This is a genomic window from Mesorhizobium sp. Arg314 (assembly GCF_053714275.1).
The window spans coordinates 1-109,572 of the sequence record NZ_JBSKBP010000006.1; the positions used below are offsets into that span (position 1 = coordinate 1).

Below are 109,572 nucleotides of genomic sequence, written 5' to 3' on the forward strand. Positions count from 1 at the left end.
AAACGAGAATCGAAAAGCGAACAAAACAGAATCAAAGCCACGAGTCGGCCGGACCAAAAACGTTTTTCAGCAGCCTGCTAGAGCGTTTCACCGTTTCACGGAAACGGCGAACCGCTCTATCTTTTTGTTTTTGCGCAATTCCGGACGGAAAACCATTCACACTTTTCCTGGAATTGCTCTAGATCAGGATGACGTTTCGTTGACCCGCCATCCTGATCTAACTCTTTGTTGGAGCATGATCTTGTCCGAAAATCGGGTCCCACTTTTCGGGATCATGCTCTGATGCTCGACACCGTCTGGCGCGCGGCGGCGATCGGCGTAGGCGCCACGGTGTTCATGGATGTCTGGGCGATCATCCTCAACAAGGCGTTCGGCCTGCCGCTGCCCAAGTGGGGCATGGTCGGGCGCTGGGTCCGGCATCTGCCCGAAAGGGTCTTCCACGACGATATCGGCAAGGCCGCGCCCTATTCGCATGAAAAGGCGCTGGGCTGGGCCTTCCACTATCTGGTCGGCATCCTTTACGGCGTGATCCTCGTGATGGTCGCCGGCGCGGGCTGGCTGGCGGCGCCGACATTCCTGCCTGCCTTTATCCTCGGCATCGTCACGGTCGGGGCCGGCTGGTTCCTGCTGGCGCCGGGCATGGGCGCCGGCTGGGCGGCATCCAGGCTTCCCAATCCGATGAAGGTTCGCGCGCTCAACCTCGTGGCGCATACGGTGTTCGCGCTCGGCATGTTCTCGACGGCAATGCTGATCCGCTGAGATTTTCTCAACAACAGCGATGACGGGCTGAGATCAGAACAGACGGCTCAAATCCCTGAGGCCGTCGACGGTCACATAGATGTCGATTAGGTCGGCTTGGCCGCTGTTGACCACACTACCTTAACGACCATTCGGCGCGGCATCCCTCAGCTTCTGCCGAGCTTCCTTTCGGAGTGCATCAAAGTCCAACGGCTCCGGCTTTCCGCTTGCCTTGCCCTCGTCCCAGAGCCGCTGCAACCGGCGCAGGTCCTCCTGACGCAATTCGCGCTTGGCCAACCAATCCCGCACCGCTTCGCGCACGATTTCACTCGTGGTGGCATACTCGCCAGTTTCCACGGCCTCGCGCATGACGGTCGCCTGCTGCGTCGTGACGGCCACGCTGATTTTTTCCACGTTTGCCATGGGTCACTATGTCCTTACTCTATGGTAGTAAATAATACTCCCTTTGCCGGGCTGCAAATCAATGGCGCGGCTCATCCGCTGAATTCAACGGACTGTCATGGACCGCCTTAGGCCTAATAGCTTTGCGTCGAGCGCCGCGCCTTTGCGGCCGCCGGCCGCTGTGGCTGCGAAGCGGGTTGCGCCACGAGTGGCTTCACCAGGCCCTTCTTGAACGGCGCCATGCCTTCGCGCGCCAGTTCATCGGCGCGCTCGTTCTCCAAATGGCCGGCATGGCCCTTGACCCAGTTCCAGGTCACCTTGTGACGCCGGTTGGCTTCATCCAGGGCCTGCCAGAGCTCGCCATTCTTCACCGGCTTCTTGTCGGCGGTCTTCCAGCCGTTCTTCCTCCAGCCATGGATCCACTTGGAAATGCCGTCCATGACGTATTTGCTGTCGGTGTGCAATTCGACTGCGCAAGGCTCTTTCAGGGCGTTCAGCGCCGAGATGGCCGCCAGCAGCTCCATGCGGTTGTTGGTCGTCTCGGCCTCGCCGCCCGACAATTCCTTGGTCTTGCCGTTGAAGCGCAGGATGGCGCCCCAGCCGCCCGGCCCGGGATTGCCCGAGCAGGCGCCGTCGGTGAAGATTTCAACTTGCTTGGTCATGTCAGCCCGTATTCGGATGGCGATCTGATCGCGCGATGGAAGCGCATGCGGCGGATGTATTCGGTCGGATCGCGCTTCATCACCAGCCCGCCATCCGGAATGGTAAGCCAGTCATAAAGCCGGGTCAGCATGAAGCGCAGCGCCGAGCCGCGCGCCAGCATCGGCAGCGCCGCCTTTTCCTCGCCCTCAAGCGGCCGCACCGACTGGTAGCCGGCAAGGAGTGCGGTGCCCTTGGTGAGGTTGAAGGAAAAATCCTTTTCGAAGCACCAGGCGTTGAGGCAAGTGGCGACATCATAGGCGTAGAGGTCGTCGCAGGCGAAATAGAAGTCGATTAGCCCGGACAGCTTCTCGCCGAGGAAGAAGACATTGTCCGGGAACAGATCGGCATGGATGATGCCCTGCGGCAACCCGGCCGGCCAGTTGCGCTCGAAATCGCCGAAGTCGGCATCGACCTCGGCCGCAAGCCCCGGCTCGACCTCGTCGGCGCGGTCGCGCGAGGCCGCCCAGAGCTTGCGCCAGCCGTCGATGGCCAGCGCGTTCGGCCTTCTCATCTGAAAATCCTGGCCGGCGAGATGGAGACTGGCGAGCGCCTTGCCGACTTCCGCGCAATGCGCGGCCGTCGGCCGCCTCAGCGACAGGCCTTCGAGGAAGGTGATGATGACGGCCGGCCGGCCGGCGAGCGTGCCGATGACGGCGCCGTCATGCGCGGTGACCGGCAGCGGGCAGGAAATGCCTTTCCTGGCGAGATGGCCCATCAGGCCGAGAAAGAACGGCAGGTCGGCCTTGTCGACGCGCTTTTCATAGAGTGTCAGGATGTAGGAGCCGGTCGAGGCGTGGACCAGGAAATTGGAATTCTCGGTGCCTTCGGCGATGCCCTTGTAGGACAGCAGTTCACCCACGGGATAGGCTTCGAGGAACGCGGTCAGCTCGCCTTCGTTGACGTCGGTGTAGACGGCCATCGGGTTTCACGCGGCTCCATTGACGAAGGCCATGTCGGCCGCCGTCAGTTCGATATCGCGCAACACCCGCATCACCGGAAAATCCTCCGTTTCCGTGGCCGTGATGGCCAGATCGATGGTGACGTCGAAGCGCTGCCGGAAAGCATCGATGATCTCATCGACGATGATCTCCGGCGCCGAAGCGCCGGCCGACAGACCGAGCGTCTTAATCCCGGCGATCTCATCCCACGGAATTTCGGCTGCGCGCTGCACGAGAAGCGACATCGTGGCGCCGGCGCGCTCCGCCACTTCGACAAGGCGACGCGAATTGGACGAATTGGGAGCGCCGACGACGAGGAAGAGGTCGGCGCCGGCCGCCGTCTCCTTCACCGCTTCCTGGCGGTTGGTGGTGGCATAGCAGATCGATTCGGCCGCAGCTGCGTGCAGCTCGGGAAACCGCTCCTCCAGCGCCCGGATGATGCCGGCGGTGTCCTCGACCGACAAGGTCGTCTGGGTGACGAAGCCGAGGGCCGAAGCGTCGACGGGCACGAAGCGCGCCGCATCGGCCTCGGTCTCGATCAACGTCACGGCGCCTTCCGGCAATTGGCCCATCGTGCCGATCACTTCGGGATGCCCGGCATGACCGATCAGGAGCACATGGCGGCCGAGCCGCTGGTGGCGCATCGCCTGCTTGTGCACCTTGGAGACGAGCGGGCACGTGGCGTCGAGGTAGAAGAGATTGCGCGCCTGAGCATCCGCCGGCACCGATTTCGGCACGCCATGCGCGGAAAAGACCACGGGCGACTGACGATGCTCCGGCGGAATCTCGGAGAGTTCCTCGATGAAGACGGCGCCCAGGCTCTGCAGTCCTTCGACGACATAACGGTTGTGCACGATCTCGTGGCGGACATAGACCGGCGCGCCGTATTTCTTCAGCGCCAGCACGACGATCTGGATGGCACGGTCGACGCCGGCGCAGAAGCCGCGCGGCTGGCAGAGCCTGATCGTGAGCGGTGGCTTTTTCTCAATCATGAATGCAAGGCCGGTTCAGTCGGAATCAAGAGCATGATGCCGAAAAATGTGAAGCGGTTTCGGACGACATCATGCTCTCTCTTTGATGTAGGCGAAATGAGGTGCGTACCCCTGCCCTGTCAAGAGCGGCCGGTTTCACGCTTCCTTCGCCGGGCGGCGCAGTCTGAGGATCAGCACGGCGGCGAGAGCCGCGGCCAGCCCGTACCAGGTGACGGCGTATTGCAGGTGGTTGTTCGGCAGATCGATGATGGTGACACCACCCACCGGCAGGCCGCCAGGGTTTGGCGTCTTGTCGGCATCGATGAAGAACGGCACCAGCACCGCACCGGCCGGCAGCCCGGCGCTCGCGGCCATGACGTCGCGGTCCTTCCAATAGAAGATGTTCTTGGCGACATCGTTGTCGGGAAGCATCATCGACGGCTTTCCGGGCAGCGGATTGCGGGCGAGCCCGGTCACCGTCACCTTGCCGGCAACCTCGCCCTGCGGGCGCTTGGCCGGATCCTTGAGGTCGTAGGGAACGAAGCCGCGGTTGACCAGCACGACGCGGCCGTCCTCGAGTTGCAGGGGCGTATAGACGTTGAAGCCGCTGTCGCCTTGCCAGGTGGAAAAGAAATGCCGCTCGCCCTGGTGCAGGAAGGTGCCTGTCACCGCCACCGGCGTGTAATCGACATCATGGGAGGCAGCGAACTCCTTCTCGACGTCAGCTAGAGCCAGCGGTGCGGAATGGGTGCGCTTGTCGATGGTCGCGAGCAGGTCTTCCTTCCAGTGCAGGCGCTGGACCTGCCAGGTGCCGAGCCCGATCAGGATGACGAACAGCACAAGGGCGAGGCCAAGCAGCAACGCCAAGCGCGGCCGCGAACGGCCGGCAACCAAATCGGCCGTCTCGCTCATTGGTTGGAATCCAGCCTGCCCTCGGAGGCCTTCTTCGAATATTGCAAAGTGATCAGCACGCCCTTGATGAGGCGCAGCGCCGTCAGGCACAGCACCAGCGCCAGCGGTATCCACAACATGAAGTGCAGCCAGAGCGGCGGACTGAACGTCACCTCCATCCACAATGCGAGGCCGACGACGACGAAGCCGATGATCAGGATGACGAATACCGCCGGTCCGTCGCCCGCATCGGCGAAGGAATAGTCGAGCCCGCAATTGTAGCAGCGCTTGCCGACGGTGAGGAAACCCGAGAACAGCTTGCCTTCGCCGCAGCGCGGGCAACGGCCATGCAGGCCGGCCGAAACGGGATCGATGGGCGGCCAGATCGCCTTGTCTTCGCTCATGTCCGCACCGTAGACCCTTTCGCCCAAAAAGATAAGGCGGCCACGTCGCCGCAGCCGCCCCATGAATTCATCCCGTTGGGGTCAGTGGCCTTCGATCATCGCGCCGTTCGAGGCCCAGACATAGATCGCGCTGAACAGGAACAGCCAGACCACGTCGACGAAATGCCAATACCAGGCAGCCGCCTCGAAGCCGAAATGCTGCTTCGGCGTGAAGTCGCCGCGTATCGCGCGCACCAGGCAGACCAGCAGGAAGATGGTGCCGATGATGACATGGAAGCCGTGGAAGCCGGTCGCCATGAAGAAGGTGGCGCCGTAGATCGAATCCTTGAACGCGAAGGGCGCGTGCATGTACTCGTAGGCCTGCACCATGGTGAACAGCATGCCGAGGCCGACGGTCAGCACCAGGCCGTTGATCAAGCCCTTGCGGTCGCCATGCAGCAATGCGTGGTGCGCCCAGGTCACCGTCGTGCCCGACAACAGCAGGATGATGGTGTTGTAGAGCGGCAGGTGGAAGGGATCGAGAACTTCCAGCCCCTTCGGCGGCCAGACGCCGCCGGTGAAGGCGGCGCGGGCATATTGCGAGGCTTCGCCGGGGAACAGGCTGGCGTCGAAGAAGGCCCAGAACCAGGCGACGAAGAACATCACCTCGGAGGCGATGAACATGATCATGCCGTAGCGCAGGTGAAGCGACACGACGCGCGTGTGGTGGCCCTCATGCGCTTCCTTGATGGTGTCGGACCACCAGGCGAACATCGTGTAGAGCACGATGATCAGGCCGATGAAGAACAGCCACGGATTGGCGATGTTGTGGCCGAACACCGGGAAGCTGCCGGCCTTCAGATACTGCATCAGGCAGACGCCGCCGACGGCGGTGACCAGCGCGCCTATCGAGCCCAGGAAAGGCCATGGGCTGGGGTTGACGAGATGGTAGTCGTGTTGTGGTTTTGCGTGCGCGTCTGCCATATCAACCCCCGAGGCTTGCTTCGGTATCGGAAACTTTGTTGGTGCTGCTGCCAGCGGCCGGCGCCGACGAGGCGACCGGTTGTTTCTTTTCGACCGGGAACATCGTGTAGGACAGCGTGATGGTCTTCAAGTCCTTGAGTTCCGGCACGTTGACGATGTCTGGATCGACATAGAACACGACCGGCATGTCCAGCGTCTCGCCGGGCTTCAGCGTCGTGTCGGTGAAGCAGAAGCACTCCACCTTGTTGAAATAGGCGCCGGCCATTTCCGGCTGCACGTTGAACGAGGCGCGGCCGGTGATGGGGCGGTCGAATTTGTTGGTGGCGCCGTAATGCGCCTGCGCCGTCGCGCCGATCTTGATCGTCACCGAGCGGGCGACAGGCTCGAACTGCCACGGAATGCCGTTGGTGTTGGCGTCGAAGCGGATGGTGATGTCGCGGTCGAGCACGCGGCCGGCATATTGCTTCTCGGCGCGCTGCGTGGTGCCGCCATAGCCGGTGACCTGGCAGAACATCTTGTAGAGCGGCACCGCCGCATAGGCCATGCCGACCATGCCGGTGAAGAAGGCGAGGCAGACCGCGGCGACGATGCCGTTGTTCAGCTTGCGGGGGCCGTTGTTCACCTTGCGGGGCTTGCTCAAGTCGCCGCCCATCAGCCGCCTCCCAACAGGCCCGAGCCGGTCAGGCTCGCGCCATGGTGACCGAAGCGCACGATGGTGGCGGCATAGAAGATGATGACCAATGCCGCCAACGCTACGCCGATGGCGATGGAGCGGTTGCGGCGCGCCTTCTGCTGGCGTTCGGTCAGCGTGACCAGTTCGAGCTTCTTGTCGGCCACGGTCATACTCCCCCCATCATGAGGGCACGCCCGACCACGCAGTCGACGAGATAGGCGGCAAAGATCGCGAAGAGATAGAGCAGCGAGTAGCCGAACAGCGCCTTGGCCGGCTTCATCGCGCGATCGTCGTCGGCCATGGCGAGCACTTTCCAGGCATACCAGACGAAGCCCGCGCCGAGGACTGCCGAGACGACACCATAGCCGGCCGTGGTGTAGCCGAGCGCCCAGGGCAGCACACCGACCGGCGCCAGGATCAGCGCATAGGCAAAGATCTGCCGACGGGTCGAGGCCTGGCCGGCGACATTCGGCATCATCGGGATGCCCGCGCGCGCGTAGTCGTCGGACTTGAACAGCGCCAGCGCCCAGAAATGCGGCGGCGTCCACAGGAAGATGATCAGGAACAGGATCACGCTTTCGAGGCTGACCGAGCCGGTCACGGCGGCCCAGCCGATCACCGGCGGAATGGCGCCGGCGGCGCCGCCGATGACGATGTTCTGCGGCGTCCAGCGCTTCAGCCACATCGTGTAGATGACGGCGTAGAAGAAGATGGTGAAGGCGAGAAGCGATGCCGACAGCCAGTTGACCAGCACGCCCAGCGTCATCACCGACAGCACCGACAGCACCAGGCCGAAGCTCAACGCCTCGCCTGGCGTGACACGACCGGCCGGCACCGGGCGGCTGGACGTCCTGGTCATCACCGCGTCGATGTCGGCGTCGTACCACATATTGAGCGCTCCGGAAGCGCCCGCGCCGATGGCAATCGCCAGGATGGCGATCATCGCCAGCAGCGGGTTGATGGTGACGGGCGCCGCGACCAGGCCGACAAAGGCCGTGAAGACGACCAGCGACATGACGCGCGGCTTCAACAGGGCGAAGAAATCGCCCGCGGTCGCTTCCGACATGCGAAAGCCCGCTTCCTCCGTCAATCTGTCTCCGGCAAGGGCCATGCGCACTTAAAGTCCATCATTCCGTTGGCCAGGACCGCCGGACAAGCCGGCGGCCTCGTATGCGTCGGGATGCTGCTTACCTGATCCTCGGCAGCTGTTCCCACTGGTGGAACGGCGGCGGCGAAGGCAGCTGCCATTCGAGCGTGGTGGCACCCTCACCCCACGGGTTGGCGCCGGCGACCCGCTTCTTCTGGAAGGCTTCGAATACGCCGTAGAGGAAGATCGCAACACCGACGGCCGCGATGTAGGAGCCGTAGGACGACACCATGTTCCAGCCGGCGAACGCATCCGGATAGTCGACGGTACGGCGTGGCATGCCGGCGAGACCGAGGAAGTGCTGCGGGAAGAAGATCAGGTTGACGCCGACGAAGGTGACCCAGAAGTGGGTGTTGGCGATCACCGGCGAGTACATGTAGCCGGTCATCTTCGGGAACCAGTAGTACCAGCCGGCGAAGATCGCGAACACGGCGCCCAGCGACAGCACGTAGTGGAAGTGGGCGATCACGAAATAGGTGTCGTGCAGCGAGCGGTCGAGGCCGGCATTGGCCAGCTGAACGCCGGTGACGCCACCGATGGTGAACAGGAAGATGAAGCCCAGCGCCCACAGCATCGGCGGCTTGAAGGAGATCGAGCCGCCCCACATGGTGGCGATCCAGGAGAAGATCTTCACGCCGGTCGGCACCGCGATGACCATGGTGGCGAACACGAAGTAACGCTGCGTGTCGAGCGACAGGCCGGTCGTATACATGTGGTGCGCCCAGACGATGAAGCCGACCGCGCCGATCGCGACCATGGCGTAGGCCATGCCGAGATAACCGAAGACGGGCTTCTTCGAGAAGGTCGAGACGATGTGGCTGACGATGCCGAAGCCCGGCAGGATCAGGATGTACACCTCGGGATGGCCGAAGAACCAGAACAGGTGCTGGAAGAGGATCGGGTCACCGCCATTCTCCGCCACGAAGAAGGAGGTGCCGAAATTGCGGTCGGTGAGCAGCATGGTGATGGCGCCCGCCAGGACCGGCAGCGACAAGAGCAGCAGGAAGGCGGTGATCAGCACCGCCCAGGCAAACAGCGGCATCTTGTGCAGCGTCATGCCGGGAGCGCGCATGTTGAAGATGGTGGTGATGAAGTTGATGGCGCCGAGGATCGACGACGCGCCGGCGATGTGGATCGACAGGATCGCCAGATCCATCGCGGGGCCCGGCTGGCCGGATGTCGAGAGCGGCGGATAGATCGTCCAGCCACCGCCGACGCCGAAAGCGCCCGGCGCGCTCGGCACGAACATTGAGGAGAGCAGCAGGATGAAGGCCGGCGGCAGCAGCCAGAAGGAAATGTTGTTCATGCGCGGGAAGGCCATGTCCGGCGCGCCGATCATGATCGGCACCATCCAGTTGGCGAAGCCGCCGATCAGGGCCGGCATGACCATGAAGAAGATCATGATCAGGCCGTGCGCGGCGCCGAAGGCGTTGTACATGCTCTTGCCGCCGTCGATGGCGGCATCGCCCTGCATGCCGTAGACCATCTGGGCCAGGCCGCTGAAGATCTGGATGCCCGGCTCCTGCAGCTCCATGCGGATGGCGACCGAGAGCGCGCCACCGACGATGCCGGCCATGATCGCGAAGATCAGGTAGAGCGTGCCGATGTCCTTGTGGTTGGTCGAGTAGACCCAGCGGACCCAGCCATGCGGCCTGTGGTCGTCGTGATCGTGAGCTGCAGCCTCTGCCATGTTCCGCTCCGTTCCCTAAATCCTGCTAACCCGCGGCATCAGTTGCCGGCGGCCGCTACCTTGTTGGCACCATCGATCTCGGCCATCAGCGCCTTGTTGGCGCCGGGCACATCGGTCTTGGCCGTATCCAGCCAGGTCTTGAACTGCGCATCGGACACGACGCGCACCGCGATCGGCATGAAGGCATGGTCCTTGCCGCAGAGCTGCGAGCACTGGCCGTAGTAGAGGCCTTCCTTCTCCGCCTTGAACCAGGTCTCGTTGGTGCGGCCGGGAACGGCGTCCATCTTGATGCCGAAGGACGGCACGGCGAAGGAGTGGATGACGTCGGTGGCGGTTATCAGCACGCGGGTCATGGTGTTGACCGGCACGACCAGCTCGTTGTCGACGGCGAGCAGGCGCGGATAGAGGCCGCGGTCTTCCTTGCCGGCCTTGGCGCGGTCGGCATCCTGGAGAACCGCCGAGTTGAAGGAGAAGGTCTTGTCGACCTGGTACTCATAGTCCCAGTTCCACTGGTTGCCGGTCGCCTTGACGGTGAGCTTGGCCTCTTCCTTCGGCGTGTACTGCGCGGTGAGCAGCTGGAAGGAGGGAATGGCGATGAGCAAAAGCACGATCACCGGCCCGACCGTCCAGACAACTTCGATCAGCGTGTTGTGGCTGGTCTTGGACGGCACCGGATTGGCGCTGGCGCGGAACCTGACGATGCAAACCAAGAGCAGCACCAGCACGAGGACGGTGATGGGGACGATGAACCACATGGTGTAGTTCCCGAACCGCTCGATCTGCCGCATCATGTCAGTCGCCGGAGCCTGGAAGGTCATCTCCCATTCCCGCGGCTGGTCGGCACGGGCCGCCGCACAGGAGAAGAGCACGGCCGAAGCTGCCGTACCTGCCAAGAATTCAGCGCTTGCCAGGAATTTCCTCATCGCCCTCTCGTCTCCCACTTCCCGCGACCTGGTCGCACCAATAACGGAGGATGCCGGGATTGGGAATCCCGGTCTGTCCCTGGGTGGTTCAAACCATACTCTATTTCCCTCCGCAAGAAAGGAGCGGAGGAAACCGTGCGGCATTTTTGCGCGCAAGCCGAAGGCCGTGTTCGGCCATCGCCATGCTATATGCGCAACGGTCGCAATTCGGGCGAATTTGCTTTGGAAAAGCACGCAATTACCGGTATCGGGGGCGGACCGGCGACGGTGTCGTCCTTTACTTGGCCCCGGCGCGGCTTAAAGTGCCGTGATTCGCAATGGAGCCGTCATGACTTCCTGGCTTTCGAGAACCCTGGCGAAGGTCGTCCTTACCCTCGCCTTGCTCGGCGTCGGCGTAGCCGTGGGCGCCACCGCCTCGCCGAGCAATGCCACGCCCCCCAGCGGCACAGTCAAGTCGACGCATGGCGCATGGTCGATCATCTGCGATACGCCGGCGGGTGCTACCTCCGAACAATGCGTGATGATGCAGAACGTCGTCGCCGAGGATCGCCCTGAAATGGGCCTTTCGGTCGTGGTGCTGCGCACCGCCGACAACAAGGCCGAGATCCTGCGCGTGCTGGCGCCGCTCGGCGTGCTCTTGCCCAACGGCCTCGGCCTCAATGTCGACGGCAAGGATATAGGCCGCGCCTATTTCGTGCGCTGCTTCCAGGACGGCTGCTATGCCGAGGTGATCCTCGAAAAGCCGTTGCTCGACACGCTGAAGAGCGGCACGTCGGCCACTTTCATCGTCTTCCAGACGCCGGAAGAAGGCATCGGCATCCCCGTCGATCTCAAAGGCTTTGCGGAAGGCTTCGCCGCCCTACCTTGATCTTGTCGCCCATGCGCCGCGGCCATTCCTGACGCTGAGGTCCGGCGGCGATGTGCGTTTGGCGGCCAGGAGGCTTGATGCGCGCGTCGTTACCCCATTTCATCACCGGTCTGGCCTTGGCTGGCGCGGTTTCGGTCGCCCGGGCCGGGGACGCCGAAATCCTCCAGAAGCCCGACCCCGCGGCGATCCTCGATATCGCCAAAGGTTTCGGCTCGGCCAGGATCGACAAGGACGACAACGGCGATCCGATGATTTCGGGGCGGATCGAGGGCGTCAAATACGTGATCTATTTCTATGGCTGCGAAGACCACGACAACTGCAAGTCGCTGCAATTCTCGACGGGTTACACCGACGCGCTCTCCGCCGAACAGGCCAATGCCTGGAACGAGAAATACCGCTGGGTGAAGGCCTATTCCGGCGACGGCTCGAATTTCAAGATGGATGTCAGCTTCGCCGGCGGCATCACCAGGGCCAATCTGGAGGAGCAGTTCTCCAACTGGGACTCGATGGCCGGCAATATCAAGGACTTCGTCAACGAGAAATGATGGCGGGCGGCGACGCAATCACCGGCTTCATCCTGTCGGCGATTGTCTGACGGGGGCTTCGCGCCTACATCCCCTAGAGCCGGATGATTTCAGGTCGTATCGACCTGAAATCGGAATCCGTCTCTAAATCAAAGAGATAGAGCATGATGTCGCCCGAAAGCCGCTTCACACTTTTCGGCATCATGCCCTAGAACGATTTTCTCCATGAATGGATTTGCCATGAACAGCCTGATCGGCCAATTCGACATTTCCGACGATCGCGTCAAAGAGATCGTCGCCGACACCATCAAAGGCGCCGACGACGGCGAGTTGTTCCTCGAATACAGCGAGAGCGAAGCGCTGATGTTCGACAATGGCCGGCTGAAGACGGCCAATTTCAACACCGACCAGGGGTTTGGCTTGCGCGCCGTGGCTGGCGAGGCCAGCGGCTATGCGCATTCCAGCGATCTCTCCGAAGTCTCGCTGCTGCGAGCGGCCGATGCCGTCTCGGCGGTCAAGGGCGGCTATTCCGGCCTACTGGCCGCGGCCCCTGCCCGCACCAATACCCATCTCTATGGCGATGAGAACCCGATCCCCTCGCCTTCCTTCGAGACCAAGGCAAAGCTCCTGCAGGAGATCGACGGCTGGCTGCGCGAAAAGGATCCGCGCGTGCGGCAGGTGACGGCCTCGCTCGCCGCCTCGTGGCAGCATGTCGAGATCGTGCGCGGCGATGGCCAGATCGTGCGCGACATCCGCCCGCTGGTCCGGATCAACGTTTCGGTCGTGGTCGGCAGCGGCGACCGGCAGGAGAGCGGCTCCTACGGCATGGGCGGCCGCAAGAGCTTTGGCGAGTTCGTCAGCGAGGAAAGCTGGAAGCAAGCTGCAGGCGAGGCGCTGCGGCAGGCGCTGGTCAACCTCGAGGCCGTCCCCGCGCCGGCCGGCACGTTCGACATAGTGCTCTCCAGCGGCTGGCCGGGCGTGATGCTGCACGAAGCGGTCGGCCACGGGCTGGAAGGCGATTTCAATCGCAAGAAGACGTCGGCCTTCGCCGGCCTGATGGGCAGCCAAGTCGCGGCGAAGGGCGTCACCGTGGTCGACGACGGCACGATCCCCGAGCGGCGCGGCTCGCTCACCGTCGACGACGAAGGAACGCCTTCGGCGCGCAACGTGCTGATCGAGGACGGCATACTGGTCGGCTATATGCAGGACCGCCAGAACGCCCGGCTGATGGGCATGAAAGCGACCGGCAACGGCCGGCGCGAGGGCTATGCGCACCAGCCGATGCCGCGCATGACCAACACCTACATGACCTCCGGCGACATGGACCCGGAAGAGATCATCGCCTCGGTCAAGAACGGCATCTACGCCGTTTCCTTCGGCGGCGGCCAGGTCGACATCACCTCCGGCAAATTCGTGTTCGGCTGCACCGAGGCCTACATGATCGAGAACGGCAAGGTGACCCAGCCGATCAAGGGCGCGATGCTGATCGGCAACGGACCGGATGCCATGCACCGGGTGAGCATGATCGGCAACGACATGAAGCTCGACAACGGTATCGGCATGTGCGGCAAGGCCGGACAGGGCGTGCCGGTCGGCGTCGGCCAGCCGCATCTGAGGATGAACCAGATGACGGTGGGCGGCACCCGGATTTGAGGCGTTGGCGTCGTTCCGGTAGTATCGTCTGTTGATTTGAAACCGACGCCGGCCTTTGCACCGATGCGGCCGCAGGACGTGTTTGGAATCCCACAGCGTGCTGGCGGGCCAAAAACACTTGAGGATATGGATGCGGCGCACTCGCTGAAGCGCGGCAGCGCCGCGCTCGCGATTGATACCAACCCGTCGGGACAGCCTCTGCCTTACGCGAAACACAATCGTGTTAGGGTATTATTAATTGTTTAATTGGCTGCGCCGGCATTTGCGCACTAGCCTGTCGCCAGTCTTTCTCGTTGCGGTGGAGTTGGCCGTGCTGCGTTCCCCTGGCGTCCTGACCACTTCTTTCCTCCTTGGCCTCGTTTCGTTGGTTGGCGCGACTTCGCTATCAACCGCCCCGGCGGCGGCGCAGTCGACATGGTTCAAGCGAACGTCGACACAACCCGCTGCCGGTTCCGCCACGGTTGGCGGAAGCACCAGCGTTCCGTATGGCTGGCTCGATTTCTGCCATCGCCGGCCGAAAGAGTGCAAGGTGCCAGCCCTGCCAGCCACGAGCGTCAAGCTGACCGCGCAGAACCTGAGCATCCTCAAGCGGATAAACCAAAAGGCGAACCGCTCCATCAAGCCCGTCAGCAACTACGATCACTGGGGCACGATGATGGACCACTGGGACTATCCGGTGGACGGCAAGGGCGATTGCAAGATCTACGCTCTCTACAAGCGCAAGCTTCTCCAGGAGGCGGGATTTCCGCGGCAGGCGCTGCTGATGACGGTGGTGCGCGACCTGAACAATGAAGGCCACACCATCCTGACGGTGAAGACGGACAAGGGCGATCTCGTACTGGACAATATGGTCGACGAAATCCGCCCCTGGAACGCAACTGGCTATTATTTCCTGAAACGCCAATCGCAACAGAACCCCAACATCTGGGTTTCGCTCAACCAGCGCGGCGGCACGGCGAAACGGCTGACACCGAGTTCGTAAAGGCCCGAGCGTTTCACCGTTTCACGGAAACGGCGAGCCGCTCTATCTCCTTGTGACGCAATTCCGGACGGAAGGCTACGGCGAAGTCGCCGAGCCCGTCCCTTTCACCTTTTCCTGGAATCGCTCGCGGCGCGACCAGAGCGGTCCGGTCTACTTTGACGGCCTGACCCGTCACAAACCGGATATCCTCTACCTTGCAAATTCATGGGCCGGAAAATCCGGCCCAAGAACGAACGGGGCGTTGCCGCCCGCGAGCAGGCAAGCCTTGCTGGCCTACTGCTTGCAGGGCGGCTCGCCAGGATGCCCGCAGGTCGGCTTCTTGTTTCCCTGCGGCGGCTGCTCCTTCGGCTGCTGCGGCAGGCGCCGTTCCTGTACCTGAGGCTGAGGCCTCGGTTGCTGCAGGCGTCTCTCTTGCATCTGAGGCTTCGGCTGCGCCTGGAACTGCGGCCGCTGCGGCCTAAGCTCCTGCACGTTCGGCTTTTCCTGCTTGAGCTGGCGCTGCGCATTCTCGTTCGGCTTGTTGGCCTTGAAGTTGCGCTGGACGTTGACGCCCGCGCCGGCGGAACCTACGTCGCCGTTCGGCAGCCTTCGGAGCTTCCTGTTCCCGTTAGCCGAGCCTTGGTCGGAGAACGCGTTCGGATTGTTCTTCCTAAGCCGCTCCTGCACCCTCGGCCCGTTGTCGGCCGGCGCGCCATTGACTGTCGGCAGCTTGCGGAACTTCTTGCCCTTGTCGATTCCGCTTGCCGAGCCCTGATCGCTCGGTCCGACGGTCTGGCCGGCCGACAAATCCTTGCGCGTCAGCTTCTTCGGTTTGCCGTTGTTCTGCCCGGACAGAACGTTCGGATTGTTCTTCCCGAATCTCTGCTGGACGCTCTGCCCGTTATCAGCCGGCGCGCCGTTGACGGTCGGCAGCTTGCGGAGCTTGCCATTCTTGCCTTGACCGTTGCCGGCTCCGTTCTGCTGGCCGTTGCCGGTAACGGCGGCACCGGCATTTCCGGTCGCCTGCTGGTTGTTGCCCAGGGTGCCCTGCTTGCCAAGCAGCTTCTTCGACCTATCATTGGGCAAGTTCTGGCCGTTGAGCACCGGCGGCTTGCCATTGACGAGCGGCAGCGTCCTGCCGTTCGTTCCAGGCAGGGCATGTTCGGTTGAGAGCTTGCCCTGCGTCTTCGACAGTGGCGCCGCGCCGCCGGGTTGCTGGCCTTGCGCCGCACCTTGGCCGAGCTTGCCCTGAGCGCCAGGATTCTGTTTGAGGAGCGCCGCTCGCTTCTGCAACAGCGGCGGCAGTGCCACCTTGGTCGCGAGCGCGGCCGCGCCCAGGCCAACCGCGGCGCCAGTCAACTTCTGACCTGTGGTGAAGCCACCACCATTGCTCTGCGCTGCCTGGTTGTTCTCGTTGATCGTCGTGTTGTTGATGTTGTTGATGACGGTCGTGTTGTGAATGTTGTTGAAGATTATGTTGTCTCGCGGCGGCACGATGTCACGCGGCGGATTGATGAAAGCGGGAATGGCGACGAAGACCGGCGTAGGCAGGACGAAGACGTCGACCGGCGGCGGCGGTGCCACCAACACGACAAAGTCCGGCGGCGGCGGTGGCAGGAAGATCACCGCGACAGGCGGCGGCGGCTCGAAGTCGAAATCGGGATCGTCGAAATAGAGCACCGGCCTGTCGACGTAGATGATTTCCTCCTCTGGGGGCGGCGGCAAATCATAGTCATAGACGGTGAACTCCTCCGGTGGCTCCAAGGCAGCATCGAAATGCTCGAGCCGCCGGCGGGCGTCCCAAGCATGCGGGCCATGCGGATAGCGCTGCAGATAAGACCAGTAGGCTTCCGGCGTGTCCTGCAGCCAAGTCTCGCGCCAGGTGATCGCCTCGCGCCGCGCCGCGATGATGGCGCGCACGCGCTTGGCCATGGGATCGTGCGGGTAGGCGACGAGGAAATCCTGGTAGCCGCGCATCGTGTCGCGGTCGAGGGCCGCAACATAGGCGTCGTGCGCATCGAAGTCGCGTATTTCCTTGGTGCGGTTGGACCGGGATTCGGCCTCCGAAACCTTGGGCGCGGGCGCGTCCGGAGCGCGGTCGAAGAAGACGAACGGCGCGTCGATCTTCGAGGCATTCCACGGCACTTCCGCGCCTTGCGTCAGCTCGTTGACACGCAGCCGCGTGCGGTCGAACACGTCGTCAAGCGACAAGCCGCCTTCGCGTATCATCTCGGCGAGCGCCTGAGCATAGGCGCCATAGGGGCCCTTGCCTTCCGGTGCAACCGTTCCCGGAGCCGCATTGAACGCGATCAGCATGTTCGGGTCGGGATCGACCAGCGCTAGACCGCCGGCCAGGGGCTGGCTCATCTTTGGGAAGGCATTCGGCCGCGCCGCATCGAGGACGACAATGTTGACCTTCGCCGGCAGGCCGGCCAGCGACTTGGTGACATCGGAGAGCCGCATGGCCTGAAGCGGCACGTCGGCGGGATTGGCGATCTGGGCGTCGACCGGCAGGAAATAGTTCTCACCTTCGAACTGCACCCCGCGGCCGGCGAGGTACACGAAAACGACCGCATCGGGACCTGCGGCGGAAACCTTTCCAAGGAAATCACGCAGCGCGCCGCGCAGTGATTCCTGATCCACATCGCGGGCCCCAACCACATCGAAACCGGCCGCCTGCAGGGTCTGCGCGATCAGTCCGCCGTCATTGGCGGCTGTCGCGAGCTCGCCGGATTGATAGGCGCCATTGCCGATGACGAAGGCTAGCCGCTTTTCACCTTGCGCCAGCGCTCCGGCCGCGGAACCGACTGCGAATATGACGAGAAGGACGATGAGGCCGATGAATTTCTGAAGCGTTCGCATTGCAATCCGCCATCCGTTGTCCGCCATCCGTTCAGAGCAGTAACGCCGGAGAGGCAGGAATGTTTCCCTACAGCGCGAAATTAAGACCCCGCAAAAAGGCGGCTTTAGGGCGCAATTTCGTCGAAAGAACAGAGGTTTCACAAATTTTCTTGCGAACCGCCGGTTGTGGACTATCGCCGCCGCTTCGGCTTCTCCAGCAACGCCACGGCCTCGACATGTGGCGACCACAGGAACTGATCGATCGGCGTCACGCTCTTCAGCGTGTAGCCGCCATCGATGAGGATACGCAAATCCCGCGCGAGCGTCACCGGATTGCAGGAGACGGCAGCGACCAGTGGCACGTCGGAACGGGCGATCTGCTTCGACTGGTCCTCGGCGCCGGCGCGCGGCGGATCGAAGACAACGCCATCGAAGGTGTTCAACTCCTTGAAGGTCAGCGGCCGGCGGAACAGGTCGCGGCGTTCGCTGGTCACCCGCTTCATGCCGCTGGCAAAGCGGAAGGCACGGTCGAGCGCGGCGAGCGCGGGAGCATCGCCTTCGACGGCGTGGACCTCCGATTTCACTGCCAGCCGAAGCGCGAAGCTGCCACAACCGGCAAACAGGTCCGCGAGCTTCCTCGCGCGCGACAGATGCTGTCCGACGAGGCCCGCCATCGTCTGCTCGGCGGCTTCCGTTGCCTGCAGGAAGGCGCCCGGCGGCAAGGCGACGGCGACCGGTCCGAACTGCACCACAGGCTTCTTCGGCTCGACAATGATCTCGCCGTCGACGGAAAGCCTCGCCAGGCCTTGGGCCATGACGAAATTCGACGCGATGCGGCGCTGGTGGTCGCCAAGTTTCCCGGCATCCTGCACGGCAATGTCGAGACCTGACGCAGTGACGGTCACCGTCATATGAAACGCCTTCGGCGTCGCGCAGACAAGGTCGGCCAGGGCTCGCAATCGATCGAGCGAAGCGACGATCGCCGGCAGCGAGATCGGGCACTCCTCGATCGGGATGATCTCGGAGGAGAGCGCGCGCACGAAGCCGAGCAGCATGCCCGCCTCGGTGCGCCTGGCGCTGAATGTGACGCGGCGGCGAGTGTGCGGCGCGCAAGGCACCAGCGCGGCGACCTCGCAAGCGATGCCCTTGGCCTTCAGCGCCTGCACGACCTTCTCGCGCTTCCATTGCTGGTAGGCTTCAGCCTCGTAGTGCTGCAGCGCGCAGCCGCCGCATTCGGTGAAATGGCGGCAGGCCGGATCGATCCTGAGCGGCGAGGCTTCCAGCACCGACATCAGCGTGGCGCGCTCCTTCTGGCGCGCCGCGGTGACCGTTTCGCCCGGCAGCGTGAAGGGGATGAAGACCTCCCCGCCCTCGGCGTTGGCGATGCCGTCGCCCTGCGAGCCCAGCCTAGCGATGGTGAAGCGTGTGCTCATCGCGACCCCGCGTCCTTTATGGCTGCGAGCAGGAACTCGCGATTGCCGTCGCCGCCCTCGATCGGCGACGGGTGCAGTCCCAGGACCCGCCAGCCGGGAACCCCGGCGAGCCAATCGCGCAAGTTCCCGGCAATGCGCTCGGCATCGCCTGGATCCTTGAGCAGGCCGCCCTTGCCGATGGCCTCGCGCCCAGCCTCGAATTGCGGCTTGACCAGAAGAATCGCCCTGGCGCCCTCGCCCGCCAATTCCAGTGCCGGCGGCAGCGTCAGCTTCAGCGAGATGAAGCTGACGCTGCAAACCAGGAAACCGGGGATGCGGCCGCCGAGGTCGGCTGCCGTCAAATCGCGCGCGTTGAGCCCTTCGATCATGGTGACGCGCGGATCGCCGGCAATGTCGGGATGCATCTGGCCGTGGCCGACATCGATGGCCGTGACGTGTGCTGTGCGGCGTTCAAGCAGCACCTGGGTGAAGCCGCCGGTCGAGGCACCGATATCGAGCGCCTCGCCGCCGGAAGGGTCCAGGCCGAAATGGTCGAGGCCGGCGATCAGCTTCAGCGCGGCGCGCGACACATAGGCTTGCGCCGGATCGTCGACTGCGATCACGCAGTCCGGCGCGACGGGCTGGCCGGGCTTGCGGGCGACGGTGCCGTCAACCGTTATCGTGCCGCGCTCGATCGCATCGCGGGCGCGCGAGCGGCTGGCGAACAGACCGCGCCCGACGAGCAATTCGTCGAGCCGCTGGCGCTGGCTGGCTGGCAAAGCGGAACTCATCGGCCTTCATTGGCGAAAGCCGGGCGCGAACGCAATGGGTTGAATACGGGGCAATAGGCTGCAGAATGCCGGCACAACGGGCCGTTGATCAGCCGGCGGAGGTGGCAATGCTGAAGGGTACCTGTCATTGCGGGGCGGCCCACTGGACGCTGGAAGGCGATCCCGGTGGAATCACCGCTTGCAATTGCACGCTTTGCCGCCGCTACGGCACGCTCTGGGCTTATGACTATGTCGACGAGCGCATTCGCGTCACTGGGCCGGTAAAGTCCTACACGCGCGCCGAGGTGGCCGAACCCGCGCTGGAAATCCTGTTCTGTCCGACCTGCGCCTGCGTGGTCGCCTGGCGCGGCCTGCGTGCCGGCAAGAGCGGCCGCACGCGCATCGCCGTCAATGTCAGGCTGGCGCCGCCAGAGGAAGTCGCGGACCTGCCGATCGACCATTTCGATGGGCTCGACAGCTTTGACGACCTGCCGAGCGACGGCCGCTGCGTGCGCGATATGTGGTTCTAAAGCAATTCCAGGAAAAGTGTGAAACGGTTAGGCTCGGCGAGTTCGCCGTAGCCTTACGCCCGGAAGTGCGTCAAGAGACAAAGAGATAGAGCGGTTTGGCGTTTCCGTGAAACGGTGAACCGCTCTAGAAAACGGTTCGCGAAACCTGACGCTCGACGGCCGGCATCAGGCCATCATTGCCGGAGGCTTCCTTGCGCGGCGTCTCGACCGGGACCGGCGCGGTGGGCGTTGCTTCCGGCAGCACGACGAATTGAGGCACCTGCTTGTAGGAGAAGGCGCCGCGGATGTTGCCCATCTTGCCGGCGACGATATCCTGCACCGCCTTTTCGAGGTTGAGGTCGTAGCGCGTCTCGGCCGCCGCCGGCGTCGCCATGGCCGCCAAAAGGGCGATGCAGCATAGAAGCGCTTTCATTTTTGTTATCCCCCTGCCTAGCTTGAACTCTAGCAGGGCGCCGTTGAAAATCGGCCAAGAGACAGGGTAAGCGAAGCGCCAAACGGAAGCGTTAACAGAAACTTACAGCCGGAAGCCGGCAAACCGATTCAAAAAGCTAAAATTTCGATTCAGGCGCGCTGCGCCTGCACGCCACGGCCGAGCGCGGCGAAGACCGTGCGCACGATGCCTGCCGAATCCAGGCCGGCATCGGCATACATCTTCTCCGGCTTGGCATGATCGCTGAAGACGTCCGGCAGCACCAGCGGGCGTACCTTGAGCCCGCTTTCCAAGAGGCCTTCATGGGCGAGGAAGTGCAGCACCTGGCTGGCGAAGCCGCCGATGGCGCCCTCCTCCACGGTCACCAGCACCTCGTGCGAACGAGCGAGCCGCCGGATGAGATCCTCATCGAGCGGCTTGGCGAAACGGGCATCAGCGACGGTGGCGGAGAGGCCCGCCGCGCCGAGTTCCTCTGCGGCCAAAAGGCAATCCTGCAGCCGAGTGCCGAAGGAGAGCAACGCCACCTTGGTGCCCTCCTTCAGGATGCGGCCCTTGCCGATTTCAAGCACCGAGCCGCGCTCCGGCATGTCGACGCCGACGCCATTGCCGCGCGGATAGCGGAAGGCGATCGGACCGTCATCATAGGACGCTGCGGTGCGCACCATGTGGCGAAGCTCCGCCTCATCCGAGGCGGCCATGACGACGAAGCCCGGCAGCGTGGCCAGGAAGGTCGTGTCGAAAGCGCCGCAATGGGTGGCGCCGTCGGCTCCTACGAAACCGGCGCGGTCGATCGGGAAGCGCACCGGCAGTTTCTGGATCGCCACGTCGTGCACGACCTGGTCGTAGGCGCGCTGCAGGAAGGTGGAATAGATGGCGGCGAAGGGCTTGTAGCCCTCGGTGGCCAGCCCCGCGGCGAAGGTCACCGCGTGCTGCTCGGCAATGCCGACGTCGAAGGTTCGCTTCGGAAACAGCTCGCCGAAGAGGTCGAGGCCGGTGCCGCTCGGCATGGCGGCGGTGATGGCGACGATGCGATCGTCCTCGCGCGCTTCCTGGATCAGGCTCTCGGCGAAGACCCTGGTGTAGGCCGGCGCGTTGGCCGGCGCCTTGGCCTGCGCGCCGGTGATGACGTCGAACTTGTTGACGCCGTGATATTTGTCGGCGGCGGCTTCCGCCGGCGCATAGCCCTTGCCCTTCTGGGTCACGACATGGATCAGCACCGGGCCGCCGCCATTGTCGCGCACGTTCTTCAGCACCGGGATGAGATGCTCGAGATTGTGCCCGTCGATGGGGCCGATGTGGTAGAAGCCGAGCTCCTCGAACAAGGTGCCGCCGGTGACGTAGCCGCGCGCATGCTCGACCGCGCGGGTGATGGCGCGGTCGGCGCGCTTGCCCAGATAGGATGTCAGCTTCTTGCCGAAATCGCGCAGGCCGAGATAGGCCTTGCCGGAGGCGAGCCGCGCCAGATAGGCGCTCATGGCGCCGGTCGGCGGCGCGATCGACATGTCGTTGTCGTTGAGGATGACGATCAGACGGGCATCGAGCGCGCCTGCATTGTTCAACGCCTCGAAGGCCATGCCGGCCGACATCGAGCCATCGCCGATGACGGCAATGACATTGTTGCGGCCGCCTGACAGATCGCGGCCCATGGCCATGCCGAGGCCGGCCGAAATCGAGGTCGAGGAATGCGCGGCGCCGAACGGGTCGTATTCGCTCTCGGCCCGCCGGGTAAAGCCGGAGAGGCCGCCTTCCTGGCGCAGCGTGCGGATGCGGTCGCGGCGGCCGGTCAGGATCTTGTGCGGATAGGCCTGGTGACCGACATCCCAGATCAGCCGATCCTGCGGCGTGTTGAAGACATAGTGCAGCGCCACGGTCAGCTCGACGACGCCGAGGCCGGCGCCGAGGTGGCCGCCCGTGTGCGACACGGCGTCGATGAGCTCGGCGCGGAGTTCCGCGGCAAGCTGCAGCAGAGCGCCCTCATCAAGCATCCGCAGGTCCGCCGGGATGCGGACCTTGTCGAGCAGCGGCGTGTCTGGCTTCACTCGGGCGCGTCCTGCTTCAAATTGATCGAACACGGCGCTACCAGCAAATTGCGCCATAATCATGCGCCGGAATAGGCCGCCGGCAGGCGAATGTAAATGCGCGTCAGTGACGCGCAGCCGTGCCGCCCTAGCCTTCCGGCAACGGAATGAACTCTTCCTCATCGCCTGGAACGATATCGAAGCGGCCTGTCTTCCATTCCTGCTTGGCCTGCTCGATGCGTTCCTTCGAGGACGAGACGAAATTCCACCAGATGTAACGCTTTGAGCCCAGCGAAGCGCCGCCGAACAGCATGAAGTGCGCGCCGCGCTCGGAGGAAACGACGATCTCCTCGCCCGGCTTGAACACCAGAAGCCGCTCGGCCGGGAACATATCGCCGGCGATCGAGACTTCGCCTTCCAATGTGTAGATGGCGCGCTCCTCGGCATCGGGCGGAATTTTCACGGCGGCACCTTCTGCAAGCCTGAGATCGGCATAAAGCGTGTCCGAAGCGGTCGCCACGGGCGAGCGCAGCCCCGAGAACTCGCCGATGACGACACGACCGCTGACGCCCTCGACATCGATCTCGGGCAGGCGGATGACCGACGTGTTCGCGAACACCGGGGCAATTTCCTCCTTGCCGTCCGGCAGCGCCAGCCAAGTCTGCAGGCCGGAGACCGACATCGGCGCGCCGCGCAGTTCCCCCGGGGTGCGCTCGGAATGAACGATGCCGCGCCCGGCGGTCATCAGGTTCACGTCGCCCGGCGCGATCACCATTTCGGTGCCGAGCGAGTCGCGGTGCCTGATCTTGCCGTCGAACAGGTAGGTGACGGTGGACAGGCCGATATGCGGATGCGGGCGAACGTCGAGCGCGTGGCCGGCGCGCAGGATGGCCGGCCCCATGCGGTCGAAAAAGATGAACGGGCCGACCAGCCGGCGCTTTGCCGTCGGCAAGGCGCGGCGCACCTCGAACCCGCCAATGTCCTTGGCGTTGGGAACGACCATCAGTTCGATCTGATCGCAGGCGAAGGCATCGCCAGGTTCAGGATCATTTCCCGGAAAGAAGCTCATGTCGGTTCCTCAGGCGAAGCGGAGCGCCGACCTGGCCTTCGCCTTGGCGGCTTCTTCCTCGCGATTGCGCGGTTCCTGCGTGGTCTCGAGAGAATCGATGAGGTCTCGCGCGATCGCGGCGATCGCTTCAACCGCATGGTGGAAAGCATGCTCGTTGCGCTTGGAAGGCTTGGTCGAGCCACTCAGCTTGCGCACGAATTGAAGCGCGGCGTCATGCACTTCGTCATTGGTCGCCGGCGGCTCGAAATTGGCCAGGGTCTTGATGTTGCGGCACATGGCTTGAACTCCTTACCTGCTTTGTCTGCCCTACCCGCTTCATTTACTCCGCGTCGAGCGGCTCCGTTCCCACCGGCTTGCCGTCGCGCGACAGCCTGATCTTCTCGACCTTGTCCTCGGCCGCCTTCAGCAACCGGTCGCAATGGGCCTTCAGCGCCTCGCCGCGCTCATAGATCTTGATCGACTGGTCGAGCGGGACGTCGCCGCGCTCCAGATCATCGACGATCTTCTCCAGCGCGTCGAGCGCCTGCTCGAAGCTCATCGCCTTGACGTCCTCATTGCCTTCGACAGCCATACCCTATCCCTTCATCAGCCGCCCGACATGGGCAGCGACTGAAAATGCCAGTCCCTGCAAATCGTAGCCGCCTTCGAGCAGGCTGACGAGCCTGTTGCCGCTGTGGCGCGCAGCGCGCTCCATCAGCTGGCCGGTCGCCCAGTCGAAATCATCCTCGGTCAGGTTGATCTCGGCGAGGGGGTCGCGGTGGTGCGCGTCGAAGCCGGCGGAAATGATGATCAGGTCCGGCGCGAACGCATCGATGGACGGCAGCACGCGCGACAGGAAGGCGTCGCGGAACAGATCGCCGCCGGTCTGCGGCGCGAGCGGCGCGTTGACGATGTTGCCGGCGCCGGTTTCGCTTTTCGCCCCGGTGCCGGGATAAAGCGGCATCTGGTGCGTCGAGCAATAGAGAACCGAGGGATCGTCCCAGAAAATGTCCTGCGTGCCGTTGCCGTGGTGAACGTCCCAGTCGACGATGGCGACGCGCTCGGCCTGATGCTTCTTTTGCGCGTGGCGGGCGGCGATCGCCGCGGTGTTGAAAAAGCAGAAACCCATTGCCGTGGTCTTTTCGGCGTGGTGGCCGGGCGGGCGGGCGGCGACGAAGGCATTGGCGGCACGGCCCTCGAAGACATCATCGACAGCGGCATTGGCCGCACCGATCGCCCTCACCACGGCCTGCCAGCTTTTCGGGCTGGCGCTGGTATCGGCATCGATCGAGACGATGCCGCTCTGAGGGATCGCCGCGCGGACACGCTCGACGAAATTCCCGGGATGCGCATAGAGGATCGTCGCCTCGTCGCCTTCCGGCGCCATGACGCGGTCGAGCGCCGAAAAAGCCTCGTCATCCAGCACGCGCTCGATGGCCCGCAGACGGTCGGGCCGCTCGGGGTGGCCGGGCGGCGTGATGTGTTCCAGGAAGATCGGGTGTGTGTAGAGACGGGTGGCCATGGCGCCTAATCTAGGCACCCGCGGCGCGGATGACCATGTTTGAGAAGCCGAATGGCTGGGGAAAATTGCGTCAGCCCGTGTCGCTAGCGCCATTGGCGTGGCCCAAGCTTCGCGGTAAGGTCGCGTCGCTGCCTGGTGCCCGCGACGCGGGAGAATCGGGAACACGGTTGAACTCCGTGGCGTGCCCAACGCTGTGAGGGGGACCGCGCCGGCAAAAGCCACTGTCGATGACGGGAAGGCGCCGGAACGGGACGATCCCGAGCCAGAAGACCGGCCTGGCAGACATGGTCGTCCGCTTGGTCAGGCGGGTGATTGCTTGTCGCAAGGGGAAAAGCGATGACGGCAGCAGCAATCGCCGCGAGCGGCGATGACTTTGACCAATTGGCGCGCGACGCGGTCTACCGGGCGATGTTCACCAGGCGTGACGTGCGGAGCCATTTCACGGCCGACGACCTCGAGGATGCCGTTCTGGCGCGGCTGATCACCGCCGCCCACCATGCGCCGTCGGTCGGCTACATGCAGCCCTGGAATTTCATCGTCATCCGCGACGGGGAGCGACGGCGACAGGTGCGCGACCTGTTCCTTGCCGCGCGCGAGCAGGAACTGCCGGCGATCGAGGCGGAACGGCAGGCGCTCTACCGGAAGCTGAAACTCGAAGGCATCTGCGAAAGCGCGCTCAATCTGTGCATCACCTGCGACCGCCAGCGTTCAAAGGACTCGCCGCTCGGGCGCTGGCACAACCCGGAGATGGACCTCTACAGCACCGTTTGCGCGGTGCAGAATTTCTGGCTGGCGGCACGGGCCGAAGGTGTCGGCGTCGGCTGGGTCAGCATCATCGAGACGGAGGCGCTGAAGCAGCTCTTGTTGATCCCCGAGCATGTCACACCGGTCGCCTATCTCTGCGTTGGACGCGTCTCATCCTTCGCGCCGAAGCCGGACCTCGAGGCGCATGGCTGGGGCAAGCGCCTGCCGCTGCCCGAACTGGTGATGAGCGAGACGTTCCGCGGCGTCGGCGAAGCGCCGCTCAAATCGGCGATCGCAAGGCTTGGCGGCGCGCCGAAGCCGTGATCAGGCGGCTCTTCGCAGTGAGGCGGCCGCCGATCAGGCCGCCCGGGGCGTATCCCAGCGCGAGCCGCCGCCAAAGGAGCCCAGCGCCTTGTCGCGCAGTTCCCTGAATTTCGAGGACGCCTCGGCCAGCCGGTGGTCCCATTCGGGATTGGGGACCTGGCCCTCGATCGCATCGAAATAGACCTGCATCAACGAAGCGATGGCAAAGGGCTCGATGAAGGCCGCCTTGAAGGCCCAGGCAAAGACAATGGCCAGCACGAAGGCCCAGCCGGCAAGCTGGCCCGGCATGGCCCAGAGAATGGCGGCCGCCGGGGCCAGCATCAAAAGAAAGATGACGAAGGACACGCCCCACATGATCACCGCCAGCCAGACGGCGTTCTTGACCATGTGCTTGCCGTTCTGGGCGTAGAGCACGACGCCTTGCCGCGCCGTCTCGAAGGGCGAGTTCGAATTGATGCGGATGTTGTAGCCCAGGATGATCTCGTCGACATAGGTCAGCGACAGGCGGATGACCGTGTTGATGAAGCTGACGATGCCGCTCAGGCCCGGAATGGGCAGGAAGGCGGCGATACCGCCGATCAGGCCGGTGATGGCGCGGATGGCGCCCTTGACCAGCTGGTCGACGACGAAAAGGATGTTGGCCTCGGCAAAGCGCTGGGTGACCACTTCCTTCGCATAGGCGATCTGGCCCTGGCCGTCGGGCACGTCGTGGCCGTCGATCAGGTGCACCATGACGGCGATATGGCCGGCCTTGAGCACATAGAGGATGTATTCGCGGATCCAGTAGACGGCGATCGAGACGACACCGAAGCCGACCACGCCGCCCCAGAGCGCAAAGGACACTGGCCCGTCGGGATCGGTCGAGATATGGCCGACGCCGTAGCCGACGCTGGCGCCAGTGCCGGTCGCCATGATGTAGGCGACCGTGATGCCGAAATAGACGATCATGCGAAAGACGATGAACGGCCATGTCCGCATCATGATGGACACCGACCGGCCGATGCTGAAGTCCCACATTGCCCCGACTCTCCACCCTCGCGCATAACCCGAAAATCGGAATCGATTTTCGGAAAAGGGTCATGCGCTGAATCAAAGTTTTTACAGCGTCCTTCGCGCGTTCAACGTACGCGCGGCGCTGCAAGAGAATGGCGCAGGAGGATGCGCTCGCCCCGACAATTGTCAATCACGGCAGGGTTGCGCCGGCTCGAAACCGGTGCACAACCCGGTGGCTTGGTACCCGAGCGTGCCGTCAAGGCTTCTTGAGCAAGCCCTCGAGCAGTCGCTTGAACGCCGCGATCGCCTTCTTCGACGTCGCTTCCACGTGCCGCCGACAATGCTGACCGAAGGCGTCACCTGGGTGACGCCCGGGATCGGCATCGGCATGGCGCTTGGTCCTTCGCCGCCGCGTGGATGGTCGACAATTTCGGCCCGCAGAGCGGGTTCAGGGTATCTGTCGCGGCAGGCGCGATTGCGCTGGTTACAGTGCTGGCGGGTCAATGCCGTCTGGCGACGGACGATTGCGATGTGGAGAGAGGCGAAAGCGGTAATGCCCGCTGAGTGACGGGTAGAAGCGTCCAGCCGTCCAATGATCATAGACGTTGGGAGTTAGCTACGCGACTTCGTCATCCACGGGCGGAGCGACGCGAAGCGGAGCGCAGACCCGAGGATCCATGCCGTGGCCTCGATCGTAGAATGCAGCGGAGCAGAATTCTGCACCGTTGCAACGCGTCCAGGCCACGGCATGGATCCTCGGGTCTGCGCGCGTCGCTTCGCTCCTTGCTCCGCCCGTGGATGACGATGTCGCGGGGGCTTCGGCCAATCGCCTACGCACGCAATTTGCTTAAAGAAAGCAACCCTTCGACGCCTAAAGAATCTCCGTCTTGGCGATATGGATGCCAAAGCCCTCTAGACCGACATAATGGCGCTCGCGCGAGGCGATCAGGTTGATCGAGGAAATGCCAAGATCCTTTAAAATCTGCGCGCCGAGCCCGATCTCGCGCCACTCATTCTCGCGCCGGCGGGCTTCCTCATGGTCCTCGCGCTCGCCGCTCTGCGGCCGCTTGCGCTCCTGATGGGCGACGCCGACCGAGCCTTCGCGCAGATAGACGATGACGCCGCGCCTGCGCTCGCCCATCGCCTTCATGATGCCGTCGAGGCGATGGCTGGTACCGAAGACATCGGTGACGACATCTTCCGAATGCAGGCGGACCGGCACGTCCTCGCCATCGCGGATGTCGCCGAAGACGACCGCGACATGATGCATGGAATCCCAGGGCAGCGTGTAGGTGAAGACCTGCGCCTTTCCACCAAGCGTCTCGATGTCGGAGCAGGCGACGCGCTCGACCAGCGTTTCCTTGCGCTGGCGGTAGGCGATGAGATCGGCGACCGAGACCTGCTTCAGGCCATGTTCTTCGGCGAAGGCCTGCACTTCCGGGCCGCGCTTGACCGTGCCGTCGTCATTGACCAGCTCGGAAATGACGCCGACCGGCGGCAGGCCGGCAAGCTTGCAGAGATCGACGGCGGCTTCGGTATGGCCCGAGCGCATCAGCACGCCGCCTTCGCGCGCGATCAAAGGGAAGATGTGGCCGGGGCGCACGAAATCCGACGGGCCGACATTGCCGTTGGCAAGGTTGCGCACTGTGAGCGTGCGATCGTCGGCGGAAATGCCGGTCGTCGTGCCGTGCTTGAAATCGACGCTGACCGTGAAAGCGGTGGTGTGGGCGGAGTCGTTGTCTGCCACCATCGGCGCGAGGTTCAGCCGCCTGGCGTCTTCGCGCAGCATCGGGGTGCAGACGATGCCGGAGGTGTTGCGCACGATGAAGGCCATCTTCTCCGGCGTGCAGTGGACGGCGGCGACGATCAGGTCGCCCTCATTTTCGCGCCCGTCATCGTCCATGACGACGACGATCTCGCCGCGCTCGAAGGCGCGGATCGCTTCGACGATCTTCTTCTGGTCGTAAGGCATGGGCGCTCGCTTCGCTCGCAGGGAATAGGGGAATAGGGCAGTAAGGGAGTAGGGGAAAGGAAAAAGTTTGGCGGCCCGTGGACGGCGGCATTAACCTACTGCCCTACTGCCCTACTGCCCTACTGCCCTACTGCCCTACTGCCCTACTGCCCTACTCCCCTCCCGTCTGTCCTCTGTGCCGCAGATAATGATCGGCGATCGCGCAGGCAACCATGGCTTCGCCGATCGGCACGGCGCGGATGCCGACGCAAGGGTCGTGGCGGCCCTTGGTCATCACCTCGACGTCATGGCCGTCCTTGTCGATCGACTGGCGCGGGGTCAGGATCGAGGAGGTCGGCTTGACGGCGAAGCGCGCGACGATCGCCTGCCCGGTCGAGATGCCACCCAGGATGCCGCCGGCATTGTTGGACAAAAACACCGGCTTGCCGTCATTGCCCATGCGCATCTCGTCGGCGTTCTGCTCGCCGGTGATGCGGGCGGCTTCGAAGCCGTTGCCGATCTCGACGCCCTTGACGGCGTTGATCGACATCAGGCCGGAAGCGATGTCCTGGTCGAGCTTGGCGTAGATCGGCGCGCCGAGGCCGGCCGGCACGCCATCGGCGACGATCTCGATCACCGCGCCGACCGAGGAGCCGGCCTTGCGGATGCCGTCGAGATAGGCGGCGAACACCGGGACGGATGCCGGATCGGGCGTGAAGAAGGGGTTTTCGGCATCACCGACGAAATTCCAGTTCCAGTTGGCGCGATCGATCGATTTCTCGCCCATCGAAACCAGCGCGCCACGCACCACCATGCCCGGCACTATCCTGCGCGCCAGCGCGCCCGCCGCCACTCTAGCTGCCGTCTCGCGCGCCGAGGAGCGGCCGCCGCCACGATGGTCGCGCAGGCCGTATTTGACGTCGTAGGTGTAGTCGGCATGGCCGGGACGGTACTGGCGGGCGATCTCGCCATAGTCCTTGGAGCGCTGGTCGACATTCTCGATCAGCATCGACACCGGCGTACCGGTGGTGATCATCGTCTCGCCGTCCTCGTCGAGGATGAAGCCCGACAGGATCTTGACCTCGTCCGGCTCGCGGCGCTGGGTGACGAAACGCGACTGGCCGGGACGGCGGCGATCGAGCTCGGCCTGGATGTCCTCGCGCTTGAAGCGGATGCCGGGCGGGCAGCCGTCGACAACGCAGCCGAGCGCGGCGCCATGGCTTTCACCCCAGGTGGTGACGCGAAACAAATGGCCGAATGTGTTGTGAGACATGCAAGTGCGTCCTGCCCGGCGGAGGCGCCGGCAATCCAAAGTGGTGCAGCGTCCTTTGCGCGTCCAAAAGGACGCGCGGTGCCGCACTTCTATTGGCGTTTTCAACACCGGTCAAACGGGTGCATCAAACTGTGATCTGGTGGATTTAGTTTTGACACATTCGGTTGATTTCTGCTCTCCTCCATCCGCCGTTGAGGATCCGCCGCTACCAGCCGGCGCAATGACCTAAAAGAGGACGACGATGCGTACCCTGATTGGTGCTGCCTGCGCCATGCTGCTGATTTCCACCGCCGCCGCGTTCGCCGGCCAGACCGAAGGCCTGATCAAGAAGGTCGACAAGGACACGCTGACGCTGACGCTTGACGACGGAAAGGCCTACAAGCTCAACGCCGAGACCGATCTCGACTCGCTGAAGCCGGGCATGGACATCGTCATCGCCTTCGACGTGACCAATGGCGAGAATGTCGTGACGGATATGCAGTTGCCCGACAGCGACCAGAATTAGAAGGCGGCGTTTTCGTACGCGAAAAGCGGCTTCGAGGATTGGCCTAAACGCCGGGTGTTTCGTCATCCTAGGGCGAAGCAAGGAGCGTAGCGACGCGCGCAGACCCTAGGATCCATGCCGTTACGCCTAAGCGCCGCTACGGTCCAAAACGACCTCTGTCCTGCACCGTTTTTACTGTTCGGCCGAGGCCACGGCATGGATCCTTGGGTCTTCGCTCCGCTTCGCGTCGCTGCGCCCAAGGATGACGAGGCTCGCGGGCTTCGGCCGACCACAGTGCAAACTCACGCGCTCTTCAAAGCCACTCCAAACTCCGGCCCTCCAGCCGCAGCAGGCGGTCCTGCGGGACCTCCAGGCCGGCGGCTTCCTGCTTGGAAATGCCGGCGACGAAGCGGAAGAAGCAGCGGATGACGCCGCCATGGGTGACGCAGACGGTCGGCTGACGAAGCGCATCGAACCACGGCTTCACTCGTTCCAGCAGCATCTCGTAGCTTTCTGCGCCCTCGCCCGGCGGCTGGAAATCCCACTTGGCGGCGCGGCGACTTTTGGTCGAACCCGGGACACGCTTTTCGAGTTCGGCAAAGGTGAAACCCTGCCAGTCGCCGAAGCTTAGCTCCACCAGACGCGGATCGGTGCGGTAGGCGCAAGGATCGAGCCCCATCGCGGCGCGCATCAATTCCATCGTCTCGCGCGTGCGCCGCATCGGGCTGGCGACAAAGTCGAAATCCGCAGGATTTCCGATGAGCTCCGCCAGCCGCTGGCCGTTGCGCCGCGCCTGGTCGCGGCCAAGTTCGTTGATGTCGGTGTCGGCCTGGCCTTGCAGGCGGCGCTCGGCATTCCACTCCGTCTGGCCGTGGCGCGCGATGTAGACGAGCGGATACATCAGGTCTTCCGAGGTCGGGCCAGGGCCTGGGACGAAGGATAGGCGAAGGAGAAAACTAGTCCTTGACGGTCGAGATGTCCGGCGCGTCGACCGCCTTCATGCCGACGACATGGTAGCCGGAATCGACGTGATGGACCTCGCCGGTCACGCCGCGCGACAGGTCCGACAGGAAGTAGACGGCGGAATCGCCGACCTCCTCCTGGGTGACCGTCTGCTTCAGCGGCGAATTGTACTCGTTCCACTTCAGGATATAGCGGAAGTCGCCGATGCCGGAGGCGGCAAGCGTCTTGATCGGACCAGCCGAGATCGCGTTGACGCGGATCTTCTTGGCGCCGAGGTCGACGGCGAGATAGCGCACGCTGGCTTCGAGCGCCGCCTTGGCAACGCCCATGACATTGTAGTGCGGCATTACCTTTTCGGCGCCGTAATAGGTCAGCGTCAGCAGCGAGCCGCCATCGGTCATCAGCGGCTCGGCGCGCTTGGCGATGGTGGTGAAGGAAAACACCGAGATGTCCATGGTGCGCAGGAAATTGTCGCGCGTCGTCTCGACGTAACGGCCGGTAAGCTCGTCCTTGTCGGAGAAAGCGATGGCATGGACGAGGAAGTCGAGCTTGCCCCAGTGCTTGGCAATGTCGGCGAAAACCGCGTCGAGGCTTTCGGAGTCGGTGACGTCGCAATGGCCCGCGACATGGGCGTTGAGCTCCGCCGCGAGCGGCTCGACGCGCTTCTTGAATGCCTCGCCCTGATAGGTCAGCGCGATCTCGGCGCCGTGATCGGCGCAAGCCTTGGCGATCCCGTAAGCGATCGACCGATTGTTGGCGACGCCGAGGATCAGGCCCCGCTTACCGGCCATCAGGCCCTGTCCACCTGCCATGTGCAAGCTCTCCGCAAGAATATCCGCTTTGTGGAGAGCCCTATCGCACAGGCACAGAGCCCCTTCAAGCGCTCAAAAGACACTGCAACAGGAACAAAATTCCCTCGATCAGCCTTTTTGGCGGCGCATCAGGGCTTCAAGCTCGTCATTGCCGCCTTCCGGCAGCATCAGCCGCACATGGGCATAGAGATCGCCATGGCCGCCGGCTTTTTCCGGCAGGCCCCTGCCCTTGAGGCGCAGCACCTTGTCCGAGCTCGACCACGCGGGCACGTTGACCGCGAGCTTGCCGGTCGGCGTCTCGACGGCCACCTTGGCGCCGAGCACGGCGTCGGCCAGGTCGACAGGCAGATCGACATGCAGGTCGCGCCCCTCGATGCGGTAGCGCGGATGGCGGCGGATGTGGATCTTGACCAGCGCATCGCCCGGCTGGCCGGGACCCTGCTCGCCCTGGCCCTTGAGACGGATCGTCTGGCCGTCCTCGACATAGGCCGGCAGCTTGACCGCGACCTTGCGGCCGTCGGGGAACATCGCCGTCACCTTCTCGGCGGTGGCGGCTTCCTCGACGCCGACGTCCAGCGTGACGTTGAGATCGGCGGCCTGGGCCGGCTGGCGACGATCGCCACCCCTGCCGCCGCCACGGGCGCCGGAAAAGGCATCGCCGAAGATCTGGCTGAAAATGTCGCTGTTGCCGTCGAACGGATCGCCGCCCGGACGCCCGCTGCGGAACTCGAAATGCGCGCCGCCAGGGCCCTGCTGGCGGCGGAACCCGGCGAACGGGTCGCCGCCGGCAGCACCTTCAAAGCCCTGGAATTTCGGCTTGCCTTCGGCGTCGATCTCGCCGCGATCGTAAGCGCCGCGCGCCTTTTCGTCGCCGACGACTTCGTAAGCCTGATTGACAGCGGCAAAACGGTCCTTCGCCTTGGGATCACTCGGATTCTGGTCCGGATGATGCTTCTTGGCGAGCTTGCGGTAGGCCGATTTTATGTCCTTGGCCGATGCGTTCTTGGCAACGCCCAGCACCTCATAGGGGTCGCGCATGCTTCCTGCCTGCAAGAGAGATTGAGTTTATGGTCGCTCCCTATATGCGCTCGCATAGGAAGAAATTCCAGTGCCGCAAGGGGATTAACGCCCGAAAGTCGGAGCGCCCCGAAAATCAGAACGGCTTGAATTCCTGCATGCGCCAGCCGCCGGCTTCGGCCAGGCACAACTCACCCTTGTAGAGCGCAACGCCGTCGAAGCTTTCCCGGGTGGCGCTGAAACGGCGGCAGGTCAGGCCGCCATCCTTGAGCTCCACCAGTTCGGTGATCGCGCCGCGCGAGCCGGTGCCTGCGTTGGCCCATGGCACCGCCTGGCCTCCAAGCTCCTTGATATCGGCGGAAGAAACGGCGTTGCCGATGGTGGTCTGGTCGGAGTCCTTGTCGGCGGCGGCCGGAGCGGCGGGCGAGGACGGCGCGCTGGAGGTGATGATCGAGCGGTCGACCTCGGCCTTTTCGAGGCTGAAGCCGCCGGCGCCGCAGGCGGCAAGCGGTAGCGCCAACGTCACGACCACAGCCTTGACGCTGGCCGAAGCGATAACGCTCCATTGCCTGCTGTCAAAAGCTTGCGCGATACGCAACAATCGGCCAACTCCTCCCGCAACGGTAAAAATTCGGAAAACTATGAACGAAGCTGAGTTAACAAGCAGTGACTTCACCGAGGCCGCGGAGCCTTTCAGGCTCTTTGCCGCATGGCTGGAGGACGCCACCAAAAGCGAGATCAACGACGCCAACGGCGTCGCTCTGGCGACCGTCGACGACGACGGCATGCCGGATGTGCGGATGGTGCTGCTCAAGGGGTTCGACGAAAAGGGGTTTGTCTTCTACACGAATTTCGAGAGCGCCAAGGGCCGTGAGATCCTTGGCAGCATGAAGGCGGCGATGTGCTTCCACTGGAAATCGCTGCGTCGCCAGGTGCGCGTGCGCGGGCCGGTCGAGATCGTCACCGACGCCGAGGCGGATGCCTATTACGCGACGCGGCCGCGCGGCAGCCGCATCGGCGCCTGGGCCTCGAAACAGTCGCGGCCGCTGGAGAGCCGCTTCGCGCTGGAAAAGGCGGTGGCCGAATATACGGCGCGCTACGCCATCGGCGAGATCCCGCGGCCGAAGCACTGGTCGGGCTTCCGCATCCTGCCGCAGACGATCGAGTTCTGGCACGACCGGCCGTTTCGCCTGCATGACCGCGTCGTATTTTCGCGCAACGCCACCGGCGGCTGGGACAAGACACGGCTTTACCCCTGACGGGTACGCGCAGGGCGGAGAGTTCAGCCCCTCTTACGCGACATGAAAGCGGTGAGAGCAGCACGCGCCTCGTCGGATGTCAGGCGCTGGCGGAAATGCTCGCTTTCCACTTTGATGCGGGCGATGAGCTCCTCGCGCGGCTCGCGCATCAGGTCGCGCGCGATCTTCAGAGCCTGCGGCGGCTTGGCGGCGATGTCGTTGGCGGCGGCCAGCACAGTGGCTTCCAGCGCGTCTTCCGCGACGACGTCGTAGATCATGCCGACAGCCTTGGCGCGCTCGGCCGAAAGGCCCTCGCCGAGGCCGAGCAGCGCAAAGGCGCCCTGCCGGCCGAGGATCTGCGGCGCGATCAGGCTGGAGCCGGCTTCCGGCACAAGGCCGAGATCGACGAAGGGCATGCGGAAAAGCGTGCGCGGCGTGGCGAAGGTCAGGTCGCAATGCAAATTGAGCGTGGTGCCGATGCCGACCGCGATGCCGTCGACACCCGACACCATCGGTTTTTCCGACCGGGCCAGTGCCATCAGGAAATCCCAGACCTCGTTGCCGCCCTCGCCGCCGGTGGCGATGACCAGGAAATCGGCAAGGTCGTTGCCAGCGGAAAAGGCGCCTGGAACGCCGAGGAAGACATGGACACGGACCGTCGGATCGGTGTCACCTTCTGCAAGCGCCGACGACATTTTGGCGTACATGGCGCGTGTCAGCGCGTTCTTCTTGTCCGGACGGTTCATGCGGATGATTTGCACGGCGCCCTGGCGCTCGATGAGGATATGGTCGGTCACGGTTGGTCCTTTGAACGGCGGGATGCTTAAGCGGAGATCAGCGCCTTGCCGGCGGCGGCGAGGCTTTCTGCGCCGTCGATGACACGCTCTTTCAAGGCGCGCGTCTCGCCGAGCAGGTTTTCGGCAAAGAAGCGGCAGAGCGGGATGCGGCTGCGGTCGGCCAGGCCGCCCTGCGCCAGATAGGCGCCGCCGGCGGCGAGCGAGATCAGGCGCAAATAGGGCGTCGCGCCGGCCATCGCGGCGTCGGCCTTGCCGTCGGCAAGCAGCTTCTGCAGGAAGCGCGTCGCTTCGTCGAGATCGGCAAGCGCGCGGTCGAGATTGTCGGCGGTGCGGCCGAAGCCTTCGATGTTCGAGGTGCGCACTCCATCGGCCACCGCTTTCAATTCGCCGATGTAGCGGTGCACATGCTCGCCGCCGCCTAGCGGCAATTTGCGAAAGACAAGGTCGATCGCCTGGATGCCATTGGTGCCTTCATAGATCGGCGCGATGCGGGCGTCGCGATAGAGCGCGGCGGCACCAGTCTCCTCGATGAAGCCCATGCCGCCATGCACCTGGACACCAAGCGATGCAACCTCGACGCCGGTATCGGTCGAGAAGGCCTTTGCCAAGGGCGTCAGCAGGTTGGCGCGGTCGCGCCAGTTCGCCGCTGCCTCACCCTCGCCGACGCGGGCGCGGTCAAGCGCATGCGCGCAGGAATAGCTGATCGAGCGGGCAATCTGGGTCAGCGCCCGCATGGTCAGGAGATTGCGCTGCACGTCCGGATGATGGACGATCGGCGCCATGCCGGCGCCTGAATAGTCCGAGGCCTTGCCCTGGCGGCGCTCATTGGCATAGGCGATCGCCTTCTGGGTGGCGGTCTCGGCCACGGCCACGCCCTGCATGCCCACAGCAAGGCGGGCGTTGTTCATCATGGTGAACATGCAGGCCAGACCCTTGTTCTCCTCGCCGATCAACCAGCCGATGGCGCCAGGCGCAGCACCTTGAAAGCCGTCGCCATAGATCATGGTGCAGGTCGGTGACGCGTGGATGCCGAGCTTGTGCTCGAGGCCGGAACAGAAGACATCGTTGCGGGCGCCAAGCGAACCGTCGTCATTGACGAAAAACTTCGGCACCAGGAACAGCGAGATGCCGCGCGTGCCGGCCGGCGCGTCGGGCAGCCGCGCCAGCACCAGATGCACGATGTTGTCGGTGAAATCGTGCTCGCCATAGGTGATGAAAATCTTCTGGCCGAAGATACGGTAGGTGCCGTCGCCGACGGGCTCGGCGCGGCTGCGCAAGGCCGCAAGGTCCGAGCCCGCCTGCGGCTCGGTCAGGTTCATCGTGCCCATCCACTCGCCCGAGACGAGCTTGGCCAGATACTTTTGCTTCAGCGCCTCGGAAGCGTGCTTGTCCAGCGCCTCGACCGCGCCCATGGTGAGCGTCGGGCCAATGCCGAAGGCCATGGCGGCGGAGTTCCACATTTCGAGCGCGGCGACGCCGAGCATGGTCGGCAGGCCCTGGCCGCTGAACTCTTCCGGCCCGGACAGCGCGTTCCAGCCGCCTTCGATCCAGCGCCGGTAAAGCTCCTTCCAGCCGGGCGGCGTGGTGACAGAAGCATCCTTGAGCACAGCACCTTGCTCGTCGCCGATCTTGTAGAGCGGAGCGATCTCCTCGCTGGCGAAACGTCCCGCTTCGGCCAGGATCGCGTCGACTATGTCCTCGCCGAGATCGCCGAAGGTGCCGGCATCCAGCGCCGGCTTCAGCCCCGCCACCTGCTTCAGCGTGAAGGCAATGTCCTCGACCGGTGCGCGATACATGTCTGCTCCTCCTCCATTCCAGCCAATCGTAGTGCATGGCTGAAGCGAAACCATCCGTCGATTTCACATCTTCTTTTTACGTAAACGTCAACTTTTGTCACGCGGATTTTGCAGGGGTGGACCTCGTCAGCCGCGGGTGGAGCAAGGAGCGAAGCGGACGCGCACACCCGTGGATGACGAACGCGAAAGCTTCAGCCAATTTTCGAGACCTCTATTGCCGCTCAAAATTTCTACGACGAATTACATCCGACTGGTATGATCCCGCGATTGCAGATCCAAAAGCGACCCGGACAACCATCCATGCTTGCCAGACCCGACGCCTATCGTTGCATCGAATGCGGGCTGCCCTATCGGGCCCCGGGCTTCAGCTACTATCACGGCATGCTGGAGGAAGGCCCTGCCTACTGGACCGATCGCGGCATATTGTGCTCGCCGCAATGCTCGCTCGCGCATCACAACAAACGCTGGGCCGAAGGCACCTTGCCGCAGGAGCCGGCGCCCGATCCGTTCGAGGTGCAGACGCTCTTCCGGTGCTAAAGCTCTTCGGTCGGAAGCACTTCCTTAACCATAGCGGTTCAGGATCGTCCCCTGGTCAGTGGGGACACCCTGATTGAAAAAGCCGGCGCGCCCTCTTCGCCGCCTGGCGCTTCTCGCAATGGCGATGGTGCTGGGCACGGCGGCAAAGGCCTCGGATTTCTCCGAGCCGTGGAAGAATGCCGACCGCCCGTTGGTGATCGACGCCTACGAATACAATTCGATCGACTGGCAGCAACTCGTCACCGACAAGCGCATCGCCGGCTTCATCAACAAGGCATCCGACGGGCTGCCACCGCCTTACTTCTGCTTCGGCGCCGAGGCGGACGTCAAACTCTGCAAGATGCAGTGGAAGCGCTATGCGGTGACGCGCGAGCTGTTCCAGACGCGCAAGGTCGTGGCCAAGGCGCTCGGGCTGAAATGGGGCGCCTATCACCTCGCGCGACCCGGCAACCCGGTCGAGCAGGCCAACAGTTTCATCGATTTCGCGGAACCGGCGCCGGATGAGCTGCTTGCCCTCGACATAGAAGGCATCGATGCCGCTCAATGGATGTCGCTGGAAGACGCCGAGGAATTCGTGCGCCAGGTGCATCGCCGCCTCGGCCGCTTCCCGGTGCTTTACACCAACGGCAAGACTGCCCAGTACATCGCCGACAACCGTTACCAGTACCGGCTGCTGTCGCGGCTGCCGCTCTGGTATGCGCGCTACAAGGCGGACATCGACGTGCATTTCCCGATGGGCAACTGGCAGGGCTACGCGCTGTGGCAATTCTCGGCGCAGGCCAATTGCGGCCGTTTCCGCTGCCCCTATCGCGTGCCCGGCACGCCCAACGACATCGACGTCAGCGTCGCGCCGATGAGCGCCGATGAACTGCGCCAGGAATGGGCCTTTGGCGGCCTGCTCGACGTGCCGTCAGACTACCTCGCCTCGATTCCGGTGCCGGTACCGCGCGAAAGAGCCCTCGCCGGCAAGGTGACCATCACCTATGCCGATGTGGCGACGCCGCCGACTGTCGAGGAAATGGTCGCGGTGCTCGGCGCGCGCTGGGAGAAATTCCGCGATGGGTTCCGCATGCCGGTGGTGAAGACGGTGCCGCAGCGGCCGGGCTTCGGCATCGTGCAATATGTCGCCTGGAAGCGGACCGAGCAGCGCACGCCCGAGCAGATCGACGCGGCTTTCGCGGCGGCCGATCCGGTGAAGACTGCTTCCACCGCTCTCGACCACAGGCGGCATTGAGGCCCAGGATCAGCGATGGTTGCCCAGGCTGGCATACATGCCGGTGGTGCGGAACTGCGTCGGATTGATGCCGTAGCAGCGGCGGAAAACCTTGGAGAAGTAGTTCGCGTCCTCGAAACCGCACAGCACCGCCACCTCCTTGACCGGCAGGAAGTCCGCCTTGGTCAAGAGCTTCGCCGCGCGCTGCAGCCGTTGCTGCAGGACGAATTCGGCGGGCGGCAATCCTTCGCTCTCGGCGAAGCAGCGCGAGAAATGGGCACGGCTGAGGCCGCTGATCTCGACCAGCTCCGCCACCGGCAGCGGCTTGTCGAGATTGGCGTTGATGTGGTCGATGACCGGCTGCATGGCGCTCTGCTTTTCAGCGAAGGCGTGCGAGCCGAAGATATCGTCGTAGAGCGCCATCGCCGCCTCATAGGCGACCGCCGACGCCGTGCCCGGTGACCCAGCCCCTTTGATGAGGCGCAGGCTGCAATCGGCAAGATGATCGATGGTTGCCGGCTGCAGGCGGAACACCGGCCCTGAAACGCTGAGGATCGATTTGTGGATACGCAGCGCCTCTTCGCCGTTCATCGATATCCAGAAGTATTCCCAACGGTCGCCTTTGGCCAACCAGTAGCGATGGTTGTGCGGAACCAGCACCAGCAGCGTGTCGTTCGCCTGCAGGCGATAGTTGCGGCTCTCATAGCGCAATTGGCCGGTGCCGCTGATCGTATGCTGGAGCACCGTGAATGGAGTCTGGCCGCGCCTACGTCCATCCCAATCATAGGTCTCGTCCTCGCGCACCTCGTAGCCGGTGCTGGTCGGCATGGCATGCAGGCGCTGCCGGCCGCGCGGCAGCGAGATCGTGCGCATCAGCTTTCCGTTGGCGATCAGGTCCCGCAGCATAAAATTACCCTCGAAAGCATAATCCTTCTCTGGTCGCGCCCAAGAATAAGCGCATAATCGGCTCCTCAAGAACGGGAATGACCCGCGGTCGAGGAGCGGGCGGGAGGAGAAAAGGCCGGATTTCCGGCTTTGAACGGTGCGTGCGCCATGGCGCGCGGCCGTATCCTCCCTTGTTGCTCCTTGCCTAGCATTCGATTGGATCGAGGTGAAGGTGATGAGCTTCAAAATCGCTATTATCGGCGCCGGCAGCGTCGGATTCACCAAGAAGCTGTTCACCGACATTCTGTGCGTGCCTGAATTAAAGGACATCGAATTCGCGCTGACCGACGTCAGCGAGCACAATCTCGGGATGATCAAGGCGATCCTGGACCGGATCGTCGAGGCGAACAACTTGCCGACCAAAGTGACGGCGACCACGAACCGCCGCGCGGCGCTGGAAGGGGCGCGCTACATCATCAGCTGCGTGCGTGTCGGTGGCCTCGATGCCTATGCCGACGACATTGGCATCCCGCTCAAATATGGCATCGACCAGTGCGTCGGCGACACGATTTGCGCCGGCGGCATTCTCTACGGCCAGCGCAACATTCCGGTGATCCTCGATTTCTGCCGGGATATCCGCGAGCTTGCCGAGACCGGCGCCAAGTTCCTCAACTACGCCAACCCGATGGCGATGAACACCTGGGCCGCGATCGAATACGGCAAGGTCGACACGGTCGGCCTCTGCCACGGCGTCCAGCATGGCGCCGAGCAGATCGCCGAGGTGCTCGGCGCGACCTCGCCCAAGGAGATCGACTATGTCTGTTCCGGCATCAACCACCAGACCTGGTTCATCGAATTGCGGCTGAACGGCCGGCCGATCGGCAAGGACGAACTGGTCGCCGCCTTCGAAGCGCATCCGGTCTATTCCAGCCAAGAGAAGCTGCGCATCGACGTGCTGAAGCGCTTCGGCGTCTATTCGACCGAAAGCAACGGACACCTGTCCGAGTATTTGCCCTGGTATCGCAAGCGCCCGGACGAGATCACCCGCTGGATCGATATGTCCGACTGGATCCATGGCGAGACCGGCGGCTATCTCCGCTATTCGACCGAGACCCGCAACTGGTTCGAGACCGAATATCCGCAGTTCCTCCAAGCCGCATCAAAGCCGATCGACGCGGCCAGGCGCTCCAACGAACATGCCAGCCACATTCTCGAAGCGCTGGAAACCAACCGCGTCTATCGCGGCCACTTCAACGTCAAGAACAATGGCGTGATCACCAACCTGCCGCAGGACGCCATCATCGAGTCGCCCGGCTTCGTCGACCGGTTCGGCATCAACATGGCAGCCGGTATCACGCTGCCGGAGGCGTGTGCGGCCACCTGCATGGCCTCGATCAACGTGCAAAGGATGTCGGTGCATGCGGCGATCGCCGGCGACATCGAGCTCTTGAAGCTCGCCGTGCTGCATGACCCGCTGGTCGGCGCAGTGTCGACGCCTGAGGAGGTCTGGCAGATGGTTGACGAGATGGTCGTTGCCCAGGCGGCGTGGCTGCCGCAATACGCGCACGCCGTACCAGCGGCGAAGGAGCGGCTTTCGAAATCCAAGGTCAAGACACGCGATTGGGCGGGCGCCGCGCGGCGCAGCGTGCGCTCGATCGAGGAATTGCGCGCCGAAAAGGCGGCATTGAAACAGGCCGGCTGAGACATCGCGCAAGCAAATGGATTTGCAGGAGGCAAGTCCGCCGAAATCAGCCGCCCGGAATAAGAGGCGGGCAGCAGCAGACGTCCGAACAACTGGGAGGAGACGATGAGGACCTTACGCAGAATAGGCTTTGCCGCCGGATTGGCGCTGAGCGTTGCCATTCCGGCACACGCCTTCGCATCCGAGCCGACGATCCCGCCGGAGCCGGCGACATTTCCGGCCGAGGGCAAGATTCACTATGTGGCCCGCGACTCCATCCTGGAGTTCAAGGCGCTGCCCGAATATCACGAGCCGGACTGGGTGACGGAAAAATTCGTCAAGGCCGGCAAGCTGCCGCCGGTCAAGGACCGGCTGCCGAAGGAGCCGCTGGTCTTCAAGACGGGCAACATGCCGGACGGCGTCGGCGTCTATGGCGACACGATGCGCCACGTCATCGGCGGGCGGCCGGAAGGCTGGAACTACGGTGCGGGCCAGACGCAAGGCTGGGGCGGCATCGACATCGGGCTTTCCGAATGCCTGACGCGCACGGCGCCGCTTTTCCAGGTCCAGGCCAAGGATACCGAGCCGCTGCCGAACCTCGCCAAGAGCTGGGATTGGTCGGCGGACGGCCACAAGCTGACGATGCATCTCATCGAAGGCGCCAAATGGTCCGACGGCGCGCCCTTCAACGCCGACGACGTCATGTTCTACTGGGACGACGAGGTCGTCGATCCCAACGTCTCGCCGCTGAACGGCGCGACGCCCGAAACCTTTGGCGTCGGCACGACGCTGAAGAAGGTCGACGACTACACCGTCGAGTGGACGTTCAAGGAGGCATTTCCGCGCCAGTATCTCTATGCGATGGCTTACGGCACCTTCTGCCCCGGCCCGTCGCATATATTGAAGCCGCAGCATCCGAAATATTCGAAGAACACCTACGACCAGTTCAAGAACGCCTTCCCGCCGGAATTCATGAACATGCCGGTGATGGGCGCCTGGGTGCCGGTGGAATACCGGCCGGACGACATCATCGTCATGCGCCGCAACCCCTATTATTGGAAGGTAGATGAGAAGGGCAACCAGCTGCCCTATCTCAACGAGCTGCAATACAAGCTCTCGACCTGGGCCGACCGCGACGTCCAGGCTGTCGCCGGCTCGGGCGACTTCTCCAACCTCGAGCAGCCGGAAAACTTCGTCGCCTCGCTGAAGCGGGCCGCTGAGAAGAACGCGCCGGCGCGGCTTGCCTTCGGCCCGCGCCTGATCGGCTACAATCTGCGCTTGAACTTTTCCGCCAATGGCTGGGGCAACCCGGACGAGCGCGGCCAGGCGCTGCGCGAGCTGAACCGCAACGAAGACTTCCGCAAGGCCGTCACCATGGCGCTCAACCGCAAAGCGCTCGGCGAGTCGCTGGTCAAGGGGCCGTTCACAGCCATCTATCCCGGCGGCTTCTCATCGGGCACCAGCTTCTACGACCGCAAATCGACCGTCTATTATCCCTTCGACCTCGAAGGCGCCAAAGCCCTGCTTGCCAAGGCCGGCCTCAAGGACACCGACGGCGACGGCTTCGTGAACTTCCCGGCCGGCACCGCCGGCGGCAAGAATGTCGAGATCGTGATGCTGGTCAACAACGACTACACCACCGACAAGAGCCTCGCCGAAGGCGTGGTCGCGCAAATGGAGAAGCTTGGGTTGAGGGTCGTGCTCAACGGGGTCAACGGCACACAGCGCGACGCCACCCAATATTCCGGCCGCTTCGACTGGCTGATCCGCCGCAATGAGACCGAGCTGACCTCGGTGGTGCAGAACACCGAGCAACTCGCTCCCGTTGGTCCCAAGACCAGCTGGAACCATCGCGCGCCGGAAAGCGGCGAGGTTGACCTGATGCCGTTCGAGAAGGACCTCGTCGACATCGTCAACAAGTTCGTCTCGACGCAGGACAACGACCAACGCGCCGGCCTGATGCGGGATTTCCAGAAGATCTCGACCGAACATGTCTACAATGTCGGCCTGACGGAATATCCCGGCGCGCTGATCGTCAACAAGCGCTTCTCCAACATCCCGCAAGGCACGCCGATCTACATGTTCAACTGGGCCGAGGATTCAATCATCCGCGAACGCGTCTTCGTCGCGGCCGGCAAGCAGGCGAAGTACGAATTGTATCCGGAGGAGCTTCCCGGCAAACCGGGTGACAAAGGTCCGATGTAAGGTTTACCTCCCTGACGAAGAGACGTCCGGCCGCGCCGCGGCGCGGCCGGACAAACAGTCACTCCGAACGCACCTCAGGGAGCGACCGGCCAGAAAGGAAGCTGACCGTCCATGCTGCGATTCCTGCTTTTGCGCATAGCGTCGGCGCTTCCCGTCCTCGCCATTTTGAGCCTCGTCACCTTCGCCATCATCCAGGCGCCGCCCGGCGACTATGCCGACTACATCCGCTCGCAGTTGATCAACCAGGGCGGCGCTTCCTACGCCCAGGCTGAAGCGCAGGCCCAGGCCTACCGTGTCGAACATGGCCTCGATAAGCCGCTGCCCGTCCAATATCTCAACTGGATCGGCGGCATCGTCACCCGAGGCGACTTCGGCTACAGCCTCTACTACAACAAGCCGGTGGCCGACGTTGTCGGCGAGCGGCTGCCGCGCACGCTGCTTCTGGCGCTGGTCTGCCACCTGCTCGCCTCGGTGCTCGGCATCACGTTCGGCATATGGGCGGCGACCCGGCAATATTCCTGGATCGACTCCACGCTCTCGGCCATCTCCTTCCTTGGCATGACGGTGCCACGCTTCCTAATGGCGCTGATCATCGTCTACCTGCTGGTCTTCCAGTTCAACGTGTCGGAGATCGGCTCGTTCTTCTCGCCGCAATATGGCGGCGCGCCATGGTCGTGGGCGAAGTTCGTCGACCTGGTCAAGCACGTCTGGCCGGTGGTGGCGATCGCGACCTTCGGCGGGCTCGCCTACAACATGCGCGTCATGCGCGGCAATCTGCTCGATACGCTCAACGCTCAATATGTCGAGACGGCCAAGGCCAAGGGGCTGACCGGCGGCGCCGTCGTGATGCGCCATGCCGTGCCCAACGCGCTGCACCCGTTGGTCATGTATCAGGGCGTGGTGCTGCCCTACATGCTGACCGGCGAGATCGAGACGGCGATCATTTTCGCGCTGCCCACCGTCGGCCCGGCGATCGTCGGCTCGATGGCGGTCGGCGACGTCTATGTCACCGCCACCTTCATGATGGTGCTGTCGGCGACGCTGATCGTCGGCAACATCATCGCCGACATGCTGCTCGTGCTGCTCGATCCGCGTGTGCGCCAGTTCGGGGAGCACTAAGATGCTGGCGCGCGATCCCTCCCCGACGCCCCCATCCCTTACGCCCTTGCCGGCAGAAGGCGTGACCATAGCCGAGCCGGCGCACGGTAATGAGAGCTACGTCGCGCTCGTCTGGCGCCGGCTGAAACGCTCCTGGACCGGCATGGCCGGACTCTGCCTGGTCGTGCTTTTGCTTCTCATGGCGGTGTTCGCCGAATTCCTGGCACCCTTGGACCCGAAGGCCACCGACATCGCCTTCGCGCCGCCGCAGGTGCCTGTCTTCCACGACAGGGACGGCAATTTCGTCGCGCGACCACGGGTCTATGCGCTGGCCGATTCCGCCGATCTCGATCCGGTCACCTTCCAGCCCATCGTCGGCCCCGACTACGACCATCCGAGGCTGCTCGGCTTCTTCGTCGAGGGTGCGCCTTACAGGCTCCTCGGCCTCATCCCGGCGAACCGGCATTTCTTCGGCTCGATGGACGGCCAGCCGGTGCATTTCCTCGGCACGGACAAGTTCGGCCGCGATGTGCTGTCGCGCGCCATCCACGGCTCGCGCGTCTCGCTGATGATCGCATTGACGGTGGTCTTCATCATCACCGTCGTCGGCACCACCGTCGGCATGGTCTCCGGCTATTTCGGCGGCAGGTTCGATGTCTGGATGCAGCGCTTCGTCGAGCTCGTGCTCGCCTTCCCGCAACTGCCGCTTTACCTGGCGCTGACGACGCTGATCCCGGTCACGGCGCCGACCAACGTCTTCCTCGCCTTCGTCATCATCGTCATGTCGGCGCTGGGCTGGGCGCAGATGTCGCGCGAGGTGCGCGGCAAGACGCTGGCGCTGGCACGCATCGACTATGTGCGCGCCGCCATGGCCGTCGGCGCCACCGACCGGCGCATCATCATGCAGCACATCTTCCCCAATGTGATGAGCCACGTGATCGTCGCCGTGACGCTGGCGATCCCGACGGTGGTGCTGCTCGAATCCTTCCTCGGCTTTCTGGGCTTCGCGGTGAAGCCGCCGCTGATCTCGTGGGGCCTGATGCTGCAGGACACGGCGACCTATTCGGTCATCGGCACCTATCCGTGGATCCTGTCGCCGGTCGGCTTCGTGCTGATCACCGTCTTTGCCTTCAACGCGCTGGGCGACGGCCTGCGCGATGCCGTCGATCCCTATTGAGGTGGCAGAGATGACGACGATCGCGCTTGCAGAATCCTTCGCACCAGCTGTCCGGCTTGACCATGACGGCCGCCACGACCAGCCGGTCATCGACGCCCGCAACATCGAGGTCGCCTTCAAGGTCGAGCACGGCACCGTCGAGGCGGTCAAGGACGTCTCGTTCCAGCTCTATCGCGGCGAGACGATCGCGATCGTCGGCGAATCCGGCTCCGGCAAGTCGGTGACGGCGCGCACCGTGATGGGGCTTTTGTCGCGGCGGGCGACGGTTTCGCCGCGGTCGAGCATCGACTATTGCGGGCAGAACATCCTGAAATTCGCCGAGCGCGCCCGGCGCAAGCTGCGCGGCAACCGCATCTCGATGATCTTCCAGGAGCCGATGAGCTCGCTCAATCCGATTTACACGGTCGGCAGCCAGATCGTCGAAGCGATCCGGGTTCATCGCAAGGTGAGCCGCAGGCAAGCCTGGGCACGGGCGCTCGAGCTCCTCAAGCATGTCCAGATCCCTGAACCTGAGGCGCGGCTCAAGCAATATCCGCATCAGCTTTCCGGCGGGCAGCGCCAGCGGGTGATGATCGCCATGGCTTTGGCCAACGAACCCGACGTGCTGATCGCCGACGAGCCGACCACCGCGCTCGACGTCACCGTCCAGGCGCAGATCCTCAACCTGATCCGCAATCTGCAGAAGGAATTGCGGATGTCGGTGATCCTGATAACCCACGATCTCACCGTCGTGCGCAAGTTCTCCGACTACGTCTATGTCATGCAGCATGGCGAGATGCGCGAGCACAACGTCACCGAGCGGCTGTTCGCCGATCCGCAGCATCCCTACACGCAGCGGCTGCTCGCCTCGGAGCCGCGCGGACGGCCGAGACCGCTGCCCGATAAGTCCGGCACCATCCTCGAGGCGGACGGCGTGCGCGTCTGCTTCACGCTGCGCCACGGCACGTTCCTGAAACCCGACTGGCGCGAACTGGTCGCCGTCGACGATCTCGACCTCAAACTTTGCCGGCATGAAACGCTCGGACTGGTGGGCGAGTCCGGTTCCGGCAAGACCACTTTCGGTCAGGCGCTGGTCAGGCTGCTGGACGCCAAGCGCGGCGAGATTCGTTTCGACGGCCAGCCGATCCAAGGTCTGTCGCGCAACGAGATGCGGCCGTTGCGCTCACGCATGCAGGTCGTCTTCCAGGACCCGTTCTCCTCGCTCAATCCGCGCATGACGATCGGCCAGATCATCGAGGAAGGACTGGTCGTCAACAGGCTGGGCGCGACGCGGCGAGAGCGGAACGAGCGGGTGCGCGAGGCGCTGGTCAGCGCCGGCATGCCAGGCAACATCCTGTCGCGCTTCCCGCATGAGTTTTCCGGCGGCCAGCGGCAGCGCATCGCGATCGCACGCGCCATCGCGCTGGAGCCGGAATTCATCCTGCTCGACGAACCGACATCGGCGCTCGATCTTTCCGTCCAGGCGCAGATCATCGACCTTCTTCGCAAGCTGCAGGACGAGCGGGGCTTGAGCTACCTCTTCATCTCGCACGACCTCAAGGTGGTGCGGGCGCTCTGCCACCGCGTCATCGTCATGCAGCATGGCAAGATCGTCGAGCAGGGACCCGTCGACGAGGTCCTTTCCAATCCCAAGACCGCCTACACCGAACGGCTCGTCAGGGCCGCTTTCGACGTGGCGTAGAAAAAGTGCCGGAGGCTTACAGTGGCAAGAAATCCCAGGATCACGTTCATCGGCGCCGGCTCGACGGTGTTCATGAAAAACATCGTCGGCGACGTGCTGCAGCGGCCGGCGCTGTCTGGCGCGACGATCGCATTGATGGACATCAATCCGCAGCGGCTGGAAGAAAGCGCCATCGTCGTCAACAAGCTGATCGCGACGCTCGGTGTCAAGGCGAAGGCCGAAACCTATTCCGACCAGCGCAAGGCGCTTGCCGGCGCCGATTTCGTCGTCGTCGCCTTCCAGATCGGCGGCTACGAGCCCTGCACCGTCACCGATTTCGAGGTGCCGAAGAAATACGGCCTGCGCCAGACGATCGCCGACACGCTCGGCGTCGGCGGCATCATGCGCGGCTTAAGAACCGTGCCGCATCTGTGGAAGATCTGCGAGGACATGCTCGCCGCCTGCCCCGAAGCGATCATGCTGCAATATGTCAACCCGATGGCGATCAACACCTGGGCGATCGCCGAGAAATATCCGCAAATCAAGCAGGTCGGCCTCTGCCATTCGGTGCAGGGCACGGCGATGGAGCTGGCGCACGATCTCGACCTTCCCTATGACGAGATCCGCTACCGCTCGGCCGGCATCAACCACATGGCGTTCTACCTGAAATTCGAGCATCGCCAGCCGGACGGCTCCTACCGCGACCTCTATCCCGACCTCGTCCGCGCCTATCGCGAAGGCCGCGCGCCGAAGCCGGGCTGGAACCCGCGCTGCCCGAACAAGGTGCGCTACGAGATGCTGACCCGGCTCGGCTATTTCGTCACCGAAAGCTCGGAGCATTTCGCCGAATACACGCCCTATTTCATCAAGGACGGCCGCCCGGACCTGATCGAGAAATACGGCATCCCGCTCGATGAATATCCGAAGCGCTGCATCGAGCAGATCGAACGCTGGAAAGGACAGGCGGAGGCCTATCGCTCGGCCGACCGGATCGAGGTCGAGCAATCCAAGGAATATGCCTCCTCGATCATGAACTCGGTCTGGACCGGCGAGCCGTCGGTGATCTACGGCAATGTCCGCAACAATGGCTGCATCACCTCGCTACCTTTCGATTGCGCCGCCGAAGTGCCCTGCCTGGTCGACGCCTCCGGCATCCAGCCGACCTATATCGGCGATCTGCCGCCGCAGTTGACGGCGTTGATCCGCACCAACATCAGTGTGCAGGAGCTGACGGTGCGGGCGCTGACGACGGAAAATCGCGAACACATCTACCACGCGGCGATGATGGACCCGCACACCGCGGCCGAGCTCGATCTCGACCAGATCTGGTCGCTGGTCGACGATCTTCTCGCCGCTCACGGCGACTGGCTGCCGGCATGGGCGCGTACGCGTAACAAGACCCAGGCAGCCTGAAAGCTCAGCCGCCAGCCTTCTCGCGCGCCACGGCGCGCCAGCCGATGTCGTGGCGGAAGAAGCCCTGCGGCCAGTCGATTTGCTCGATCGCCGCATAGGCCTTTGCCTGCGCCTCGCCGACGGTTGCGCCCAAGGCGGTGACGTTGAGTACGCGGCCGCCATTGGCGACCAGCGCGCCGCCATTGACGGCGGTGCCGGCATGGAAGACCTGAACGCCCTCGCCTTCCACCTTGTGGAGGCCACGGATGACCGAGCCCTTTTCCGGCGTGCCGGGATAGCCCCTCGCCGCCATCACCACGGTCAATGCCGTCTCGTCGCTCCAGCGGACCGACATATGCGCGAGTTGGCCGTCGACGGCGGCGTTGAGCAGGACGAGCAGGTCGTCCTTCAGCCGCATCATCAGCACCTGGCATTCGGGATCGCCGAAGCGGGTGTTGTATTCGATCAGCTTGGGACCCTGGTCGGTGATCATCAGACCGGCGAAGAGGATGCCGGCGAAGGCCGCGCCGATATTGGCCATGCCGCGCATGGTCGGCTCGATGATCTCGCGCATCGTGCGCTCGATCATTTCAGCCGTCATCACCGGCGCCGGCGAATAGGCGCCCATGCCGCCGGTGTTCGGCCCGGTATCGCCGTCGCCGACGCGCTTGTGGTCCTGCGCGGTGCCGAAGGGCAAAGCGGTGGCGCCATCGCACAGGCAGAAGAAGCTTGCCTCCTCGCCGGTCAGATATTCCTCGACCACGACCTCGGCGCCGGCCGCACCGAAGGAGCCGTCGAAACAGGCTTCGAGCGCGGCGATCGCCTCATCGAGCGTCATGGCGACGGTAACGCCCTTGCCGGCGGCAAGCCCATCGGCCTTGATGACGATCGGCGCGCCCGTCTTCTCGACATAGGCCTTGGCCGAAGCGAGATCGCCGAAGCGGCCATAGGCGGCGGTGGGGATGTCGAACCTCGCGCAGAGGTCCTTGGTAAAACCCTTCGAGCCCTCGAGCCGGGCCGCCGCCTTGGAGGGACCGAAGACGCGGATGCCCCAGGCGCGCAGATCGTCGGCGATGCCGGCCACCAGCGGCCCTTCCGGGCCGACCACGACAAGGTCGATCTTCTTCTCCTGGCAGAAGGCGGCGACGGCGGAATGGTCGGCGACGTCGAGCTTCACCAATTCGGCGACACGGCCGATGCCGGGATTGCCCGGCGATGCATAGAGCCTGGTCAGCAGCGGCGAGGCGGACATCTTCCAGGCGAGCGCATGTTCGCGGCCACCCGAGCCGAGAAGAAGAACATTCATGGCCACCTCTTGCTGCCGATCGTCCCCGTCGAGAGAACCCGCTATTGGTCCGCGGGCGACGGGTCAAGGCGTCTTGGCATTTTGGCGGCAATTGCGCACGGGAACATGGGCTTCATCAAGAGGGATCAGGATAAGTCCCGCGTTCGGCTAGCTCCCCGGCACAGGTTTTTGGAAGGTTGCCGTTTATCGGCGGGCAAGATGTTGGCCGTTCATTTCCGTGAAATCGGCACAAACGCTGGGATTTGGCTGAAACTTCCCCAACCTCGTCATACCAGGGCGAAGCTCCGTCGCGGAGACCTGGTATCCATGCCGTGAACGTGATCGTGGGGCGCAGCGGAGCAGAATTCCGCACCGTTGCAATACGTTGAAGTCACGGAATGGATCCTCGGGTCTGCGCTGCGTCGCTACGCTCCTTGCTTCGCCCGTGGATGACGAGGCCGGCCGTTCAGCTCTGGAAGACGACCGGAAACCAGTCCTCGCGCAGTTTCTGGCCGGGCCTCATGTCGTGGCCCGGATAGGGCGGCGAGGTGCGGCCGGGCCGCTCGACATAATGCGCGTCGTCGCCGACCCAGCGCAGCGACAGCGCCCTGCGACGCGCCGAGGTGAGATTGCCGCGCGCGCCATGCGCGGTGCGGAAGTCGAACAGGATGGCGTCGCCCGGCTCCATCTCCCATTCCAGAACTTTCATCGAAGGGTCGTTGTCGGGATCGGGCACCGGCCGGTAGTCGCCCTCGCCGGCATAGAAATTGTCGTCGTTCAGCCAGCGCACCGGCAGGACCATCTTTTCCCATTTATGCGAGCCGGCGATCAGCCTGAGCGTGGCCTCCTTCACCGGATCGATCGGGATCCAGAAGCTCACCGTCTGGCTGCCGTCGACGAAGTAATAGGGAATGTCCTGGTGCCAGGGTGTCGGCTTCTGCGTGCCGGGTTCCTTGACCAGCACGTGATCATGGAAGAACTGCGCGCTGCGCGACTGCATGACGGCGGCGGCCAGCTCGGCGGCCGGCGATTCCCTGACGATCCTGACGAATTCCGGGATGCGCTCCCAGTTGCAGTAATCGTCGAAGAAGCTGCCCTTGCCACCGGCGATGTCGGAAGCGGTGGCGCTGCGGTTCTGTATGTTGCGCTCGATGCCGTCGGCGATGACGTCGACCCAGTCCTTGAAGGCGCCGCGGATGCAGACCGCGCCATCGCGCTGATAATCGGCAATCGTCGAAGCATCGATCTTTGGGCTGGCCATGGCGCTCTGTCTCTTTGCTTGACGCAATTCCGGACGGAAAACCGCTACACACTTTTCCTGGAATTGCTCTGTCTCTTTGTTTGACGCAATTCCGGACGGAAAGCCGTTACACACTTTTCCTGGAATTGCTCGTGGTTCGGTGGCCCGACTATCGCAAGCGCCGGACATCGCGTAAAATAATAACTTGTCATCTAGTTTATAGTTTTTGCCTATGAGACCGACCCTCACGCAATTGCGCTATGTCGTTGCCGTCGCCCGCTATGGCAGCGTGACCGCGGCGGCGGCGGTGCTCAACGTCTCGCAGCCGTCGATCTCGGTGGCGATCGACAATGTCGAGGACGCGCTTGGCCAAAAACTGTTCGTGCGGCAGCGGGGAAGCGGCGTTGCGCTGACATCCTTCGGCCGCAGGGCCGTCGCCAAGGCGAGGCAAGTGCTGGGCGAGGCGGATGAACTGGCGGCGCTCGGATCGAGCGACGCCGATGTCGGCGGCGAGCTGGTGCTCGGCTGCTTCGAGGATCTGGCGCCCTATTTCGCGCCGGCGCTGATGCGCGCCTTCGCCGAGCGCTGCCCCGCCGTCACGGTCGTCATAGGCGACGAAACCTTCGACACGCTGGGGCGGCGCCTGGCCGACAGCGCCATCGATCTCGGCCTCACCTACGATCTCGGCCTGCCCGGGCATTTCAAGCGCGTTCTTCTGCATGAGTTGCAGCCGCACGCGCTTCTTCCCGCCGGCCATGTGCTGGCGGACAAGCACGCGGTCAGCCTGGCCGAACTCGCCCAGCATCCGCTGATCACCACCGACCAGCCGCATAGCTGGCAGCACATGCTGGACCTCTTCCTCAGCCGCGGCCTGTCGCCGATCGCCCGGGCGACGACAAGCTCGTTCGAGCTGCAGCGCTCGATGGTGGCCAACGGTTTCGGTGTCGCCGTCAGCTACACCCGACCGCATGGCGATCTGAGCTATGACGGGCTGCCGCTGGTCTGCAAACCGCTCTCCGATCCGCTGCCCATGCAGCGCATCATCCTGACCCATGACACGCGCCAGCGCCTGTCGAAGGCGGCCGTGGCCTTCATCGAGGTAGCCAGGGCATGGTTTGCCGGTCACGATGTTTTCACCGCCTGAGTTTTCACCGCTTGAGCGACAACGCGGCCGCTTGACGGCGCCCTTTGCTGCTGCCACTCCAGCGTGATGAAAACCGTCCAGTCGAAAGCGATCCAAGGCCGTGTCGCCGATGCGCCGAGCGGGCATTGGGTCTACCGGATGCTGCCGCGCTGGCTATGGCCCTATGCGCAGCTGGCGCGCTGGGACCGGCCGATCGGCTGGCAGCTGCTGTTGTGGCCCTGCTGGTGGTCGGCAGCCCTTGCCGCGGGCGCCTATCCGCGCCCTACCGACCCGCTGCTGACGCTTTTGCCGGCGCCCTGGTATCTGCTGCTGTTCTTCATCGGCGCCGTCGCCATGCGCGGCGCCGGCTGCACCTATAACGACCTTGCCGACGAGAACATCGACAACCAGGTCGAGCGCACCCGCTCGCGGCCACTGCCGGCGGGCAAGGTGACACGCCGCCAGGCCTGGACATTCGTCATCATCCAGGCGCTCGTCGGACTTGCGGTGCTGCTGCAGTTCAACAGCTTCGCCATTCCGCTCGGCATCGCCTCGCTGGCGATCGTCGCCGTCTACCCGTTCATGAAGCGCATCACCAACTGGCCGCAATTGGTGCTTGGGCTGGCCTTCTCCTGGGGCGCGCTGATGGGCTGGGCGGTCGAGTTCGGCGACCTCGATGACCCAGCCATCATGCTCTATATCGGCTCGATCCTGTGGGTGATCGGCTACGACACGATCTATGCGCATCAGGACAAGGAAGACGACGCCATCGTCGGCGTGCGCTCGACGGCGCGGCTGTTCGGCGACAACACCAAGGTCTGGCTCACCGGGCTCTATGGCGGCGCGCTGGTCTGCTTCGCCATTGCGTTTGCTTCAGCGCAGGCGCCCGTGGTGGCGCTGGCCGGGCTGATCGCCGCCGGCGCGCATATGGCGCGGCAGATCATCCGGCTCGACATCGACAATCCTGATCAGTGCCTCAAACTGTTCAAGTCGAACAACCAGGTCGGCTGGCTGATCTTCCTCGGCCTGATCGGCGGCTCGGTCTGGATATGGCTGAAGCCGCTGGTGTAGTTCTCCCTTCTCCCCGTTCTACGGGGAGAAGGTGGCGGCAGCCGGATGAGGGGCGGCGCCAGCCTTGGAGGCAAGGTGAAATTTGCAGCGGCAATATAGCGTCGATTTTTTAGATGGCCAAGACAGCGGGGGGTCGGCGCCGCCCCTCATCGCCCTGCCGGGCACTTCTCCCCGTATAGTGACGGGGAGAAGGGGGCTGTCATCGACGGCTACTCCCGCGCAATAATCTCATGGCCGTCGATGACGAGCCGCAGCCCAAGGTTGCCGGCCTTGCGGCGGGCCAGGAAGCGCGGCCGGCGCATGTTGGAGACACGGCCCTTGCGACGCTCCTGCGGCGGCAGCGCCTTGATGGCGGCACCAAGGGATTCCTCCAGCGTGCGGGCAATGCCGTCGGCTTCGATCAGGAGCATCGGCAGGCGGTAGGCATCGGCCCAGGCGCGCCAGTCGGCGGCGACGTCGTCAAGGTCGTCGGCGACCAGAAGCGGCACCGACAGCATCGGATCATTGTGCAGCAGCTCCAACGTCACCGTCACGTTGCCGTCCGGATCCTCCATGGCGCGCGCGGCGACGCCGCGGAACGCATTGGGGGGCAGCGCGATGATCGCCGGCACGCCGCTCATCTCCAGCATGCGGCGGATAACGGCGCCACGCTGGTCGATGGTGAAGGTGACATCGCCGTAATCGTCGCGGGTGGCATAGCTCACCATCTGCGGCAGGCGAAACGGATCGAGGCGCATGTTGCGCCCGGCCCAGACTGGCTTCAATCCAGTGTTCATCGAATGTCTTCCCTGTTACTCCTGAGGGCCGTTTTCCGGTTCTCTCAGGGCCGGTTTTTCCGGCCTCGTTATGGGAAGAAACATTAGCGCTCGCTTCTTACCGGCGCGCTTAAGAAAGTCGGTTAAATTTTGCTGATCGCAGCGATGGTTATCGGAATGCGACCGGCCAGCAGCTATGGGAAGGATCAGATAACCTTACCGGGATTCATGATGCCGGCGGGATCGAAGGCCGCCTTCACGCGACGCATCAGGTCGATCGCCATCGGCGGCGCCGTGGCGATCAGCTCGTCGCGCTTCAACTGGCCGATGCCATGCTCGGCCGAGATCGAGCCATGGAAGGAGCGCACGACATCGTGCACCGCCTTGTTCATTGGATGGTAGAGCTCGAGGAACGCCTCGTCCTGCCAATCGACGGGGCGTGAGATGTTATAGTGGAGATTGCCGTCGCCCATATGGCCGAAGCAGACCACGCGCGCGCCGGGGCAGACGGTTTCGACGACGCCGGCCGCCTTTTCGATGAACTGCGGGATCGAGGCGATGGGCACCGAGATGTCGTGCTTGATCGAAGCGCCCTCCGGTTTCTGGCATTCGGGCAGCGTCTCGCGGAAATTCCAGAACGCGTCGCCCTGGGCAAGGCTTACCGAGACGACCGCGTCGCCGACGATGCCTTGCTCGAGGCCGGCCGAAAGAATCTCTTCGATCAGCGCCTTGCCGTCCTCTTCGGAACGGCCGGAAGAAATCTGCATCAAGACATACCATGGCCAGTCGTCGGCCAGCGGCCGCGTGATGCCTTGACCATGCTTCAGCGTGAAGTCGTAAGGCCTTTTCGCGATCAGCTCGAAGGCGGTGAGCGACGCGCCGGCGCGGTCCATCGCCAGGGTGAACAGGCAAAGCGCGTCTTTCGGGGACGACGGCAGGCCGGCAAAGGCCACCTCCCTGCCCTTCGGCTTGGGGAACAGTTTCAGCACCGCGGCGGTGATGACGCCGAGCGTGCCTTCCGCGCCGACGAAGAGGTTCTTCAGATCGTAACCGGTGTTGTCCTTCTTCAGCTTGCGCAGGTCGTCGAACACCTCGCCGGTCGGCAGCACGACCTCGACGCCAAGGCAGAGTTCGCGCGCATTGCCATAGGCGAGCACGCCGGTGCCGCCGGCATTGGAGGAGAGGTTGCCGCCGATCTGGCAGGACCCTTGAGCGGCGAGCGAGAGCGGAAACAGCCGGTCCGCGGCATCGGCCGCTTCCTGCAGCGTCTGCAGGATGACGCCGGCCTCGACCGTCACCGTATTCGACAAGACATCGATCTCGCGGATGCGGTTCAGCCGCGACAGCGACAGCACGATGTCGTGGCCGGATTTGTCCGGCACCTGGGCGCCGACCAGCCCGGTGTTGCCGCTTTGCGGCACGATCGGCGTTCCGGTCTCGGTCGCCAGCCGCATGATGCGGCTCACCTCCTCGACGCTGCCTGGCCTGAGCACCAACGATGTCCGGCCGTGCCAAAGGCCACGCCGCTCGGTGATGTAAGGCGTAATATCGGCCTGATCGCGCAGCGCGTATTTGTCGCCGACGATTGCCGCGAAACGGTCGATGACGGCGGGATCGAGATCGAAGGGCTGGTCGTTCATGAGCCAGAGCCTAGAGCAATTCCAGGAAAAGTGTGAAGCGGTTTTCCGTCCGGAATTGCCTCAAAACAAAGAGATAGGCTCAGGCGATCTTGTCACGCGGGGCGGCAGCGCGGGCGAGCCGATCGTTGATCGCTTCGCCCAGTCCTGCGAACGGGATCGGCTCGACGGCGATGGTCGAGGCGCCGCTGCGGTCGAGCGCCTGCATGTAAGCGAAGAGATTGCTGGCCGCTTCGCGCAGGTCGGCCGTCTCGGAGAGGTTGCGCATCGCAACGGCCTGTTCCCAGCCGTTGGCGCGGTTGCGGCCGAAGGCAAGCAAGGCCTCGCCCTCGGCAAGGTTCTCGACGTTCAGCCGCATCGCGGCGCCCGGCGCGTAATGCGAGGCAAGCATGCCCGGTGCCTCGATGCCGCTGGCGCCGCGCGACAGTTTCGCACCGGCCACCGCCTCGATCTCTTCGGCGCCGATGCCGCCGGGCCGCAGCAGCCGCAGCTTGCCATGCTCGACCTTGAGAATAGTCGATTCCAGCCCGACAGGCGTCGCGCCGCCATCGACGACCAGCCTGATCCTGTCGCCGAGATCGGCGGCGACCGCGCCTGCCGTCGTGCCGCTGATCCTGCCTGACGAATTGGCGCTGGGGGCGGCGAGCGGCCGGCCGAGCCGCGCGATCAATTGACCGCCGAACCCGCGCGGCATGCGCAGCGCGATGGTGTCCAGCCCCGCGGTGACCAGCGGATGAATGCCGTTGTCGGCACGTTGCGGCAGCACCAGCGTCAGCGGGCCGGGCCAGAAGGCCTCGGCGAACTTTGCCGACAGGGGATCGAAGCTGGCGATGCGGTCCGCCATAGCGCGATCGGCGACATGGGCGATCAGCGGGTTGAAGCGCGGCCGGCCCTTGGCCTCGAAAATGCGCGCCACGGCAACGCCGTTGGTGGCATCGCCAGCCAGGCCGTAAACCGTCTCGGTCGGGATGGCGACGACGTCGCCGCCTTCGAGCAACGCCAAAGCCTGCTCCATAGCCTCGCCGACCGCCAGTATCTCAGCCAAATCCGCCACCAGTCTTGAACATGCCGGTCCCGTAATACGGCTGCTTCCATCGGGCAAGTGCGGGCATTGGCGATTTATCAATCCCTAAAATGTTAAGTTTCCGCGCAAGCCGGCTTCAATTCGCCGGCCTTAAGGTGCGGGTTGGTGTGGTTGCGGGCTGGGGAGTTCTTGTGATGCGTTTGCTTGGAGCGTTCGGTATCAGCCTTTTGGCGATGAACGGCGCGGCATATGCCTCGTCGATCGTGGTGCTTGGCGTCTCGACCTCGACGCCTTCGGTCATCAGGCTGAACGCGATCGAACCGGCATTGCTTTCCGCTGTCTCGACGCCATCGATGATAGCGCTGGGCGATCCAATGCCCGCCGTCACCGACGAAGAGGTCGCGGCAATTCCCGAAAAGTCCCGGAACCAGCAGGCCCCGATGATCATTCGCGGCGGTATTGTAGGCGGCGCTTTCGCAACGCCAGCGGCGACCGCGTCGGCCAAGCCCAAGACACCCGCAGGCGCCGCGCCGGCAAACGGCAAGTCGCCGGCAACGCCCGCCAACGGCACCGCCTCCGCCTCGAAGGGCAACAAAACCGGCGGCCAACCGGCCGCGACAGCCAATGCGTCCGGCGGCGCGCGGCAACAGGCGCAGCCGCAAAATACCACGCAATTGCCGCGCGTCGGCAAGGCGATGTAGATCACACTGGGTCCCGCGTCGACGTGCTAGGGGCTTGGCTGTTTGTTTGGACGCAATTCCGGACGGAAGGCTACGGCGAAGTCGCCGAGCCTGACCGTTTCACGCTTTTCCTGGAATTGCTCTAGTTTTAACGCAATTCCGGACGGAAAACCGTTTCACACTTTTCCTGGAATTGCTCCAGCAGCCCTGTCCGATTTCCGTCATCCGGATCGGGCACGATTGTGCTGGTATTTCAAAAGAGGGGTTCATGACTGTTTCGAAAGCAATAGCCGTTGCCGGACTAATGGCGGCAACAGCGCTGGGTGCCGGTACGGCGCAGGCCGACGATATGCTCGGTTCTTACACGGCCCGTATTTCCGATCGTGATCATCGCGCCAGCGACGGCTATCCGCTGAGCAGCGCGGCGCAGATGGTGCGGCAGGACCGCGCCAACTGGCACAAGTTCCACCGGCGCGACAGCGATGACCAGGGCGACGAATGGTTCCGCAGCGATGGTTCGCGCGCCGACCTGCAGCGCATGCTGGAGCGCGGCGGCGCCATGAGCAGCGCGACCCGGCGCGCCATCGTCAATGGCGAACCGCTGGTCGAGGTCGATGTCTATCCCGACAGCGTGCGGGTCAGCATAGTGGAAGACTGACAAAGTCAGCTTCTCGAAGACTGGCAAAGTCAGCTTCTCGAAGATTGACCAGTCAGTTTCCTGGAAGATTGGCAAAGTCAATTTCCTGGAAGACTGACGAAAAAGGGCGACGCATATCGCGCCGCCCTTCGTTTTTCAGACGATAAGAAACGGCTCAGGCCGCCTCTTCCTTGTCGTCATCGTCCTTGTCGTCATCGTCGGATTCATCTTCGTCGTCGCCGTCTTCGTCATCACCATCCTCGTCATCCGACTCGGCCGACGCAGAGGCTTCCTTGTCGGCGCCTTCGTCATCCTCGTCGTCGCTGTCTTCGTCGTCGCCGTCCTCGCCTTCTTCCTCGTCATCTTCGGACGGATCAACGGCTTCGACCGCCGCGGCGGCGGCGTGGTCGAGGACGTTTTCGGAAGCGGATTCGGTGGCCTCGGCGGCGGCCGGGGTTTCTTCAATCAAGTCGAGATCGTCAACGGAATTCATGGCATGCCTCCGTGGTTTGGGAACGCATTGTTGTCCCACGCGGAGGTCATCGTCATATGACTGTAAGCCGGCTCCGGCCCATTAAATTTCGGGCGCCAAATTGTCGAAGGCTGCCAGCATCCTAGCGGATCCGAGCATGCAGGACGCGCGATTTTTCGAACCGTCAGCCGACGATTTTTGAAAAATCGGCGACCTGGTCGGTGGCGGCGCGGATGCGGGCAAGCAGCGCCAGACGGTTGGCGCGCACGGCCTGGTCCTCATCATTCACGAGAACACGCTCAAAGAATGAATCAACCGGTTCGCGCAGCACACTAAGCGCCAGCATGGCGGCGGAAAAATCTTCGTTTTGAATTGCTTGGCCGGCTTCCTTCTCGGCCTGATTCACCGCGGCAAACAGCTTCTTTTCCGCTTCCTCGCGGAACAATGCCGGCTCAACGGTTTCAGCAATAGCCGTTTTCTTCTTCTCCTCGGCGGCCAGGATGTTGGCGGCGCGCTTGGTGCCGGCGAGGAGGTTCTTGCCCCCGTCGGTGTCGAGCAACGAACCCAGCGCCTCGACGCGGCTGACGATCTGCAGGAGGTCGTCGGACTGCGGCGTGATGACGGCGTCGATCAGGTCGTATCGCGCGCCCTGGTCGCGCAGGTAGACTTTCAGGCGGTCGTGGAAGAAGGCGAGGAGGTCGGATGACTGATCCGCGCCGCCTTTGAAGCTTGCAAAGGCCTTGGCGAAAACCGACGTCAGCGCCACACGAATCCGGTTCTCAATGAGAATCCTGATCACGCCAAGCGCAGCCCTTCTGAGAGCGAACGGGTCCTTGCTGCCGGTCGGCTTTTCGTCGATCGCCCAGAAGCCGGTAAGCGTGTCGAGCTTGTCGGCGAGCGCGACGGCAACCGATACCGGATCGGTCGGCACGCGGTCGGATGGGCCTTGCGGCTTGTAGTGCTCCTCGGCGGCCGCCGCGACCGACGCATGCTCGCCCTGCAACAGCGCGTATTTGCGGCCCATGGCGCCCTGCAATTCCGGAAACTCGCCGACCACCTCGGTCTGCAGATCGGCCTTGGCGAGCACCGATGCGCGGGCGACAAGCGCGGGATCGGCGCCGACGACCGGCGCCAGTTCCTCAGCCAACCGCTTGATGCGCTCCACGCGCTGCCCTTGCGTGCCCAGCTTGGCATGGAAGGTGACGTTGAGATGATCAAGGCGTGCCATGCGCTGATCGAGCGGCTTGTTCAAATCCAGGTCGAACTTCACCGCCGATTCCGCGAGCTGGTCGAGGTCCGGCAGGTCGCCCTGGTCGGTCCGCCAGAAATACAGCGCATCGGACAGGCGCGCACGCACCACCTTGCCGTTGCCGTAGGCGATTTCCTTGCCGCCATCCTTCGCTTCGATGTTGGCGATCAGGATAAAGCGGTTCGAGAGCTGGGCGGTCTCCCCCCTTGAAGGGGAGATTGGGCGCGACGTCACGAAGCATTTCTGGTTGGCGCGGATGGTGAGGCGGATCACCTCGCCCGGGATGGTGAGGAAATCCTGTTCGAATTCGCCCATCAGCACGACCGGCCATTCGACCAGGCCGGAGACTTCCTCCAGCAGCCCCCCGTCCTCGACCAGGTCGAGGCCGTTGGCGAAGGCGATGTTGCGGGCATCGGCCAGGATGATCTCCTTGCGCCGGTCGGCATCGAGCACGACCTTGGCCACGTCCAGCTTGCTTACATAATCGTCGAAGCGGCGCACGGTGATCGCGCCCGGCGCGTGGAAGCGGTGGCCATAGGTGACGTTGCCGGAGCGAATGCCGTCGATCTCGAAATCGACCACCACCGGCTCCTCGGTCTCCGGGCCGAAGGTGCAGACGATCGACTGCAGCGGCCGCACCCAGCGCAGCGAGCCGGGCTTGGCGGAAGCCGGCCCCCAGCGCATCGATTTCGGCCAGGGGAAGTTTCTGATGATGCCCGGCACCAGCTCGGCGATGATCTCTTCGGCCGCCCTGCCCGGCTTTGAGATGTGGGCGACGTAGAAGTCGCCCTTCTTCGGGTCGGAATGGACATGCGCCTCGGCGATCGATGAAAGCCCGGCCTTGCGCAGGAAGCCCTGCACGGCCTGCTTGGGCGCCGCGGTCGAGGGACCCTTGATCTCCTCGCGGATGTCTTTCGAGCGCGCGGTCAAGCCCCGGATGTCGAGCGCCAGGCGCCGCGGCGTCCAATATTCGCGCGCCGCCTCATAGGTCAGACCCGCCTCGACCAGACCGTCGGTCAGCATCTTCCTGAGGTCGCCGGCAGCCTTGCGCTGCATGCGGGCGGGAATTTCCTCGGAGCGAAGTTCTAAGAGCAGGTCAGGCATCAGGGCTCCTCACCCTCCCCTCGATGGGGAGGGTCGGCGCGCAGCGCCGGTGTCACGAATGGGCGGGAAATAGCAACTCGGCTGGCCGCTGTCACCCCGCAAGCAGAGCGCCTCGTCGATCGATTTCGCGGAATCTTTCGACCGCTGTCGGGACGAAGCGAACCCGCCCGTCCTTGAAGCAGAACTTCCCATGAACCGAACGCTGCGCTGAAGCGACAAACGCTCAGGCAAAGAACTATTGGCTGAACGACGATGAAGACGGCATCGAGAACCCTGCAGATCCTGGCGCTCAGCGCCTGCTTCGCCGCCCAGGCGCATGGCACGATCATGATGCCGGGGGTCAGGCAGGCCATGCGCACGATCGATGGCGCAACAGCGCAGATCGTGTTGCCGGTCACCGCCGCCACTGAGACCGTGAAAGCCTTATCGGCTTAAGCCGCCGCCAGTCCACCCGCCCGCGTTTTCAGGAACGCCTCGCCGCACGCCTTGGCCAGATTGCGTACCCGCAGGATGTAACTCTGGCGCTCGGTGACCGAGATCACGCCGCGCGCGTCGAGCAGGTTGAAGACATGGCTTGCCTTGATGCACTGATCGTAGGCCGGAAAGACCATCCGGTGCATGGCCAGATTGACGCTCGGCTTGGGCGTGCCGGCATCGAGCAGCGCCTTGCACTCGGCCTCGGCGTCCTCGAAATGCCTGAGCAGCATCGAAGTGTTGGCGAATTCGAAATTGTGGCGCGAATATTCCTGCTCGGCCTGCAGGAAGACATCGCCATAGGTGACCTTTTCCGAACCCTCGCGGCCGTTGAAGTTCAGGTCGTAGACATTGTCGACGCCCTGCACATACATGGCGAGCCGCTCCAGACCATAGGTCAACTCGCCCGCCACCGGCGCGCATTCGATGCCGCAGACCTGCTGGAAATAAGTGAACTGCGAGACTTCCATGCCATCGCACCAGCACTCCCAGCCAAGCCCCCAGGCGCCAAGCGTCGGGCTTTCCCAGTCGTCCTCGACGAAGCGAATGTCGTGCAGCAGCGGATCGACGCCGATTGCCTCGAGCGAGCCGAGATAGAGCTCCTGCAGGTTCGGCGGATTGGGCTTCAGGATCACCTGATACTGGTAATAATGCTGCAGGCGGTTCGGGTTTTCGCCGTAGCGGCCGTCCTTCGGCCGGCGCGAGGGCTGGACGTAAGCGGCGTTCCAACGCAAGGGGCCTAGCGCGCGCAATGTGGTCGCCGGATGGAAGGTGCCGGCGCCGACTTCCATGTCGTAGGGTTGCAGGATGAGGCAACCATAATTCGCCCAGTAATTGTGCAAGGTCAGGATCAGCCCCTGGAAGGAGCGGCTGGGATGCATATGGGCGGGAATCTCGATGGTCACGGCGGCCTCGGAAAGCACGGAACGACGCTTCCCTAGTTGCCGGGCCGCCGAGCGTCAAGGCAGTGTCCCACATCCAACGAGGTTGAACGCTTTGCGGCCGGCTGGCCCATTGCCGGCGGGCGGCGGTGACCCTTTGCTCCGCCAAGCTTCAACAACGAAGGTTCCGTCATGTCCGGTCAACTCACTGTTCGACCCGTCACAAGGCAGGATTGCGAGCAATGGCTGCCGCTCTGGGACGGCTACAACGCGTTTTACGGACGCTCCGGCGCGACGGCGCTTGCCGGCGAGATCACGCAGATGACCTGGTCGCGCTTCTTCGATGCCTACGAGCCGATGCATGCGCTGGTGGCCGAGCGCGAGGGCAAGCTGCTCGGCCTCGTCCATTATCTCTACCATCGCTCGACGACGTCGATCGCGCCGAGCTGTTACTTGCAGGACCTCTTCACGACGCCGGCCGCGCGCGGCCAGGGCGTCGGCCGGGCGTTGATCGAAGGCGTCTATGACCGCGCTGGCCAAGCGGGCGCGAACCGCGTCTACTGGCTGACACATGAGACGAACCACACCGCCATGCAGCTTTACGACCGCATCGGCGAGAAGTCCGGCTTCGTCGTCTACCGGAAGAGTTTTTTTTTAGTTCCTGGACACAGGGATTTTGAAAAGTCGCCGTTTGTAGACGGGCAAGATTTTTTCCGTGAAATCGGCACAAACGCCGAGGATTGGCTGAAGCCGCCCGAACCTCGTCATTCCAGGGCGGGAGCAGCTGCGAAGCGGCGTCGCGAAGACCCTGGAATCCATTCCGTGACCTTGATCGAAGGGCGCAGCGGAACAGAATTCTGCACCGTTGCAACGCGTTAACGTCACGGCATGATTCTATGGTCTGCGCCGCGTCGCTTCGCTCCTTGCTCCGCCATAGAATGACGATCGCAACGGGCGTTTCGGCTAAGACACAAGGCTGAACAAAAACGGGGCTCAAAGAGCCCCGTTTCCTCGAATGTTACCGCAGGACTCAGCCTTTCGGGACAGGCGCCGGCTCCGGCTTCATCTTCGGGGTTTCCTGCGCGGTGTTGGATTCGATCGGCGGCAGGCCCTTGAGCAGCTTCTGCTGCAGGGTTGCAAGCACGTCCGGATCGGGCTTCAGGTCGCGCGCCTGGGTCCACTGATAGGTGGCCTCGAGCTTGCGGCCGACGCGCCAGTAGGCATCGCCGAGATGGTCGTTGAGGACCGGATCCTCCGGCTTCAGCGAGACGGCGCGCTCCATCTCCCGCACGGCGTCGTCGAAGCGGCCCATGCGGAAGTAAGCCCAGCCCAGCGAATCGACGATGTAGCCGTCGTTCGGCCGCAAATCCACGGCCTTCTGGATCATCGCCAGGCCTTCCTTGAGGTTCATGTTCATGTCGACCCAGGAATAGCCGAGATAGTTCATGACCTGCGGTTGATCGGGCTGCAGCTCCAGCGCCTTGCGGAAATTGGGTTCCGCCTTCGGCCATTCCTTCAGCCGCTCATAGGCGATGCCGCGCTGGTAGAAGATGTTCCAGTTGGCGGCGGTCGGCGTCTTCAGCTGCTCGGCGGCCTTGTCATAGAGATTGGCGGCCGAGCGGAAATCTTCCTTCGAGCCATAGACGCCGCCAAGCGCCAGATAGGCGCGCATGTCATCCGGATGCTTTTCGAGATAGGCCTTGAGGTGGGAAATCGCCTCGTCATGCTTGTCGAGATCGGCAAGGTTGAGGCCGATCTGCAGGTCGGAGAGCTCCTTCAGCGGCGAGGAAGCCGGAATGCGGCGGTAGAGCGCGACAGCGCCTTCGCCGTCCTTCAGCTGCTCGGCAACGGCGGCAAGCTGCACAAGTGCGGCATCGCTGTCCGGCTTCAGCGCCAGCGCATATTGGAGGTAAAGCCGCACGAATGGCTCGCCGCCGCCACGGTTGAGCGCCGTGGCAAGGTCGAGCAGGATTTCGGACGCTCCGTCGGCCGGGCCGGCGACGAGCGGCTCGATCTTGTCGCCCTTGCTGATGCGGTCGCGCAGCGTGGTGATTTCGAGCTTGCCCGGCGCGAAGGCTTCGGCCTGGTTCAACACCGCCAGCGCCTTCGACTTGTCGCCCTTGCGGGCGAGGAACGAGGCATAGGCCTGGGCATTGCGCATCCAGGTTTCGGGCGCGGAGCCGCCGGCCGTGGTATCGGCCATGGTGGCGGCATAGATCTCATCGGCCTTGTCGTTCAGGCCGGCGGCGTCGGCGATCAGCGCGCGGTGGAAGGATTTGAACAGGCCGAACCAATCCGGGCCCTTGAGCTTGTCGATGGAATCCATAGCCTCGGACGCGTTGCCGGCGCCCTTCTTGGCCCAGCCGTCCATGACGCCGGAGAGCAGCCGATCGAGATCGGATTCGAGCGAGAGCTTCAACCAGTACTGCGCCTTGGCGTAGTCCTTCTTGTGGAAGGAATCGATCGCCAGAGCCAGGCGCGAGAAGCGCTCGACATCGGGCACTTCCTTCAGCTTGTCGGCATAGACCAGCGATTCCTCGAAACGGCCTTGCCCGACCAGCGCCAGCATCAGGCTCTGCTGCAGTTCATTGTTGTCCGGCGCGAAGGCCAGGGCCTGCTTGTAATAGGCGATCGCGTCGTCGAGGTCGTTGTCGCTTTCGGCGATATGGGCAGCAAGATAGGCGCCCGAGAAAGACGTGATCTGGAGCGGTTGGGCTTCCTCCTTGGCCTGGACCGGCAGCACCCAAAGCGCCACACCGGTGAAAAATGCCAGCCTCGTCAGCCAGCGCGCACGTCCTTGCCGCATCGTATCCCTTTCAGCCAGACGCGATCCCGCCCTTGGCAGGCCGCCCTTAGACTCGAACTTTTCCCGACAAAGCATGGCCTTTTTGGGGTCAGGCTTCAATCCGGAAGCGAATCACAATCCAATCATCGCGCTTAACAAACGATGGCGAGCACAGAAAATATGCGGATTGGCGGCTGAATTTCGACAGATGCGGGGATAAGCGGGTTGTTTCGCACAGTTCCAGACGGAAAACCGCTAGGCACTTTTCCTGGAATTGCTCTGAAGGCGCGTTCCGCGAAAGCCGCCAGCCGCGACTGAGCCGCACAGCTCAAACCACTCACAGCCTGGACAGGCTTTGCGCGTCAGGCCGGAAGAAAACGCCTGGCGCATCCGCGCCAGGGTTGAGGCATCCAGTTCAAGCCGGGCACCGACCAGGAGCGGCCGGCCCAGAAGGTCGGCGACATCGCATGCCGCAACTTCGTCGCGCGCGGCAGCGCTCTCGCCCAGGCAATGCGGGTCCGACTCATCCAGCAGCGGGGCGCAGATATCGTCCGGACCGCGAACGATCAGGACATCCTCGCCCCCAGCCAGGCGCTCCACCACCTTGTCATAGTTGGCGGTGAAGGCCGGCGAGTAGCCCTTGCCGACATAGGTCAGCAGGCAAAGCAGATGATGGGCGCGCAGCCTGACGGTCATCTGTTATCGGGGATCGGCCGGCCGGTTGCCCGAAAACAGCTTCAGCGTCGCCGCGCCCAGCGCCGACTTGAGCAGGCCGCCGACGATGAAGGGCATGAAGCCGAAGGTGATGGCCTTCTCGGCGCCGATCATGACGGCAAGCCAGGCCGTGCCGATTACCAGGCAAAGCAGGTTGCCGATAAGCATAGCGGCGAAGGCAAGCATGACGCGGTTGCCGTTCCAGCCGCGTTCAGCCAACCAGCCGACAACGGCGCCGACGACCGGGAAGGCGAAGAGATAGCCGCCGGTCGGGCCGACGAAATGCTGCAGGCCGGCCGCCCCGCCCGCCAGCACCGGAAAACCTGCCGCGCCTTCAACCAGCCAGGCGGCAATGGTGAGCGCGCCGAAGCGCCAGCCGTAGAGAGCGCCGACCAGAGTGACGGCGAAAGTCTGCATGGTCACCGGAACCGGCACCATCGGCACCTCGATATAGGAGGACAGCGCCAGGAACAGCGAGCCGAGGATCACGGCGCCGATCTGCCAGGCGAGCGAACGGCTGTGCAGCCGGAGCGGGCTGAAGGAGGGCTTATAGGTCGAAACGGCTGCGTTGGTCACGGTGTCTTCCCCGGCTGAGTGAAAATTATAGATAATTTCTGCATTCGATCTATTATCGAATCCACATTTTCGCGAGGATGGCAAGGGCTGACCGGGAACAGGCACCGGATTTCGCGTGGAGGTCGAGCCAACATCACCCGACGATGGCGAAGGCGTCGCGGGTCCTGCCGGAGGCGGTCTTGACCGGCTTCTGGCCGATCCATTGCACATGCCGCCCGAGCGTGGCGGCGGCCGATTCGGTGTTGCCTTGCCTGAGCGCGCTGAGGATCGCACGGTGATCCTGGTCGGTGCGGGTTTCCCACTCGGAGCGCCAGGCGGCAAACAGGAAGCGCGCGCTTGCCGCGTGCAGGTCGTCGATGGTCGAGAGCAGGCGCGGCATGTTGCAGGGCGTCAGGATCAGCCGATGGAAGGTGCGGTTGGCTTCTTCCCAGGAGCGCACGTCGCGGGATTTGTCGCCAGCCTTGGTCGCCTCCTCGGCCTGGTCGAGGATCGACGCCGTCAGATGCGGCGCGGCATGGCGCAGCGCCAGCACTTCGAGGGCGGCCCGCATTTCGGCAACCTCCCTGACCTCGCCGAGATCGAACGAGGCGACGCGCACCCCGCGGCGCGGCTCGCTGATCGCCAACCCTTGAGCCTCCAGGCGGCGAAAGGCCTCGCGCACCGGCACGTGGCTGGTGTTGAATTCCTCGGCGACATGGTCCTGACGCAACCGCGAACCAGGCTCGATGGCGCCCGAAATGATGCGGTCCGCCAGCTCCTTGCTGATGCGGACGGCGATCGTGTCTTCGGTGCTGGCCATGTTTTATAGATAATTTGCCGAGCCGCTGTTTGTCGAGACGGCCAAAGCGGGATTCACAAGCGCCCTGCCCGGCGGATGCCAGACAAGCGCCGGGAAGGCCGGCAGGCTCAGTTGACGCGGCTGATGCAGAAATCGATGACGTCGATCAAAGCCGACTTCTGCGGCGTCGCCTCCAGCGGCGCCAGCGCATCGCGGGCGATCTCGCCGAAATGGCGCGCGCGGCCGATCGTGTCGGCGATGGCGGGGCAAATTCAAAATCGGGATCACCCGATTAACAAGCCATGGCCACTGGCAACAATAACTCGCCACTCGCGCCGACGCCACGATCAATTCGATGTCTTCTGGCGACCACGCTGGCAACTGTAGGCCCTCCGCAAGCAGCGTGCACGGACAAGTTCCCTTGTCAACCGCTGCGTGCACGGACAACTTCCGTCATCAACCGATGCGTGGCACGATCTGTCCTGGGAATGTTCTTGTTCGCCGGCCTTCAGGGGATATCGATGCTGCCGCAGGACCATGATGACCTGGATATCGCCGACCATATCTACGAAGCCGCCTTCGTCTGCGAGTTGTGGCCAAGCGCGTTGCACGCAGTGAGCAGGCTGACAAGTTCCGCCGGAGGCGCGATCTTCACTATCAGCGACAACATGCCCGTTCGCGCCATTGGCGAGGCGCATCTCCGGCCCCTGCTCGCCGAATTCGTGGCGGGAGACGCCTGGACGCTCTCACAAAGCGTGCAGCGCGTGTGTGACTCACAGCCGGCAAGCTTCGTGCGCATAGACGATTTCATCACCCTGGCAGAGATAGAGCGGGATCCGGTCTACCGGAGGGCAAGAACCTTCGGTGTCGGATCGCCTGTTTGCACATCGATTGCGACGCCTAGCGGCGAGCTTGTCCTGTTTGTCTTCCAGCGCTGGTTGACGGACGGCGATTACGATCAGGCGGAAGTCGACCGGTTGAACGGGCTGCGCCCGCATCTCGCGCGGGCCGGCCTGCTTGCGGCCCGCCTGGGCATGGAGCGGGCTCGAAGCACCACATCAGCGCTCCGGGAAATCGGACTTCCGGCGGCCGTCTTGACCAAGTCGGGCCGCGTGCTGGCGGCCAACAGCCTTCTGGAAGAGATGGCGAGCGTCTTCCTTCCCGCTGCCCATGGCGGGTTGGCGCTCGGCAACGCCGCGGCAGACGCGCTTTTCCGGCAGGCCATCGCGCAGAACGCCGGCCTAGGCGTGGTGCGATCCATCCCCGTTCCGGCCACTAAGGGACAGCCTGCACTGATCCTGCATGTGCTGCCATTACGCCGCGCGGCGCACGAGATCTTCTCCGGCGCCGATATTCTGGTTGCCGCGACCGCAGTGAGCGCCAGCGCGATCGTACCATCGCCTGCCATCCTTACCGGCCTGTTCGATCTTTCTCCGGCCGAGGCGAGGCTGGCCTCGGCGCTTTCCTCGGGTCGCACGCTCCAGGCGGTCGCTGCGGAAAGCGGCATCACCGTCAAATCCGCTCGTACCTACCTTGACCGCGTCTTTCAAAAGACGGGAACCAATCGACAGGGCCAACTCATCGCCCTGCTGAAGAGCGCCCAGTCGTTTGTGTAATTCGTCGTCCTGGCCACCGCCTTTGCGACAGAACGGCGATTGTTGCGTGACGGCAACATTGGGCTCCGGAACCGGCGCAAAGCCGACGGATCGCGCCTCGATTGTAGGCATTTGCCGACTGTCCGGCCGTCGCGGCGTCACGCATGCTTCCTTCTGACGGAACTCTGCAATCGCAGCCGGCGCGGTTCTGCCGAAAAGGGGGAAAATTGCAATGAAGAGTCGTGCGCTAATAAGCTTAGAATGGGCTTCGGCCGCAGCGAGGCCTTTGGGGGGCGCCATACTTTTCCGCGTGCCCGGGATCGCAGCTGTCATGGCAGTCGCGGCCCTTAGCATGATCTTTGGGCCAAGACCGGCGGCTGCGTTTGTGTGCTCAGATGTAGTCTTTGGTGCAAGTGGCGCTGAAGCATCACTAGGTGGTTTAGCGTGCGGTACTCGTGCCCAAGCCGCGGCATTCTCTACAGCCGTCGGCGTGGGAGCAGTCTCTGATGGAAATTTCAGCGCTGCTTTTGGAACCGATGCACGGGCCGGGGGAATCTCAGGTCCTATCAACTATAACAACGCAGGTACAAAGGCGATCGGCAACCGTGCTGAGGCCGGCGCGGGTGGCCCGAACCAGGCCGGTGCTACTGCGCTTGGCACCTTGGCATCGCGGCCGCCATCGCCATGTCGAATGCGCCGATGCCGTCGGCGCCGGGCCGGACGAGCTGGGCGGCGAATGTCGGCCATTTCAAGGGCGAGACGGCATTCGGCGGATCGCTGACGCACCGGCTCGACCTGTTCGACGATCCCTTCGCGGTCAGCCTCGGCTATTCCTACGGCGGCGGCACCAGCCACGCGCTGCGCTTCGGCCTGCAGGGCGAGTTCTGACCTTCGAAGGCGATGAGGGATGCGGCGGATGCGGTCGAAGCGCAGACTTTTGTTGGCAGGTCTTGCGCTAGCGATAGCGGCACCGATGCCTTGCGCGTTCGTGCTTGCCCAGCCCGTGAAAACCCAGAAATCGGCGAAGCCGCAAACGCCCAAGCCCGCCAACATAGATCGCAATGGCGTGCTGATCCTAGTGCGCACCTCGCTGCTGGCGCTCGACCAAGCCAACAAGACTGGCAACTACACTGTCCTGCGCGACCTTGGCGCGCCGGGCTTCCAGGCCAACAGCGCGGCTCAACTCGGCGAAATTTTCGCCGGTCAGCGAAAGGATGGCATTGATCTTGGCGGCATCGCCGTGTTGGAACCGCAACTGACTCTGTTGCCGCAGTTGGAACCGAGCGGCATGCTTCACATGGCCGGCTTCTTTCCTTCCGTTCCCATGCAGGTCAATTTCGAGCTGCTATTCGCACCGGTCGACCGTCAATGGAAGATTTTCGGCATCTCGGTTGCGCTTGGGAGGGGCGGCCCGGAAGCGCCGCCGGCAGAGCCTGATCCGCCGAAGCCCGCCGCCGCCGAAATACCCGACCCGCCGACGCCGGCGGTCAACCCGAAAAGATCGTCCCATCAATCCGGCAAATGAGCCGAGACCTGTCGAACTGAGTCCTGCCATCAATCGCCATCGGCCATCGGCATGCAGCTATTCGACACGCTCGACCCTGGTCGGCGGCATAATCATGGGTGCGGCCGGCACAGCGCTGATGGTTCCTGGACCATTCGGCCGATCACCTCCCGTATCGGACAAGGCATCGTCTGGACCGCGATGTGGATCGCTGCCGCTTCGGGAGTCGCGCATGACGAACAGGGCGTTGCCTCGGGCATCGCGTGCTCAAGATCGGCAACGCTATCGGCATGGCGAAGTTGTTCGCGATCGCCAACAGCGATGTCGGCGGGCTGACGGGCGAGGCGCTGAAAACCGTCATAGCAGACGGCATCTAGCTTGCCTTCTGGTTCGCCGCGGTTGGCATCATGATCAGCCTGCTCGCCGCAATGGCTCTGGGTTCTGCCGCGAAAAGCAAAATAGGCGGCCCTGCCGAGCGGCGTCTTTCAGTTGACGCGGCTGATGCAGAAATCGATGACGTCGATCAGCGCCGACTTCTGCGGCGTCGCCTCCAGCGGCGCCAGCGCATCGCGGGCGATCTCGCCGAAATGGCGCGCGCGGCCGATCGTGTCGGCAATCGCGCCGTGGCGGGCCATCAGGCCGATCGCCTTTTCGAGCCCGGCATCGTCGGTGACGTTGTCCTCGATCGCGCGCTTCCAGAAGGTGCGCTCGGCCTTGGTGCCGCGTCGGTAGGCGAGGATCACCGGCAGCGTGACCTTGCCCTCGCGGAAATCGTCGCCGACATTCTTGCCGAGATCCTTGCTCGAGCCGCCATAATCCAGCGCGTCGTCGATGAGCTGGAAGGCAAGGCCGAGATTCATCCCGTAGGAACGAAGCGCCGCGCGATCGGTGCGCGAGGCCTGGGCGATGACCGGCCCGACTTCGGCGGCGGCCGAGAACAGCGCCGCGGTCTTGGCCTTGATGACGGCGAAATGCTCGTCCTCGGTGGTTTCGAGGTTTTTCGCCGCGGCAAGCTGCATCACCTCGCCCTCGGCGATGATGGAGGCGGCGCTCGACAGGATGTCCAACGCTTCCAGCGAACCGACCTCGACCATCATGCGGAAAGCCTGGCCGAGCAGGAAATCGCCGACCAGCACGCTCGCCTGGTTGCCCCAGATCATGCGCGCCGTCTTCTTGCCGCGGCGCAACGCGCTCTCGTCGACCACGTCGTCATGCAGAAGCGTCGCGGTGTGCATGAACTCGACCGCCGTGGCAAGCTTGACATGGCCTTCGCCGGCATAGCCGAACATCTGCGCGGCGGCGAGCGTGAGCATGGGCCTCAGCCGCTTGCCGCCCGAGGAGATCAGGTGGTTGGCGATCTCCGGGATCATCTCGACGTCGGAGCCGGCCTTGGACAGGATCAGCTCGTTGACGCGCCCCATGTCGGCCGCCGTCAGATCGATGAGATCCTTGATGGAAGCGGGTTCCCGCTTGCCTTCGATGTTGAGAACGACACCCACCACGACAACTCCCGTCCCATTGACGCGCACGATGGCACCCTTGAAGCGCCTCGCGCTGAAACGAATTCAGGCGGCGGCGCGCTTCAAGTCATTGTTTTGATGCATGTCGTTGTCTCAGAACCGCTGCGCACTTCCGGGCGACATGCACTAGTCCCGGGCCGACACTAGGGCGGCACAACCGGGCACGGCAAGAGGCGAATTGGCGCGGCTGTTCGCGCGCGGTTCGCCTCTACGTTTACAGGAACGCCACAACCTGCGATTTTCGTTCCATGATCGAGCTTGTCCGCACCAACGACGCCGTCGTCATCTCCTTTGTCGAATCGCTGATGCGCGACGCCGGCATCGCCTGTTTCGTCGCCGACCAGAATATGAGCGTGCTCGACGGTTCGCTCGGCATCCTGCCCCGGCGCGTCATGGTCGATGCCGAAAAAGTCGATGCGGCACGACGCATCCTCAAAGACGCCGGTATCGAGAACGAGATCCGCAAGAAATAATGGCAGCGAGCACCGCCCCCGTCCCGGATACGCCGGCGCACACGATCGATGCTTTCCATCGCGGACGCTTCTGGCTTGTGCAGCCGAGCCGGGGAGGTCATCGCGCCGGCATGGACGCCATGATGCTGGCGGCCGCCGTGCCGTCGGGCTTTTCCGGCCGGCTCGCCGATTTCGGCGCGGGCGCCGGTGCGGCCGCCCTCGCCGTGCTGTCGCGTTGTCCGGCGGCACAGGCCGTGCTGGTCGAGCGCTCCACCGAAATGGCCGGGTTCGCCGCCGCCACGCTTTCGCATCCCGGCAATGCGCATCTCGGCGACCGCGCTTCGGTACTGACGGCGGACGTCACACTTACCGGCCGGGCGCGTGGCGAAGCCGGGCTTGCGGACAACCAATTCGACTTCGTCATCATGAACCCGCCTTTCAACGCGGCGCAAGACCGCTCGACGCCTGACGCGCTGCGCAGGCAGGCGCATGTCACGGAGGGTGGGCTGTTCGAGCGCTGGATCAGGAGCGCTGCCGCCGTCGCCAAGCCGCGCGGCGGGTTGGCCATCATCGCGCGGCCCGAGCAGCTCGTCTCGATTCTCGACGCTATCGAGGGGCGCTTCGGCGATGCCGAATTGCTCTGCGTGCATCCGCGTCCGGACGCGGCGGCGATCCGCATCGTCGTCAGGGCGGTGCTCGGCGCGCGCGGAAAACTATCGATCCGCCCGCCGCTCACCTTGCACGGGCCATCCGGCAACGAGCCGGCGGAGCGGACGGAAATGATCAATAACGGCCTGGCATCGCTGTTCGGCGATTGATCCGGGGCCGGCGATGCGGCATTGCCGTTGGCTGGCGAGTTCCTTACATGCCCAAAGCAGATGACGTCGCGCCCGAGAGAAATTACCAACTTAACTGATCTCATCTTGCTCCTTTGCATTTTGTCCGGAGACAATGGTTCGTGAAACGCCTCTTCAACCGCCTGCTGCCGAAATCCTGGCGCTCGACAGTCGTCACTATTCCGGTCATCCGGCTGCAAGGCGCCATCATGGCCGGCGGCGGCCAGTTCCGGCCGAGCCTGTCGCTCGCCTCGACGGCCGGCCTTATCGAAAAGGCGTTCGGCTTCGACGCGCCGGCGGTTGCCATCTCGATCAATTCGCCGGGCGGCTCGCCGGTGCAGTCGCGGCTGATCTTCAAGCGCATCCGCGACCTGGCGGTTGAAAAGAACAAGAAGGTGCTGGTCTTCGTCGAGGACGTGGCGGCCTCGGGCGGCTACATGATCGCGGTCGCCGGCGACGAGATTTTTGCCGACCCGTCATCGATCGTCGGCTCGATCGGCGTGGTTTCCGCCTCATTCGGCTTTCCCGAGCTGATGAAGAAGATCGGCGTCGAGCGTCGCGTCCACACCGCCGGGCAGAACAAGGCCGTGCTCGATCCGTTCAAGCCCGAGAAGAAGGAAGATGTCGAGCGGCTGAAGGCGCTGCAGCTCGAAGTGCACGAGACCTTCATCGACCTCGTCAAGGAGCGGCGCGGCACCAAGCTGAAGGACGACCCGGACCTGTTCACCGGCCTGTTCTGGACCGCCAAGAGGGGCCTCGAGCTCGGCCTTGTCGATGCGCTGGGCGATATGCGCAGCGTGCTCAGGACCCGTTTCGGCGACAAGACGCAGCTCAAGCTGATCACCACGCCGCGCGGTCTGTTTGGCCGTTTCGGCCTGTTCGGCTCACGCGTTTCGGCGCCCGATATCGCCGCTGCCGCGGCCAGCGGCGTCCTCGATGCGGCGGAAGAGCGCGCGCTGTGGGCGCGCTTCGGGCTTTGAAAAAGCCATGATTGCGGCTAGCATGGCCGCTTGACCGACCCATTGGGCCGGCCTTGCCGCGAGAAACGCGGGAGGAGTTTTAGAGATGCCGCAGATCATTTTCTTCGCCGTTGTCGGCGCCGCCGCTTACTTTGGCTACCGCGCTTTCGTGCGCGAGGCCGAACGCGTGACGGCCAAGATCCGGCGCACCGAGAAACAGGCGGCGAACGGCACGATGGGCACGCTGGTCAAGGATCCCAAGACCGGCGAATATCGTCTCGCCAAGGATTGATCCCATCTCATCAGCAGCCGACATTCTGGAGCCCGGCATAGAGGTCCGGACGTGGCTTGCGCCTGCCAAGATCAATCTGGCGCTGCATGTCACCGGACGACGCGACGACGGTTACCATCTCATCGACAGCCTTGCCGTTTTCACCCGCTTCGGCGACCGGCTCGAGATCGAGCCGGCGGAGCATGATGAATTCTCGGTGTCCGGCCGCTATGCCGCCGGCCTGCCGCTCGACGACGGCAATCTGGTGGTCAAGGCACGCGATGCCTTGCGCCGGGAAGCCGGGGCGCAGCACACGCCGCCCGTCGCCATGAGGCTGGAGAAGAACCTGCCTATCGCCTCGGGTGTCGGCGGTGGATCGAGCGACGCGGCGGCCGCGCTCAACGGCCTGGCGCGGCTCTGGAAGCTCGATATCGACGACAATTCACTGGCCCGGATCGGGCTTTCGCTCGGCGCCGATCTGCCGATGTGCCTCAAGGGCAAGCCGCTGGTGGCGCGTGGCATTGGCGACGAAGTGTCGTCGCTGCCCGCGTTTCCGGCGCTCGGCCTGGTTCTGGTCAATCCGGGCGTCGCCGTCTCGACGCCGGACGTATTCACGGCGCTCTCCAGTCGCGACAACGAGGCGCTGCCGCCGCTGCCGAAGCGCCTCGACTTCCACGCCATCCGCAACTGGCTGGAGACGACGCGCAACGATCTCGAGGCGCCCGCCCGATCGATTGAACCTGCGATCGGCGATGCGCTCAAGGCGCTCAAGCGTGCCGACGCCGCCTTCGCGCGCATGTCGGGCTCCGGCGCCACCTGTTTCGGCCTGTTCGAGACCGGCAATGTCGCCAAGCGCGCGGCGATCGAGATCCGCGCTCGCCACCCCGACTGGTTCGTCGCCGCGACGCGCAGCATGGAGGCTGACTGATGGCCGACGAAAACCGCCCTTTCATTCCGGTGCGCATTGCGGTGCTTACCGTCTCCGATACGCGCAGCCTCGCCGATGACAAGTCCGGCCAGACGCTGGCCGACCGCATCACCGAAGCCGGTCACAGCCTTGCCGCGCGCGATATCGTGACCGACGACCGCGAAAAGATCCGCGACAAGGTTCTCGACTGGTCGAAGGACGAAAATATCGATGTCGTGATCACCACCGGCGGCACCGGCTTCACCGGCCGCGATGTGACGCCGGAGGCGCTGGAGCCGATCTTCGAAAAGCGCATGGACGGCTTTTCCGAAGTCTTCCACCGCATCTCCTATGACAAGATCGGCACCTCGACGATCCAGAGCCGGGCAACAGGCGGCGTCGTCAACGCCACCTTCGTCTTCGTGCTGCCGGGCTCGCCCGGCGCCTGCAAGGACGCCTGGGACGGGATCATCAAGGCGCAGCTCGACTACCGGCACATGCCCTGCAACTTCGTCGAGATCATGCCGCGGCTGGACGAGCATCTCAAGCGCGGCGGCAAGCCTGCGTCGTAAGCAAGGCGCCCGACCGGCATCCGGTTCGCAGGCGGAACAGCAGCCTTCGGGGCGCTATTTTAAAAGCTGCTGCCCGCAAAGTACCTTGTGTGACCGAACAAGGGATAATCCGCTATGGCCGTTCACAGCGGCGGCTGCCATTGCGGCAATATCCGCCTCGGCTTCTCCACCGCGCTCGACCCGGCCGGGCTGGAAATTCGCGCCTGCCAGTGCTCGTTCTGCACCCGGCACGGCTCGCGCGCGGCCGCCGATCCGAACGGCAGGCTGGCCCTCTCGGTCGAGGACAAGGAGCGCCTGCAGGCCTACCGCTTCGGCCTGCGCACCGCCCACCATCTCCTGTGCGGCGAGTGCGGCGTCCATGTCGCCGCCATTGCCGGTGAGGGTGACGACGCCAGGGCGAATGTCATCGTCAACGCGCACGACGATCGCGAGCTGTTCTCGCGCGAGCCGGTCCCCGTCCGCTACGACACCGAGACGCGCGAGCAACGCCTCGCCAGGTGCCGCAGCGCCTGGATGCCGGTTGAAATTCGGGGATGTGAGCCGGCCTTCCCGTTCAACGGATCACAATCGATCCACCGGCCTGCCTGTCCATCATTTCGGCGGCGCCACCCAGATTTCGGCGTTCAACCTTCTGGTCGCGAGGCCCCGCGCCAGGGCCTCGGCGCTGCGCGCGCTTTTTGCAAGCGCCAAGGCCTGGCGCTTGCTGATGACCAGCCCCTCGGTGAGCGCACGGTTGCCTGAAAAGACTCGGACAAGGAAAGGCGCGCGATTGGCCCGGGCGCGAGAAAAGCGCGCCGGCATTGTCTGCCTTGCCGTGTGGGCAACGACTTCGTCGATCCAACCTTCAGCGAGCCTGGCGCCGGGTTCCAAAAGCAGCAACCAATCGCCTTTGGCCTGGCCGATACCTGTGCCGATCCCGCCAGTTACAAAGTGGCAGCCGGCATGTTCGGCCACCCGATGCGTCTGGTCGGTCGAGCCGGCATCACAGACGATGACGTCGCGCACGACGCCCTCGACCGCGCCGCCGACCAGCGAGGCGAGCGTACGGGCAAGGCCTTCTTCGTCGTTCCGGGTTTCGATGAGAACGCTGAGCATCGTTTAGCCGAATAGCGGAAAGCCGCGCGTTGCGCCAGTTGCGTATGGCAGCCGAAAAAGTTCTTGCTTTGTTCTCGTCAACAAAATAGGAATAGTTTCATGAACAGAGCGATTCGACAGCCTGCCGACAGTCCCTGGGAGAGGGCGAAAATGGAACAGATCGTCCGCGCCGACATTGCCGCCTTCGGAGCAGGCAGAGCCGACATGGCAAACGCGATGATCGAACAAAGCGGCATGCGCGTGCGGCCCGACCGCAATCGCGGCCGTTCGGCCGGCATCAATCCGTCCGGCCGCTTCGAGCCGGTCAGCCGGCATGTCTTCGATGACGGCTGGAACTCGCTGGAGGAGCTGCCGCCGTTCAAGACCGAGGTGCAGGTCGAAAAGCCGCGCACCATCATCACCCGCAACGAGTCGCCGGACATTTCCTTCGACCGGTCGATCAACCCTTATCGCGGCTGCGAGCATGGCTGCGTCTACTGCTTCGCCAGGCCGACGCATGCCTTCATGGGCCTGTCGCCGGGGCTCGATTTCGAATCGAAGCTGTTCGCCAAGCCGGATGCGGCGCGCATGCTGGACAGGGAGTTGTCGAAGCCGGGCTATCAGCCGCGCACGATCGCCATCGGCACCAACACCGATCCCTACCAGCCGATCGAAAAGCAATACCGGATCATGCGCGAGATCCTGGAGGTGCTGGAGGCGCGCGGCCATCCGGTCGGCATCGTCACCAAGTCGGCGCTGGTGACGCGCGACATCGACATCCTGTCGCGCATGGCCGAGCGCGGTCTTGCCAAGGTGGCGCTGTCGGTGACGACGCTCGACCGCATGCTGGCTCGCACCATGGAGCCGCGCGCATCGACACCGACGAAGCGGCTGGAGGCGATCAGGCAGCTTTCGGATGCCGGCATTCCGGCATCGGTGATGGTGGCGCCGATCATCCCCGGCCTGACCGATCCGGAAATGGAACGCATCCTCGATTCGGCGCGCGCCGCCGGCGCGCGGGAGGCCGGCTACGTCATCCTGCGCCTGCCGCTCGAAGTGGCGCCGATCTTCAAGGACTGGCTCTTGCGTCACTATCCGGATCGCTATCGGCATGTGATGTCGCTGATCCGCTCGATGCGCGACGGCAAGGACTACGATTCCGAATGGGGCAAGCGCATGAAGGGCGCCGGTCCCTATGCCTGGCAGATCGGCCGGCGCTTCGAGATCGCCGCCAAGCGGCTCGGCCTCAACGTCGAGCGGCGGCAGCTTCGTACCGACCAATTCGTCGCAGGCTCCGGTGCCGGCGAGCAGTTGATGCTGCTTTGACGCCTGTGCCGGCCATGACGGCCGGCGCTAAGCAATTCCAGGCAAAGTGATTTCCGTCTGGAATTGCAGTCTTTTCAAGAATCCCGTCCGGCCCTTGTCCCCCGGCCGTGAGACGGAGCCTTCCCGGTCCGACGCCCCATCCGACCCGGAAGGACTTGCGGAGAATCGGAGCCGATGCGAACCTCGCCGCACCATGGCTCGCGCGCGTTCCGATTCTCCGCTTCTCTTTGAAATGGTCGAGAAGCCCGACTTCTCGATCGAGACGAAGGCAATGGCCGACGGGTTGTGGCCGGTCGCCGGCATGGACGAGGCAGGCCGCGGTCCGCTCGCCGGGCCGGTAGTGGCCGCCGCGGTGGTGCTCAACCCCGCCAATATTCCCGAAGGCCTCGACGATTCCAAACGCCTCACCCATTTGCAGCGCGAGGCGCTGTTTCTCAAGATTCTCGGCTCGGCGCTCAGTGTCTCGATGGCCTCGATCGGCGCTGAAGGCATCGACAACAGCAACATTCTCAAAGCCAGCCTGGAAGCGATGCGCCGCGCCGCCGCCGGCCTCTCGCTGCAGCCGAAGCTTGCCTTGGCCGACGGCCGCGACATCCCGCCTGGTCTCGCCTGTGAAGGCCGGGCGCTGATCAAGGGCGACCAGCGCTCGCAATCGATCGCCGCCGCCTCGATCGTCGCCAAGGTGATGCGCGACCGCATGATGTGCGGCTGCGGCGGACACCACGGGCACTACGGCTTCGAGGTGCATATGGGCTATGCGACGGTCAGGCACCGGGCCGCAATCGAGACGCATGGGCCGGTGGCGAGATTGCACCGCGCGTCGTTCGCGCCGTTCCGGCTGGGTGGCGCGGAGGTGGCTGAAGAAGAAGAGAGCTTCGCCGGACTGGAATGATAGCTAATCTCCACCCTTGTGGGGGAGATTGGCAGCGTCGCTGTCCCGCCTCTCCCGAAACAAAAAAGCCGCCGGGTTGCCCGGGCGGCTTTGATTTCGAAGCTTCGAAGCCAGCTCAGTTCAGCTTGGCCTTGACGTCGTCCAGCGCCGACTTGAACAGATCCGCGCCGGCCTTGACGTCGACCTTGGCGGCGAGCAGCGCGCGGGCAGCCTCGACGGCGATGTCGACGGCGCTGGCGCGCACTTCGCTGACGGCCTCGCGCTCGGCCTGGCCGATCTTCTGCTCGGCCAACGCGGTGCGGCGGGCGACATAGTCCTCGGTCTTCTTGGCAGCCTCGGAGGCAAGCAATTCGGCCTCGCGCTTGGCGGCGGCGACGATGTCGGCGGCCTCCTTCTCGGCTTCCTTGCGCTTCTGCTGGTATTGGCCGAGCAGTTGCTGGGCCTCTTCACGAAGCTTGCGGGCTTCCTCGAGCTCGCCGCTGATCTTGGCCGCGCGGGCGTCGAGCGACTTGGCGAGCATGCCCGGCACCTTCAGATAGATGACGGCGCCGAGGAAGATGAACAGGGCGATAGCTGCCCAGAGCGTGGCGAGTGATGTGGCGTCCATGATCCCGCTCCTCACCGGCTCGCGGATTTGACCGCGGCCGCGATCTCGGACTTGTCGGACTTGCCGCCGACAAGCGCCTCGACAATGGCCGACGTGGTGTCCTCGGCGATCGTGCCGACTTCCTTCATCGCCTTGGCCTTGATCGAGGCGATGCTCGCCTCGGCCTCGCCAAGCTTCTTCTCAAGCTCGGCCTCGAGCTTCTTGCGCGTGCCCTCGGCTTGCGCCTTGGCGGCGTCGTTCGCCTGCTGGCCGATCTTGTTGGCGTTGGCCTTGGCTTCCGCCAGTTCCTGCTCATAGGCCGCAACGGCGGCATCGGCCTCGCCCTTCAGCCTTGCGGCGTGGTCGAGATCCTGGGTGATGCGGTCGTTGCGGACGTCGATGATCGCGCCAAGACGCGGCATCACAACGCGCTTCAGGAACAGGTAGAAGAGCCCGAAAGTGATGACCAGCCACAGGATCTGCGACGGAAAGGTCGCGGCATTGAACGGCGGGAAGGTTTCATGCTCCGCGGCAGGCACCGCGGTGCCCGCATGCGTATCGCCCTCGGCCGCGGCCGGCGCTGTTTCTTGCGCATAGGCAGATGTCACGAACATCTTATTCCCCTGTCCATTCGGCGGGGCCGCACCATGCGGCCCCTTTCGTCAGCTCTGGCTCTTACTTGAAGACCAGGAGCAGAGCGATCAGGAGCGAGAAGATGCCCAGAGCTTCGGTCACGGCGAAGCCGAAGATCAGGCGGCCGAACTGGCCATCAGCAGCCGACGGGTTGCGGAGCGCACCCGAGAGGTAGCTGCCGAAGATGTTGCCGAGGCCGATGCCCGCGCCGCCCATGCCGATGCAGGCGATACCAGCGCCGATAGCAGCTGCTGCAGTTGCGTCCATTTCAAAACTCCTGTGGTTGCTTGTTCGTTGCAGTTGGTACGTTGGGTATGCTGGCGCCGGGGCGCCGGTAAAAATCGATCAGTGGCTCGGGTGCAGCGCGTCGTTCAGATACATGCAGGTCAGCACCGCGAACACGTAGGCCTGCAGGAAAGCGACCAGCAGTTCGAGCGCCGTGAGCGCGACCGCCATGGCAAGCGGCAGCACGGAGCCGGCAATGCCCACGGCGCCAAATGCGCTGAGGCTGACGACGAAGCCCGAGAACACTTTCAGCGTGATGTGGCCGGCCAGCATGTTGGCGAAAAGACGAACCGAGAGGCTGACGGGGCGCGAGACGAAGGAAATAATTTCGATCGCCACCACCAGCGGCAGAAGATAGCCCGGCACGCCATGCGGCACGAACAGCTTGAGGAAGCCGAGTCCATGCTTGGCGAAGCCGTAGACGAGGACGGTGCCGATGACGAGCGCGGCCAGCGTGAAGGTGACGATGATGTGGCTGGTGACGGTGAAGAAATAGGGGAACAGGCCGATCAGGTTGGCGACCAGAACGAACATGAACAGCGAGAACACCAGCGGGAAGAACTGCATGCCTTGCTTGCCCGCCGCGTCGCGCAGCATGTTGCCGACGAATTCGTAGGCCATTTCGGACACAGACTGCAGGCGGCCCGGAATGAGGGCGCGGCTGGCAGTGCTCATGTAGAGGAATGCCGAAGCGACGACGATCGTCACGACCATGAACAAAGCGGAATTGGTGAAAGAGACGTCGTAGCCGCCGATATGCAGCGGGATGATCGGATGGATCTGGAACTGGTGGATCGGATCGACCTTGTCAGCAGCCACTTTAAATCCCCGTCAAAGCCACAACCGGCTTCTTAAGTTGCTTGGCACCTTGCGGCGCCTCATTCATTGCTTCGGTTCGCGCGGCTTGCCGCCCTGGCCGAATTCCGATGCCAGTCCCGCCGAGCGCAGGACATTGAGTATGCCAGCGCCAAAGCCCAGCAGAAGACCGACAATCAGACCCCAGGGCGCGATTCCCGCCAGGCGGTCGATGATCCAGCCCAAGCCGACACCGACCACCACTCCGGCGATGAACTCGCTGGACAGTTTCAGTGCCTGACCGTAACCGGTCGCAGCTTTCGCTTCGTCTTTCCCCTCGAGCCGGTCCGTGCGTCTTGTTGCCAGCGATGCTTCAAGATCGCGCCGGCGGCGCTCAAGTTCGTCGTCGCGGATGGTGGCTTCTGGCTGCCTGCCGCGGCCGGTTTCTCCGGTTCCGTCTGGCCCGGTTTTGTCGGCCATCGCAACCCCCCTGCCCGGGCAGACGATTGCCGTCCGTCCGCTTCTAAAGTCGCCGGCAACATAGTTAGCGGGTCCGCGCCCGTCAAGCCACGGGCCGAACTTCGGAACGATGTATTTTCGTTAGTTAAATCAACGGTTTATCGAGGTGCGACATCGTGCCCTTCACGGCCGCGTGAGGACTCGGCGCGAATCCGCGCAACAACTCGCCTCGATCGGCGTGAGAGGCCAGCCGCAAAGAGCACTGCCCGAGCGGTCGTTTGGGCGGTTCGGGTCGAACCGCCTAAGCGGCTCAACTCGAGCCGGCTAAACGGCTCAGCTCCAGCCGCCGCCATAGGTGCGATAGAAGATATGCAGGCCGATCCTGGTCATCTTGTGCATGGCGCGCGCCCAGCCGGGATGGACGTAGTTGGCGTAGTAATGCGTCGATGAGCCGACTTCGGGAATGAAGATCTTGCCGGCGGTCACCGCCATGGCAACCTCCTGCGCGGTCTTGTAGGAAGCCTGGTCGGTGATGGTCTTCTTCCTGCCGTCGCAGGCGAAGGAGAACTGGCAGCGGTTGAACCAGTCGTCGTTCTGGTAGACGACGCCGCAGATCGTCTTCGGATAGGCAGGATTGCGGACGCGGTTCAAGATCACCTGGGCAACCGCCGCCTGGCCGCGGACAGGCTCGCTGCGCGCCTCGAAATAGATGCCCTTGGCAAGGCAGGCCTGCTCGGGCTTGGAGAAGACGCTCGCCGGCAGCGGGTTCTGCAGCCAGGCATGGTCGCCCTTGCCCATCGGCGGGATGAAGCGGCCATCGTTCGGATCGTCCTGCAGCAGCGCCTCGAAGGGCGAGGCCTTGGCGTAGTCTGGCGCTGATTGGGCATAGGCCGTGGCAAGAATATCCGGCTTGTCGTTGTTGACGAGGGCGACAAGTGCCGCCGGCAGGGCCGGGTCAGGCTTCTTGTCCTCGCGCAGATGGAAGGCTTGGGCGATCTGGACTTCCTTGCCCTTGATGCCGGGCTTGGCGAAGGTGAGCTTCAGGCCGCTGTCCATGCTCGGACGAAGCAGCGAGGACGTGCGCTCGAAGATCGAGCCGGCGCTGAAATTCTTGGGCGGCGCGACCGGCGAGACCTGGACGAGGCGCCCCTTCTTGTCGGCGCGCACGACACGATCCTCATCGGGCGTCGCGCCCACGGCACTGCCCTTGCCGCGGAAGGCGACGGTGCCGACGCCCGGCAAGTTCACGCCGGAACCGGAGATCGAGCCGGTGGTGGTGGAATCGACGAACGGCATTTCGGCGGCATGCACCGAGCCGGCGGCGGATTTCTCGATATAGGCGTTCCAGCGCGCGTTGGGCGACTCCAGGCCGGAAATCAGGCTGGTCATATCCTGATAGGCGACGACCGACGGAAAGCCGATCCAAATGCCGAGCCCAAGCACCAATGGAGGAAGGAAGGAACGTTTTTTCGCAACGGCGGCGGCGGCAAGCCGCAATGAAACGCGTCGATGCACGGAACTCTCCAGAAACGCTACTGACCCCGGAGAGCCAAAATGAAGCATTAACCTTGATGCGGGGTTAACGACATCGATCGTGTTCTTTTCATGTTTGAGGAAAGCCAGTTCGCCGTTGCAATGGCAAGCCGGCGAAAAATCAGGCTCAGGCTGGGCGCAGGAAGATCGGCCAAGCGATCGCCGCGCAGATGGCGGCCGCCAGCCACACGCCCTGCCATGCAAGGACGAGCAGCAGCCACGGAATGGCGATCGGCACCAGGCAGAAGCCGATGAAGACGAAGCTGTTGGCAAGGCTGAGCGCCGTGCCGACATGGCCGGCGCCGGCCACCGTGGCAAGCTCGGTATAGGCGACACCGTGCCAGGCGGACACGGATATGCCGGCGACGACCACCATCAGCGGAAGCAGCGGCACCAGCGCCGGGATTCCGCTGGCCGCGATCACCAGCAGCCAAAGCACAAGGAAAGCCAGCGCGCTCAACGCGCTGCAGAATCTCAGGAATGGACGTCGGTTGCCGTTACGGTCGGTGAAGCGGCCGCTCCAGACGCGCATCACCATGGCGCCGGTCTGCACGGTAGCCAGGCTGGCGCTGGTCACCCAGGTGCCCATGCCGGCGAAGTCATGCAGGAAGACCGAGGCGAAGGTCAGCACGGCGACCTGGGGAAAGCAGAGCAGGCCGATCGCGGTCGAGATGCGCCATACCTCGATGTTGCGCAAAGGCGCCGGGCCGCTTGTCGTCGCAGCGTGAGGGCCGCCTTCCGCCGGTGGTTCGTGCAGCCAGCGCCAGGCAAAATAGGCCGAGACAGCGGAGACGACCGCCAGCAGGCCGAAGACCGCGGTGAAACCCAAAGCCAGCGCCAGCGAAGGCAGGACGAGCGCGCCCAGCCCCCCGCCGAGCGGCACCGCCGTCTGCCTGATGCTCATGGCAAAGCCGCGCTCGCCCTCGCCGAACCAGCCCATGATGGCGCGGCCGCTGGAGCCGTTGACGCTGCCGCCGAGCAGACCGGCGACGAGCAGGCTTGCCGAAAGCAGCATCACGCCTGGGATGACGGCTTTTGCCGGCACGACGAGCATCGCCATGATGAGCAGCCATGCGGCCGTCGCGCCGAGACCGGTCAGGAGCACGCGGCGGTCGCCCCAGCGGTCGGTGAGCACGCCCCATGGCAGTTCGCTTAACGCCACGCCGAGACCGAGTAGCCCGAGCGCGAGGCCGAGCTCGGCATTGCCGAGATGATAACCCTGGCGCATCACCACCGCGGTTGCCGGAATGCCGGAGAAAGTGGCGGAGAAGCCGGCATTGGCCGCGACGCCGATGCCCAGCACCTTCCAGCGATGGTTTGGTCCGAAGGCGCGGCGAGTAGGGGCGCCGGCAATGCCTCCCACGGGCGGCTGGCAGTCGTTTCGTGTGACGATGGCGGACATGGTTCCATTCCCGTGGCGGCCGGCTAACGGCCTTGACGGGAGGGATGTAGCGCCATAGCTTCATTCATAAAATCAGGAAGTTTTTGATCAACACTCCTGAAAATCAGGACAATCTCATGCACCGCGTCACATTCGACCTCGATGTCCTCCGAACTTTCGTCGCCGGCATGGAACTTGGCAGTTTCGCCAAGGCGGCCGAACGGCTGGGACGTTCGACTTCCGCCGTCAGCGCGCAATTGAAGAAGCTGGAAGAGCAGGCGGCGACGCCGATCTTCCGCAAGGCTGGACGTGGCCTCGCGCTCACCGAAGCCGGCGAGACCATGCTCGGCTATGCGCGGCGGCTGATCGAGCTCAACGACGAGGCGGCCTCCGCCATCCGCGACATCGAGCTGGAAGGCTGGGTGCGGCTCGGCCTGCAGGAAGATTTCGGCGAGGCCGTGCTGCCCGACGTGCTCGGCCGCTTCGCCCGCGCCCATCCCAAGGTCCGCATCGAGGCGCGGATCGGGCGCAGCCATGAGCTTGCCGAGCGTGTCCTTTCAGGCAGCCTCGACATCGCGCTCGCCTGGCATGACGGCATGACGCTGCCCTACAGCCGCCGTGTCGCCGACGTGCAGGCGCGCTGGATCGGTCCGGCGAAGCCGATAGAGCCAGGCTTCCGCGACGGCGAGGCGCTGCCGCTGGTGATGTTCGAGGCGCCGTGCCTGCTCAGAACCGTGGCGACCGAAACGCTCGACCGCGCAGGCCTTGCCTGGCGCATGGCCTTCTCCAGCCCCAGCCTCGGCGGCATCTGGGCGGCGGTGGCGGCGGGACTCGGCCTCACGATCCGCACCGATATCGGCCTGCCCGCCAATGTCAGGGCAATCGCGCCGGGGGTGCTGGGGCTTCCCACCCTGCCGATGATGGCACTGCACCTGCACCAGAAGGACGCCGAGCTCGACCCGGTGGCGGCTCGGCTGGCGGAGATTTTGCTGCAGGCGGCACTGGAGACGCTGCCGGAGAGGGCTGAGGTGAAAGAGAAGCTGCCGAAGGTTGCCTAGCTTTTCGGACAAGCAGCGCCGCGGATCGGGTTACCGGCCGTCGCGTTCCGTCACACCCCCCTCTGTCCCGCCAGCGTTGCGAGGATTTCACCCTCGCGACGGCAAATAAACCTCAGCGCTTCTTAGCCCTGCCCGCAAACGGATTGTCCGATGTGCGCAGCGCCATGCGGATCGGCACGCCCGGCATGTCGAAGGCCTCGCGCAAGCTGTTGGTCAGATAGCGGACATAGGATTGCGGCATGGCGTCCGGCCGCGAGCAGGAGACGACGAAGCCCGGCGGGCGGGTCTTGGCCTGGGTGACATATTTGATCTTCAGCCGGCGGCCGGCGACGGCGGGCGGCGGATGATGCGCGAGGATGCCTTCCAGCCAGCGGTTCAGCTTGCCGGTCGAGACACGGCTGTTCCAGACCTTGTGCGTCTTGATGACGCTGTCCATCAGCTTTTCGAGGCCGCGCCCGGTCTCAGCCGATACCGTCACCGCCTGGATGCCGCGCACCTGCGGCAACAGCCGCTCCGTCTTTTCGCGCAGCTCGGCCAACAGCTCCTGCGGGTTGTCGATCAGGTCCCATTTGTTGAAGGCGATCACCGGGGCCCTGCCCTCGCGGATGATGAGGTCGGCGATCTGCAGGTCCTGCTTTTCGAAGGGAATGGTGGCGTCGAGCACGATGATGACGATCTCGGCGAAGCGGATGGCGCGCAGGCCGTCCTGCACCGACATCACCTCCAACTTTTCGTGGATCCTGGACTTGCGCCGCATGCCGGCCGTGTCGAACAGCTTTATCCGGCGGCCGCGCCAGTCCCAGTCGACCGAAATGGAATCGCGGGTGATGCCCGCTTCCGGACCGGTCAGCAGCCGCTCCTCGCCGATCAGCGCATTGATCAGCGTCGACTTGCCGGCGTTCGGGCGGCCGACGACGGCGATGCGCAGCGGCTTGGTGTCGTCATAGGTTGCTTCAGCGTCCGGGTCGGCGATGTCCTCGCCGATCAGCACCTCGCCGGCGGCGATCTCGTCGCTTTCTTCCTCGTCCTCGCCGAAAGCGCGTTCCTCGCCAAGCGCTTCGATCACCGCGTCGCGCAGGTCGGGCATGCCCTGGCCATGCTCGGCCGAGACCGGGATCGGCTCGCCGAGACCGAGCTCCCAGGCTTCGAGCATGCCGCCTTGAGCGCCACGCGCCTCGGCCTTGTTGGCAACCAGCACCACCGGCTTGCCCGATTTGCGCACGATTTCGGCGAAGGTGCGGTCGTCCGGCATCAGGCCCGATTTGGCATCGACGGTGAAGAAGATGAGATCGGCTTCGCGGATGGCGATCTCGGTCTGCTGGCGCATGCGGCCGGGCAGCGTCGAGGCCGCCGCGTCCTCGAAGCCTGCCGTGTCGATGACATCGAAATAGAGGTCGTAAAGCTTGGCGGCATGCACGCGACGGTCGCGCGTAACGCCCGGCGTGTCGTCGACAAGCGCCAGCTTCTTTCCGACCAGCCGATTGAAAAGAGTCGATTTGCCGACGTTAGGCCGACCGATGATGGCGACTTTGAAGCCCATCCAAGATCACGACGCGTTGCCCGACCCGCGGATCAGTTCGGACATCAATTGCGCCCGCTGGCGCACATTGCGCGGGGCACCGTCATCCGAAGAGATCTGGTCGAACAGTTTGAGCGCGTCGGCCGACTTGCCGTCCTTCCAGGCGGCAAGGCCGAGCGCCTCGCGCGCCGAGTGGCGCAGCGGATTGGTGTCGGCGGTAAGCGCCTCGATGCGGCTGGAGACGTCGGCGAAGGAGCCGTGGTCGACGAGCAGCAGCGCTGCCCTGAGCCTCGCCATGTCGCGGATGCCGGCGGGAATGGCGTTGTCGGCGGCGACCTCGTCGAAATCCTTGACCGCGCCCTCGACGTCGCCCTTGTCGGCCTTGACGGTCGCGGCGCGCATGCGGGCGAGCAGCGGGTAAGCGCCGTAGCCGTCCTTTTCCAGCTGATCCAGCGCGGCGATCGCCTCGTCGTTCTTGCCGTCATTGGCGAGCTTGAGGGCCGCCGAGAAAGCATCGCCCGAGCGGTTGGCGCGGGTCTCGTCCCAGTAGCGGTAGCCAACGACGGCGGCCGTCCCCAGCACGATCAGGATGGCTATGCCAAGCACGGCCGGACCAAAACGGTCCCACAGCTTCTGCGCCTGCTCGCGCCGGATCTCTTCGTTGACTTCGCGGATAAAACTGTCGTCCGACATCAATCAAAAACCATTGCGGCCCCCGGTGGGGCGCTTCTTGAGCCCGCGTTTTAGCGAAAATTTGTCGGCATGGAAGGGGGCTGGCAGGAAAATCGGCGGAGAACGGCAGAGGTCCCACAGGGCTTGCCGGAACGCATCGACGCCACATTTGCGCGATAGCCGGCTTCCAATCGGCCGGAAAGGGTCCTGCCAGAAGGTTGCCAATGCTTCGTTCGTACCGCGTCCTTGCATTCAGTCTCGCCTCGCTCGCCTCAGCCAATGCGGCCTTTGCCGATCCGCCGAAACCGCCAACCGTTTCGCCGGCCAAACCCAAGCAGGTCGTGCTGATCTCTTTCGACGCCGCCCGCGATATCTCACAGTGGCAACGCAGCCGCGCGCTGGCAAAGCGCACGGGCGCGCATTTCACCTATTTCCTGTCCTGCGTCTTCCTGCTCTCGCCGGAAACACGACAGCAATATGCCGGCCCCGGCAAGGCCGCCGGCAAGTCCAATGTCGGCTTCGGCGCCTCGAAACAGGACGTCGCCGACCGTCTGCAGCAGGTCAGGCTGGCTGCAGCCGAAGGCCACGACATCGGCAGCCATGCCTGCGGCCATTTCGACGGCAAGGAATGGAGCAAGGCCGACTGGCTGGCCGAATTCGCCTCCGTCCGGCGCATTTTCGAAAACGCCTATGCGATCAACGGCATCCCGGAACCGGCCGACTGGCACGATTTCGCGCAATCTGCGCTGGTCGGGTTTCGCGCGCCCTATCTTTCGACCGACGCAGCACTTTACGAGGCGCTGCCCCAGGCCGGCTTCCAATATGACGCGAGCGGCGTTTCGAACGGCCCGGAGCTGCCGCCGACCAGGAGCGGCATAACCCACTTCGCCCTGCCGCTCATCCCCGAAGGACCGAAGGCGAAGCCGGTGGTCGCCATGGATTACAATCTCTATGTCCGCCATTCAGGCGCCACTGAAAAACCGGCCATGGCGGACGAATTCACCGGGCGCGCCTATCAGGCGTTCCGCGCAGCCTTCGAGGCTGAGTACAACGACAAACGCCTGCCGCTGGAGCTCGGCTTCCATTTCACGCTGATGAACAACGGCGCCTATTGGAACGCGCTGGAGCGCTTCGCCGGCGAAGTCTGCGTGAAAGCCGACGTCGAGTGCATCAGCTTCCGCGAATATGTCGCACGCCAGCGCGTCGGGCAGCCGCAGGCGACAGTGGGCGGCTGACTGGACATAGCCGCGTCTTAACTTGCCGGCTGATCTTCGGGGCGCATGCCAGCTTGCTCGCGTTCTAGATAATGCTGATCGATAACCGGCAGCTGTTCGCCCTGCAGCGTCGCCTCGAAGGCACGCAAACGTTTGTGCACCGACTGCAGTTCGACAATCGTCGACCAGGAATTCAACAGGAATTGCAGCGAATTCGTCACCTTGCCGAACGCGTTCGATATCTGGTTCAGGGCGCCGAACGTGATCTTATGCGCAACCAGCGAGGGCCCCAGGATGAGCAACGAGAAAATGCCGTCGGCCTGCAGGTAGGTGTAACGAACTACGTTGAAATAGATGTAGTGGAAATATAGCTTGAAATAATTGCGGCGGACATTGGCGAACAATTGTGTCGTCGTCGCCGGCTGAGCCCGATCGGCATGATCTTCGCCGTAGACGAGCTCCTTGCGATAGGCTGCCTCGACACGCTGGTTGCGGAACTGCAGGCCCGGCAGCTTGAGACCCGCCACCATGACGGAGATCGTCCCGAACAAACACCAGCCCAGTGCGGCAACGACCAAAGGCTGCGGGACCGCGCCGACGATCGGCAGCTCGGTAATATGGGCCTGCAATTGAATCAGGACCGGCAGAAAGGCGATGAGGGTCATGATTGACTGAACGAAGGTCGAGCCAAGGTCTTCCATAATCTGTGAAAAACGCATCGTGTCTTCCTGGATACGCTGCGAGGCACCTTCAATGTGGCGCAGCCGGCCCCAGTTCGCCACGAAGTAGTCGTTCATCGCGGTGCGCCAGCGGAAGATCCAGTGGCTGACGATGAAGGCATTGACCACCTGCACGTTCATGCCGACGAGCGCCAGCCAGGAGAAATCGGCTAATCCTATGTAAAATTCCGAGTCAGTCGATTTCGCCGTGCCCGACATCAGGCCCTGCACGTAGTCGAAAAACGGACCATACCAATTGTTGATGGCGACACTGACCTGCACGTTGAAATAGATGAAGAACAGAATGACAGCGGTCATTAGGATCGACCAGTTCTGCCATGGATGCGGGGCGTACCAGCTCCAGAATGCGTAGAAGACCGCCACACAGGCCACGAAGTAGATATAGAACCACAGGAACGGCTTCGACCACAGAACCGCGATGCCGATGATGGTCGGGGCGCCCGCCGCCACCGGCGGGAGGCCGAAGACGGCGCCCAGTTGCTCACCACCGAAAAACCAGAACAGAACTGCCGCAAGGCTCCAGAGGGCGGCCGAGGCGAAAAACAGCTTCGGCTGCGGGAAGAAGGATACGAACACTGTGGCGGGTTTCCTTGGTCTGACCGCAAATCAGCGGCGTTGCTGTTCGGCGGGCATAAGGTCACACATTACCGGGAAAGAAAATGCCTCTTCCCGATGCCCGGCATCGAACAAGGCCGCAAATCATGGCGATTTTGGCGCGGCCGACCAGGCAACGACGCCGGAGACCAGCAGTGCCGCTGCCGCCATGATCGAAGCAAGCACATAATTGCCCAGGGCCTGGGCGAGCAGGCCGGCGGCGATCGGGCCGACGATCTGGCCGAGGCCGAAGGCTGCCGTCATCACCGCGAAGATGCGGCGCGGCGCCTGCGGCGCGAGCTGCCTGCCCATCTGTATCCCCAGCGCCGTGATGGCGATGAAGGTGCCGCCGAGCAGGACGCCGGCAATCAGCGGTCCGGCTGCCCCCTTGACGACGACGCTGGCGGTGACGCCGACCACCTCGATCAGGCAGGTCGCGGCGTAAGCGGCATAGAGCCCGATCCTGGCAGCAAGCTTCTGCCAGAACCAGGTCGAGGGAAATCCGGCAAGGCCGGCGACCATCCAGACGGTGGCTTCGAAGACGCGCCCGCCACCGCCCTGGCGAACGATGGCAACCAGGAAAGTGGCCGTCACGACATAGCCGAAGCCGAACAGCCCGTAGGCGATGATCATCTTCACCAGGGAGCGGTCCTTCGGCAGCGCCGGCTCGCGCCCGTCAACGCCATTGGCCGGTGTCGTCGAGCCGGCGAGCAGCATGACGATGAGCAGGCCAAGCGCCGAAAGCACTCCGGACCAAAGCCAGCCTGCGGCCCAGCCGGCATGCTCGGAGACGAGGATCGCCAGGAGCGCGGAGGACGCGGCTATGCCGAAGCCAACGCCACCGAAGTGCAGCGCCTGCAAATCGCCGCGGCCAGCCACTGCCAGATGGCTGAAGACGATCGAGGCCATGAACACCATGACGAAGGCGCTGGCGAGGCCGGCGAGGAAGCGGATGACGAGGAAGGCAGCCGTCGTCTCGTTGAGCCCCATGAGGCCCGCGAGCACGGCGCTGGCGGCGAGGCTGGCGAACATCAGCATGCGCTCGCGGCCATGCGCCCAGCCACCGGCCGCGGCAAGCGCGCCGATGAGGTAGCCGAGATAATTGGCGGAAGCGACCCAGCCGGCGTCGGCCGGCGTCAAATGCAGCTCCTCCATCATGCCGGGCAGGATTGGTGTGTAGACGAAGCGGCCGATGCCCATGGCGACGGCGAGCGCGACCATGCCGGCAATGGCGAGACGCAAGGGAGATGGCGAGGCGTTCATCGCGGGGCACCATAAGTGTGCGCGTCAGCGAAACAATGCGCTTGCGTTGGGCCAGGGCCGCTAGCCGCGACACCCCCTCACCCAGCCTCCGCTTCGCTCGGCTGACCTCTCCCCCAGGGGAGAGGAGATCGTCAGCGCCGGCGCCAATCTCTTCTCCCCTCGGGGAGAAGGTGGCCCGAAGGGCCGGATGAGGGGGCCTCGCTATAATAAGCGGACAATGTTAGTGGCAGCCTGTTTCGTATGCGGTGCGGCCGGCGGTCAGCCGGAACGGCATATCGCCAAGCTCGCGCTGCGACATGGTGTCGAGCACGGGATGCGACAGCGGATCGATGATCCAGCGGGCGATGTCGCCATCGTCGCGCGGACTCGCCTCGGCGCCGGAAAGCCCTTTCAGCAAAGATAAAATCTTCATGGGACAACCTCCTGGGTCAAGGCTACTTCTGCTAAATTCCGCCTTTTCCTGTCGAGTTCAATTGAGATTTCGGCCCGAACACTTTAGAAAAACTGAATGGCTATGCTGAACCGCGTCCATCTCAACGGCCTGCGCGCCGTGGAAACCGTCGCCCGGCTGGGATCGCTTGCCGGAGCGGCCGTCGAGCTGAATGTCTCGGTCAGCGCCGTCAGCCAGCAGGTCAAACGCACGGAAAGGCAACTTGGGCAGGCGCTGTTCGATCGGACGCCCGGCGGGCTCGTGCCAACGGAATTCGGCGCCGCCTTCACGACGCGGCTCAGCGCCGGCTTCCGCGAGCTCGCGCAAGCGGTGGCGCTGGCCGATGAAGCCAACGAGTGCACGCTGGTCGTCTCGGTGGCGCCGGCCTTCGCCTCGAAATGGCTGCTGCCCAGACTGTCGCGGCACTTCGCGCGGCATCCGAATGTGCTGCTGCGCATCGACGCCTCGGCCAGGGTCGCCGATCTCGACCGGTCCGACATCGACATCGCCATTCGCCTCGGCGACGGCAAATGGCCGGGCGGGCGCGCAGAGCTTTTGCTTGCCCAGGAAGTGTTTCCGGTCTGCGCGCCCTCGATCGCGGCCAGGCTCAAGTCGATCGACGATCTGGCGCAGACCTGCGCCATCACCGACGAGCGGGCGATGTTCAGCTGGGACGGCTGGTTCGAGGCGGCCGGCGTCAAGCCGGTCACCTTCCAAAAGGGTGCGCGCTTCACCGATCCGATGCTTTGCCTGGAATCGGCGATCGCCGGCCACGGCGTCATGCTCGCCTGGCAGTTGCTCACCGCAGACGCGCTGGCCGACGGCCGGCTGGTCGCGCCCTTCGGTGTCCGGGCCGAGAGCGGGCTTGGTTACTGGCTAGTGACTTCGCAGACGAAAAGCGAAAGCCGCAAGGTGCGCGATTTCAAAGCCTGGATCCGGGAAGAGATCGAGGCGACCATGGCGCAGTTCCGGGCGCTCGACAGTGCCGCTTAACCTCGTTTGAGCATGATCTTTCCCGAAAACCGCTACACACTTTTCGGGATCATGCTCTGAGCAGGCCCAGTCGATCGCGGTGGAAAGGTCAAGCTCACCGGTCTATGTAAGAACCAGACCCCAACAAATGGCAGGCAGATCATGACCACACATTCGCGCGGCGTTTCGGCAACCATCGACCCGGTGAAGCTCGACAGGCTGGCGGAAGTCGCCATCAAGGTCGGTCTGCAACTGCAGCCCGGACAGGACCTGGTGCTGACCTCGTCGATCGCGGCGCTGCCGCTGACGCGCCGCATCGTCGAGCACGCCTACAAGGCAGGCGCCGGGCTGGTGACGCCGATCTTCAACGATGACGAGATCACCCTGGCGCGCTTCCGCTATGGCGCTGATGCCGGCTTCGACCGGGCCGCCGGCTGGCTGTACGAAGGCATGGCGAACGCCTTCTCCAACAATGCCGCGCGGCTTGCGGTGCGCGGCGAGGATCCGTCGCTGCTCTCTTCGCAGGATCCGGCCAAGGTGGCGCGCGCCAACAAGGCGAATTCGATGGCCTACCAGCCGGCGCTGGAGAAGATCACCGGCTTCGACATCAACTGGAACATCGTCGCCTATCCCGACCTTGCCTGGGCTCGCCAAGTGTTTCCGGGCGAGCCGGACGACGTCGCGGTGGTCAAGCTCGCCGACGCGATCTTCGCGGCCTCGCGGGTCGACGTCGAAGACCCGATCGGCAACTGGAAGGCGCACAATGCCGCCTTGGCCGAGCGCACGAAATGGCTGAACGGGCATGATTTCCACGACCTGCATTTCACCGGGCCGGGCACGGACCTGACCGTTGGACTGGCGGAAGGCCATGAATGGATGGGCGGCGCCTCGACGGCGAAGAACGGTGTCACCTGCAACCCGAACATCCCGACCGAGGAAGTCTTCACCACGCCGCATGCAAGACGCGTCGAAGGCCATGTCTCCTCGACCAAGCCGCTCTCCTACCAAGGCACACTGATCGACGAGATTTCGGTGCGCTTCGAGGGTGGGCGGATCGTCGAGGCCAAGGCGTCGAAGGGGGAGGACGTGCTGAAGAAGGTGCTCGACACCGACGAGGGCGCGCGCCGCCTCGGCGAAGTGGCGCTGGTGCCGCATTCCTCGCCGATCTCGAAGAGCGGGCTGTTGTTCTTCAACACGCTGTTCGACGAGAACGCCGCCTGCCACATCGCGCTCGGACAGTGCTATTCGAAATGCTTCGTCAACGGCGCGTCGCTCAGCCAGGACGAGATCGCTGAGCGCGGCGGCAACAAGAGTTTTATCCACATCGACTGGATGATCGGCTCCGACAAGATCGACATAGACGGCGTCGCCAAGGACGGCAGCCGCGTGCCGGTCATGCGCAAGGGCGAGTGGGCCTGACAGTACTTTTGTTTACGCAATTCCGGACGGACGGCTACGGCGAAGTCGCCGAGCCCAACCGCTGCACACTTTTCCTGGAATTGCTTGGCAAAGGAGGCGTGATGGCGTTCGAAATAGCGGTGAAGCGCGTCTACGAGGCGCCTGAGAAGGCGGACGGCCAGCGCGTGCTGGTCGACCGCATCTGGCCGCGCGGCGTCAGCAAGAAGGATGCCGAACTGACGCTGTGGCTGAAGGAGATCGCGCCTACCGACGAGTTGCGCAAATGGTTCGGGCACGAGCCGGAGCGCTGGACGGAGTTTCAGAAGCGGTATCGAGCCGAGCTCGACGCAAACAAGGAAGCGGTGGCGCAGCTGCGCGGCCTGTTGCGCGAAGGCAAGGTGACACTGCTCTACGGCGCACATGACGAAGCGCACAACAATGCGGTGGCGCTGGCGGGGTATTTGCGGGGGACGAGATGAATCCCGCTACGTTGGCGATTGGCGAAAGCGGCGGCGATATCTGATCTCCCCCCTTGCGGGGGAGATGCCCGGCAGGGCAGAGGGGGGTGCCTCGCACAGACCTCTCAACAGCTTGCCGCCGCATACCAAGACAGGTCAGCGCTGGAACACATCTGCTAGCGCCGCGTTCCTTCACACCCCCCTCTGGCCTGCCGGCCATCTCCCCCGCAAGGGGGGAGATTGGCAGCTTCGGCGTCCCGCCCCTACTTCACCGCGTCCTCGTAAACCTCCGGCTTGAACCCCACCAATACCCGATCCCCGACCTCCAGCACCGGCCGCTTGATCATGGTCGGCTTGGCCAGCATCAGCTTCTTCGCCTTGTTCTCGTCGAGCGCTTCCTTGTCGTTGTCCGGCAGTTCACGAAAGGTCGTGCTGCCCTTGTTGAGCAACTTTTCCCAACCGACCTTGCCGACCCAGCCGTTCAGCCTGTCGGCCTCGATTCCCTCGGCCCGGTAGTCATGAAAGCGATACGGCACGTCATGGCTCTCCAGCCAGACGCGCGCCTTCCTGATCGTGTCGCAGGTGGTTATGCCGTACATGGTGATAATCAAGGCAGGCCTCGGTCGGATGGGGTTGCGAGTCGGGCCGAACCCTAAGTCCGCCCCGCCCGCATTGCCAGCGCTTTGCGGTGCCCGGATTTTTCACCGTGGCCAACCAACTTGCGGATTATGTGAAGACGATCACGGAGGTCACATGGCTGCCAGGCCATCGGCCTGACCGCCATTTCTCAAAATCAATACCGCGAAAAATGCGGGCCTCGAAAGCCGCACCTCTCAATAATAGAAGCGCTCTTCGCTGATCTTTCCGTTCTTGACCGTGTAGAGGCCAACCTCGTCCATTTTGACGCGTTCGCCGGTGGATTTGGGCGTGATGTCGAAGCTGAAGCGCAAGGCGAACTGGTCGCCATTGACATAGGGGCCATCGATCGAGCCGCCGTGAACCTCATGGTTCGCTTCCCACCATTCGCCCTTCTGCTTGACGGCTTCCTTGCCGCTGCAAACAGCCATCGGGCCTTCCATCGCTTCGTAGCTGACGATGTCGTTGGCATTGTATTTCGCGGCAGCGCTGTGGCTATCGCCCTGCTTGAGGAGTTCTGTGAAATCCTTGGCAATCTCGGCAGTGGTCATGATTTCCTCCTGTTCAGACGAACTGCAGATAGGGGGCCGACTGTTGGGCCGCCACCCGAGCGCCGTTCCAAGGTGACAATTCGTGTCAGGATGCAGGCGCCAGCCAGTGAATGATAATCACCGTCTGAGATACTGCCATGACAGTCAGCGCGTCGGCCGGCCGTAAGAATTACAAGGAAGAATAACAACCCCGTTCGATCGCCAGCCGCCGCACCAGCGCCAGCACGGTGTCGATGGTCGGCGTCGGCTGGCCGGTGAGGCGGCCGAGCTCCTGCACAGCCGTGACCAGCGCGTCGATTTCCATCGGGCGGCCGCGCTCGAGATCCTGCAGCATCGACGTCTTGTGCTCGCCGACATCGCCGGCGCCCTTGATGCGGCGATCGACGGGGATGGGGAAGCGTACACCGAGGCTTTCGCCGATCACCTGCGCTTCCAGCATCATGGCGCGGGCGGCGGCGCGCGTGCCTTCATCGGCGACGATGGCCGCAAGCGTGCTGCCGGTCAGCGCCGAGATCGGGTTGAAGGAGAGATTGCCCCAGAGTTTTACCCAGATCTCCGAGCGGATATCCTCGCGCACCGGCGCCTGCAGCCCGGCCTTGACCATTTCGCGGGCAAGCGCGGTCACCCGCTCGCTCTTTTCGCCCGAAGGTTCGCCCAGCGAGAAGCGCGTGCCCTCGACATGGCGGATCAGGCCGGGCGCATCGACCTCGACGGCCGGATAGACGACGGAGCCGATGACGCGCTCCGGCCCGATACGCTGCCAGATCGTTCCACCCGGATCGACCGCAGCGAGCCGCGTGCCTTCGAGCGCGCCGCCCGCCTTGTGGAAATACCACCAGGGCACGCCGTTCTGCATGGTGACGACGGCTGTCCGCTCACCAAGCAGCGGCGCGATTTGCTCAAGCGCCGGCGCCAGCGAATGCGCCTTCAGCGCCAGCACGACATAGTCCTGCACGCCGAGTTCCTCGGCGCGTGCCGCCGCCCTCACCGGAGCCACCGTCTCCTTGCCGTCCTCGACCAGGCGAAGTCCTTCGGCCTTGATCGCCTCCAGATGCGCGCCGCGCGCCACGATTGAGAGATCGACAGAGCCGGCGATCGCCAGCTTGGCGGCAAGATAGCCGCCGATGGCGCCGGCTCCGAAGACGGTGATGCGCATCAGCCGAGCCCGAGCTTGGCCGAAAGCCCGATGCGCTGCAGCTTGCCGGTCGCGCCCTTGGGTATCTCGTCGAGGATCAGCACCTTGCGCGGCACTTTGAAATCGGCGAGCCGCGTCGCGGCAAAGCCGCGGATGTCCGCCTCGCTGGCGCACTGGCCTTCGCGCAGCACGACGGCCGCTGCCACCTCTTCGCCGAGCTTGTCATGCGGCATGGCGAAGGTGACGACCTGGGCCACCGCCGGATGATCCATCAGCACGCCGTCGACCTCGAGCGGCGAGATCTTCTCGCCGCCGCGGTTGATGATCTCCTTCAGCCGGCCGGTGACGCGCAGGTAGCTGTCTTCGTCGAGCACGCCCTGGTCGCCGGTGTGGAACCAGCCATGGGCGAAGGCGCTGGCATTGGCGTCCGGGTTCTTCTCATAGCCGGCGGTGACGTTCGGGCCGCGAATGACGATCTCACCGACCTCGCCGGCTTGGAGCAACCGCCCGTCAGGCGCCATGACGGCCACTTCCGGTCCCGCCGATGCGCCGACGCTGCCGGGCTTGCGCTGGCCCGGCGGCAAACAGTTCGACGCCATCTGATGCGCGGCCTCGGTCATGCCATAGGATTCGATCACCGGACAGCCGAAGGTCGCCTCGAGCTCCGCCATCACCTGCGCCGGAAGCGAAGCCGAGGACGAACGGACGAAGCGCAGCTTCGCTTCGGCTAGCTGCTCGGGATTGCGAGCGGCGCGCGGCAGGATCGCCTGGTGCATGGTGGGCACGGCGGTGTACCAGCTGGGTTTCGCTTCGGAGAGCCACTGGAAGAAACGCAGCGCGTTGAAGCCCGGCGTACAGAAAACGCTGCCGCCGGCGGCGAGCGAGGACAGCACCGCCGCGATCAGCCCATGGATGTGGAACAGCGGCATGATGTTGAGGCAGCGATCCGACGCCGTCAGGCCAAGCGTCGCGCCGATATGCGCTGCCGACGCCGCAAGATTGGCGTGGCTGAGCGGCACCAGTTTTGGACGCGACGTGGTGCCGGAGGTGTGCAGAAGGAGCGCGATTTCACCATCCTCGGCCAATCCCGATGAAAGGGGCGAGCCGACCGGACCACCTTCGATCGTGAAAACACCAGACGGCGCGCCATCCGGCGCCACCAGCCGCAGCACCGGGATGCCGAGCCGTTCGGCAACGTCGACCGAAGGCCCCTGCTCGTCCTTGCCGACAAGGATCGCCTTGACGCCGATGTCGCTCAGATAGAAATCGAGCTCGTCGGCCCGGTAAGCCGGATTGAGCGGCGCGGTGGACGCGGCGGCTGCCACCGCGATGAACGCAGTCGCCATTTCCGGGCCGTTCGGCAGCACGATGGCGACGCGGTCGCCACGGCCGATGCCGAGCGCGTTGAGCCGCGCCACGGTATCGCGGATCAGGCGGCGCAGCCCGCCATGCGAGAGGGCCGTCCGTTCGGGCGCGGCAATGGCCGGCGCGTCTTCGGCGCCGGGTGCAAGGCGACGGGCGAGATCGGTGGCGTTTTCGCTGTTTGTCATGGTTCCAGACTATGTTTCGAACGATCGGCTTATGTCCAGCGCTGCTCAATATCCGAGCGCCAGGCCGTCCTTGCGCGGATCGGACGCGCCGGTCAGGGTGCCCTTTTCCCAGTCGATCAGCACCGCCTGCCCGCCACCCAGTGGATGATCCGGTTCAACCACCCGGTGGCCACGCCGGCGCAGGCCTTCGATCGTCTCGGTGCGCACGCTTCGCTCGGCTTCGACGACATCGTGGTTGTAGAACACCCGTGCCGCATCGATCGCCTGCTGCGGGTCCATGCCGAAGTCGATCATGTCGGTCAAAAGATGCACATGGCCAAACGGCTGGTAGCCGCCGCCCATGACGCCGAACGGCATGAGGACCCGACCATCCTTCGTCATCATGCCCGGCATGATCGTGTGCATCGGCCGCTTGGCCGGCGCGATGGCGTTGGGATGCTTCGGATCGAGGCGGAAGCTTGAGCCGCGATTCTGCAGCACGACCCCGGTCTTCGGGCCGACAACGCCGCTGCCGAAGGAATAATAGGTCGAGTTGATGAAGCTCACCGCGTTGCGGTCGCGGTCGACGACGCTGATATAGACCGTGTCGCTGCCGGGCAGGTCGAGGCGCGGCAGATCGGTCATGGCGCGCTCGGGATCGATCGCGGCGCGCAGGCGGTCGGCATAGGCGCTGGAAAGCAGCGCTTTCACTGGAACATCGACATGATCCTGATCGCCGAAAAATGCGTCGCGGTCCTGATAGGCCAGCCGGCCAGCCTCGATCTCCAGATGCAGTCGCTCGGCACCGTTCGGGTCGAGTGCGCCAAGGTCGAAGCCTGACAGCACGTTCAGCATCAGAAGCGCGGTCAGGCCCTGATTGTTCGGCGGCATCTGGTGGATGTCGTAACCGCGATAGGACGTGCTGACCGCGGTCCGGTAATCGCCCTTGGTGGCGGCGAAATCGTCGAGCGTGTGCAGGCCGCCAAGCGCACGAAGCCGACCGACGATGTCTTCAGCCACCGCGCCTTCATAGAAACCAGCTCGACCTTTCTTGGCGATGACGCGCAGCGTCTCGGCAAGCTCCGGCTGGCGATGGACATCGCCGGCCTTGGGCGGCTTGCCGCCCGGCAGGAAGATGCGCGTGGCCACCTCGTCCGCCGACAGGTCTGTCTCGGGATCCTCCCAGTCGAAGGCGACACGGTCGTGCACGACATAGCCGTCTTGCGCATAGCGGATGGCCGGAGCGAGTGCGTCTTCTATACCCTTGCGGCCGTGATCCTCCAGCAGCCGGCACCAGGCGTCGACGGCGCCAGGAATGGTGACCGCGTGCGGGCCCTGCTTCGGGAGTTCGTTGAACCCCTTGTCCAGATACCAGTCGACCGTCGCGGCCTTGGGCGCGCGGCCGGAGCCGTTGAAGGCAAGCACGTTGCCATGACCCTTCGGGCAATAGAGGACAAAGCAGTCGCCGCCGATGCCGGTCGACTGCGGCTCGACCACCGCCTGCACCGCGGCGGCGCAGACGGCGGCGTCCATGGCGTTGCCGCCGGAGCGCAGCATGTCGATGGCGGCAAGGGTGGCGAGCGGATGCGAGGTCGCGGCCATCGCCTCGGTGGCGCGGACCGGCGAGCGGCCTGGGAACTGGAAGTCACGCATGCTGGTTTTGGTATCCCTCAATCAACGTCCGCGACCGAAAAGCTGGGCGGCGGACAACAAGACGATCGATAGCACGATCAGGCAAGTCGAGATGGCGGCAATCGTGGGGTCGATCTGGTCGCGCAGCGCATTGAACATGCGGCGCGTCAGCGTCGTGGTCTCGCCGCCCGAGATGAACAGCGACACCACCACCTCGTCGAACGAGGTGATGAAGGACGTCACGCTGGCCGGCGAGCGTGCCCGCGCGCATGTGCGCGGCTCGCGCGAGAACATCCTGCGGCTGCTGCGAGCCAAATCCGACTATCAGGGATTCTTCGCCAAGGCGTCCTGAACCAACGCTATCGTATCAGTTGGAAAGCATGGGACAGTTGGCGCCACGGCGCAGGCTGACATGCGCCACGTCGCCGACGCTGAATTGAGAACCATCGGCGCGGCGCGGGGCATCGATGACGATCGAAGTTCCCTGCCCGAGCTCAGCATGAAGGCGCAGCGTGCGGCCATGGAAGACGACGCCGCTCACCCGCGCCGGCGCTGTTCCTTCGGCGGCTTCGCCGGCAGCCAGAAGATCTTCCGGGCGCACGCCGATGGTGCGCATGTCGCCTGCGGCCGGCGCCTCGCCGCTGTCGGAGGTAGCCTCCAACGGCAGTTCGCCGGCGGCAAAGCGCAGGCGCTCGCCCTCACGGCCGACAAAGCGCGACTGCAGGAGGTTCATCGTGCCGATGAAGGAGGCGACGAAGCGCGTCGCGGGGCGATCGTAAAGCGTCGCCGGCGGCGCGATCTGCTCGATACGGCCCTTGTTCATGACGACGATGCGGTCGGAGATCGACAGCGCCTCGGTCTGGTCATGGGTGACCATGACGAAAGTGGTGCCGAGGCGCGCCTGCAGTCGCTTCAACTCGATCTGCATCTGCTCGCGCAGATGCGCGTCGAGCGCGGACAGCGGCTCGTCGAGCAACAGTACCCTCGGTTCGCACACGATGGCGCGGGCAAGCGCGACGCGCTGGCGCTGGCCGCCTGAGAGTTCCGAGACGCGGGCGCGCAGCTTGTCGGCGAGCCCGACCATATCGAGCGCCTCGCGGACCCGTTTGGCCTGCTCGGCACTGGCGAGTTTGCGCAGCGAGAGGCCGAAGCCGACATTGGCCGCGACATCCATATGCGGGAACAGCGCATAGTCCTGGAAGACGGTGTTGACGGGACGGTCGAAGGGCCTCAGGCCAGTGATGTCGCGGCCTTCGAGCAGCACATTGCCGCTGGTCGGGCTCTCGAAGCCGGCGATGACGCGCAAGCTCGTCGTCTTGCCGCAACCGGAAGGGCCGAGCAGGGTCAGGAACTCGCCGGGCGCGATATCGAGGTCAACGCTATCAAGACCAACAATGCCACCGGGGAAGACTTTCGAGACTTTCTCGAGCCGAACCAATGGCTCTCGCAATTCCGGACGGAAAACCGCTTCACACTTTTCCTGGAATTGCTCTGAGGCATCAGGCGCCATCGCGCACCTCGGATGGCTTGGTGGTGTTGACCCAGAGAACCTGGCAGCGCTCGGCGCCGGGGTTGCGGAAGGCATGCAGCAGCGTGCTTTTGAAGGCGAAGCTGTCGCCGGCTTTCAGAACATAAGTCGTGGCGTCGACCACCAGCTCCACCTCGCCGGTCATGACGAAGCCGAATTCGTGGCCGGCATGGGCATAGGCTTCCGCCGTGCCGCCGCCGGCCTCGACCGTGACCAGCATGCCGGTGAGCGTCGCGGCGGGCGGCGACAGCAGCGCCTTGGCGATGCCTTCCGATTTCACCGGGATCGAGCGCCGCTTGTCGGCGCGCACGCAATAGAGGTCGTTGACCGCTTCATTGCCATCAGTGATCAGCGCCGAAGGTTCGATGTCGAGCGCGGCGGCCAGCGGCCAGATGACCTTGACGCGCAGCGAGGACATGCCGCGCTCGATCTGGCTGAGCGCGCCGATGGAGATGCCAGCCTTGGCCGCAAGATCGGCCAGCGACAGGTTACGCTCGAGCCTGAGCGCCCGCACGCGCCGGCCGACGCGCACATCGGCATCGTCCTTCGGTTTGTCGGCTGCTTCATCAAGAACATCCATGCATTCGTCCTCGTTGTCTTTCCACCGGTGCGGCGCAGCGCCGCCAGGTTCCCCCTTCTCCCCTTGTGGGAGAAGGTGTCGCCGAAGGCGACGGATGAGGGGTGCTCCAGCGGAGCGAGACGCTGGCGTTCCCTGGATCACCCCTCATCCGTCTCGGCGCTGCGCGCCGATCCACCTTCTCCCACAAGGGGAGAAGGGGAGGCCTGAGCTCACCCGCCGGCCTTCACCTTTTCGAACATCTTCGCCACATCGTCGTTCTGCTTCATCGGCCCGGTGAAAATGGTGCTCTTCAGCATCACCTCCGGATCCGCCGGCAGCTGCAGCTTGCCCAGCTCCTCCTTCGACACGCCGGCGAAGGCGGTCGAGAGCGAGCTGCCATAGCCATAGGACTGGATCAGGAACTTGCCGGAGTCGGCGTCGAGCCGGCTGTTGATGAAGTCATAGGCGAGATCGACGTTCTTGGCGTCCTTCAGCATGACGAAGCCGCAGGCCCAGGTCAGCATGCCTTCCTTCGGCTTCATGAACTCGACCGGCACGCCCTGCTTCTTGAGCGAGGTAGCCGATGCATTCCAGGTCATGGCGGCGACCAGCTGGCCGCTCGCCAGCGCCTGCTCGACCGAGGTCATGTCGGTGGTGTAGCTCGACAGAAGCGGCCGCTGCTCGCGCAGCTTTTGCGCCACCTTGTCCATCTGGTCCGGCGTCATGTCGAAGGGGTTCACGCCTGCCAGAAGGGCCGCGACGATCGGCGTGTCGTGGACGGCGTCGATGGTGGCCATGCGGCCGGCATATTGCTTGTCCCACAGAAGGTTCCAGCTAGCCTCGGGGTTCTTCACCAGATCGGTGCGGTAGAGGATCGAGGTGTTGCCCCAGTCCCACGGCACCATCCACACCTTGCCGTCGCCGGCCTGCAGGTCGGGCAGGTTCTTGAACACCGGGAAGATCGAATCCCAGTTCTTGATGCGCTTGGTGTCGATCGGCTGCAGCAGGCCTTCCTTGTTCCAGCGCGCCACCTTGTCGTAGCAGGGATGCGCGATGTCCGGCCGGAAGCCGGCCTTGACCTTGGTGAAGGCATCGTCATCGTCGCCGAAGATCGTCGCCTCGACGCCATCGGGATGCGCGGCAAGAAAGCTCTTGTTGAAGTCCGGCAATTCGTAGCCCGACCAGGTGAAATATTGCAGCTTGTCGGCGGCCAGAGCGACCGTCGACGACAGCGCGAGCGCGAGTGCGGCAAGGCCGGCCCGGGCCTTGTGTCCGGTGATCGATCTCAGGTGTACAGTCATTTTCGTTCTCCTCTTCTTTGTTGTGGTTCAGGCTGGATTGCGGCGCGCGGCGCCGAGACCGCGATGGCGAAGAATTTCGGCGGTGCCGGCGATGATGAAGGAGGTGGTGAGGATCACCGTTCCCAGCGCCATCACGGTCGGCAGCGAGCGCGGGAAGCGCAACTGGCTCCAGATGTAGAGCGGCAGTGTCGGCTCGGTGCCGGCGAGGAAGAAGACGACGATGAACTCGTCGAAGGAAATCAGGAAAGAGAGCATGAAGGCCGAGAGCACTGCCGGCGCACTGAGAGGCAGCATGATACGCCGGAACGTCGTCCAGTCGGACGCGCCGAGGTCGAGGGCCGCTTCGCGGATGGTCTTCGGGATAGCGGCGAAGCGGCTGCGCATCACCACCACCGTCGTCGGCAGCGCGACGAGGATATGGCCGAGCACGATGGAAACGCGCGACGGGCCGAGGCCGATGAGGTTGACCAGGATCAGGAGCGAAATGCCTACAATGACGCCGGGGATCAGGATCGGCAGGCGGGCGATGGCGCTGATGGTGGCGGCGAGCGGCGAGCGGCCGTAGAGGTCCATATAGGAGACGGTGATGCCGCAGAGCGTCGCGCCGAAGGCGGCGATGGCGCCAATGACCAGGCTGTTGGCCAGAGCGCCGGAGAGCGCCGGACTGCCGTAGAGCGTCCGGTACCATTCAAGCGTGAAGCCCTGCAGCGGAAACGCCGCCTGGATGGAGTTGTTGAAGGAAAACAGCGGGATCAAAAGGACCGGCAGATAGAGGAAGACGAGATAGCCAAGCACATAGAGGCCGAGCCAGCGGCCGCCCGCGTTGGCGTCGGTCCGCGCGCCGCTCATGTGCGGCTGCCGAATCTGCGGTCGGCGCCGCGAGCCGCCAGGACGACACACAGTATGACCAGCATGACGCAGACCGAGAGGGCGGCGCCGAACGGCCAGTCGTTGGCCTTGCCGAACTGCGACTGGATCAGCGTGCCGATCATGGTGCTGGCCGGACCGCCGACCATGGCCGGCGTGACATAGTCGCCGACCGTCGGGACGAAGACGACGAGCGCCGCGGCCAGCACGCCCGGCATGGAATTGGGCAGCACGACGCGGCGGAAGCTGGTGAAGGGCCGCGCGCCGAGATCGGAAGCGGCTTCGAGCAGCGATTTCGGAATCGTGTCCAGCGCCACATAGATCGGCAGGATGGCGAAAGGCGCGTAGGCGTGGGCCAGCGTGACGACCACGGCGGCCGGCGTGTTGAGGAAGGCAAGCGTCGGCTGCGACCAGAGGCCGGTCTCGATGAAAGCCGAATTCAGCACGCCATTATAGGCAAGCACGATCTTCCAGGCGAAGACGCGCAAGAGATAGCTGGTCCAGAACGGCAACGTGACCAGGAAAAGCAGCAGGTTGCGGCGGCGGCCGGCATGGAAGGCGAGATAGTAGGCGACCGGATATGCAGTGACGACGGTGGCGAGCGTCACCAGGCCGGCAATGACCAGCGAGCGCAGCGTCACCGTCCAGTAAAGCGGGTCGGTGGCGACGGTGAGGAAATTCTCCGCCGTCAGGCCGACGCCGAGCAGCGAGCCGTCATTACCCCTGAAGGCGAGGAATACCACCAGGCCGAGCGCGAACAGGATGAGGAAGAATGTGACCAGCCCGCCCGGTAGCAGCATAGCGAAGCGGAATACCGGCGAGATGCGGTTTTCCGGCAAGGGACGTGTTGCAGCGATGGTCGACATTTTTATTTGCCTGTTTAGGGCTGCCCATCGGATTTCTGAAATCGACTATTGTTTTTTCATATTCATGAAACTGTCAAGCAGAATCGCTTGTGCGCTGCACGCGTTCGGAGTCAGCGCTCGAACGCGTCGAGCATCCGGTACCAGGTGATTGCCGCGGCAATGCCAACCTGGCGGAAAGCGTGGAACGGGATCGGCTTGAACGGCGACAGCGGGAACGGCAATTGCCCGGCATCTCCGCTCGCAAGGTAGTTCGCCATGCGCTTGCCCAGCGCGCTCATCAGGCCGACGCCCCTGCCCTGGCAGCCGACGACGGCGAGCAGGCCCTTTTCCGGCTCATGCAGATGCGGCAGGTGATCCGGTGTCAGCGCCACGCGGCCGAACCAGCGCTTTTCGATGGCGATGCCGGCAAGTGCCGGATAGAGGCGCAGCAGCGCGCGTTCGCAATGGGCCCAGTCCGCGGCCGTTGAAGGCAGCGCCATGCGGCCGCGGCCGCCCAGCACCATGCGGCCGTCAGGGCTCTTGCGGTAGTAGACCAAGATGCGACGGGAATCGGAAACGGCTTGCCCGCCCGGCAGGATGCTTGCGGCAAGCTCGGCCGGCAGCGGCGCGGTGGCAATCTGGAAGGAATGCAGCGGCACGATTGTCTGCGCGAGGCCGGGCAACAGCCCGTCCGTATAGGCGTTGGTGGCGAGCACGACGGACTTGGCCCGCAATTCGGCGCCGCTTTGCGTCCAAACCCGCCAGACACGGGCCTCCTTGCGGAGCTTCACCACCCGCTGCTGTTCGGCGATGCTGGCGCCGGCGGCCGAGGCGACGCGGGCCAGTTCGAGCGTGTAGGACAGCGGATCGATGACGCCGGCGCGGCGGTCGAGCCAGCCGCCGATATATCCCTTGGCGCCGGTCATCGCAGCGACCTCTGCCTGGTCGATCAGTTCGACGTCGGCGCCGCGCGAGCGCCATTGCCGATCGCGGTTGGCGGCCGCCTTCAGGGCCGTCTCCGTGTGCGCGGCCTGGATCCAGCCATTGCGCGTGAACGGCACGGCCAGCTTCTCGTCGCGGATTACGTCGAACACCGCATCGGCAGTCGAGGCGGCGAACGCGACCAGGGCGTCGCCGCGCTCCTTGCCGAAATGCTCGATCAGCCATTCAGGATCGTATTTGAGGCCGGGAATGACCTGGCCGCCGTTGAGGCCCGAAGCACCCTGCCCGATCGCTCCGGCGTCCAGCACCTGGACCGACAGAGCGGCACGCGCCGCATGCAAGGCGGTCGACAGCCCCATGATGCCGCCGCCGACGACGACCGCGTCAAGCGTGACACCGGACAGTTCGGACCGAAAGGCCGGTGCCGTTTGGGGTTTCTGCCAGACCGGATCGGAAAAGGCTGCTGGCACGGATCACCTGATGCTTGGCCACTCGTGAAAATCCTATTGTCGATTTCACAGATTTGAAAGAGCGTTTCGATGGGCCGGATCACCGGCGACTATGCGACAGCACACCGATTGGCCCCATGGACCACACCATCAACGGGATAGACGTTTGGGCAAAATCCGGGGAGAGTGCCGCGCGCAAATTCAAGAGGAACATCATCATGACCGATCCGACCCGCCTGCCCGCCGACGGAATTTTCGTCGGCCGCGCCAGGACCAGCGAAGCTTCCCATCCGCTGCTGGTCACGGTGCGCGACGGCCAGGTGATCGACATCACCTCGAGCGCGGCGCCCACGGTGCGCGACCTTTGCGAGTTGAACGATCCGGCCGACTATCTGCGTTCGGCCAAGGGCAAGGCGATCGGCGCGCTCGCCGACATCGCGGCGAACAGTTTCGAGGCCGAACGCGACGCCAAGAAGCCGATCCTGCTTTCGCCCGTCGACCTGCAGGCGGTGAAGGCGTCCGGCGTCACCTTCGTCGTCAGCCTGCTCGAGCGCGTCATCGAGGAGCAGGCGCGCGGCTCGGCGGAAAAGGCCGACGCCATCCGCGCCGACATCGCCGGACTGATCGGTCATGACCTGTCGAAGCTCAAGCCCGGCTCGCCGGAAGCGATGGAGATCAAGGCCAAGCTGATTTCGCGCGGCGCCTGGTCGCAATATCTGGAAGTGGGCATCGGCCCGGACGCCGAGATCTTCACCAAATGCCAGCCGATGGCCTCGGTCGGCTTCGGCGCCGATGTCGGGCTGCACCCCGTCTCCACCTGGAACAATCCCGAGCCGGAGATCGCCATGATCGCCGACAGCTCGGGCCGCATCGTCGGCGCGACGCTCGGAAACGACGTCAATCTGCGCGATGTCGAGGGACGCTCGGCGCTGCTGCTCGGCAAGGCCAAGGACAATAATGCTTCGGCAGCGCTCGGGCCCTTCATCCGGCTGTTCGACGAGACCTTTTCCATCGCCGACGTGAAGCGCGCCACGGTGCGGCTCAGCGTCGAGGGCGAGGATGGCTTCTCGCTGGAGGGCGCAAGCTCGATGGCGGAAATCAGCCGCTCGCCGGAGGAGCTGGTCAAGGCGGCAATGGGGCCGCATCACCAGTATCCGGACGGGCTGGCGCTCTATCTCGGCACCATGTTCGTGCCGTCGAAGGACCGCGGCGAGAAGGGCAAGGGCTTTACCCACAAGGTCGGCGACATCGTCACCATCTCGTCGGAAAAGCTCGGCGCGCTCACCAACCGCGTCAGGCTATCGCCGGATTGTCCGCACTGGACATACGGCGCCAGCCACCTGATGCGGGACCTGGCAAGGGCCGACCTCATCTAGCGCCGCGCGACGAGCGACGTTGTCGAAAGCCCGTCCACCAACGTGATGGGCGACGGCGCTGCCTGGCCGGAAAATAGCACCGCATCTGATGCAATCTGATGGGATTGCTGATGGCGCGCGCGCCTGTGCCAACATCCATTGGCGACGGAGGCTTGCCACCGCCCAAAAAAGAGAATGCTCTAGACGTTCCGGTCGGCGCTGGCAGGAGATGCGGTCCTTGGCGACCGCATCGCGCTCGATCTAGGAGGAGAGTTTCAACATGGGAGGAAATCGAATGCTTTCGCGGCTAAGACTGCTCGTGCTTGCCTTGATCGCGGCGATCGCCATTCCGGCGATGGCTCAAGCCAAGACGTTCTACTGGATTTCGCATGGCGGCCCGGCCGATCCGGTCTGGACCTACTTCCTGGCTGGCGCCAAGCAATGGGCCAAGGACACAGGCAACACAGTCAACACCTCGTTCCACAATGGCGACGTCGCCTCCCAGCAGGAGGCCGTGCGCGCCGCTATCTCGGCCAAGGCCGACGGCATCGTGACCACCAGCCCCGACCCGGGCAGCCTTGTCGCAATCGTCAAGGAAGCG

110 protein-coding genes, 5 pseudogenes and 1 riboswitch (1 of these 116 only partly in view) are annotated in these 109,572 nt (G+C 64.0%); of the genes and pseudogenes, 45 read left to right on the forward strand and 70 right to left on the reverse strand.

All coding sequences use genetic code 11. The annotated features are described in order from the left end of the window. Together ACWGS9_RS08130 and ACWGS9_RS08135 are read left to right on the forward strand one after the other, a co-directional pair. Positions 1-283, forward strand: a 283-nt coding sequence (locus ACWGS9_RS08130) for a hypothetical protein (RefSeq protein ID WP_454504755.1), incomplete at its 5' end; no start/stop codon positions are given. After that, entirely contained in the window at positions 283-759 is a 477-nt protein-coding gene (locus tag ACWGS9_RS08135) for a DUF2938 domain-containing protein (protein ID WP_454504756.1), read from the forward strand. The genes ACWGS9_RS08130 and ACWGS9_RS08135, both read left to right, overlap by 1 nt. A 120-nt stretch (positions 760-879) precedes the next feature. On the opposite strand, the gene ACWGS9_RS08140 is transcribed toward ACWGS9_RS08135, so the two are convergent. The 12 genes from ACWGS9_RS08140 to coxB all read right to left on the reverse strand — a co-directional run bounded on the left by ACWGS9_RS08140 (position 880) and on the right by coxB (position 10,442). After that, complete coding sequence (locus tag ACWGS9_RS08140) at positions 880-1,161, reverse strand: ribbon-helix-helix domain-containing protein (protein ID WP_454504757.1); 282 nt, start codon at positions 1,159-1,161, stop codon at positions 880-882. 113 nt (positions 1,162-1,274) lie between these two features. Then, positions 1,275-1,802, reverse strand: coding sequence for a ribonuclease HI (gene rnhA / locus ACWGS9_RS08145; RefSeq protein ID WP_454504758.1), 528 nt, complete (start codon positions 1,800-1,802; stop codon positions 1,275-1,277). Beyond that, positions 1,799-2,761, reverse strand: coding sequence for a homoserine kinase (locus tag ACWGS9_RS08150; protein ID WP_454504759.1), 963 nt, complete (start codon positions 2,759-2,761; stop codon positions 1,799-1,801). Before ACWGS9_RS08150 ends, rnhA begins: the two co-directional genes overlap by 4 nt. A 6-nt stretch (positions 2,762-2,767) precedes the next feature. Then, on the reverse strand, positions 2,768-3,772 hold the full coding sequence (gene ispH, locus ACWGS9_RS08155) for a 4-hydroxy-3-methylbut-2-enyl diphosphate reductase (RefSeq protein WP_454504760.1): 1,005 nt from the start codon (positions 3,770-3,772) through the stop codon (positions 2,768-2,770). Between the two features lie 135 nt (positions 3,773-3,907). After that, a complete protein-coding gene (locus ACWGS9_RS08160; protein ID WP_454504761.1) occupies positions 3,908-4,663 on the reverse strand; it encodes an SURF1 family protein in 756 nt (251 codons plus the stop codon). Further along, positions 4,660-5,046: a DUF983 domain-containing protein gene (locus ACWGS9_RS08165; RefSeq protein WP_454504762.1), complete on the reverse strand. Its 387-nt coding sequence runs from the start codon at positions 5,044-5,046 to the stop codon at positions 4,660-4,662. The genes ACWGS9_RS08160 and ACWGS9_RS08165 overlap by 4 nt, the downstream gene beginning before the upstream one ends. An 81-nt stretch (positions 5,047-5,127) precedes the next feature. Then, positions 5,128-6,009 (reverse strand): cytochrome c oxidase subunit 3, encoded by an 882-nt coding sequence (locus tag ACWGS9_RS08170; RefSeq protein WP_454504763.1) that lies wholly within the window; start codon positions 6,007-6,009, stop codon positions 5,128-5,130. 1 nt (position 6,010) lies between these two features. Further along, complete coding sequence (locus ACWGS9_RS08175) at positions 6,011-6,661, reverse strand: cytochrome c oxidase assembly protein (protein ID WP_454504764.1); 651 nt, start codon at positions 6,659-6,661, stop codon at positions 6,011-6,013. Further along, positions 6,661-6,852: a hypothetical protein gene (locus tag ACWGS9_RS08180; RefSeq protein ID WP_454504765.1), complete on the reverse strand. Its 192-nt coding sequence runs from the start codon at positions 6,850-6,852 to the stop codon at positions 6,661-6,663. The genes ACWGS9_RS08175 and ACWGS9_RS08180 overlap by 1 nt, the downstream gene beginning before the upstream one ends. Then, a complete protein-coding gene (locus ACWGS9_RS08185; protein ID WP_320211887.1) occupies positions 6,849-7,793 on the reverse strand; it encodes a heme o synthase in 945 nt (314 codons plus the stop codon). The genes ACWGS9_RS08180 and ACWGS9_RS08185 overlap by 4 nt, the downstream gene beginning before the upstream one ends. 76 nt (positions 7,794-7,869) lie before the next feature. Next, a complete protein-coding gene (gene ctaD / locus ACWGS9_RS08190) occupies positions 7,870-9,519 on the reverse strand; it encodes a cytochrome c oxidase subunit I (protein ID WP_454504766.1) in 1,650 nt (549 codons plus the stop codon). 38 nt (positions 9,520-9,557) lie between these two features. After that, positions 9,558-10,442 (reverse strand): cytochrome c oxidase subunit II, encoded by an 885-nt coding sequence (coxB, locus tag ACWGS9_RS08195; RefSeq protein ID WP_454504767.1) that lies wholly within the window; start codon positions 10,440-10,442, stop codon positions 9,558-9,560. A gap of 328 nt (positions 10,443-10,770) precedes the next feature. Here coxB and ACWGS9_RS08200 point away from each other — a divergent pair, with 328 nt between their 5' ends. From ACWGS9_RS08200 to ACWGS9_RS08215, 4 genes are all read left to right on the forward strand, one after another. After that, positions 10,771-11,310, forward strand: a complete 540-nt coding sequence (locus ACWGS9_RS08200; protein ID WP_454504768.1) for an invasion associated locus B family protein — start codon at positions 10,771-10,773, stop codon at positions 11,308-11,310. A gap of 77 nt (positions 11,311-11,387) precedes the next feature. Next, positions 11,388-11,855, forward strand: coding sequence for a YbjN domain-containing protein (locus tag ACWGS9_RS08205; RefSeq protein ID WP_454504769.1), 468 nt, complete (start codon positions 11,388-11,390; stop codon positions 11,853-11,855). 219 nt (positions 11,856-12,074) lie between these two features. Beyond that, positions 12,075-13,487 (forward strand): metalloprotease TldD, encoded by a 1,413-nt coding sequence (gene tldD / locus ACWGS9_RS08210; RefSeq protein WP_454504770.1) that lies wholly within the window; start codon positions 12,075-12,077, stop codon positions 13,485-13,487. 310 nt (positions 13,488-13,797) lie between these two features. Then, positions 13,798-14,469 (forward strand): transglutaminase-like cysteine peptidase, encoded by a 672-nt coding sequence (locus tag ACWGS9_RS08215; RefSeq protein ID WP_454504957.1) that lies wholly within the window; start codon positions 13,798-13,800, stop codon positions 14,467-14,469. A 273-nt stretch (positions 14,470-14,742) separates the two neighbouring features. Here ACWGS9_RS08215 and ACWGS9_RS08220 read toward each other — a convergent pair whose 3' ends face one another. The 3 genes from ACWGS9_RS08220 to ACWGS9_RS08230 all read right to left on the reverse strand — a co-directional run bounded on the left by ACWGS9_RS08220 (position 14,743) and on the right by ACWGS9_RS08230 (position 19,492). Then, a complete protein-coding gene (locus ACWGS9_RS08220; protein WP_454504771.1) occupies positions 14,743-17,310 on the reverse strand; it encodes a caspase family protein in 2,568 nt (855 codons plus the stop codon). A 170-nt stretch (positions 17,311-17,480) separates the two neighbouring features. Next, positions 17,481-18,722 carry a class I SAM-dependent RNA methyltransferase gene (locus ACWGS9_RS08225; RefSeq protein ID WP_454504772.1) on the reverse strand — a complete coding sequence of 414 codons (1,242 nt, stop codon included), beginning with the start codon at positions 18,720-18,722 and terminating at the stop codon, positions 17,481-17,483. Next, a complete protein-coding gene (locus ACWGS9_RS08230) occupies positions 18,719-19,492 on the reverse strand; it encodes a TlyA family RNA methyltransferase (protein WP_454504773.1) in 774 nt (257 codons plus the stop codon). The genes ACWGS9_RS08225 and ACWGS9_RS08230 overlap by 4 nt, the downstream gene beginning before the upstream one ends. 107 nt (positions 19,493-19,599) lie before the next feature. Between ACWGS9_RS08230 and ACWGS9_RS08235 the strand changes: the two genes are divergently transcribed. Beyond that, positions 19,600-20,001: a GFA family protein gene (locus tag ACWGS9_RS08235; RefSeq protein ID WP_454504774.1), complete on the forward strand. Its 402-nt coding sequence runs from the start codon at positions 19,600-19,602 to the stop codon at positions 19,999-20,001. A gap of 124 nt (positions 20,002-20,125) precedes the next feature. Here the strand turns inward: ACWGS9_RS08235 and ACWGS9_RS08240 are convergent, their stop codons facing one another. The 6 genes from ACWGS9_RS08240 to ACWGS9_RS08265 all read right to left on the reverse strand — a co-directional run bounded on the left by ACWGS9_RS08240 (position 20,126) and on the right by ACWGS9_RS08265 (position 25,019). Then, complete coding sequence (locus ACWGS9_RS08240; RefSeq protein ID WP_454504775.1) at positions 20,126-20,413, reverse strand: hypothetical protein; 288 nt, start codon at positions 20,411-20,413, stop codon at positions 20,126-20,128. A 149-nt stretch (positions 20,414-20,562) separates the two neighbouring features. After that, positions 20,563-22,527 (reverse strand): 1-deoxy-D-xylulose-5-phosphate synthase, encoded by a 1,965-nt coding sequence (gene dxs / locus ACWGS9_RS08245; protein WP_454504776.1) that lies wholly within the window; start codon positions 22,525-22,527, stop codon positions 20,563-20,565. A 70-nt stretch (positions 22,528-22,597) separates the two neighbouring features. Next, positions 22,598-23,518 carry a pirin family protein gene (locus ACWGS9_RS08250; protein WP_454504777.1) on the reverse strand — a complete coding sequence of 307 codons (921 nt, stop codon included), beginning with the start codon at positions 23,516-23,518 and terminating at the stop codon, positions 22,598-22,600. Positions 23,519-23,527: 9 nt separating this feature from the next. After that, positions 23,528-23,794, reverse strand: coding sequence for a DUF2277 domain-containing protein (locus ACWGS9_RS08255; protein ID WP_454504778.1), 267 nt, complete (start codon positions 23,792-23,794; stop codon positions 23,528-23,530). Between the two features lie 43 nt (positions 23,795-23,837). Continuing rightward, on the reverse strand, positions 23,838-24,089 hold the full coding sequence (locus ACWGS9_RS08260) for an exodeoxyribonuclease VII small subunit (protein WP_027164646.1): 252 nt from the start codon (positions 24,087-24,089) through the stop codon (positions 23,838-23,840). A gap of 3 nt (positions 24,090-24,092) precedes the next feature. After that, on the reverse strand, positions 24,093-25,019 hold the full coding sequence (locus ACWGS9_RS08265) for a histone deacetylase family protein (RefSeq protein WP_454504779.1): 927 nt from the start codon (positions 25,017-25,019) through the stop codon (positions 24,093-24,095). Between the two features lie 116 nt (positions 25,020-25,135). Next, positions 25,136-25,312: riboswitch (cobalamin riboswitch) on the forward strand. A gap of 43 nt (positions 25,313-25,355) precedes the next feature. Between ACWGS9_RS08265 and bluB the strand changes: the two genes are divergently transcribed. Beyond that, entirely contained in the window at positions 25,356-26,087 is a 732-nt protein-coding gene (gene bluB / locus ACWGS9_RS08270) for a 5,6-dimethylbenzimidazole synthase (RefSeq protein ID WP_454504780.1), read from the forward strand. Positions 26,088-26,120: 33 nt separating this feature from the next. Here bluB and ACWGS9_RS08275 read toward each other — a convergent pair whose 3' ends face one another. After that, positions 26,121-27,104: a hypothetical protein gene (locus ACWGS9_RS08275; protein WP_454504781.1), complete on the reverse strand. Its 984-nt coding sequence runs from the start codon at positions 27,102-27,104 to the stop codon at positions 26,121-26,123. Positions 27,105-27,387: 283 nt separating this feature from the next. On the opposite strand from ACWGS9_RS08275, the pseudogene ACWGS9_RS08280 reads away from it, so the two are divergent. Continuing rightward, positions 27,388-27,644 (forward strand): annotated as a pseudogene (locus tag ACWGS9_RS08280) (hypothetical protein); the annotation flags it as partial. A 307-nt stretch (positions 27,645-27,951) separates the two neighbouring features. On the opposite strand, the gene ribB reads toward ACWGS9_RS08280, so the two are convergent. Continuing rightward, positions 27,952-29,052 carry a 3,4-dihydroxy-2-butanone-4-phosphate synthase gene (gene ribB / locus ACWGS9_RS08285; protein WP_454504782.1) on the reverse strand — a complete coding sequence of 367 codons (1,101 nt, stop codon included), beginning with the start codon at positions 29,050-29,052 and terminating at the stop codon, positions 27,952-27,954. Between the two features lie 151 nt (positions 29,053-29,203). Next, positions 29,204-30,304, reverse strand: coding sequence for a chorismate synthase (gene aroC, locus ACWGS9_RS08290; RefSeq protein ID WP_454504783.1), 1,101 nt, complete (start codon positions 30,302-30,304; stop codon positions 29,204-29,206). Positions 30,305-30,545: 241 nt separating this feature from the next. On the opposite strand from aroC, the gene ACWGS9_RS08295 reads away from it, so the two are divergent. After that, positions 30,546-30,809, forward strand: a complete 264-nt coding sequence (locus tag ACWGS9_RS08295; protein WP_320211908.1) for a DUF1344 domain-containing protein — start codon at positions 30,546-30,548, stop codon at positions 30,807-30,809. A gap of 292 nt (positions 30,810-31,101) precedes the next feature. On the opposite strand, the gene ACWGS9_RS08300 is transcribed toward ACWGS9_RS08295, so the two are convergent. From ACWGS9_RS08300 to ACWGS9_RS08315, 4 genes are all read right to left on the reverse strand, one after another. Continuing rightward, complete coding sequence (locus ACWGS9_RS08300; RefSeq protein ID WP_454504784.1) at positions 31,102-31,689, reverse strand: histidine phosphatase family protein; 588 nt, start codon at positions 31,687-31,689, stop codon at positions 31,102-31,104. A 55-nt stretch (positions 31,690-31,744) separates the two neighbouring features. Next, positions 31,745-32,563 (reverse strand): enoyl-ACP reductase FabI, encoded by an 819-nt coding sequence (fabI, locus tag ACWGS9_RS08305; RefSeq protein WP_454504785.1) that lies wholly within the window; start codon positions 32,561-32,563, stop codon positions 31,745-31,747. Positions 32,564-32,671: 108 nt separating this feature from the next. Beyond that, positions 32,672-33,601 (reverse strand): DnaJ C-terminal domain-containing protein, encoded by a 930-nt coding sequence (locus ACWGS9_RS08310; RefSeq protein WP_454504786.1) that lies wholly within the window; start codon positions 33,599-33,601, stop codon positions 32,672-32,674. A 115-nt stretch (positions 33,602-33,716) separates the two neighbouring features. Beyond that, entirely contained in the window at positions 33,717-34,181 is a 465-nt protein-coding gene (locus ACWGS9_RS08315) for an RT0821/Lpp0805 family surface protein (protein ID WP_454504787.1), read from the reverse strand. Between ACWGS9_RS08315 and pdxH the strand changes: the two genes are divergently transcribed. Next, positions 34,117-34,839, forward strand: coding sequence for a pyridoxamine 5'-phosphate oxidase (gene pdxH, locus ACWGS9_RS08320; RefSeq protein ID WP_454504788.1), 723 nt, complete (start codon positions 34,117-34,119; stop codon positions 34,837-34,839). The two genes, ACWGS9_RS08315 and pdxH, sit on opposite strands and share 65 nt — an antisense overlap. Positions 34,840-34,862: 23 nt before the next feature. Here pdxH and ACWGS9_RS08325 read toward each other — a convergent pair whose 3' ends face one another. Both ACWGS9_RS08325 and ACWGS9_RS08330 read right to left on the reverse strand, forming a co-directional pair. Further along, a complete protein-coding gene (locus tag ACWGS9_RS08325) occupies positions 34,863-35,615 on the reverse strand; it encodes a crotonase/enoyl-CoA hydratase family protein (RefSeq protein ID WP_454504789.1) in 753 nt (250 codons plus the stop codon). Between the two features lie 26 nt (positions 35,616-35,641). Beyond that, complete coding sequence (locus ACWGS9_RS08330; protein WP_454504790.1) at positions 35,642-37,411, reverse strand: acyl-CoA dehydrogenase family protein; 1,770 nt, start codon at positions 37,409-37,411, stop codon at positions 35,642-35,644. Positions 37,412-37,711: 300 nt separating this feature from the next. Between ACWGS9_RS08330 and ACWGS9_RS08335 the strand changes: the two genes are divergently transcribed. Continuing rightward, positions 37,712-37,948, forward strand: coding sequence for a hypothetical protein (locus tag ACWGS9_RS08335; RefSeq protein ID WP_454504791.1), 237 nt, complete (start codon positions 37,712-37,714; stop codon positions 37,946-37,948). A gap of 118 nt (positions 37,949-38,066) precedes the next feature. After that, positions 38,067-39,182 (forward strand): glycoside hydrolase family 25 protein, encoded by a 1,116-nt coding sequence (locus ACWGS9_RS08340; RefSeq protein ID WP_454504958.1) that lies wholly within the window; start codon positions 38,067-38,069, stop codon positions 39,180-39,182. Between the two features lie 9 nt (positions 39,183-39,191). On the opposite strand, the gene ACWGS9_RS08345 is transcribed toward ACWGS9_RS08340, so the two are convergent. Further along, positions 39,192-40,067 carry an AraC family transcriptional regulator gene (locus ACWGS9_RS08345; protein ID WP_454504792.1) on the reverse strand — a complete coding sequence of 292 codons (876 nt, stop codon included), beginning with the start codon at positions 40,065-40,067 and terminating at the stop codon, positions 39,192-39,194. Positions 40,068-40,281: 214 nt separating this feature from the next. Here ACWGS9_RS08345 and melA (ACWGS9_RS08350) point away from each other — a divergent pair, with 214 nt between their 5' ends. The 6 genes from melA (ACWGS9_RS08350) to melA (ACWGS9_RS08375) all read left to right on the forward strand — a co-directional run bounded on the left by melA (ACWGS9_RS08350) (position 40,282) and on the right by melA (ACWGS9_RS08375) (position 49,280). Further along, positions 40,282-41,748, forward strand: a complete 1,467-nt coding sequence (gene melA / locus ACWGS9_RS08350; RefSeq protein ID WP_454504793.1) for an alpha-glucosidase/alpha-galactosidase — start codon at positions 40,282-40,284, stop codon at positions 41,746-41,748. A gap of 105 nt (positions 41,749-41,853) precedes the next feature. Continuing rightward, positions 41,854-43,932: an ABC transporter substrate-binding protein gene (locus ACWGS9_RS08355; RefSeq protein ID WP_454504794.1), complete on the forward strand. Its 2,079-nt coding sequence runs from the start codon at positions 41,854-41,856 to the stop codon at positions 43,930-43,932. 111 nt (positions 43,933-44,043) lie between these two features. Then, a complete protein-coding gene (locus tag ACWGS9_RS08360; protein ID WP_454504795.1) occupies positions 44,044-45,051 on the forward strand; it encodes an ABC transporter permease in 1,008 nt (335 codons plus the stop codon). Between the two features lies 1 nt (position 45,052). Continuing rightward, a complete protein-coding gene (locus ACWGS9_RS08365) occupies positions 45,053-46,207 on the forward strand; it encodes an ABC transporter permease (protein WP_454504796.1) in 1,155 nt (384 codons plus the stop codon). Between the two features lie 10 nt (positions 46,208-46,217). Continuing rightward, entirely contained in the window at positions 46,218-47,888 is a 1,671-nt protein-coding gene (locus tag ACWGS9_RS08370) for an ABC transporter ATP-binding protein (RefSeq protein ID WP_454504797.1), read from the forward strand. A 21-nt stretch (positions 47,889-47,909) separates the two neighbouring features. After that, entirely contained in the window at positions 47,910-49,280 is a 1,371-nt protein-coding gene (gene melA / locus ACWGS9_RS08375; RefSeq protein ID WP_454504798.1) for an alpha-glucosidase/alpha-galactosidase, read from the forward strand. Positions 49,281-49,284: 4 nt separating this feature from the next. On the opposite strand, the gene purD is transcribed toward melA (ACWGS9_RS08375), so the two are convergent. Further along, complete coding sequence (purD, locus tag ACWGS9_RS08380) at positions 49,285-50,565, reverse strand: phosphoribosylamine--glycine ligase (protein ID WP_454504799.1); 1,281 nt, start codon at positions 50,563-50,565, stop codon at positions 49,285-49,287. A gap of 445 nt (positions 50,566-51,010) precedes the next feature. Further along, on the reverse strand, positions 51,011-51,805 hold the full coding sequence (locus tag ACWGS9_RS08385; protein ID WP_454504800.1) for a phytanoyl-CoA dioxygenase family protein: 795 nt from the start codon (positions 51,803-51,805) through the stop codon (positions 51,011-51,013). Between the two features lie 211 nt (positions 51,806-52,016). Between ACWGS9_RS08385 and ACWGS9_RS08390 the strand changes: the two genes are divergently transcribed. Further along, entirely contained in the window at positions 52,017-52,928 is a 912-nt protein-coding gene (locus ACWGS9_RS08390) for a LysR family transcriptional regulator (protein WP_454504801.1), read from the forward strand. Between the two features lie 66 nt (positions 52,929-52,994). Continuing rightward, complete coding sequence (gene ubiA / locus ACWGS9_RS08395; RefSeq protein ID WP_454504959.1) at positions 52,995-53,978, forward strand: 4-hydroxybenzoate octaprenyltransferase; 984 nt, start codon at positions 52,995-52,997, stop codon at positions 53,976-53,978. Between the two features lie 209 nt (positions 53,979-54,187). On the opposite strand, the gene ACWGS9_RS08400 is transcribed toward ubiA, so the two are convergent. From ACWGS9_RS08400 to ACWGS9_RS08410, 3 genes are all read right to left on the reverse strand, one after another. After that, positions 54,188-54,754 carry a DUF6101 family protein gene (locus ACWGS9_RS08400; RefSeq protein ID WP_454504802.1) on the reverse strand — a complete coding sequence of 189 codons (567 nt, stop codon included), beginning with the start codon at positions 54,752-54,754 and terminating at the stop codon, positions 54,188-54,190. Between the two features lie 185 nt (positions 54,755-54,939). Further along, positions 54,940-56,373, reverse strand: coding sequence for an FAD-binding oxidoreductase (locus ACWGS9_RS08405; protein WP_454504803.1), 1,434 nt, complete (start codon positions 56,371-56,373; stop codon positions 54,940-54,942). 79 nt (positions 56,374-56,452) lie between these two features. Then, positions 56,453-57,415 carry an L-threonylcarbamoyladenylate synthase gene (locus ACWGS9_RS08410; RefSeq protein ID WP_454504804.1) on the reverse strand — a complete coding sequence of 321 codons (963 nt, stop codon included), beginning with the start codon at positions 57,413-57,415 and terminating at the stop codon, positions 56,453-56,455. A gap of 173 nt (positions 57,416-57,588) precedes the next feature. On the opposite strand from ACWGS9_RS08410, the gene ACWGS9_RS08415 reads away from it, so the two are divergent. Both ACWGS9_RS08415 and ACWGS9_RS08420 read left to right on the forward strand, forming a co-directional pair. Further along, positions 57,589-58,095 carry a hypothetical protein gene (locus ACWGS9_RS08415; protein WP_454504805.1) on the forward strand — a complete coding sequence of 169 codons (507 nt, stop codon included), beginning with the start codon at positions 57,589-57,591 and terminating at the stop codon, positions 58,093-58,095. Between the two features lie 247 nt (positions 58,096-58,342). After that, positions 58,343-58,732, forward strand: a complete 390-nt coding sequence (locus ACWGS9_RS08420; RefSeq protein WP_454504806.1) for a hypothetical protein — start codon at positions 58,343-58,345, stop codon at positions 58,730-58,732. Between the two features lie 154 nt (positions 58,733-58,886). On the opposite strand, the gene ACWGS9_RS08425 is transcribed toward ACWGS9_RS08420, so the two are convergent. Both ACWGS9_RS08425 and glyS read right to left on the reverse strand, forming a co-directional pair. Next, positions 58,887-59,204, reverse strand: a complete 318-nt coding sequence (locus ACWGS9_RS08425; protein WP_454504807.1) for an ATPase — start codon at positions 59,202-59,204, stop codon at positions 58,887-58,889. Positions 59,205-59,367: 163 nt separating this feature from the next. Then, positions 59,368-61,536, reverse strand: coding sequence for a glycine--tRNA ligase subunit beta (gene glyS, locus ACWGS9_RS08430; protein ID WP_454504808.1), 2,169 nt, complete (start codon positions 61,534-61,536; stop codon positions 59,368-59,370). A gap of 252 nt (positions 61,537-61,788) precedes the next feature. Here glyS and ACWGS9_RS08435 point away from each other — a divergent pair, with 252 nt between their 5' ends. Then, on the forward strand, positions 61,789-61,971 hold the full coding sequence (locus ACWGS9_RS08435; RefSeq protein ID WP_454504809.1) for a hypothetical protein: 183 nt from the start codon (positions 61,789-61,791) through the stop codon (positions 61,969-61,971). Here ACWGS9_RS08435 and ACWGS9_RS08440 read toward each other — a convergent pair. Then, positions 61,968-62,891, reverse strand: a complete 924-nt coding sequence (locus ACWGS9_RS08440) for a glycine--tRNA ligase subunit alpha (RefSeq protein WP_454504960.1) — start codon at positions 62,889-62,891, stop codon at positions 61,968-61,970. The genes ACWGS9_RS08435 and ACWGS9_RS08440 overlap by 4 nt on opposite strands. 192 nt (positions 62,892-63,083) lie before the next feature. Between ACWGS9_RS08440 and ACWGS9_RS08445 the strand changes: the two are divergent. After that, positions 63,084-63,542, forward strand: a pseudogene (locus ACWGS9_RS08445) (GNAT family N-acetyltransferase); the annotation flags it as partial. 379 nt (positions 63,543-63,921) lie between these two features. Here ACWGS9_RS08445 and ACWGS9_RS08450 read toward each other — a convergent pair. The 5 genes and pseudogenes from ACWGS9_RS08450 to ACWGS9_RS08470 all read right to left on the reverse strand — a co-directional run. Then, entirely contained in the window at positions 63,922-65,697 is a 1,776-nt protein-coding gene (locus ACWGS9_RS08450; RefSeq protein ID WP_454504810.1) for a tetratricopeptide repeat protein, read from the reverse strand. A gap of 234 nt (positions 65,698-65,931) precedes the next feature. Next, positions 65,932-66,372: a DUF1284 domain-containing protein gene (locus ACWGS9_RS08455; protein WP_454504811.1), complete on the reverse strand. Its 441-nt coding sequence runs from the start codon at positions 66,370-66,372 to the stop codon at positions 65,932-65,934. 3 nt (positions 66,373-66,375) lie between these two features. After that, positions 66,376-66,966: a biotin transporter BioY gene (locus ACWGS9_RS08460; RefSeq protein WP_454504812.1), complete on the reverse strand. Its 591-nt coding sequence runs from the start codon at positions 66,964-66,966 to the stop codon at positions 66,376-66,378. 133 nt (positions 66,967-67,099) lie between these two features. Continuing rightward, on the reverse strand, positions 67,100-67,765 hold the full coding sequence (locus tag ACWGS9_RS08465) for a GntR family transcriptional regulator (RefSeq protein ID WP_320211940.1): 666 nt from the start codon (positions 67,763-67,765) through the stop codon (positions 67,100-67,102). Between the two features lie 107 nt (positions 67,766-67,872). After that, a pseudogene (locus tag ACWGS9_RS08470) lies at positions 67,873-68,007 on the reverse strand (polyprenyl synthetase family protein); the annotation flags it as partial. Between the two features lie 258 nt (positions 68,008-68,265). Between ACWGS9_RS08470 and ACWGS9_RS08475 the strand changes: the two are divergent. The 3 genes from ACWGS9_RS08475 to ACWGS9_RS08485 all read left to right on the forward strand — a co-directional run bounded on the left by ACWGS9_RS08475 (position 68,266) and on the right by ACWGS9_RS08485 (position 70,864). Beyond that, entirely contained in the window at positions 68,266-69,360 is a 1,095-nt protein-coding gene (locus ACWGS9_RS08475) for a helix-turn-helix transcriptional regulator (RefSeq protein WP_454504813.1), read from the forward strand. Positions 69,361-70,023: 663 nt separating this feature from the next. Further along, a complete protein-coding gene (locus tag ACWGS9_RS08480) occupies positions 70,024-70,227 on the forward strand; it encodes a hypothetical protein (RefSeq protein ID WP_454504814.1) in 204 nt (67 codons plus the stop codon). A gap of 115 nt (positions 70,228-70,342) precedes the next feature. Then, positions 70,343-70,864, forward strand: a complete 522-nt coding sequence (locus tag ACWGS9_RS08485) for a hypothetical protein (protein WP_454504815.1) — start codon at positions 70,343-70,345, stop codon at positions 70,862-70,864. Between the two features lie 464 nt (positions 70,865-71,328). Here ACWGS9_RS08485 and ACWGS9_RS08490 read toward each other — a convergent pair whose 3' ends face one another. After that, positions 71,329-72,342: a polyprenyl synthetase family protein gene (locus ACWGS9_RS08490; RefSeq protein WP_320212038.1), complete on the reverse strand. Its 1,014-nt coding sequence runs from the start codon at positions 72,340-72,342 to the stop codon at positions 71,329-71,331. Positions 72,343-72,611: 269 nt separating this feature from the next. Between ACWGS9_RS08490 and ACWGS9_RS08495 the strand changes: the two genes are divergently transcribed. The 7 genes and pseudogenes from ACWGS9_RS08495 to ACWGS9_RS08525 all read left to right on the forward strand — a co-directional run. Then, positions 72,612-72,836, forward strand: coding sequence for a putative signal transducing protein (locus ACWGS9_RS08495; RefSeq protein WP_027164594.1), 225 nt, complete (start codon positions 72,612-72,614; stop codon positions 72,834-72,836). Then, on the forward strand, positions 72,836-73,633 hold the full coding sequence (locus ACWGS9_RS08500; RefSeq protein WP_454504816.1) for a tRNA1(Val) (adenine(37)-N6)-methyltransferase: 798 nt from the start codon (positions 72,836-72,838) through the stop codon (positions 73,631-73,633). Before ACWGS9_RS08495 ends, ACWGS9_RS08500 begins: the two co-directional genes overlap by 1 nt. A 140-nt stretch (positions 73,634-73,773) precedes the next feature. Beyond that, complete coding sequence (locus ACWGS9_RS08505; RefSeq protein ID WP_454504817.1) at positions 73,774-74,631, forward strand: S49 family peptidase; 858 nt, start codon at positions 73,774-73,776, stop codon at positions 74,629-74,631. Between the two features lie 85 nt (positions 74,632-74,716). Then, the gene (locus tag ACWGS9_RS08510) at positions 74,717-74,902 is read left to right on the forward strand and encodes a membrane protein (protein ID WP_027164591.1); all 186 of its coding nucleotides are present in this window, start codon (positions 74,717-74,719) and stop codon (positions 74,900-74,902) included. Positions 74,903-74,927: 25 nt separating this feature from the next. Further along, a complete protein-coding gene (locus tag ACWGS9_RS08515; protein WP_454504961.1) occupies positions 74,928-75,809 on the forward strand; it encodes a 4-(cytidine 5'-diphospho)-2-C-methyl-D-erythritol kinase in 882 nt (293 codons plus the stop codon). Next, entirely contained in the window at positions 75,809-76,360 is a 552-nt protein-coding gene (gene moaB / locus ACWGS9_RS08520; protein ID WP_454504818.1) for a molybdenum cofactor biosynthesis protein B, read from the forward strand. Before ACWGS9_RS08515 ends, moaB begins: the two co-directional genes overlap by 1 nt. Before the next feature lie 114 nt (positions 76,361-76,474). Beyond that, positions 76,475-76,738, forward strand: a pseudogene (locus ACWGS9_RS08525) (GFA family protein); the annotation flags it as partial. Positions 76,739-76,951: 213 nt separating this feature from the next. Here the strand turns inward: ACWGS9_RS08525 and ACWGS9_RS08530 are convergent. Next, positions 76,952-77,455, reverse strand: a complete 504-nt coding sequence (locus tag ACWGS9_RS08530; protein ID WP_454504819.1) for a glycosyltransferase — start codon at positions 77,453-77,455, stop codon at positions 76,952-76,954. A gap of 150 nt (positions 77,456-77,605) precedes the next feature. Here ACWGS9_RS08530 and ACWGS9_RS08535 point away from each other — a divergent pair, with 150 nt between their 5' ends. Continuing rightward, entirely contained in the window at positions 77,606-78,760 is a 1,155-nt protein-coding gene (locus ACWGS9_RS08535) for a PA0069 family radical SAM protein (RefSeq protein WP_454504820.1), read from the forward strand. Positions 78,761-78,953: 193 nt separating this feature from the next. Then, positions 78,954-79,652 (forward strand): ribonuclease HII, encoded by a 699-nt coding sequence (locus tag ACWGS9_RS08540; RefSeq protein WP_454504821.1) that lies wholly within the window; start codon positions 78,954-78,956, stop codon positions 79,650-79,652. Positions 79,653-79,767: 115 nt separating this feature from the next. Here the strand turns inward: ACWGS9_RS08540 and ACWGS9_RS08545 are convergent, their stop codons facing one another. The 7 genes from ACWGS9_RS08545 to ACWGS9_RS08575 all read right to left on the reverse strand — a co-directional run bounded on the left by ACWGS9_RS08545 (position 79,768) and on the right by ACWGS9_RS08575 (position 85,345). Continuing rightward, on the reverse strand, positions 79,768-80,259 hold the full coding sequence (locus ACWGS9_RS08545) for a F0F1 ATP synthase subunit B (protein ID WP_454504822.1): 492 nt from the start codon (positions 80,257-80,259) through the stop codon (positions 79,768-79,770). 11 nt (positions 80,260-80,270) lie between these two features. Then, on the reverse strand, positions 80,271-80,852 hold the full coding sequence (locus tag ACWGS9_RS08550) for a F0F1 ATP synthase subunit B (protein ID WP_454504823.1): 582 nt from the start codon (positions 80,850-80,852) through the stop codon (positions 80,271-80,273). 61 nt (positions 80,853-80,913) lie between these two features. After that, a complete protein-coding gene (locus ACWGS9_RS08555; protein WP_027164582.1) occupies positions 80,914-81,138 on the reverse strand; it encodes a F0F1 ATP synthase subunit C in 225 nt (74 codons plus the stop codon). A 78-nt stretch (positions 81,139-81,216) separates the two neighbouring features. Further along, a complete protein-coding gene (locus ACWGS9_RS08560) occupies positions 81,217-81,975 on the reverse strand; it encodes a F0F1 ATP synthase subunit A (RefSeq protein ID WP_454504824.1) in 759 nt (252 codons plus the stop codon). 63 nt (positions 81,976-82,038) lie between these two features. Next, a complete protein-coding gene (locus ACWGS9_RS08565) occupies positions 82,039-82,431 on the reverse strand; it encodes an AtpZ/AtpI family protein (protein ID WP_454504825.1) in 393 nt (130 codons plus the stop codon). A gap of 312 nt (positions 82,432-82,743) precedes the next feature. Then, entirely contained in the window at positions 82,744-83,925 is a 1,182-nt protein-coding gene (locus ACWGS9_RS08570) for a cell wall hydrolase (RefSeq protein WP_454504826.1), read from the reverse strand. A 145-nt stretch (positions 83,926-84,070) separates the two neighbouring features. After that, positions 84,071-85,345 carry an MFS transporter gene (locus tag ACWGS9_RS08575; RefSeq protein ID WP_454504827.1) on the reverse strand — a complete coding sequence of 425 codons (1,275 nt, stop codon included), beginning with the start codon at positions 85,343-85,345 and terminating at the stop codon, positions 84,071-84,073. A 116-nt stretch (positions 85,346-85,461) separates the two neighbouring features. Between ACWGS9_RS08575 and ACWGS9_RS08580 the strand changes: the two genes are divergently transcribed. Further along, complete coding sequence (locus tag ACWGS9_RS08580) at positions 85,462-86,382, forward strand: LysR substrate-binding domain-containing protein (RefSeq protein WP_454504828.1); 921 nt, start codon at positions 85,462-85,464, stop codon at positions 86,380-86,382. A gap of 112 nt (positions 86,383-86,494) precedes the next feature. On the opposite strand, the gene der is transcribed toward ACWGS9_RS08580, so the two are convergent. Both der and ACWGS9_RS08590 read right to left on the reverse strand, forming a co-directional pair. Then, the gene (gene der / locus ACWGS9_RS08585; protein WP_454504829.1) at positions 86,495-87,922 is read right to left on the reverse strand and encodes a ribosome biogenesis GTPase Der; all 1,428 of its coding nucleotides are present in this window, start codon (positions 87,920-87,922) and stop codon (positions 86,495-86,497) included. Between the two features lie 6 nt (positions 87,923-87,928). Continuing rightward, a complete protein-coding gene (locus ACWGS9_RS08590; RefSeq protein ID WP_454504830.1) occupies positions 87,929-88,594 on the reverse strand; it encodes a tetratricopeptide repeat protein in 666 nt (221 codons plus the stop codon). 203 nt (positions 88,595-88,797) lie between these two features. On the opposite strand from ACWGS9_RS08590, the gene ACWGS9_RS08595 reads away from it, so the two are divergent. Further along, complete coding sequence (locus tag ACWGS9_RS08595; RefSeq protein ID WP_454504831.1) at positions 88,798-89,808, forward strand: polysaccharide deacetylase family protein; 1,011 nt, start codon at positions 88,798-88,800, stop codon at positions 89,806-89,808. A gap of 17 nt (positions 89,809-89,825) precedes the next feature. Here the strand turns inward: ACWGS9_RS08595 and sbmA are convergent, their stop codons facing one another. The 3 genes from sbmA to ACWGS9_RS08610 form a co-directional block, all read right to left on the reverse strand. Next, positions 89,826-91,103, reverse strand: coding sequence for a peptide antibiotic transporter SbmA (gene sbmA / locus ACWGS9_RS08600; RefSeq protein ID WP_454504832.1), 1,278 nt, complete (start codon positions 91,101-91,103; stop codon positions 89,826-89,828). A gap of 123 nt (positions 91,104-91,226) precedes the next feature. Then, positions 91,227-92,384 (reverse strand): YbfB/YjiJ family MFS transporter, encoded by a 1,158-nt coding sequence (locus ACWGS9_RS08605; RefSeq protein WP_454504833.1) that lies wholly within the window; start codon positions 92,382-92,384, stop codon positions 91,227-91,229. A gap of 220 nt (positions 92,385-92,604) precedes the next feature. Then, complete coding sequence (locus ACWGS9_RS08610; protein WP_454504834.1) at positions 92,605-92,796, reverse strand: hypothetical protein; 192 nt, start codon at positions 92,794-92,796, stop codon at positions 92,605-92,607. 96 nt (positions 92,797-92,892) lie between these two features. Between ACWGS9_RS08610 and ACWGS9_RS08615 the strand changes: the two genes are divergently transcribed. The 3 genes from ACWGS9_RS08615 (at position 92,893) to ACWGS9_RS08625 (ending at position 95,663) form a co-directional block, all read left to right on the forward strand. Beyond that, complete coding sequence (locus tag ACWGS9_RS08615) at positions 92,893-93,807, forward strand: LysR substrate-binding domain-containing protein (RefSeq protein WP_454504835.1); 915 nt, start codon at positions 92,893-92,895, stop codon at positions 93,805-93,807. A 141-nt stretch (positions 93,808-93,948) separates the two neighbouring features. After that, a complete protein-coding gene (locus ACWGS9_RS08620) occupies positions 93,949-95,205 on the forward strand; it encodes an aminopeptidase (RefSeq protein ID WP_454504836.1) in 1,257 nt (418 codons plus the stop codon). Positions 95,206-95,306: 101 nt separating this feature from the next. Then, positions 95,307-95,663, forward strand: a complete 357-nt coding sequence (locus ACWGS9_RS08625; protein WP_454504837.1) for a DUF488 domain-containing protein — start codon at positions 95,307-95,309, stop codon at positions 95,661-95,663. A 242-nt stretch (positions 95,664-95,905) separates the two neighbouring features. Here ACWGS9_RS08625 and ACWGS9_RS08630 read toward each other — a convergent pair whose 3' ends face one another. From ACWGS9_RS08630 to ACWGS9_RS08655, 6 genes and pseudogenes are all read right to left on the reverse strand, one after another. Beyond that, on the reverse strand, positions 95,906-96,253 hold the full coding sequence (locus ACWGS9_RS08630) for an ArsC family reductase (RefSeq protein WP_454504838.1): 348 nt from the start codon (positions 96,251-96,253) through the stop codon (positions 95,906-95,908). A gap of 222 nt (positions 96,254-96,475) precedes the next feature. Further along, positions 96,476-96,829, reverse strand: a complete 354-nt coding sequence (locus ACWGS9_RS08635; RefSeq protein WP_454504839.1) for a SnoaL-like domain-containing protein — start codon at positions 96,827-96,829, stop codon at positions 96,476-96,478. Between the two features lie 169 nt (positions 96,830-96,998). Next, positions 96,999-97,985, reverse strand: a complete 987-nt coding sequence (locus ACWGS9_RS08640) for a 2-dehydropantoate 2-reductase (RefSeq protein ID WP_454504840.1) — start codon at positions 97,983-97,985, stop codon at positions 96,999-97,001. Further along, on the reverse strand, positions 97,985-99,514 hold the full coding sequence (locus ACWGS9_RS08645; protein ID WP_454504841.1) for an acyl--CoA ligase: 1,530 nt from the start codon (positions 99,512-99,514) through the stop codon (positions 97,985-97,987). The genes ACWGS9_RS08640 and ACWGS9_RS08645 overlap by 1 nt, the downstream gene beginning before the upstream one ends. Positions 99,515-99,559: 45 nt before the next feature. Then, positions 99,560-101,146 carry a gamma-glutamyltransferase gene (gene ggt, locus ACWGS9_RS08650; protein WP_454504842.1) on the reverse strand — a complete coding sequence of 529 codons (1,587 nt, stop codon included), beginning with the start codon at positions 101,144-101,146 and terminating at the stop codon, positions 99,560-99,562. 21 nt (positions 101,147-101,167) lie between these two features. Further along, positions 101,168-101,362, reverse strand: a pseudogene (locus ACWGS9_RS08655) (ABC transporter permease); the annotation flags it as partial. Here ACWGS9_RS08655 and ACWGS9_RS08660 point away from each other — a divergent pair. Next, a complete protein-coding gene (locus ACWGS9_RS08660) occupies positions 101,355-101,477 on the forward strand; it encodes a hypothetical protein (RefSeq protein WP_454504843.1) in 123 nt (40 codons plus the stop codon). The pseudogene ACWGS9_RS08655 and the gene ACWGS9_RS08660 overlap by 8 nt on opposite strands. A gap of 15 nt (positions 101,478-101,492) precedes the next feature. Here ACWGS9_RS08660 and ACWGS9_RS08665 read toward each other — a convergent pair whose 3' ends face one another. The 6 genes from ACWGS9_RS08665 to ACWGS9_RS08690 all read right to left on the reverse strand — a co-directional run bounded on the left by ACWGS9_RS08665 (position 101,493) and on the right by ACWGS9_RS08690 (position 107,637). Further along, the gene (locus tag ACWGS9_RS08665; RefSeq protein ID WP_454504844.1) at positions 101,493-102,563 is read right to left on the reverse strand and encodes an ABC transporter ATP-binding protein; all 1,071 of its coding nucleotides are present in this window, start codon (positions 102,561-102,563) and stop codon (positions 101,493-101,495) included. 61 nt (positions 102,564-102,624) lie between these two features. Further along, positions 102,625-103,233 (reverse strand): cupin domain-containing protein, encoded by a 609-nt coding sequence (locus tag ACWGS9_RS08670; RefSeq protein ID WP_320307809.1) that lies wholly within the window; start codon positions 103,231-103,233, stop codon positions 102,625-102,627. A gap of 209 nt (positions 103,234-103,442) precedes the next feature. Beyond that, positions 103,443-104,513, reverse strand: a complete 1,071-nt coding sequence (locus ACWGS9_RS08675; protein WP_454504845.1) for an ABC transporter substrate-binding protein — start codon at positions 104,511-104,513, stop codon at positions 103,443-103,445. A gap of 27 nt (positions 104,514-104,540) precedes the next feature. Further along, on the reverse strand, positions 104,541-105,362 hold the full coding sequence (locus tag ACWGS9_RS08680) for an ABC transporter permease (protein ID WP_454504846.1): 822 nt from the start codon (positions 105,360-105,362) through the stop codon (positions 104,541-104,543). Beyond that, positions 105,359-106,246, reverse strand: coding sequence for an ABC transporter permease (locus ACWGS9_RS08685; RefSeq protein WP_454504847.1), 888 nt, complete (start codon positions 106,244-106,246; stop codon positions 105,359-105,361). The genes ACWGS9_RS08680 and ACWGS9_RS08685 overlap by 4 nt, the downstream gene beginning before the upstream one ends. Positions 106,247-106,356: 110 nt before the next feature. Continuing rightward, a complete protein-coding gene (locus ACWGS9_RS08690; RefSeq protein WP_454504848.1) occupies positions 106,357-107,637 on the reverse strand; it encodes an NAD(P)/FAD-dependent oxidoreductase in 1,281 nt (426 codons plus the stop codon). 197 nt (positions 107,638-107,834) lie between these two features. On the opposite strand from ACWGS9_RS08690, the gene ACWGS9_RS08695 reads away from it, so the two are divergent. Together ACWGS9_RS08695 and ACWGS9_RS08700 are read left to right on the forward strand one after the other, a co-directional pair. After that, positions 107,835-108,992: a fumarylacetoacetate hydrolase family protein gene (locus tag ACWGS9_RS08695; protein ID WP_454504849.1), complete on the forward strand. Its 1,158-nt coding sequence runs from the start codon at positions 107,835-107,837 to the stop codon at positions 108,990-108,992. A gap of 274 nt (positions 108,993-109,266) precedes the next feature. Next, positions 109,267-109,572: the 5' portion of a substrate-binding domain-containing protein gene (locus ACWGS9_RS08700; RefSeq protein ID WP_454504850.1), read on the forward strand. It continues 627 nt past the right edge of the window; the window shows 306 of its 933 coding nt (coding positions 1-306); it begins with the start codon at positions 109,267-109,269; the stop codon falls past the right edge of the window.

What these genes read in the sequence shown, in the direction of transcription:
- ACWGS9_RS08135 (WP_454504756.1), top strand. Translation starts at nt 283, where the DNA reads ATGCTCGACACCGTCTGGCGCGCGGCGGCGATCGGCGTAGGCGCCACG.
- ACWGS9_RS08140 (WP_454504757.1), bottom strand. Translation starts at nt 1,161, where the DNA reads ATGGCAAACGTGGAAAAAATCAGCGTGGCCGTCACGACGCAGCAGGCG.
- rnhA (WP_454504758.1), bottom strand. Translation starts at nt 1,802, where the DNA reads ATGACCAAGCAAGTTGAAATCTTCACCGACGGCGCCTGCTCGGGCAAT.
- ACWGS9_RS08150 (WP_454504759.1), bottom strand. Translation starts at nt 2,761, where the DNA reads ATGGCCGTCTACACCGACGTCAACGAAGGCGAGCTGACCGCGTTCCTC.
- ispH (WP_454504760.1), bottom strand. Translation starts at nt 3,772, where the DNA reads ATGATTGAGAAAAAGCCACCGCTCACGATCAGGCTCTGCCAGCCGCGC.
- ACWGS9_RS08160 (WP_454504761.1), bottom strand. Translation starts at nt 4,663, where the DNA reads ATGAGCGAGACGGCCGATTTGGTTGCCGGCCGTTCGCGGCCGCGCTTG.
- ACWGS9_RS08165 (WP_454504762.1), bottom strand. Translation starts at nt 5,046, where the DNA reads ATGAGCGAAGACAAGGCGATCTGGCCGCCCATCGATCCCGTTTCGGCC.
- ACWGS9_RS08170 (WP_454504763.1), bottom strand. Translation starts at nt 6,009, where the DNA reads ATGGCAGACGCGCACGCAAAACCACAACACGACTACCATCTCGTCAAC.
- ACWGS9_RS08175 (WP_454504764.1), bottom strand. Translation starts at nt 6,661, where the DNA reads ATGGGCGGCGACTTGAGCAAGCCCCGCAAGGTGAACAACGGCCCCCGC.
- ACWGS9_RS08180 (WP_454504765.1), bottom strand. Translation starts at nt 6,852, where the DNA reads ATGACCGTGGCCGACAAGAAGCTCGAACTGGTCACGCTGACCGAACGC.
- ACWGS9_RS08185 (WP_320211887.1), bottom strand. Translation starts at nt 7,793, where the DNA reads ATGGCCCTTGCCGGAGACAGATTGACGGAGGAAGCGGGCTTTCGCATG.
- ctaD (WP_454504766.1), bottom strand. Translation starts at nt 9,519, where the DNA reads ATGGCAGAGGCTGCAGCTCACGATCACGACGACCACAGGCCGCATGGC.
- coxB (WP_454504767.1), bottom strand. Translation starts at nt 10,442, where the DNA reads ATGAGGAAATTCCTGGCAAGCGCTGAATTCTTGGCAGGTACGGCAGCT.
- ACWGS9_RS08200 (WP_454504768.1), top strand. Translation starts at nt 10,771, where the DNA reads ATGACTTCCTGGCTTTCGAGAACCCTGGCGAAGGTCGTCCTTACCCTC.
- ACWGS9_RS08205 (WP_454504769.1), top strand. Translation starts at nt 11,388, where the DNA reads ATGCGCGCGTCGTTACCCCATTTCATCACCGGTCTGGCCTTGGCTGGC.
- tldD (WP_454504770.1), top strand. Translation starts at nt 12,075, where the DNA reads ATGAACAGCCTGATCGGCCAATTCGACATTTCCGACGATCGCGTCAAA.
- ACWGS9_RS08220 (WP_454504771.1), bottom strand. Translation starts at nt 17,310, where the DNA reads ATGCGAACGCTTCAGAAATTCATCGGCCTCATCGTCCTTCTCGTCATA.
- ACWGS9_RS08225 (WP_454504772.1), bottom strand. Translation starts at nt 18,722, where the DNA reads ATGAGCACACGCTTCACCATCGCTAGGCTGGGCTCGCAGGGCGACGGC.
- ACWGS9_RS08230 (WP_454504773.1), bottom strand. Translation starts at nt 19,492, where the DNA reads ATGAGTTCCGCTTTGCCAGCCAGCCAGCGCCAGCGGCTCGACGAATTG.
- ACWGS9_RS08235 (WP_454504774.1), top strand. Translation starts at nt 19,600, where the DNA reads ATGCTGAAGGGTACCTGTCATTGCGGGGCGGCCCACTGGACGCTGGAA.
- ACWGS9_RS08240 (WP_454504775.1), bottom strand. Translation starts at nt 20,413, where the DNA reads ATGAAAGCGCTTCTATGCTGCATCGCCCTTTTGGCGGCCATGGCGACG.
- dxs (WP_454504776.1), bottom strand. Translation starts at nt 22,527, where the DNA reads ATGGCGCAATTTGCTGGTAGCGCCGTGTTCGATCAATTTGAAGCAGGA.
- ACWGS9_RS08250 (WP_454504777.1), bottom strand. Translation starts at nt 23,518, where the DNA reads ATGAGCTTCTTTCCGGGAAATGATCCTGAACCTGGCGATGCCTTCGCC.
- ACWGS9_RS08255 (WP_454504778.1), bottom strand. Translation starts at nt 23,794, where the DNA reads ATGTGCCGCAACATCAAGACCCTGGCCAATTTCGAGCCGCCGGCGACC.
- ACWGS9_RS08260 (WP_027164646.1), bottom strand. Translation starts at nt 24,089, where the DNA reads ATGGCTGTCGAAGGCAATGAGGACGTCAAGGCGATGAGCTTCGAGCAG.
- ACWGS9_RS08265 (WP_454504779.1), bottom strand. Translation starts at nt 25,019, where the DNA reads ATGGCCACCCGTCTCTACACACACCCGATCTTCCTGGAACACATCACG.
- bluB (WP_454504780.1), top strand. Translation starts at nt 25,356, where the DNA reads ATGACGGCAGCAGCAATCGCCGCGAGCGGCGATGACTTTGACCAATTG.
- ACWGS9_RS08275 (WP_454504781.1), bottom strand. Translation starts at nt 27,104, where the DNA reads ATGTGGGACTTCAGCATCGGCCGGTCGGTGTCCATCATGATGCGGACA.
- ribB (WP_454504782.1), bottom strand. Translation starts at nt 29,052, where the DNA reads ATGCCTTACGACCAGAAGAAGATCGTCGAAGCGATCCGCGCCTTCGAG.
- aroC (WP_454504783.1), bottom strand. Translation starts at nt 30,304, where the DNA reads ATGTCTCACAACACATTCGGCCATTTGTTTCGCGTCACCACCTGGGGT.
- ACWGS9_RS08295 (WP_320211908.1), top strand. Translation starts at nt 30,546, where the DNA reads ATGCGTACCCTGATTGGTGCTGCCTGCGCCATGCTGCTGATTTCCACC.
- ACWGS9_RS08300 (WP_454504784.1), bottom strand. Translation starts at nt 31,689, where the DNA reads ATGTATCCGCTCGTCTACATCGCGCGCCACGGCCAGACGGAGTGGAAT.
- fabI (WP_454504785.1), bottom strand. Translation starts at nt 32,563, where the DNA reads ATGGCAGGTGGACAGGGCCTGATGGCCGGTAAGCGGGGCCTGATCCTC.
- ACWGS9_RS08310 (WP_454504786.1), bottom strand. Translation starts at nt 33,601, where the DNA reads ATGCGCGACCCCTATGAGGTGCTGGGCGTTGCCAAGAACGCATCGGCC.
- ACWGS9_RS08330 (WP_454504790.1), bottom strand. Translation starts at nt 37,411, where the DNA reads ATGTATCGCGCACCGGTCGAGGACATTGCCTTCACGCTGAAGCAGGTG.
- ACWGS9_RS08335 (WP_454504791.1), top strand. Translation starts at nt 37,712, where the DNA reads ATGCTTGCCAGACCCGACGCCTATCGTTGCATCGAATGCGGGCTGCCC.
- ACWGS9_RS08340 (WP_454504958.1), top strand. Translation starts at nt 38,067, where the DNA reads ATGGCGATGGTGCTGGGCACGGCGGCAAAGGCCTCGGATTTCTCCGAG.
- ACWGS9_RS08345 (WP_454504792.1), bottom strand. Translation starts at nt 40,067, where the DNA reads ATGCTGCGGGACCTGATCGCCAACGGAAAGCTGATGCGCACGATCTCG.
- melA (WP_454504793.1), top strand. Translation starts at nt 40,282, where the DNA reads ATGAGCTTCAAAATCGCTATTATCGGCGCCGGCAGCGTCGGATTCACC.
- ACWGS9_RS08355 (WP_454504794.1), top strand. Translation starts at nt 41,854, where the DNA reads ATGAGGACCTTACGCAGAATAGGCTTTGCCGCCGGATTGGCGCTGAGC.
- ACWGS9_RS08360 (WP_454504795.1), top strand. Translation starts at nt 44,044, where the DNA reads ATGCTGCGATTCCTGCTTTTGCGCATAGCGTCGGCGCTTCCCGTCCTC.
- ACWGS9_RS08365 (WP_454504796.1), top strand. Translation starts at nt 45,053, where the DNA reads ATGCTGGCGCGCGATCCCTCCCCGACGCCCCCATCCCTTACGCCCTTG.
- ACWGS9_RS08370 (WP_454504797.1), top strand. Translation starts at nt 46,218, where the DNA reads ATGACGACGATCGCGCTTGCAGAATCCTTCGCACCAGCTGTCCGGCTT.
- purD (WP_454504799.1), bottom strand. Translation starts at nt 50,565, where the DNA reads ATGAATGTTCTTCTTCTCGGCTCGGGTGGCCGCGAACATGCGCTCGCC.
- ACWGS9_RS08385 (WP_454504800.1), bottom strand. Translation starts at nt 51,805, where the DNA reads ATGGCCAGCCCAAAGATCGATGCTTCGACGATTGCCGATTATCAGCGC.
- ACWGS9_RS08390 (WP_454504801.1), top strand. Translation starts at nt 52,017, where the DNA reads ATGAGACCGACCCTCACGCAATTGCGCTATGTCGTTGCCGTCGCCCGC.
- ubiA (WP_454504959.1), top strand. Translation starts at nt 52,995, where the DNA reads ATGAAAACCGTCCAGTCGAAAGCGATCCAAGGCCGTGTCGCCGATGCG.
- ACWGS9_RS08400 (WP_454504802.1), bottom strand. Translation starts at nt 54,754, where the DNA reads ATGAACACTGGATTGAAGCCAGTCTGGGCCGGGCGCAACATGCGCCTC.
- ACWGS9_RS08405 (WP_454504803.1), bottom strand. Translation starts at nt 56,373, where the DNA reads ATGAACGACCAGCCCTTCGATCTCGATCCCGCCGTCATCGACCGTTTC.
- ACWGS9_RS08415 (WP_454504805.1), top strand. Translation starts at nt 57,589, where the DNA reads ATGCGTTTGCTTGGAGCGTTCGGTATCAGCCTTTTGGCGATGAACGGC.
- ACWGS9_RS08420 (WP_454504806.1), top strand. Translation starts at nt 58,343, where the DNA reads ATGACTGTTTCGAAAGCAATAGCCGTTGCCGGACTAATGGCGGCAACA.
- ACWGS9_RS08425 (WP_454504807.1), bottom strand. Translation starts at nt 59,204, where the DNA reads ATGAATTCCGTTGACGATCTCGACTTGATTGAAGAAACCCCGGCCGCC.
- glyS (WP_454504808.1), bottom strand. Translation starts at nt 61,536, where the DNA reads ATGCCTGACCTGCTCTTAGAACTTCGCTCCGAGGAAATTCCCGCCCGC.
- ACWGS9_RS08435 (WP_454504809.1), top strand. Translation starts at nt 61,789, where the DNA reads ATGAAGACGGCATCGAGAACCCTGCAGATCCTGGCGCTCAGCGCCTGC.
- ACWGS9_RS08440 (WP_454504960.1), bottom strand. Translation starts at nt 62,891, where the DNA reads ATGCATCCCAGCCGCTCCTTCCAGGGGCTGATCCTGACCTTGCACAAT.
- ACWGS9_RS08450 (WP_454504810.1), bottom strand. Translation starts at nt 65,697, where the DNA reads ATGCGGCAAGGACGTGCGCGCTGGCTGACGAGGCTGGCATTTTTCACC.
- ACWGS9_RS08455 (WP_454504811.1), bottom strand. Translation starts at nt 66,372, where the DNA reads ATGACCGTCAGGCTGCGCGCCCATCATCTGCTTTGCCTGCTGACCTAT.
- ACWGS9_RS08465 (WP_320211940.1), bottom strand. Translation starts at nt 67,765, where the DNA reads ATGGCCAGCACCGAAGACACGATCGCCGTCCGCATCAGCAAGGAGCTG.
- ACWGS9_RS08475 (WP_454504813.1), top strand. Translation starts at nt 68,266, where the DNA reads ATGCTGCCGCAGGACCATGATGACCTGGATATCGCCGACCATATCTAC.
- ACWGS9_RS08480 (WP_454504814.1), top strand. Translation starts at nt 70,024, where the DNA reads ATGTCGAATGCGCCGATGCCGTCGGCGCCGGGCCGGACGAGCTGGGCG.
- ACWGS9_RS08495 (WP_027164594.1), top strand. Translation starts at nt 72,612, where the DNA reads ATGATCGAGCTTGTCCGCACCAACGACGCCGTCGTCATCTCCTTTGTC.
- ACWGS9_RS08500 (WP_454504816.1), top strand. Translation starts at nt 72,836, where the DNA reads ATGGCAGCGAGCACCGCCCCCGTCCCGGATACGCCGGCGCACACGATC.
- ACWGS9_RS08510 (WP_027164591.1), top strand. Translation starts at nt 74,717, where the DNA reads ATGCCGCAGATCATTTTCTTCGCCGTTGTCGGCGCCGCCGCTTACTTT.
- moaB (WP_454504818.1), top strand. Translation starts at nt 75,809, where the DNA reads ATGGCCGACGAAAACCGCCCTTTCATTCCGGTGCGCATTGCGGTGCTT.
- ACWGS9_RS08530 (WP_454504819.1), bottom strand. Translation starts at nt 77,455, where the DNA reads ATGCTCAGCGTTCTCATCGAAACCCGGAACGACGAAGAAGGCCTTGCC.
- ACWGS9_RS08535 (WP_454504820.1), top strand. Translation starts at nt 77,606, where the DNA reads ATGGAACAGATCGTCCGCGCCGACATTGCCGCCTTCGGAGCAGGCAGA.
- ACWGS9_RS08540 (WP_454504821.1), top strand. Translation starts at nt 78,954, where the DNA reads ATGGCTCGCGCGCGTTCCGATTCTCCGCTTCTCTTTGAAATGGTCGAG.
- ACWGS9_RS08545 (WP_454504822.1), bottom strand. Translation starts at nt 80,259, where the DNA reads ATGGACGCCACATCACTCGCCACGCTCTGGGCAGCTATCGCCCTGTTC.
- ACWGS9_RS08550 (WP_454504823.1), bottom strand. Translation starts at nt 80,852, where the DNA reads ATGTTCGTGACATCTGCCTATGCGCAAGAAACAGCGCCGGCCGCGGCC.
- ACWGS9_RS08555 (WP_027164582.1), bottom strand. Translation starts at nt 81,138, where the DNA reads ATGGACGCAACTGCAGCAGCTGCTATCGGCGCTGGTATCGCCTGCATC.
- ACWGS9_RS08565 (WP_454504825.1), bottom strand. Translation starts at nt 82,431, where the DNA reads ATGGCCGACAAAACCGGGCCAGACGGAACCGGAGAAACCGGCCGCGGC.
- ACWGS9_RS08575 (WP_454504827.1), bottom strand. Translation starts at nt 85,345, where the DNA reads ATGTCCGCCATCGTCACACGAAACGACTGCCAGCCGCCCGTGGGAGGC.
- ACWGS9_RS08580 (WP_454504828.1), top strand. Translation starts at nt 85,462, where the DNA reads ATGCACCGCGTCACATTCGACCTCGATGTCCTCCGAACTTTCGTCGCC.
- der (WP_454504829.1), bottom strand. Translation starts at nt 87,922, where the DNA reads ATGGGCTTCAAAGTCGCCATCATCGGTCGGCCTAACGTCGGCAAATCG.
- ACWGS9_RS08590 (WP_454504830.1), bottom strand. Translation starts at nt 88,594, where the DNA reads ATGTCGGACGACAGTTTTATCCGCGAAGTCAACGAAGAGATCCGGCGC.
- ACWGS9_RS08595 (WP_454504831.1), top strand. Translation starts at nt 88,798, where the DNA reads ATGCTTCGTTCGTACCGCGTCCTTGCATTCAGTCTCGCCTCGCTCGCC.
- ACWGS9_RS08605 (WP_454504833.1), bottom strand. Translation starts at nt 92,384, where the DNA reads ATGAACGCCTCGCCATCTCCCTTGCGTCTCGCCATTGCCGGCATGGTC.
- ACWGS9_RS08610 (WP_454504834.1), bottom strand. Translation starts at nt 92,796, where the DNA reads ATGAAGATTTTATCTTTGCTGAAAGGGCTTTCCGGCGCCGAGGCGAGT.
- ACWGS9_RS08615 (WP_454504835.1), top strand. Translation starts at nt 92,893, where the DNA reads ATGGCTATGCTGAACCGCGTCCATCTCAACGGCCTGCGCGCCGTGGAA.
- ACWGS9_RS08620 (WP_454504836.1), top strand. Translation starts at nt 93,949, where the DNA reads ATGACCACACATTCGCGCGGCGTTTCGGCAACCATCGACCCGGTGAAG.
- ACWGS9_RS08625 (WP_454504837.1), top strand. Translation starts at nt 95,307, where the DNA reads ATGGCGTTCGAAATAGCGGTGAAGCGCGTCTACGAGGCGCCTGAGAAG.
- ACWGS9_RS08635 (WP_454504839.1), bottom strand. Translation starts at nt 96,829, where the DNA reads ATGACCACTGCCGAGATTGCCAAGGATTTCACAGAACTCCTCAAGCAG.
- ACWGS9_RS08640 (WP_454504840.1), bottom strand. Translation starts at nt 97,985, where the DNA reads ATGCGCATCACCGTCTTCGGAGCCGGCGCCATCGGCGGCTATCTTGCC.
- ACWGS9_RS08645 (WP_454504841.1), bottom strand. Translation starts at nt 99,514, where the DNA reads ATGACAAACAGCGAAAACGCCACCGATCTCGCCCGTCGCCTTGCACCC.
- ggt (WP_454504842.1), bottom strand. Translation starts at nt 101,146, where the DNA reads ATGCGTGACTTCCAGTTCCCAGGCCGCTCGCCGGTCCGCGCCACCGAG.
- ACWGS9_RS08660 (WP_454504843.1), top strand. Translation starts at nt 101,355, where the DNA reads ATGAAGGACGTCACGCTGGCCGGCGAGCGTGCCCGCGCGCATGTGCGC.
- ACWGS9_RS08670 (WP_320307809.1), bottom strand. Translation starts at nt 103,233, where the DNA reads ATGGATGTTCTTGATGAAGCAGCCGACAAACCGAAGGACGATGCCGAT.
- ACWGS9_RS08675 (WP_454504845.1), bottom strand. Translation starts at nt 104,513, where the DNA reads ATGACTGTACACCTGAGATCGATCACCGGACACAAGGCCCGGGCCGGC.
- ACWGS9_RS08680 (WP_454504846.1), bottom strand. Translation starts at nt 105,362, where the DNA reads ATGAGCGGCGCGCGGACCGACGCCAACGCGGGCGGCCGCTGGCTCGGC.
- ACWGS9_RS08685 (WP_454504847.1), bottom strand. Translation starts at nt 106,246, where the DNA reads ATGTCGACCATCGCTGCAACACGTCCCTTGCCGGAAAACCGCATCTCG.
- ACWGS9_RS08695 (WP_454504849.1), top strand. Translation starts at nt 107,835, where the DNA reads ATGACCGATCCGACCCGCCTGCCCGCCGACGGAATTTTCGTCGGCCGC.